Source organism: Pseudomonas sp. GW822-FHT02D10, assembly GCF_058802345.1.
This window is the reverse complement of sequence record NZ_JBXAOB010000009.1, coordinates 1-115,343: the sequence shown is the minus strand read 5'-3', so window position 1 is coordinate 115,343 and position 115,343 is coordinate 1. Positions and strand designations below refer to the sequence as shown.

Genomic DNA, 115,343 nt, shown 5'->3' with positions numbered 1-115,343 from the left:
CATGGCTTGCAGCCTTTGCTTATGGATTGACCCCTGACTTCGAGCCAAGCTTTCTAAGGGCCTTGATACAAGGCGTGACCACTTTCTTCACGGGGGAAGCCAATTACAATACAAACCTGTGGACTATGAAGGCAGAGTTCTTCGGCAGCATGATAGTCTATATGCTCGCCTGCTTTATCTCGGCAATACTCGGATATCGCCATTTGATTTACGCCCTGACAATCATTTCCATATCTGCACTCTTCTATAACGACCTTATATTCCCTTTTGTGGTTGGCGCATTTCTCTCCGCCCACCTGGCCAAAAACAAATTTGAAATATCTTTCCTGGCTTCTATAGCGCTAATCATATTGGGGCTGTATTTGCTCGGGTACATGATTCCTGAAAAAGCCTATACATGGTTCTCAATTATTCCAGCCCCCTTCAAGGCCCATGCTCAAACGCTTTTCCATACAATAGGTTCTGCCTGTATAATATTTGCGACCATGACAAACAAAAAACTATTCCAAAGTCTGAATGGAAAGTTTCTAAGAGGCATTGGAAAGATAAGTTTTCCGCTCTACCTTGTCCATACGCTGGTTATTTGCTCACTCTCAAGTTATATCTTCCTGAAGCTCGCAAATCACGGACTCAGCATCCAGACAAATCTAATACTCGTTTTTATTGTTACGGCTGCTTTTTCAATTACCTTGGCAATACCTCTATCGAAATTTGATGACTGGTGGGTTAAGCAGGTTGACTCAACAACGCGACGACTCTTGAGTAAAACGCTAGTTATGGCATGACCAGGCGCCCACCAGGCTCCGATTGCAAGAGATGCCCCCCCCACCATCAGGTGGGGGTCTATAGCCGCTTTTGGGTTGTCAACGCCTAGCTCAAAGACAGAACTCGTCCAGGCTCAAGCCTTGTGAAGCAGGCAAACAGGGTATTTGCCGCACGCGCCAGCCAGCAAGGCTGATGCGAAAACCCGTGCCTTTTTCTTACATCTGACCAGACGCTAATTTGCACCTTTCAAAAACCATCGCAGTTCTGGCGCTTTCTGTCACCCGCCCGAATAGCTGAATAGCAATCGCGCTCCGAAGAGAGGCGAGTGATTATCTCTATGCCGCGTTCTGGGTAATCTTGGCGAAGACAGTACTGTCCGGCCATAGCTGATCGAATTTGGCGACAATGATTGCCCTGCAAGGTTTTTCGATGAATATCCAAAGACAAAACGAGAGCGTCAGAACGATCACCCAGTAGGTAAACAACTGGCATGGCATCGATCCAAACGCAGGGAGGCTGCGAGTTATCCCCAGAACACTCATCAATAGCTGGTGCGTGAGATAGATGGAGATGCTGATTTCACCCAGCAGAACGAGCGGTCGCGTGGACAGCAGTCACGGTACTCCGAAAGTAGCGTCGCAACGACTGATTCGATTCTCGACCAGGCCAGCTTTTTTGGACCTCGATAAAGGAGGGATCAAAATAGCTGGCTACTGCGGATAGCACTGAAAGTGCCGGCTAGCAACGAACTTCCAGAAGACGCTCGGTACGCCGTAACTTATTTGGCGAGTGCCTTGCCCATCCATGCGCTGGTCTTGGCTATTCCTTCCTCAAGGGAAGTGCACGGCTGCCAACCAAGCTCCTGTTTGGCAAGCGTGTTATCCAATACGCTAGTGAGTACGTCGAAAGGCCGGCCCGGCGAGTAGTTGCGCGATATGGGTTTTCCAGTAACTCGTTCCAACACAGCAATCAACTCGTTAAGGCTTGTACCTACTCCAGAGCTGATGTTGAAGACCGACTTTTGACCGTCATACATGACAGCTTTCGCAAACGCCTCGGCAACATCGGCCACATAGATATAGTCGCGAGTAACGCTGCCGTCACCCCAAATTTCTAATGGCTTGTCCTGCAATGCTCGACTGAGGAATACTCCGACCGCACCCTGGGCCGTTTCTATCCGCTGGCGCTCGCCGTAAGGATTGGTCACTCGCAGAATGTTGGCTTTAATACCGTGCAGATGCTGGTAGAGCAGCAGGTACTTCTCGATAGCCAGTTTCGTAACACCATAGGAGACCTGTGGTTCCGTCGGATGGGATTCGTTGATCGGCAGATACTTCGGCGATCCATAAACCGTCCCCCCGGAGGAGATGAACACGACCTTACCCACTTTCTTGGTGACCATCGCATTGAGCATCTGCAAGGTCGCAACCAGATTGGTCTGGACATCGTAGATAGGATCATCGTTAGAGGTCTTTGGAAGCGTCGTAGAAACCAGGTGCAGGACTACATCGACACCGTCCAGAGCTTCGGTGACCTCATGGACGCTCATCAGATCGCCGGTAATCCATTCCACCGACTCGTCAGCAGAAAACTCACGATAGGGAGGGACTCGTGGCCGCTCAAAAATCCGTAAGTGATGCCCGTCTTTCAGCAGTCGATCAGCGATTGCCGCTCCAATGAACCCACCACCACCAAAAATCACAATTTTCATCGAGTCATTCCGAATATATTGGTTACCACGCAGCGCGAACTCGGGCTGGCAATGGACAGCAGAAGGAGTCGTTCAATCGCATGCAGGGCGACGTTATCTTCAAATTGAGACGAGTCGTAATGCCATTGGAGATCAAGATCCCATAATGGGGCCAGTCGTTCGGAACGTGCCCAGAACATCGCTCCTACCGGGAATACCATGTACTCGGGCAATGACGCTATATTAAGGCGTTGCGCCCAATTTTCCGCGATCGACCGGTTGTCACCCCAGCCCGTTGCATTGGGATCATCCGGAAACACCATACCGATTGTCGGGTCTGCCTGCATTCGGGAAATGATGCGATCCGCCATTGCACCTGATTTACCTCCCAGCAGATTTTCCAAAAGGAAGCTGTAACCGGCGTCATCTTCCGAATGGTCTTCAAGCTCTGTGAACTTCTGGGTGTGCAAGTGCCCAATGATGTCGTATCCCTGGGACATTTTCCGCCCCAATGCGCTGACGGTCGCTCCGATTTCTTGCCCACTGCTCGGCACAGTAAGCACCTCGACCACGCGCCCCGCATAGTCTGTCAACTGGAGGGAAGCCTCCTCACGCAAATCATCACTCGGCACACTGATGAACAGATCAGGTAGAAGTGTGTTGTGCTTCAACCTGCTCAGCAGGTCACTCAGCAGTTTCGGGTGAAATACATGCAGATGAAGCGCCACCTTCACACGAGGGGTGAATTTCTCCTCCCCTCCTTCCGGGGTAATGACAGGAACCAGCCAAGGCCCCTGCGGGCGGCCCTTGCGTATGAAATCTGCAAGTGGATCCACACCGAGCAGTTCATGCTGCTCCTGGTAGATGCCAGGATGGAATCCCGGGAATGGCTTTCGTTGATCGACGCCACACGCCCAGCCGCGAACATAGCCGCGGAGGACTTCGTCCGGAAGTTGATCGAGGCGGTCAGGTGGACACACGAAATCGGGACGCAGCACGTTTGCGTTTGCAATCTCCGCAACATCCTCTGCCTCTTGTCGCGCTCTGTCGACCAACGTGCATGCCAACTGGTCCAGATGCTCCACGTAGGCATCCATGTCGAAGCGTCTGGCTGCCATTGCCAGCGAGCGAGAAACCACGTCCTCGTAAAGTTGAGTGTCGCTGGATAGCTTCAGCAGCTTGTCCGCCATATCGGCTGTATCCAGGTAGCCGGCCACGCAGGCATCTGCGAGATGCTCCTCGGCGAGGATATCCGCGATCCCAGTCGTGCTCTCGAAACAAACTACTGGCAAGCCCTCGCAAAGCGCATCAATAGAGACATTTGGCAACGGGTCCAAACGGGATGTCATCAGGAGCACATCGGCCTGCTGGTAGACAACGTCAAGCTCCGATGTGTCATCCAGGAAGGTGATATGCCGCTCGATCCCTGCCCGCTGAATCTGATCCGCAAGGTAGACCGAATACCCCACATCGATGTCGGGATCAAAGCCTTTACCAATCCAGACGAAACGAAAATTCCGCGCTGGATTTGCACGCAGAACCCGACTCGCGCACTCGATGAAGTGATCGACACCCTTGCGTAGCTGAACAGAGCCGGCGCCTATGACGAGGAAGGTGTCGGCGGGTGCGCTTGCTGGACGCAAAGCATTCAGCAGTCGCTTCGTTTCAGCGTTCCGGGACTTCTCATCAAGAGATGCAAAGGGGAGTTCGCAACGTCCCTGCGGAAGGATGTGTGCAATTTCCTCATCCAGATCAGGGTATTCGTCCAATGCACTCTGCAGGGTCAGCCGTGCGGAGAAAACCGAAGCGCTCGACCAGAACAAAGCCTGACGGAAGGCATCCCGTGGCCGAGTGTAGGATGCGAACTCGTGAAGCAGGCTAATGCTAGGGATGAAATGCCGGGCAAGAGATGAAAGCACAAAGCGGGATTCGATACTGTTGACCAGTGCAAACTTGAATCGGCAGCGAGCGAACAGCTTGTTGAGAATCAGTTTGGTGGCAATCGGATGGTGGCGAAGCTCACAAGGTCCAGCTACGACGGCGCCCGCCTCGCGAAACGCCTCGACTAAAGCACCGCCCCCAAGGAGCAGCGCGACTACGTTGTAACGCTTGCTCAGAACACGGACCAGATTGAGACTGAGGATCGGAGCCCCGGTTCGCGAAGCTTCATGACTCACCACTAGGACCGTTTCGCGGGCCGGATCAAAATCTGTCTCTGGGGACCCGATGAAGTCGAGCGTCGGAAGCACCGCAATGCGCCCCTCATCGCGACCGAACTGGAAGTAGTGCTTAAGAGGATCGACGCCGGCGGCCGCAACATCGGGATACTGCTGCAAATAGAAGTCCCAATCATAGTTGATCCCATCGTCTTCAGGGGAGTCGATGAAATCCAGTGATGGACGTACCGCGATGCGCCCCTCATCGCGACCATACTGGAAATAGTGCTCGCGAGGATCGACGCCAGCGGCTGCAACATCGGGATATTGCTGTAAATAGAAGTCCCAATCATAGTTGATCCTATCGACCTCAGGTTCGATGGCGTCCGACCTCAGGATATAATAAGCATGCCGCAGTCGCCGCACGAAGGTGTTCAAAGTATTCGGGCTCAAACTAGTAGTTCCTTAATCATTCGTACGGACACAGACGTGCATCTTCCTTTGTCGAGTCAGCGAGAACTGCGCGGAAGATTCGTTGGGGCAGGACTGAAATTGGTATTTCCATCCTTGGTGCGATGCACTTCGGAATCACGTTTGCCGTCCTTTTTCTCGGTCGAACTCTACGCGTGGATGCTGGTAGCATCGACGACATTACCTTACGCCGCATCAGGCTACCATCGCCCAGATAACGGTCGATGACCTACAAAATCCAGCTCGCCAGTCTATGCTTTTCCTACAATCGACGAAAGTTCAGAATCATGGTTTCGTCGGCAATTCGGTCCAAGTGCACCGGCGAAACGACGCAAGAGAATCATATCGTAGATATGACTCTCTCATGACCGGACCGCTGCAGCCAAACCTATTCTGCATCAAATGCCCCCCATAACATAGCCATCAACGGATAGGCCTGAACCACCTCCGCCCTAGGCGATGATGCGGCTCGATCAAAGCCCCCCCTTGCAGAAAACTACTTGGCCCATCTCGCTCTGTCTCTACCTCAAGCCGCCGATGGATTTTCGGAAGTCGACAGGCTTGGGATAGTGAGGGACTGTTTCGACTTTGGCGTCGGAACGCATCATGAGAGGCTGGCTGCGTAAAAACCTAAACTGGTGTCCAGAATTGCTTGGCCAGTTCACGCCAACCGCTCAATCGGACGTCACACCCAAGAACCAGCACGCCCAATCCGAAAGAGCCGGACATCCAATCAGCATCCCAACTGACTAACGCGCATTTCCAACCTCTTCAGCAATACGCTCTTTAGCACTTCTAACCGCCATTTCGTAGGCATTATGCAAAAGCGCATGGCGATCGGCGCGAACGTTAGAGTCAGCAGGCGTTCGGAAAAGCGAGGTCGTTTTCTCGATGTAACGGAAGTTACCCTCATAGCCATAACGCAGCCACAAATTCCAATCTTCAAGCTGATCCAATGCGATATCGAACCCGCCCCAGCGCTGATAAAGTTCTTTCTTGAACATTATCGACTGAATAGGAATAAAGTTGTGTCGCTGCATCACTTCATAATCCCATACTTGACGAAACACAGGAGGCGTATAAAAAAGCTCCTCAACATAATGACTTTTATCATCATTAACGTGAGTAGCAACTTCGAAAGCCAAGCTATAGGCAGCGTCGAGGGAGGTATCAGCAGACAAGCATTGCATCAGCGTCTCAACGTGATCAGAGAACAACAAATCATCGTCATCCAAAAACATATAATACTGCCCTTGCGCGACAGCCATTGCAGCGTTACCCACACCTGAGCGCCCTATCTTTTCATTTGCCAGGAATCTCACACTCACATTTGAAGGCGCATCTTTGGATATAGCTTCAACAAGCTCCATCTGAGAATTTCCACCATCCTCCGCAACCAGAAGTTCAATATTTGGGTAGGTCTGATTAAAAACGCTCTGTATGGCCTGTTTCAAAAACATGCCACGCCCTGTATAAGTACGTGTAATCACCGTAACTTTGGGGACAGCATTTGAAGAATCAAAAGGTTTTACCGGCCAAAAAGCACCATCCCTTATAAGTTCGTAGTCATAACCACGAAACGGAAATTTTGCCGAAGCAGGTCCCTTACCCTTTAGAAAGTGCGGAATGTTTTTCAACAACTTAGGCACATTCCGAAGCAGCATTTTTTTTGAACCGGGAAACTGTGATGGGTAAACAAAGAGAGCGGCATACAATGCAAATGCCACAACGCGATCAGTGAATGAGCCATAGCGCAGGCGAATGTATGTATTACCCAGCACGCTACCAGCGAACTGCAATGGCTTGACCTCCCCTGCCTCTTCATAAGTATGGTGAACTACGGTTGCTCCGGGTAAATATTTCAGCACATACCCATACGAACGCAACCTATAGGAAAGCTCTACGTCCTCACCATACATGAAGATCGCATGATCATAACCACCACTGCGCAGGTAAGCGTCGCGCCGTAGCAAGATACAGGCATGAGACGACCAATTGGTCTCCAGCGTAACCGGGTCGTAATACTTTGGATGTTCGAACGGTATCTGACGGAACTCCCAGCTTGCCGATGCCGGGTTGCTATCATTAACGGCAGCCGTGACTGCTTTGACGATCGAGTCCGGAAGAAACTCAAGGTCCAGGTTTACGATTAAGCAATAATCTGACTGACCGTTGCGAATCGCACGATCATGACCCAAGCCAAAGCCCAGATTCTTCTGCTGGATAACTTCCGTACTTGCAAACTCACGACCGTGCACACTCAGATAGTCTTGGAACAACTCGACTGTATTATCAGAGGAACCATTATCAACAACTTTAAAATGGATATTTGCAAGCGGATAATTTTGCGAAGCCAATGACTCAAGAAACTTATGAACCCAGCGAGAACTGTTGTAAGCAACAACAGAGATATCAATATCCGGGAAAACAGTCAAATCCGCGGATTCACTAACACTTGCAATGCCAGCAAATCGATTATCAGACAGAGCATTCAAAGACTGAATATTATCATTCGAAAATGTTTTATCATGAAGGCTTCGCATCAACTTCATCTTTCTATACGTATAAAAAGACCAAATAAACTTCAAAGCCGGAACCTTTAGATAAACGGCACGGGCATAGCCTCTGATTGAAGCTACGTCCCCACGGAGAATAGCACGTGCTACATTAGCAAAGATTGAAACAGTACGTCGGAAAACGCGGAGTGGTCTGGTAAGCCTCCATGATGTGCTACTAATGATTTCTTCCAAATCAGCCTCGCGGCTATTCAGTTCGTCCTGCAGCTTGCCCAGATCGTGTTCGAGACTTGTATTACGCCCACGAACGACTTCATTGTCAGCAGCCAAACCCTTTAGTTCGTCGCGAAGGGCGTGGGCCCAGCTATCAGAACGAATGACATATGACTGCAATTTTGGGTCGTTAAAAATATATGAGAGTGCGGACTGTCGACTCATCGAACAAGAAGGAGCAGCCTGTGCCCGGTCAAATTCAACGTAAATACGATTCGCACCGCAAGCAAGCACCGCACGCCTTACAAACCCATGCCAGCCTTCAGCTTCGTTTAATAATGGCACATCATGAAACTGACTGGCATAACCGGTCGGAATCATAATATTCCACGGGCTATTTGTATCAAGCGAAGAGAACAACTCAAATTGATTGCCCGCACCATCGGAGAGCTTGCGATCTGCCAACTCAATCAACGCTGTACCGCGTGAGCCGTCGAAATTATCAAATAGATCGCTCAGTGCGCCAACACATACACTCAAGGGTTTCGTAACCAACGCCCAGTACAGCGTATTCAGTGACGACTGCACAAACTCATCCAGCATCGAGTGTTGATAGCATGAAACAACCAAGCCACCACCAACAATAGAACTCAGATCATCTGCGCTTAGGACTTTTTCAGGTAACACCAACTCTATTTTACATTGAACTGCTGCAGTAGAAAGCTCTGCAGCGAGCGTTAAGATCTCACTAGCACTAACGCTCTCCGGAAAAACGAGAGAGACGGAGAATTCTGACGACACAGGAGAAGTATTATTCCTTCCATCAACACTGGCAGCTGGTATATAGGCACGCACAAACTGATAAACATCACAGTTTGAGTCAAGAATACCTTTTAGCCTTCTAAAATCGTGGCCAAGGCCACCGTCCCGATTCAGGGCAATGACTGGATACGCCAAGAACTGCTCACTAAACTCGAGATGATAATCGTTGGCAGCGACCTGCTTCCAACCATTCTTATCAGTAACGTTAGACAAGTTTTTTTCGGTATAGACGACGGTATGCGTCTTATCCAGAAGGCCGGCATCTAGATAATCATAAGCCCCGGAGACCAGCTTAATAGCGACATCTATATGCGATGAGTTCGGAACCGAGAGAATAAGAAACAATTGCTGCTCGCTGGAGAAAGACTCTTTCAGGCGACCCAACAAACCACAATCAAAATCCAGATGTTCAATAACATCCAGCATCGAGAGAGTGACGATTGAATAACCCTCGCTCAATCGCTTCAACTGAGAGATAACAGTATCTACCTGGGTCAGATCCAGTTCGTGTGCTTCGATACCATTCTGCTTTAACGTCTCGACACATTCACTATCGGCATCGAATCCAACATATCGAACACCATAACTTTCGACCTGACGAGCAATAGCTGCATACCCGCATCCTAGATCGATATGTATAGCACCTTTGCTGGAAAATTTTCGTATAAGATCCATGGCGTTGGCATACACGCTGACTGGTTTATAAGAAAAATTGTACTTTTTATCCATTGGTCTGTAACTCGATATCAATCATAGGAATGCCAATCAAGCCCGTAGATACGCTACTGCTATGATTCATAAAACTCTCCTTGTGTCGTGACGCTCACGACACCCACCTTAGCCAAAAGCAAAAAAAGCAATCTGCATGCGCTCCCCCATTGTCGGACGCCTCCTTGAAGCAGGTCTCTACCTACCGCCGCCTGTTCTCTTCCAAAGACACCAACCAAGCGAACAAGCCAAGCATTCAAGCGGTAGTTTGCCGCGGACTTTACTCCCTGTGACAACACAGCAGACTGAACGCCGAAGATAGAACAGCGTCAACTCGTCGTATTCGAGACCGCCTCGCGCACTCCGGCATTGAGCATCCACGCGATCGCGATCAGTGGGGCGTAGGCAATCCCCAAACCAACAACACCTGAGACAAGCCCTTTCCCTACTACTATTGCCAGAGGCAATAACCAAAGGAGGTTAATGCCAATCACCGCAAAAACGACTGTTTTGTGGCTTCTGTATTTTCTGGATGCATATTGATAAGCATGACTGCGGTGGGCCTCGTAAACTTTCTCCCCTGCCAACAGTCGTCTGAGCAACGTCCAGGTCGCATCGACTACGAATACCCCAAACAGAATCAGCCAACTCCAGAGCAACTCGGGTGACGTCCACGCCGCGGCAATAGATATCACACCCAGTACAAGCCCTAAAAAGCCACTTCCTGCGTCACCCATGAAAATTCGAGCAGGCGGAAAATTCCAGCACAAAAATCCTCCTACCGCAGCAGATAAAGTCAACGCCACCCACATCAACTCGATATGAGCCGTCAGGCCGTAGACTACGCAACTCCCGAGACAGACGCAGATGGCTTCTGCACTAGCCAGACCATCAATGCCATCCATGAAGTTGTAAAGATTGAGCATCCAGACCAGATAAATCAAAGCAAGTGCCGTACCGGCCAATCCCAGATCAATCGTCACACCTGCAAATGAAACAGGGGCCAAGCCCCCCACCCAGAAAAGCGCCCATGCGCCGGCAGCGAAATGCCCAAGAAGTCGCCATCTGGCGGCAATATGACCATGGTCATCAGCAAATCCGAGAACTGCAACCAGCAGGCCGCTCCCAAACAATCCGAACATGAGCGCCGGGCTTAGCAGTCCGAGCAAAGCCAAAACAGGCAAACCTGCCAAAAAAGCGAAAACAATGGCTACCCCGCCCCCTCGCGGCGTTGGAACTGAATGGGAACTGCGCTCATTGGGTATATCCATAAGGCTTTTTGCCAATGCGTATCGACGCAGAATTAGCGTCAATAACCAGGAAACCATAAACGCCGTGAGCAATAGCCACCAAAAAATCATTTCGTTTGCTTATCCAAATAGTATTCAGCGGTCTGACGCATGGCTTTGTCCACATTGATCGGGGGAACCCACCCTAATAGCTCGCGGTTTTTATCTATATCGACCTGCAACGACCCGCAAATGCGTTGAGCGACGGCACGCTTGCCTAGCAGGGCGGCTACAAGCGTCAACAATCCTTCAGGCACCGGGAGCAGCCAAGCCTTTCTACCCAATGCTTGAGCCAGACGCCGCAGCAGTAGTGTTGTGGACAAATCCTCACCATCACTGACCAAAAATATCTGATTAGCCGCTGCCGGATGGGTGATGCAGGTAACAATCAGGTCCACCAGGTTGCCGATCGCAACCAGGCTTCGCTGATTACCGATCGCACCCAATGGCAATGGGATGCCTTTACTCAGCCAACGTATCATGCTCAGAAAATTGGCCTTGACGCCGGGACCGTACACTAGAGGTGGACGAATGATGACAACCTCCATGCCGGTCTCCTGACTGAGTTGTTTTAACCTTTCTTCGGCCTCGTATTTGGATACACCATAAGGATCAAGCGGGGCCGGAGCGTCATCAGCCTTGAACCGCTTGCCCCGAGCGGTGCTCTCACCGTTGACCTTGATCGAGCTGATAAATATAAAACGCGTTACACCTGACTCCGCTGCGCGTCGTGCCAGGTTGATCGTACCGTCCACGTTGACCTTACGGAACTCCGCCAACGTATCCACGGCCGTTTCGCTCATTACGTGTACGCGTGCAGCTGCGTGAATGACAACCTGTACATCATCGAGTACGGGCAGAGTATCCGAGCCCGTCAGATCGAAAGGCACAACGGAACACAAACCGTGCAAGCGTGTGGCACCACGTGTTACCGCAACCGGGACGAATTTCTTATCCCGCAACAATCTGAAAACAACTGCTTCGCCGACAAATCCACTTGCCCCTGTCACCACTACTTTCAGGGCTTTCATTCAGCTTTATTCCCTAACAACGCGGTGGCCCAGCAAATGCAAAAGAAAAACACTTTATCACGTACCCGCCGCCGACATTTCCAGGCGCTGAAGGACAACTTCATCAACTGCTGACGGCGTAATCGCAACCAGGTTTTCACAAACGGATCATCACCCTGCCCGACTAACAGTGCGATCATTCGAACCTGGTTAAACCACCAACCGTCATGGATAGTTTTGTATCGGGCAATCAGTGGGCTCAAGCCTTTATTGGCACCCACCTGATTACTCTCGTGCTGGCGATACTCCATGGACGGCACAGGGTCGATATACCAGCGATAGCCATGGCTACGGGCAAAGGCATAGCAATACCAGTCATGCAAACTGACAGCTTGTAGTTGTTGCCAATTGTCGAGCATCGAAACCTTTAGCGCGCCCATGAGGCTTTTGCTCATTACATAGGTGCAGCCAGGCCCCGCAGCTTCGAACAGAAAATCCCACGCGACCTGAGGCTGTGCCTTGTCCAACAAATGGGTTTTACCGTCTGGCCAAAAAGCCCTGACGTTACTGGAGCAGGCATCAACCTGACGGGTTTGAATGGTATCGATAGCACGTTGGAGCTTATCCGTGTGCCAGACATCATCCTGATCGGCAAAGGCAACAAAGTCGTAATTATCAACGTCAACATCACGGATAAGCCGGAAAAAGTTACGTGATGCACCACCGAAACTGCCGGCAGCCGGCAGGACCAAAACCTCGGAGTGCTCAGCAGCGTAAGCCGCGCACCAAACTTCGGTACCATCAGTGGAGGGGTCGATACTGATATGGACGGTTACGTTGACGCCTGACTGACCGAGGATCGAGGTCAACTGCTCCTCGATCCACTGCATGCCATTGTAGGCCGCCAGCAAAACCGCAACCTTGGGATGTTTTACTAGCATGCCATTCCTGCTTAAACGAGTCGAACGCTGCCGCTCAAAGGTAGCTTGATGGCCTTAGTGGGAAGGCGAATCCAATAGCTTTTGCAGGTACTGGCCATAGCCAGTCTTCTTCAGCGCGTCGGCTTGAGCACTCAGTTGCTCAGCCGTGATCCAGCCATTGTGGTAGGCAATCTCTTCCAGGCAGGCCACTTTCAAGCCTTGACGCTGCTCAATGGTGTGCACAAAGTGACTGGCTTCCAGCAACGAGTCGTGAGTCCCGGTATCCAGCCAGGCGAAACCGCGACCGAGCATTTCGACATTGAGGGTCTTCTGCTCCAGGTAGGCACGGTTGACGTCGGTAATTTCCAACTCGCCACGCTCGGACGGCTTGATGTTCTTGGCGATCTCGACAACCTGGTTGTCGTAGAAGTACAAACCAGTGACCGCATAGCTGGATTTTGGTTTCAGCGGCTTTTCTTCGATGCTCAGGGCGCGGCCGGTTGCGTCGAACTCGACGACACCAAAACGCTCCGGATCAGACACGTGGTAGCCGAATACAGTAGCGCCATGCTGCTGAGAGCTGGCGGAGCGCAGGTTGTCCGAGAAGTGCTGACCGTAGAAGATGTTGTCGCCCAGAATCAGGCAGCAAGGATCCTTACCGATGAACTCTTCGCCAATGATGAAGGCCTGTGCCAGACCATCCGGGCTAGGTTGTTCGGCGTAGGTCAACTTGATGCCATACAGGCTGCCGTCACCCAGCAACTTGCGGAAACATGGCAGGTCTTCCGGGGTGGAGATGATCAGGATTTCGCGCATACCCGCAAGCATCAATACCGACAACGGATAAAAGATCATCGGCTTGTCGTAGATCGGCAACATCTGCTTGGAAACGCCAAGGGTCAGCGGGTGCAGGCGCGTGCCTGAGCCGCCAGCGAGGATGATGCCTTTACGATTAATCGTGGTCATTTATTCAGAACTTCCCTAAGCATTCGGGTTACGCCACTTTGCCAATCCGGCAAGTGCAGAGAAAAATTGTCACGCAACTTCTGAGTATTTAAGCGTGAGTTCAGAGGGCGACGTGCAGGTGTTGGATAAGCGCTCGTTTCGATCGGATGGATCGACGTCACAGCAAGTTGCTCACCATTCGCTTGAGCGAAACCGATCACGTGGCAGGCATAGCCGTGCCAGGAGACTTCGCCGCCGGCCGTCAGGTGATACAGGCCAGCCAGCTCTGGACGCAACAGAACTTGCTGAATGGCCAACGCCGTTACGTCGGCAATCAAGTCTGCACCGGTAGGGGCGCCAATCTGATCGGCGATGACGCTCAGGGTTTCGCGCTCCTTGGCCAGACGCAACATGGTCTTGGCGAAGTTGTTGCCGCGAGCACCATAGACCCAACTGGTGCGGAATATCAGGTGCTTGCAGCCAGTCGCGGTAATTGCCTGTTCGCCAGCCAGCTTGCTGGCGCCGTAGTGATTCACCGGGGCGACTGCATCTGCCTCTTGCCATGGCGTCGAACCCTGACCACTGAAGACGTAGTCGGTCGAGTAGTGAATCAGCCAGGCGCCCAAGGACGCGGTTTCTTCAGCCATGACCTGGCTTGCCTGACCGTTCACGCGGTCGGCCAGTTCGGTCTCGGACTCGGCTTTATCGACAGCTGTGTAGGCTGCGGCGTTGACGATGACATCAGGTTTGACCTGACGGATCGTCGCGCGCAATGCGTCGAGGTCGGACAGGTCACCGCACATACCATCGACCGCATGACGGTCCAGGGCAATCAACTCGCCAAGCGGTGCTAGGGAGCGCTGCAGTTCCCAGCCCACCTGGCCGTTTTTTCCCAGCAGGAGGATTTTCATGCCTTGCTCGAACGATCCGCGTAGTTCTGATCGATCCACTGCTGATAGCTACCACTCTTCACATGAGCAACCCACTCAGTGTTATTGAGGTACCACTCAACGGTCTTGCGGATACCGGTTTCGAAGGTTTCTTCAGGTACCCAACCCAGTTCGCGCTGGATTTTGCTGGCGTCGATCGCATAACGCTGGTCATGTCCCGGGCGGTCCTGGACGTAGGTGATCAAACTGGCGTGCGGGCGATAAGCGGAATCCGGACGCAGTTCATCGAGCAGTGCGCACAGGGTGTGCACCACTTCGATATTTTGCTTTTCGTTATGACCGCCGATGTTGTACGTCTCGCCGATAACGCCTTCGGTCACGACTTTGTACAGGGCACGGGCGTGATCTTCGACATAGAGCCAATCGCGAACCTGATTACCTTTGCCGTAGACCGGCAGCGGCTTGCCTTCCAGTGCATTGAGAATGATCAGCGGGATCAGCTTCTCAGGGAAGTGGCACGGGCCGTAGTTGTTCGAGCAGTTGGTGACCAGGGTCGGCAGGCCGTAGGTACGGCTCCAGGCGCGAACCAGGTGATCGGAGCTGGCCTTGCTGGCCGAGTATGGCGAGCTTGGCTGGTACGGCGTGGTTTCGGTGAAGAGGTCTTCCGGACCTTCGAGGTCTCCGTAGACTTCGTCAGTCGAAATATGGTGGAAGCGGAAGTTGGCTTTGCGCTCGTCATCCAGCGCGCTCCAATAGTGGCGCGCAGCCTCTAGCAGCGTGTAGGTACCGATGATGTTGGTCTGGATGAATTCAGACGGACCGGAAATCGAGCGATCCACATGGGATTCAGCGGCCAGGTGCATGATGGCGTCGGGCTGATGATCACGAAGGACGCGGTCGACCTGATCGCGGTCGCAGATGTCGACGCGCTCAAACACGTAGCGCGCGCTTTGGTCGACTTCAGTCAACGACTCAAGGTTGCCAGCGTAGGTCAGCTTATCCACGTTTACTACGGAGTCTGCAGTATTGGAAATGATATGGCGAATGACTGCCGAGCCGATAAACCCGGCGCCGCCGGTTACTAGAATTTTCACGCGAAACCATACCCTTGAGTTGCTGACAGGACTGCCTACCGAGCGCTGTCTAATCCATAAATGCAGAAGCCACTGGTTAAGCAAAGGCTTCTGACAGAGTCAGTCTGAACCGAATGAGGAATGTGCCACTATTCGGACAGGCGCAACATTTTACAGTTTAATAAAGGTTTTACTAATGGATATAGACAAACCGCGACACAAATTCGACGCCTGCCCCATCCTTATCACAGTCAGACGCGATGCTTGCGCAGCATTCTGGCTCTACGACTGAACCAGCCGAGGATCGGGCCGATCACCATCCCTAATAGCAGCACCAGGACCATAACTACCGATATTGGTAATTGCGGCCCGGCCCACCCCAGGAACAGCAGTGAAACTGATTGCTGATTCTCCAGCACGAATGCCAAAACCGCTAAAACCAGCAACAAAACAAAGACTCCGAGGAGTACGCGCTTGAGGTTACGCATGAATCGCTCCTTGAATGGCGACTGTCAAAGCCCCTCCTCCTCATCCTCATTCACCCGATCCCGGAGTTCTTTACCCGGCTTGAAATGAGGAACGAATTTACCGTCGAGGCTGACGGATTGACCGGTCTTTGGATTACGACCGACGCGTGGCGCACGATAGTGCAAAGAGAAGCTGCCAAAGCCACGGATCTCAATGCGATCACCGGTTGCAAGGCACTGGGACATTTGCTCAAGCATGGTCTTGATGGCCAGCTCCACATCCTTGGATGAGAGCAGCCCTTGATGGGTGACAATTCGTTCGATCAACTCCGACTTCGTCATATTTTTCCCTTCTTTTTCAAGCAGCTAGATCAGCGCTTCAAAGGTTTTAGCACGCCCGAAGGAATTTGAACAGCCCGAGCATTGACTTATCCGTACAACCCCACAGACACCGCAAGACCTACGACATTGAGAGGCGTCACGCTTGGCCGCCGCACCTCGGAATCCCCCTCAGCGACAGATGACCAGCACGGTGCGAGTGAGGTAACCGGCCGGATTCCACCCAAAAAAGTAATCCTCAGACTCTTCCTTGGCATCGCTGGACTTGCCAATGACCTTGTACCCCTGCGCCTTACACTCCCTTGCAGCACGCTTGTAACACTTATCCCAACCTGATCCGAGCCCCGAACAGTCGATCTCCATACCGCTGACACCACGCACCACATGCGTTTTGGCGTTTGTGGTACACCCCATCAAGACCAGCACTGCCAATGTGACAATGAGCTTGTTCATCCCCATCCTTATAACCAATGCTCAGTTCAAGCTAAAGCCTAGCCCCGAATAGGCGATTGATACGCCTGAACAACAGACAACCTTTCACGGACATCGTTTCCTCCCTGAACGACTCCGACAACCTCAAATCGCAGGCACAAAAAAGGGCGACCGAAGTCGCCCTTTTTCTATGGTCTGACAGAACTTAGTTCTGTTTTTCCATTTGTGCACGCAACAGGTCGCCCAGAGTGGTAGGACCAGCAGCGATGCTGTCCGAGGCTGGCTTGTCGCGCAGGCTCTGGATAGCTTCTTTCTCGTCTTCAACGTCTTTCGACTTGATCGAGAGCTGGATTACACGGCTCTTGCGGTCAACGCTGATGATCTTGGCTTCAACTTCTTCGCCTTCTTTCAGAACGTTGCGCGCATCTTCGATGCGGTCACGGCTGATTTCGGAGGCTTTCAGAGTAGCTTCGATATCGGTAGCCAAAGTGATGATGGCGCCTTTAGCGTCAACTTCTTTCACGATGCCTTTAACGATTGCGCCTTTGTCGTTCTCTTGAACGTACTCGGAGAACGGATCGCTTTCCAGTTGCTTGATACCCAGGGAGATACGCTCGCGCTCTGGGTCAACCGACAGGATAACGGTGTCCAGCTCGTCGCCCTTCTTGAAGCGACGTACGGCTTCTTCGCCCACTTCGTTCCAGGAGATGTCGGACAGGTGAACCAGACCGTCGATGCCGCCGTCCAGACCAATGAAGATACCGAAATCGGTGATCGACTTGATGGTGCCGGAGATTTTATCGCCCTTGTTGAACTGGCCAGAGAAATCTTCCCATGGGTTAGATTTGCACTGCTTGATGCCCAGGGAGATACGACGACGCTCTTCGTCGATGTCCAGAACCATAACTTCCACTTCGTCGCCGACTTGTACGACTTTCGAAGGGTGGATGTTCTTGTTGGTCCAGTCCATTTCGGAAACGTGTACCAGACCTTCAACGCCTTCTTCCAGCTCAGCGAAGCAGCCGTAGTCGGTCAGGTTGGTTACACGCGCGGTAACGCGAGTGCTTTCTGGGTAACGGGCTTTGATAGCAACCCATGGATCTTCGCCCAGCTGCTTGAGGCCCAGGGAAACACGATTGCGCTCGCGATCGTACTTCAGAACCTTGACATCGATCTCGTCGCCAACGTTGACGATTTCGGAAGGATGCTTGATACGCTTCCAAGCCATGTCGGTAATGTGCAGCAGGCCATCGACGCCACCCAGATCGACGAATGCGCCGTAATCGGTGAGGTTTTTGACGATACCTTTGACTTGTTGACCTTCCTGCAGGGATTCCAGCAGAGCTTCACGCTCAGCGGAGTTCTCGGCTTCGAGGACGCTACGACGGGAAACGACAACGTTGTTGCGTTTCTGGTCGAGTTTGATGACCTTGAATTCCAGCTCTTTGCCTTCCAGGTGCGTGGTGTCGCGCACAGGACGAACGTCAACCAGAGAACCAGGCAGGAACGCACGGATGCCGTTAACGTCGACAGTGAAGCCGCCTTTAACCTTACCGTTGATAACGCCCTTGACCACTTCTTCGGCTGCGAAGGCTGCTTCCAGAACGATCCAGCATTCAGCGCGCTTGGCTTTTTCACGGGACAGCTTGGTCTCACCAAAGCCGTCTTCAACCGAATCCAGCGCCACGTGAACTTCGTCACCGACGTTGATGTTCAGTTCGCCAGCGTCGTTGTAGAACTGCTCAAGCGGGATGAGTGCTTCAGACTTCAGGCCAGCGTGAACGGTTACCCAGCGAGCTTGGTAATCGATATCAACGATAACACCGGTGATGATGGAGCCTGCCTGAAGGTTCAGGGTTTTTAGGCTTTCTTCAAAGAGTTCCGCAAAGCTTTCGCTCATTTTAATTCCTGTTGATAAGGGCGAAGAATACGCCCATCTGCCACATCCCAGACAATGTGGGTTACGTTTATATAAAAGAAGAACGCAGGACTATGACTGGTCCCCTGCGATGCTTCTTGGTCACCCGGCGATATCGCGAAGGGCGATCTCGCTCATGATGCGTTCCAGCACCTGATCGATGGACAACTCCGTGGAATCCAGCTGTATGGCGTCGACCGCCGGCTTGAGCGGGGCTACCGCTCGCTGGGTGTCGCGCTCATCGCGCACACGGATCTCATCTAGCAGACTCGACAGACTAACACCCTCGACTTTGCCCTTCAACTGCAAATAACGACGGCGTGCCCGCTCCTCGGCGCTGGCGGTCAGAAAAATCTTCAATGGCGCGTCTGGAAACACTACCGTGCCCATGTCGCGACCATCGGCCACCAGCCCCGGCGCTTCCTGAAATGCCCGCTGGCGCTGCAGCAAAGCGTCACGCACTGCAGGCAGTGCCGCCACTTGCGAGGCCCAGGCTCCGACCTGCTCATTGCGCAGATCGTCAGTGACATCGTCACCTTCAAGGATGATGCGCTGCGGATGACCTTCGGTCGCCCCGATGAACTGCACATCGAGATGAGCGGCCAGCAGCTTCAGCGACTCTTCATTGGTCAGGTCGACACCATGATTGCGCGCAGCAAACGCCAGCAAACGGTACAACGCACCAGAATCCAGCAAGCACCAGCCCAGGCGCTTGGCGAGGATCCCTGCAATAGTGCCCTTGCCCGAGCCGCTCGGGCCATCGATGGTGATTACCGGAGCGTGGCTGGTCACGACTGAGCCTCTTGAGCAACACGAATACCGACTTGCGCGCACAACGCGAGGAAGTTCGGGAAGGAGGTCGCTACGTTGGCGCAGTCATGGATGCGGATCGGTGCATTGGCGCGCAACGACGCAACGCTGAACGCCATGGCGATCCGGTGATCGCCGTGGCCATGCACTTCGCCGCCGCCAACCTGGCCGCCGTCGATGATGATGCCGTCCGGGGTTGGCTCGCATTTGACGCCCAGCGCCAGCAAACCATCCGCCATCACCTGGATACGATCCGATTCCTTGACCCGCAACTCTTCCGCACCACGCAGAATGGTCCGCCCTTCTGCACAGGCCGCAGCCACGAACAGTACCGGGAACTCGTCGATGGCCAGCGGAACCAGCGCTTCAGGAATTTCGATACCTTTGAGTTTAGCCGCTCGTACACGCAAATCAGCCACCGGCTCGCCACCGACTTCACGCTGGTTTTCCAGGGTGATGTCTGCGCCCATCAGACGCAGGATGTCGATGACACCGGTACGGGTCGGGTTGATGCCCACGTGTTCGAGCACCAGCTCCGAACCTTCGGCAATCGACGCCGCCACCAGAAAGAACGCCGACGAGGAAATATCGCCCGGCACTTCAATGTGCGCTGCGGTCAGCTTGTTGCCGGATTCGACCGACGCGGTAGCACCGTTGACGGTAACCGGGTAGCCGAAGCCACGCAGCATGCGCTCGGTGTGATCGCGGGTTGGCGCAGGCTCGGTGACGGTGGTCTTGCCCTCGGCGTACAGCCCCGCCAACAGCAGGCAGGACTTAACCTGAGCACTGGCCATCGGCATGGTGTAGGTCAGGCCCTTGAGCTTGTTGCCGCCACGAATGGTCATCGGTGGACGACCTTCTGCAGCCGTCTCGATCACCGCGCCCATCTCGCGCAGCGGGTTGGCCACGCGATTCATCGGACGCTTGGACAGCGACGCATCGCCTGTCAGGGTGCTGTCGAAGTTCTGCGCGGCCAGCAAGCCGGACAGCAGACGCATCGACGTACCCGAGTTGCCCAGATAGATCGGGCCAGGAGCCGGTTTCAGTCCATGCAGGCCAACACCGTGAATGGTCACGCGACCATGGTGCGGACCTTCAATCACGACACCCATGTCACGGAAGGCCTGCAAGGTCGCCAGAGCGTCTTCGCCCTCAAGGAAACCTTCGACTTCGGTAACGCCTTCCGCGAGGGAGCCTAGCATGATCGAACGGTGGGAAATCGATTTGTCGCCTGGTACACGAATCCGCCCACTCAGGCGGCCACCAGGATTTGCCAGGAAAATCAGATCGTTGGAGTTCATAGCGTCCACATAGGCCCGGCGGGCCAGGATTTTACTGAAATGCTCGCGGGCAACCCGGGCGCGCGTAAAGACGCCCAACAGTTGGTGCCCGTCCCCTGCATCGACCGCGTCGCGCAAGGCGTCGAGATCGCTGCGAAATGTATCGAGTGTGCGCAGAACAGCTTCGCGATTGGCGAGGAAGATGTCGTGCCACATGACCGGGTCACTGCCGGCGATTCTCGTGAAATCGCGGAAACCGCCCGCAGCGTAACGGAAGATTTCCAGATTTTCACTGCGTTTGGCCAATGAATCGACTAAACCGAATGCCAGCAAGTGCGGTAAATGGCTGGTCGCCGCCAACACTTCGTCGTGACGCTCGACCTGCATGTGCTCGACATCGGCACCCAATTCGCGCCAGAGCCGGTCGACCACCGCCAGGGCAGCCGGATCGGTTTGCTCGAGCGGCGTCAGAATCACTTTGTGCCGACGGAACAGCTGAGCGTTGGAAGCCTCCACCCCGCTCTGCTCGGAACCGGCGATCGGATGCCCCGGAACGAAGCGCGCCGGCATGCCGCCGAAGGCTTCAGTCGCCGCGCGCACCACGTTGCCTTTGGCACTGCCGACATCGGTCAGAATCGCCGAACCCAGATCCATGCCCGCCAACAGCGCCAGCAGCTTCTCCATCGCCAGGATCGGCACCGCCAACTGAATCACGTCGGCACCGCGACACGCGACCGCAAGGTCGTCTTCGCAACGATCCACCACGCCCAGCTCAACGGCCAGTTTTCGCGATTGCGGATCGAGATCAACGCCGACCACTTCGCGGCACAATCCGCTTTCACGCAGGCCCTTGGCGAACGATCCACCGATCAGCCCCAGACCGACCACCACCAGGCGACCGATCATAGGCACGACAGGTTGCACGGCGATGACATCAACCACGAGCCAGAACCTTGGTCAGCGCCTCGAGGAAGCGACTGTTTTCAGCCGGCAGACCGATGGTGATGCGCAAGTGGTTCGGCATGCCGTAATTGGCCACCGGACGCACGATCACGCCTTCATGCAGCAGGCCCTGGAATACCGGCGCCGCAACACGCCCCAGATCCACGCAAATGAAGTTGCCTTTGGAAGGAATCCAGCTCAGCCCCAAGTCACGGAAACCCGCTTCGAGTTGCTGCATGCCGGACTCGTTCAGGCGACGGCTTTCAGCCAGGTACTCGTCGTCTTTCAACGCTGCGCAGGCCGCAGCCAGGGCCAGGCTGTTGACGTTGAATGGCTGACGCACACGGTTCAGCACATCGGCGACCACCGCGGTCGACAAACCATAACCAACACGCAACGCGGCCAGGCCGTAAGCCTTGGAGAAGGTCCGGGACACCAACAGGTTCGGGTACGCCGCGAGGAAATCCAGGCCATCCGGCAGGTCGCTGCCTTCGGCGTACTCGATGTACGCCTCATCCAGCACCACCAGCACATGCGCCGGCACGTCCTGCAGGAACTCATCCAGCGCCTCGGCACCGAACCAGGTCCCGGTCGGATTGTTCGGGTTGGCGATGAAGACCACACGGGTGTTGCTGTCGATGGCTTCAAGCATGGCCGACAGGTCATGACCCCAGTCCTTGGCCGGAATCACTCGCGCTTGCGCACCGACAGCCTGAGTGACGATCGGGTAGACCGCGAACGCGTGCTCGCTGAACACTGCATTCAGACCTGGCGCCAGATAGGCGCGCGCGACCAGCTCAAGAATGTCGTTGGAACCGTTGCCCAGCGTCACTTGATTGAGCTCGACCCGGCACTGCTCAGCCAGCAGGGTTTTCAACGCAAAACCGTTGCCGTCCGGATAGCGGGTCAGCTCGGCCAGCTCTTCGCGAATCGCCGCCAACGCCTTGGGACTGGCACCCAGCGGGTTTTCGTTGCTCGCCAGCTTGACGATTTTTGCCGGATCGATGTCCAGCTCGCGAGCCAGTTCGTCCACGGGCTTACCCGGAACGTAAGGCGAAAGTTGTTGCACGCCCGGCTGTGCCAGAGCGAGGAAGTCGCCACTCATTGTTAACGCCTTTAGAGAACTGCTTTCGGGTAGGAACCCAACACTTTAAGTGCCACTGCTTCCTGACTGATTTTCTCCAGCACACCTTTTACCAGCGGGTCGCGGTGATGGCCGACGAAGTCGATGAAGAACACGTAGGTCCACTTACCGCTGCGCGACGGACGGGTCTCGATCCGCGTCAGGTCGATGCCATTGTCATGGAACGGCACCAGCAACTCGTGAAGCGCGCCGGGCTTGTTGCTCATCGAGACGATGATCGACGTCTTGTCGTCGCCGGTCGGTGGCACTTCCTGGCTGCCAATAATCAGGAATCGCGTGGAGTTGTCCGGGCGGTCCTCGATTTTCTCGGCCAAACGAGTCAGACCGTACAAGCCTGCCGCCATGTCGCCGGCAATCGCCGCCGAGTTCCACTCACCCTTGACCCGCTTGGCCGCTTCAGCGTTGCTCGATACCGCCACGCGCTCGACGTTCGGGTAGTGAGCGTCCAGCCATTTGCGGCACTGCGCCAAGGACTGGGCATGGGAGTAAATGCGGCTGATGCTGTCGGTCTTGGTGTTTTCACCCACCAGCAAGTGGTGGTGAATGCGCAGCTCGACTTCGCCACAGATGACCATGTCGTGTTCGAGGAAACTGTCGAGGGTGTGGTTGACCGCGCCTTCGGTGGAGTTTTCCACAGGCACCACGCCAAAGTTCACCGCACCGGCAGCCACTTCACGGAACACTTCGTCGATCGCCGCCATTGGCTTGCTGATCACCGCGTGACCGAAGTGCTTCATGGCCGCCGCTTGAGTGAACGTCCCCTCAGGGCCGAGGTAAGCCACTTTCAACGGCTGCTCGAGCGCCAGGCACGAGGACATGATTTCACGGAACAACCGCGCCATCTCTTCGTTACCCAGCGGCCCCTGGTTACGCTCCATCACGCGCTTGAGCACCTGGGCTTCACGCTCAGGACGATAGAACACCGGCACTTCGCCTTCGGCCAGCGAGGCCATCTTTACTCGCGCGACTTCCTGGGCGCAGCGCGCACGCTCACTGATCAGCTCCAGGACTTTTTCGTCCAGAGCATCAATGCGCAGGCGCAGTGCCTTGAGTTCTTGCTCAGACATTAACCGTGTTCCTTCTCGAACTCTGCCATGTACGAAATCAGCGCATTGACTGCGTTGATGTCGACGGCGTTGTAGATAGAGGCACGCATGCCGCCTACCGAACGGTGACCCTTGAGATTCAGCAGACCGCGCGCCTCGGCACCGACCAGGAACGGCTTGTCGAGGCGATCGTCAGCCAGACGGAACGGCACGTTCATCCACGAGCGGTCAGCCTTGTTGATCGGGTTGCTGTACAAGCCGCTAGCATCGATGAAGTTGTACAGCGTGCGCTGTTTGACTTCATTGAGCTTGCCAATGGCCTCGACACCACCCTGCTCTTTCAGCCATTCGAACACAAGACCGGACAAGTACCAGGCCAGGGTCGGCGGGGTGTTGTACATCGAACCGTTATCGGCCGCGACCTTGTAGTCGAGCATGGTCGGGCAGAACGAACGGGCACGACCCAGCAGGTCTTCGCGAACGATGTTGACGACGATGCCGCTCGGGCCGATGTTTTTCTGGGCGCCGGCGTAGATCATGCCGAAACGCGAGACATCCACAGGGCGCGAGAGAATGTCCGAAGACATGTCCGCCACCAGCGGCACATCACCGACTTCCGGGATCCAGCTGAATTCCAGGCCGCCGATGGTTTCGTTCGGCGCGTAGTGCACGTAGGCCGCATCTTGCGACAGCTTCCATTCGTTCTGACCGGGAATTGCGAAATAGTCGTAAGGCTTGGCGGTAGCGGCGACGTTGACGTGGCCGTAGCGCTGCGCTTCTTCAATGGCTTTCTGCGACCAGATACCGGTGTCGATATAGTCGGCTTTGCCGTTTTCCGGCAACAGGTTCAGAGGAATCTGAGCAAATTGCTGGCTGGCGCCGCCTTGCAGAAACAGCACTTTATAGTTCGAGGGGATATTCAGCAGATCACGCAGATCCTGCTCGGCCTTGGTCGCAATGGACACGAACTCATCGCTGCGATGGCTCATTTCCATGACCGAGAGGCCCTTGCCATGCCAGTCGAGCAACTCCGACTGGGCACGCAACAGGACAGCTTCAGGCAGCGCAGCAGGACCTGCGCAGAAGTTATAGGCTCGTTTGCTCACATCCACTCTCGCTATGCATTCACGGTAGCGGACAGAGCAAACACTCTGCCCTGCTACGATTTGGTTAGTCTTGCGGCTCTTCTTCGTCAGCGGCGTCAGCCTGCTGGCTTTCGACAGTGTCGTCCGGCTCGGTGCCGGCATCGAGCACGATGCCTTCGAGTTCAGCACCCTCTTCGCCTTCCAGCTCCTGGACTTCGACTTCCGATGGCTCCTGAACCCGCTCCAGACCGACCAGTGTTTCATCGCTGGCCAGTTTGATCAGGGTCACGCCCTGGGTATTACGACCCAGACTGGACACTTCATCTACACGAGTACGCACCAAAGTACCCTGGTCGGAAATCAGCATGATCTCCTCGCCATCGAGCACCTGGACTGCACCGACCAGACGGCCGTTACGCTCGTTGCTGACCATGGCGATAACGCCCTGACCGCCACGCTTGTACTCAGGGAACTCAGTGATAGCGGTACGCTTGCCGAAACCACGCGCCGAAGCGGTGAGGATCTGGCTGCCTTCTTCCGGGATCAGCATGGAAATCAGCTTCTGACCTTCCGGCAGACGCATGCCGCGGACACCGCGGGCGGTACGCCCCATGGCGCGAACGTCGGACTCTTTGAAGCGAGTCACCTTGCCGCCATCGGAGAACAGCATGACTTCACGCCCACCATCGGTGATGGCAGCAGAGATCAGTACGTCGCCCTCGTCCAGCTCCAGCGCAATCAAACCGACGCTGCGCTGACGGCTGAAGGATTCCAGCGGGGTCTTTTTCACAGTGCCGTTGGCGGTGGCCATGAAGATGTAGTGACCTTCGGTGTATTCCTCGACCGGCAGCATGGTGGTGATGTATTCACCATCGTCCAGCGGCAGCAGGTTGACCAGTGGACGACCACGGGCGGCGCGGGATGCTTCAGGAATTTCGTAGGTTTTGAGCCAGTACACCTTGCCCTTGCTGGAGAACAGCAACAGCGTGGTATGACTGTTGGCGACCAGCAGGTGAGCGATGTAGTCCTCATCCTTGACGCCGGTAGCCGATTTGCCTTTACCGCCACGACGCTGAGCCTGGTACGCAGCCAATGGCTGGGTCTTGGCGTAGCCACCGTGGGAAATAGTCACAACGCGCTCTTCTTCCGGGATCATGTCACCCAGAGTCAGGTCCAGGCGCGCATCGAGAATTTCGGTGCGACGCACATCGCCGTACTCGGCACGAATGACTTCCAGCTCTTCGCGAATCACTTCCATCAGGCGCGTGGCGCTGCTAAGGATGCGGATCAGCTCGCCGATCTGGTTGAGGATCTCTTGATACTCGGCCAGCAGCTTTTCGTGTTCCAGGCCGGTCAGACGGTGCAGACGCAGCTCCAGAATGGCTTGCGCCTGTTCTGGCGACAGGAAGTACTTGCCTTCGCGCAGCCCGTATTGCGCGTCCAGGGTCTCCGGACGGCAAGAGTCAGCACCGGCGCGCTCGACCATCGCAACCACCGCGGAGGATTCCCACGCAGTGCTGATCAGCGCTTCCTTGGCTTCCGACGGGGTTGGCGAGGCCTTGATCAGGGCGATGACCGGGTCGATGTTCGACAGTGCAACCGCCTGACCTTCGAGGATGTGACCACGCTCGCGAGCTTTACGCAGCTCGAACACGGTACGACGGGTCACCACTTCGCGACGGTGACGCACGAAAGCTTCCAGCAGGTCCTTGAGGTTCAGGATCCGCGGACGGCCGTCGATCAGCGCGACAATGTTGATACCGAACACTGCTTGCAGCTGGGTCTGGGCGTAGAGGTTGTTGAGGATGACCTCAGGCACTTCGCCGCGACGCAGTTCGATCACCACACGCATACCGTCTTTGTCGGACTCGTCGCGCAGTTCGGTGATGCCTTCCAGCTTCTTTTCTTTGACCAGCTCGGCGATCTTCTCGATCAGACGCGCCTTGTTCAGCTGGTAAGGCAGTTCGGTGATGACGATCTGCTGACGGCCACCGACCTTGTCGATGTCTTCGATCATCGAGCGGGCGCGCATGTAAATGCGGCCACGACCGGTGCGGTAGGCTTCGATGATGCCGGCGCGACCATTGATGATCGCAGCGGTCGGGAAGTCTGGACCCGGGATGTATTGCATCAGCTCATCGATGGTCAACTCGGGGTTGTCGATGAGCGCCAGGCAACCGTCGATGACTTCACCGAGGTTGTGCGGCGGAATGTTGGTCGCCATGCCCACGGCGATACCGCTGGAGCCATTGACCAGCAGGTTGGGAATACGGGTTGGCATGACCGCCGGGATCATTTCGGTGCCGTCGTAGTTCGGCACCCAGTCCACGGTTTCTTTATGCAGGTCAGCCAGCAGCTCGTGCGCCAGCTTGGTCATGCGCACTTCGGTGTATCGCATTGCCGCAGCGTTGTCGCCGTCGACCGAACCGAAGTTGCCCTGACCGTCTACCAGCAGGTAACGCAGCGAGAATGGCTGCGCCATACGAACGATGGTGTCGTACACCGCGGTGTCACCGTGCGGGTGATACTTACCGATCACGTCACCGACAACACGGGCAGATTTCTTGTACGGCTTGTTGAAGTCGTTACCCAGCTCGCTCATCGCGAACAGCACACGCCGATGCACGGGCTTCAAGCCATCGCGCGCATCAGGCAGTGCCCGACCGACAATTACGCTCATCGCGTAGTCGAGGTAGGACTGTTTCAGCTCGTCTTCGATATTGACCGGGAGGATTTCTTTGGCCAGTTCGCCCATGAGAAGCCTGATTCCTTTTTCTGGTGAAACTTCGTCACATCCATATGGGACGAACGAAGCTCGCCGCTGCAGGCTGAGTGCCAGCACCGACTTACGACAAATCAACGAGTTATGCCATGGATCTGCGCAGTAAAGGCAGCCACATCGGGCTACCTTGGAAACCGCCGGATGTTATCACAAGAGCCGCCACGCACCTATCCCCCTGATGCGCATGGAGCATAGTTAGTTGACCGGTGACAGGCGCAAAGGCGACGAGAGAGGCTCTGAGGCAAATCACAGGTCCGACTCAAGCCGATTTGTTGACCTTGAGGGCCCCATCGCGAGCAAGCTCGCTCCCACATTGGATCGATGTCGTTCGTAAAATCTGTGACCGGCTCGGTCAATTGTGGGAGCGAGCTTGCTCGCGATAGCGATTTATCAGACGCCAGAAACCGTCAATGCAAGCGCTTGCGGCACATCAACTGCGCCATCTTCGCGGTGTCCGGCCGCTCGACGATGCCCTTTTCGGTGACGATGACGTCAATCAGGTCGGCCGGCGTGACGTCGAACACCGGGTTAAAGGCATCGACATCCGCCCCCACTCGCTTGCCACCGACGTCCAGCAACTCGCTGCCATCGCGCTCTTCGATCGGGATGTCATCGCCGCTGGCCAGATTCATGTCGATGGTCGAACTCGGCGCCACCACCATGAAGCGCACGCCGTGGTGCATGGCGTTGACCGCCAGTTGGTAGGTGCCAATCTTGTTCGCCACGTCGCCGTTGGCGGTAATTCGGTCCGCGCCAACGATCACCCAGGTCACGCCTTTGGTTTTCATGATGTGCGCGGCGGCCGAGTCGGCGTTCAAAGTGACCGGGATGCCTTCGTTGGCCAGCTCCCAGGCAGTCAAGCGCGAACCTTGTAGCCAAGGCCGGGTTTCGTCGGCGTAAACCCGTTCGACCATGCCCTCCAGAAACGCCCCGCGAATCACCCCGAGCGCCGTACCAAAGCCGCCAGTGGCCAGTGCGCCAGTATTGCAGTGCGTCAAAATCGCCTGAGCATTGCCCTGATGCTTGCGGATCAGCTCTACACCCAGCTGCGCCATGGTCAGATTGGCTTCGCGATCACTTTCATGGATGGCCAAGGCCTCTGCCTCAAGCGCTTCCAATGGATTGGGGTGATCCTTGAGCCGCTCCAGGCGTTCGCGCATGCGACCCAGCGCCCAGAATAGGTTGACGGCGGTCGGCCGTGAATCCGCGAGCAGGGCAAAGTCTTCTTCCAGCGCCGCCTGCCAGTCACCGCCCGCAGCGAACCGTGCACGCGCCGCCAACACCACGCCATAGGCGGCGCTGATGCCGATCGCCGGAGCACCACGCACCACCATCGAGCGAATAGCCTCAGCCACACCCGCGGCGCTGGTATAGGCAATCCAGGTTTCTTCGAATGGCAGAATGCGCTGATCCAGCAGATACAGGGCGTCGTCCCGCCAATCGATGGCCTTCACCTTCTCCGCAGCCAACAGTCGATTGCGCATCCCTCACCCCGCACTCATGAACAAAAGCCGCCGATTATAGCGATCCCCCCGCGAAGACGCTCGGGTATACTTCGCCATCCTTTATAAAAGCACTGGACCGAACCCTCGATGCCGAATCCTGCCGCTGCGCTCGACTTACTCTTGCTGCCGACCTGGTTAGTCCCTGTCGAACCCGCGGGTGTGGTCCTCAAAGAGCATGGCCTGGGCATCCGCGACGGGCGCATTGCCTACATCGGCCCGCGCAGCGAGGCCTTGAAGCTCAACGCCACCGAGGTCCGCGAGCTGCCGGGCATGCTGCTCAGCCCAGGGCTGATCAATGCCCACGGGCACGCGGCGATGACGCTGTTCCGTGGCCTGGCCGATGATTTGCCGCTGATGACCTGGCTCGAACAGCACATCTGGCCAGCTGAAGCCAAATGGGTCGATGAGGCCTTCGTCCGCGATGGCACCGACCTGGCCATTGCCGAGCAGATCAAGGGTGGCATCACCTGCTTCTCGGACATGTACTTTTTTCCGAAAGTCGCCAGCGAACGCGTGCACAACAGCGGCATCCGCGCGCAAATCGCCATCCCGATCCTCGATTTCCCGATTCCCGGCGCCAGCGATGCGGATGAGGCGATCCGCCAGGGCGTCGAGCTGTTCGGCGACCTCAAGCATCACCCGCGCATCAAAATTACCTTCGGCCCTCATGCACCCTACACCGTCGGCGACGAAAACCTCGAAAAAATCCGGGTGATCGCCGAGGAGCTGGACGCGGCGATTCACATGCACGTCCATGAAACCGCCTTCGAAGTCCAGCAATCGGTCGAACAACGCGGCGAGCGTCCGTTGGCCCGCCTGGGTCGTCTAGGCTTGCTCGGACCGCGCTTCCAGGCGGTTCATATGACGCAAGTCAGCGATGAAGACCTCGCGTTGCTGGTAGAAAGCAACAGCAGCGTGATTCATTGCCCGGAATCAAACCTGAAACTGGCCAGCGGCTTTTGCCCAGTGGAGCGCTTATGGCAGGCTGGCGTCAATGTGGCGGTCGGCACCGATGGCGCGGCCAGCAACAATGACCTCGACCTGCTGGGTGAAACCCGCACCGCCGCCCTGCTGGCCAAAGCCGTTGCAGGCTCGGCCACGGCCCTGGACGCTCATCGCGCCTTACGCATGGCGACCCTCAACGGTGCCCGTGCGCTGGGCCTGGAAGCAGAAGTGGGCTCGCTGGAAGTCGGCAAGGCCGCGGACCTGGTGGCCTTCGACCTGTCGGGTCTGGCCCAGCAACCGATTTACGAGCCGGTTTCGCAGCTTATCTATGCCACCAGCCGGGACTGCGTGAAACACCTTTGGGTCGCCGGCAAGCAATTGCTCGACGACCGGCGCCTGACGCGCCTCGATGAACAACAGCTATGCGCCACCGCCACCGCCTGGGGCCAGCGCATCAGCGGACACACCGAATAGAACGAACCCTTGAGCTGAACTTCAAGGCTGACAGCAGAATTTTTCAGATTTAGAGGATTACCCATGAGCAACGTCGACCACGCTGAAATCGCCAAATTCGAAGCCCTGGCTCATCGCTGGTGGGACCGCGAAAGCGAGTTCAAGCCGCTGCACGACATCAACCCGCTGCGGGTCAACTGGATTGACGAACGCGTCAAACTGGCCGGCAAAAAGGTGCTGGACGTCGGATGTGGTGGCGGCATCCTCAGCGAATCCATGGCACAACGCGGCGCCACCGTGATGGGCATCGACATGGGCGAAGCACCTCTGGCAGTCGCGCAGTTGCATCAGCTGGAATCCGGCGTCAGCGTCGAGTACCGGCAGATCACCGCCGAAGCCCTGGCGGAAGAAATGCCCGAGCAATTCGATGTGGTCACCTGCCTGGAAATGCTTGAGCACGTGCCTGATCCGTCGTCGGTCATTCGCGCCTGCTTCCGCATGGTAAAGCCCGGTGGCCAAGTGTTCTTCTCGACCATCAACCGCAATCCAAAGGCTTACCTGTTCGCCATCGTCGGTGCCGAATACATCATGAAGCTGCTGCCGCGCGGCACGCATGACTTCAAGAAATTCATCCGTCCGTCCGAACTCGGCGCCTGGAGCCGCCAGGCCGGCCTGAGCGTCAAGGACATCATTGGCCTGACGTACAACCCGCTGACCAAGCACTACAAACTGGCCGCCGACGTTGACGTCAACTACATGATCCAGACGCTGCGCGAGGAATAAGCCCATGGCAATCAGAGCAGTTCTATTCGACATGGACGGCACCCTGCTCGACACCGCGCCGGACTTCATAGCCATCTGCCAAAGCATGCTCGCAGACCGCGGGCTGGCACCGATCCCGGACAAACACATCCGCGACGAGATCTCCGGCGGGGCGAAAGCCATGGTGGCGGTGACCTTCTCGATGGACCCGGAATCGCCAGGCTTCGAGCCGTTGCGACTGGAATTCCTGGAGCGTTATCTCAAGGGTTGCGCCGTTCACAGCAAACTCTTCGATGGCATGGCAGAGCTGCTGGCCGACATCGAGAAAGCCAATCTGATCTGGGGCGTAGTGACCAACAAACCGCTGCGCTTCGCCGAGCCGATCATGCAACAGCTGGGACTGGCCGAGCGCTCGGCACTGCTGATCTGCCCGGACCACGTGACGAACAGCAAGCCACACCCGGAGCCGTTGCTCCTCGCGTGCAAAATGCTCGAGCTGGACCCGGCCAGCGTGCTGTTTGTGGGCGATGACCTGCGCGATATCGAGTCGGGCCGCGATGCCGGCACCAGGACCGCCGCGGTGACTTTTGGCTACATTCACCCGGATGACAACCCAAGGAACTGGGGTGCGGATGTGGTGGTGGACCACCCTTCGGAGTTGCGCAAGGTTCTGGACGGCACGTTGTGTAGCTGCTGATTCAGTCAAAAGATCGCAGCCTGCGGCAGCTCCTACAGGGGACCGAGATCAGCGTAGGAGCTGCCGCAGGCTGCGATCTTTTCAGCCCTTTTAATGGATTGTGTAGAGGTTTTTTATGTTTGATTATTCCGCCCGTCCTGAGCTGCTCAAAGATCGGGTCATTCTGGTCACTGGCGCCGGTCGTGGTATCGGCGCCGCCGCGGCAAAAACCTATGCCGCTCACGGCGCCACCGTACTGCTGCTGGGCAAGACCGAGGCCAATCTGACTCAGGTTTATGACGAAATCGAAGCGGCCGGTCATCCCCAGCCAGCGGTGATTCCGTTCAACCTGGAAACCGCCCTGCCGCATCAGTACGACGAGCTGGCGGCCATGATCGAAACCGAATTCGGCCACCTCGATGGCTTGCTGCACAACGCCTCGATCATTGGCCCGCGTACGCCGCTGGAGCAGCTGTCCGGCGAAAACTTCATGCGCGTGATGCACGTCAACGTCAACGCCATGTTCATGCTGACCAGCACCCTGCTACCGTTGCTCAAGCTGTCTCAGGACGCCTCGGTGATCTTCACTTCCAGCAGCGTCGGTCGCAAAGGTCGCGCGTACTGGGGCGCTTATGGCGTGTCGAAGTTCGCCACCGAAGGCCTGATGCAAACCCTGGCTGACGAAGTCGACACTGTCGCGCCGATCCGCTCCAACAGCATCAACCCAGGGGCCACCCGTACCAGCATGCGCGCTCAAGCGTATCCAGGCGAAAACCCGGCCAACAACCCGACACCCGAAGAGATCATGCCGGTCTACCTGTACCTGATGGGACCGGACAGCACCGGCATCAATGGTCGGGCGTTCGACGCTCAGTAAGCGCCTCGCCACACCCCGCTGCCGCGACAGCATACCGTCGCGGCACGCTCTTCCCCCCCTTCAAGCGTCCGTTTGAAGTCAAACAAATGCCACTGCATCAGCCATCACTAGCAGCCATACAACCCAACAAGTTGATTTTTAACGAGTTTTATCCAGCTGAACCGAATGGCACGACTTTCGCTCTAACTCTCTTTATACACGCAGTGTGTTAGCGGTCGGGCAGCTCACGTCGAGACTTACTTTGGCTCGGCAAAGCGGACTAAACTCTAGCCACATGTCCTACGGGACTGATGGACCAGTATGACGCGCAGCCCAAAGCCGCTCTCACCCAGCCTGTAAGACAGCATTCCTGTTTAGGGGCTCACGCCATATGAAATCTCCAACCCAGACCAACGCAATTGACTTCGATAGCGCCAAATTGCAACGCCTGGGCTTTGGTCAGTTGCCTCCCCTTCTGGAGCGTCCCGCCAGCCTCGGCCAATTGCGCCAGCAAATGGGCCTGCAACTACAAACCAGCCTTGAGCCGCAGCGTATTCTGGGATTGTTTTTCCGCGAAGTTCAGCGCCTTGTCCCACTGGACGCCTTGAACTATCAGCACAAGAGCAGCGATTTGCGTCTTGAGTTCGGTCAACGCGGACATCACTCGGTGAGTTACAGCCTGAGCCACGAAGGCGCACACCTGGGCGAACTGGTGTTCCGTCGCAATCAGCGCTTCAGCGAACAGGATCAGGGCAAGCTCGAATCCCTGCTGGCGGCCCTGCTCTTCCCGATGCGCAACGCCCTGCTCTATCGAGCGGCCACTCAAAGTGCACTGCGCGACCCACTGACAGGCACCGGCAACCGCATTGCCATGGATCAGACCCTGCAGCGGGAGATCGACATGGCCCGGCGACACATGCAGCCGCTGTCGTTGCTGATGCTCGATATCGATCACTTCAAACGGATCAATGACACTTACGGTCACAGTGCCGGCGATGACGTGCTAAAGGCTGTCGCAACGTCAATCAAAGACCAGTTACGCAACGTAGACATGATCTTTCGCTTTGGCGGCGAAGAGTTTCTGATTGTGCTGTCCAACACCAGCCGCGAAGCGGCCGCGATGATTGGCGAACGCCTGCGTTATGCCGCACAAGCCAAGGAGTATTGCGCGGATGGGACGCTGATCGGTTTAACGGCCAGCCTTGGATGCTCGACGCTGCTGCCGGGTGAGTCCGCCGAGAGTCTGTTGCGACGCGCAGATAGTGCGTTGTATGTAGCTAAACGCGAGGGACGTAATCGATTGGCGATGGCGGGTTGAGTCTTCAATCAATGGATGTGGGAGCGAGCTTGCTCACGAAGAGGTCGGCACATTCAACATCAATGTTGCCTGTCAGACCGCTATCGCGAGCAAGCTCGCTCCCACAATGGTTTTGCGCTGGTTTGAATTAACGGATCAGCTTTCGACCAGCGCCATCCGCTCCCGGGCTACCGGGGCCCTTTCCGAGTGCTCCAGTTGCATGCAGCGCTCCAGGAACAGGAACATGTAGTCATAGCTCTTGCAAACCGCCTGACGCAGTTCACCTTGCAGGGATTTGCTCGGGTTCAGGCCCGCCAGCGTGCAGATGATTTCCAGGGCTTCCCATGGATGGGCATCATCGTATTGAGCGTGCATTTTCAGCCACTTCATCGCGCGCTTGCGGTCTTCCTCAGGGAAAGATGCTGCATAGACCCCGCTGGAACACACCACAGCCGACCACTCCCCCGTCGCCCCTTCAATGGCATAGTTGGTCGCCGCAATGGCGACAATCAGCGAATCCGACGAACTGGTATGCCAGCACCAATGACTCAATGCATGAAGTTCAGGGGCAACCTGCTGCGCCTGCAAGTCCTCCAGACTGATGCCATGCGCTCGACTCCAGTGCACCCAGTAGTCGGCATGGTTAAGTTCAACCCGAATGTTGCGCATCAGCCAGCGACGCGCCATGTCCTCACCGGGGTGGCGGGAAAAGCGGGTTTTGGTCAGGTTTTGCGCCATGTACAACGCGAACTGCTCAACGACCGGCCAGCCACCAATCAGGTACTGACGCATGGTCCTTGCGCTGAGTTTGTTGTCACGCATCCGCTGATACAGTTCATGTTCGACAACCCGGCGCTTGCTCTCGCTGCAATCCTGGATCAACTGCTGAGCCCAGGCTGGATAACTTGCGGCTTCCATAAGCGGGCCGGATCTGTTGAAGGTATCGATCACTGTCGCACTCCTTTTGATTGTGATTGTACGGATCAACAAGAGACTTCAACGGAATGTGCCAGGCGCCTTGAATAACAGAGGCCGCGGTCTGGTGGGCCGACATAGCAAGCTGTCACAGGTAAACAATTGCGGGCGTTCGATGACATACCCTTGAGCATAATCCACCCCAATCTCCAGCAATGCCTGCTCGATCTGCGGTGTTTCAACAAACTCGGCAATGGTGCGCTTACCCATGACATGACCGATGTGATTGATCACTTCGACCATTGCACGGTTAATCGGGTCGTCCAGCATATCCTTTACGAAACTCCCGTCGATCTTCAAGAAGTCTACAGGCAAATGTTTCAGATAAGCGAATGAGGACATACCGGCACAAAAATCATCCAACGAAAAATGGCAACCTAACCCTTTGAGTTCATTAATAAATCTGATTGCGCTGGACAAATTCGAAATCGCACTGGTTTCAGTGATTTCAAAACAAATCATTTCAGGCGGGATCGCATAGGCAATGAACTTCTCACGCAGGAAGTGTAGAAAAGCCTCATCACCGATCGTAATACCTGACAGATTTATCGCACACATGGCCAACGGCCCTTCGCGCTCTTGCGCAATGCCCTGTGCAATGATCCTGAAAACGTTCTCGACCACCCAGCGATCCAGAGACGTCATCAGCCCATAACGCTCAGCGGCGGGAATGAAACTGTCCGGCAGAATCATCCGCCCGGCTTCGTCATGCAGGCGCAGCAGGATTTCGATATGCCCACCGCCCCGCTCTGTATGCCCCAGCGCGGCGATTTCCTGTGAGTACAGGCAGAAACGGTTCTCTTCGAGCGCCATGTGCAGGCGCTGTACCCAGGCCATCTCGCCAAAACGCAAGGACAGTTCCGAGTCGTCCGCATGGTAGACCTGCACCCGGTTTCGGCCCTTTTCCTTGGCCATGTAGCACGCCATGTCAGCGGCACGCAGCGAGGCTTCGAGAGTGGTCGGGGCTTGAACGATATGCACCAGACCAATGCTGACGGTGGTCACGAACGGCCGGCCCTTCCAGACGAAATGCAGGTTTTGCACCGTCTGACGCAGGCCCTCGGCGATTTTCTCCGAGGCTTCCGGCGAGCAGTTCTCCAGCAAAATGCCGAACTCGTCACCGCCCAGCCGGGCCAGGGTGTCACCTTCGCGCAAACCTGACTGCAACAACGCACAGATATGCCGCAGCAACTCATCACCCGCGGCATGCCCGCAGGTGTCGTTGACCAGTTTGAATTGATCCAGGTCGAGGAACATCAAGGCATGCCGGGCAGGCTGGCGCGTCAGGTTGTGCAACGCCTGCTCCAGGCGATATTCGAACTCGCGGCGGTTGGCCAGCCCGGTCAGCGCATCGTGGGTGGCCTGCCAGGAAAGATTGGCGATGTACTGCCGCTCCTGAGTCATGTCATGCAGCACCAGCACCGTGCCGCTGACCTTGCCGGCGTTGAGAATCGGCGAGCCCACCAGCGTGACCGAAACCGTGCTGCCGTCCAGCCGCTGAATCAGCTTGGAATGTTCACTGCCACCGCTGAGCTGACCGCTGAGGATATGCTCAATCAGTGTGAAGCCATCCGCCTCGGCATTTTCATCCAACAGATTAAACAATGCCGCCAGCGGCAGCCCGACAGCCTGCTCGGCCTTCCAGTGAGTCAACTCCTCGGCTGCCGGATTCATGTAAGCGATGGCACCTTCGACATCGGTGGTGATCACGCCGTCGCCAATGGATTGCAGAGTGATTTGCGCGCGTTCCTTTTCCAGTTGCAAGGCATTGGCAAACGCATGGCGCTGGGCCAGCAGCTTATGGGTCCGCAACAGTGCCAAGGCAATCAACCCCAGTGCCGTGGCCAGGTTAGTGAACAGCAGTAACCGCAGAATCAGCCGCGAGCCCTCGCCCAATGCGTCACTGAACGCTCTGGCGGCGGGAGTCACCCCTTCGTTGATGGCAAATATCCGGGTTTTCCAACGCTGAATGTCAGCGTCGGTCGCCTGCTTGCTGGCAATACGCTGATGCATTTCAAGGGCGACGTTATCGAGCTGCACCAGGTACGCATCACCCACGGTCCAGCGATCGATAGCCGTTTCCAGGTAACTGAAATGCCGGAAGTTCAGGTACAGCCAAATCAGACTTGAAACGTCATCGGGATGGTTACCGCCCTTGAGGATGCCCCGCCGGGCGGCCGTAAGATCGGGCGGTTGATGATCCAGCGCGACCCGCAGTTCATGCCCGCCCTGAGGGACTGAAATAGCATTCTGGTACTTGAGGAAAATCGACTCGTCGCGACTGTCGGCGTACAGATTGAGGTAATAGATGGCATCTTTCTGGCCCTTGGACCACAGGCTTTCACCGGCGACGTAGCCGCGAACCGCCGACAAAACGTACAGGCTGACGCCGCCCAACAGGGCCTGAAATAACACAACGGCGATAAATGGCCAGACGATGCCCAACAACCGTGGCGTTCCGAGAGTCCGCTTTTGCTTCATGAGGTCCCTTGCACAAGCACTGCCTGATGAACACCCGAGAGAAATCCGTTCCTAACAGCACAGACTAGGCTAATTTTCGATTTTTCGAAGACATTAGGCTTCGATCAACATCGTTTTAAGGGGCAACACAACAATCAGAGGGCGCATCAGCCTGATTCCCCAAAGGGGCATCTGATCAATAAGCACAAAACTCAAGGTTGCTAAAGCTGCTGCAAATGCCCATAAAGCTTGGCGTATAAACCACCGTCGGCAATCAGTTGCTGATGGTCACCATCTTCGGCAATGTGGCCGCCATCGAACACCAGCACACGGTCCGCCTGTTTTACCGCAGACAGCCGGTGGGCAATGATGAGTGTCGTGCGGCCGCTCAAAAACCGCGCCAACGCTTGATGGAGGTTGTATTCGGTGGCGGCGTCCAGCGCCGAAGTGGCCTCATCGAGGACCACGACCTTGGGTTGGGCCAGCACCATGCGCGCAATCGCCAGGCGCTGGCGTTGGCCGCCGGACAAGCGCACACCGGAACGGCCAACGACGCTGTCCAGACCTTGCGGCAACGCCTTGACCGTAGCGTCGAGCTGGGCGATTTCCAGCGCCTGCCAGCAGGCTTCGTCGCTGCGTTCGCGGCCCATGGCCAGGTTGGCCCGGATGGTGTCGTTGAACAGTGCCGGGTGCTGCAACACCACCGCGACATTCTCGCGCACGGTTTCCAGGCCAATATCCTGTTGAGTCGCGCCACCAAAACGGATGCTGCCCGACTGCGGCGTATAGAGCCCCAAGAGCAGTTGCACCAGCGTGCTTTTACCACCGCCGCTGGCACCGACGATCGCGACTTTTTCGCCCGGGGCGATCGACAGATTCATCTGATCCAGCACCAGTTCACCGCCGTAGCCGAAACTCAAGCCTTGCACCTCGATGCCCACCGTCTCGCGCCCCTTGAACGGGTCGACGCCACCCGGGTACTGCGGCTCATCGGCACGCGACAACAACTCGTTGATTCGCGTCAGCGCACCACCGGCTGCGTAATAGGCATATTGCAGATTCAGCAATTGTTCGACCGGCCCGATCATGAACCATAGGTAGCTGAACACCGCGAGCATCTGGCCGATGGACAGGTCGGAGAACAGCACGGTGAGCATGGCGGCGGCGCGGAAGATATCGATGCCGAACTGGAACAGCAAACCGCTGGCACGGCTCGACGCGTCGCTTTTCCACTGGGAGTTCACGGCATAGTTGCGCACTTCTTGCGCCCGCATCCCCAGCCGCCCAAGGAAAAACCCCTGACGGTTGCCAGCGCGGATTTCCTGAATCGCGTCCAGGGTTTCGGTCAGCGCCTGGGTGAACCGGGAGGTGCTGTCGTTCTCAAGCTTTTTCAGGTGTTTGACCCGCTTGCCCAATTGCACCGTGGCGTAGATCACCAGTGGATTGAACAGCAGAATCAGCAGCGCCAGTTTCCAGTGCATCCACACCAGAATGCCCGCCGTGCCAACCAGCGTCAGCATCGCCACCAGAAAACGACTGAGGGTTTCACCGACGAATTTATCGAGCGTGTCCAGGTCAGTGACCAGGTGCGTGGTCACCGTGCCGCTGCCCAGGCTTTCGTATTCGCCAAGGGAAATGCGCTTGAGCCGTTCGATCAGCCGCACGCGAATGCGATAGACGATGTCCTTGGCCAGACCTGCAAACAGGCGCGCCTGCAAGACGTTGAACATCAACGCACCGCAACGCAGGGTCAAGGTCACCAGCAACATCAAACCGATGTAGCCGGCAGCGCTTTGCCAGCCGGCCGGCAGCGCGTGGTTCATGACGTTCAGTGCCGCGTCGCCATGCCCCAGCAGCACTTCGTCCACCAGCAGCGGCAACAGCAAGGGAATCGGCACACTGCACAGGGTCGCCAGAACGGCAACACCGTTGGCGATCCACAGGGATTTTTTATGGTGAAGCGCCAGACGACGGATTTCCGCCCAACTCAGCCGATCGACCCGCTTGGGTTGTTGCGCATCATCGGGCTGGTCATACACAGGCGGCGCGCTCCAGCCAGCGACCGAGCAACGGTGACAGCTCGCTGAGCGGTTGATAGCCATTGGTCAACAGCGCCAGTTGACCATTGCGCTCGGCCAGCAAGGTCGGGAACCCGGCGATGCCCAGGTCCTGAACCCAGGTGAAGTCTGCCGCCGTGGCCGCGTGTTGATCGGCCCGGTCGAAGGCTGCCGCGAACTCGATACGTGGCAAGCCCGCTTGTTCGGCCAGTTCCACCAACACGCTGGCGCGGGTGACGTCACGACCTTCAGCATAAAAAGCCTGCTGGATCAGCTTGAGCAACGTCCAGGCGCAATCCGGTGCCAGACTGCGCGCCGTCACCAGCGCGCGGCAGGCCGGTTCGGTGTCGTAGACAAAACCGTCGGGCAGCGCGCCTTCGAACTTGAACGGCTGACCGGTGGCTTCGGTGACCGCCTGCCAGTGTTCGAGAATGTAGCGCCGAGTGGTGGGTTCCAGTGCCGCACCACTGCCGGTGCGCAAACCGCCGACCACCAAATGCACGTCAACACCCGCAGCCTGCGCCTGCTTGACCAGCGCCTCGGCCACCGGAGCGAAGCCCCAGCACCAGGAGCACATCGGATCCATTACATAGAGCAGGCGTGCGGACATGATTCAGGCCTCGGAGTTTGATTGCTTGTAGTTGTAACCAATCGGGTGCGGCTGATTCCGGGCCTTGGCCAGTTCGATCTGTTTCTGCCGGTCGATCGCACTGCGACGGGTCTTCTCACTCAGCTTATCCCAGCAATGCGGGCAGCTGATGCCGGCGATATAGTGCTCGGATGCACGGTCTTCCACGCTCACAGGCGTACGACAGGCATGACATTGATCGTAGTCGCCTTCGCTCAAGTCGTGGCGAACGGTGACGCGGTTATCGAACACAAAGCAGTCGCCCTGCCATTTGGTTTCTTCCTGAGGCACCTCTTCGAGGTACTTCAGAATGCCGCCCTTGAGGTGATACACCTCATCGAAACCCTGGTTGAGCATGTAGCTCGAGGCCTTCTCACAGCGAATGCCGCCGGTGCAGAACATCGCGACTTTCTTGTGCACGGCCGGGTCGAAGTTGGCTTTGATATAGTCGGGGAATTCGCGAAAACTGGTGGTTTTCGGGTCGATGGCACCTTCGAACGTGCCGATCGACACTTCGTAGTCGTTGCGAGTATCGATCAGCAGGACTTCCGGATCGCTGATCAAGGCGTTCCAGTTCTGCGGATCAACGTAGGTGCCGACCTTCTTGTTCGGGTCCACGCCTTCAACGCCGAGGGTGACGATTTCTTTCTTGAGTTTGACCTTGGTGCGGTAGAACGGCTGCTCATCGCAGTACGACTCTTTGTGGTCGATGTCGTCCATGCGTGGGTCGTTCTTGAGCCAGGCCATCAGCCCGTCGATGCCTTCGCGGCTGCCGGACACGGTGCCGTTGATGCCTTCTTCGGCGATCAGCAGCGTGCCTTTGATGCCGTTGTCGACCATCGCTTGCAGCAGAGGCTCGCGCAGGGCGACGTAATCTTCCAGGGTGACGAACTTATACAGTGCCGCCACGACAATCTGTTGTGTCATGGGTGATTCTCCAGGTGGCTACCCGCGTAAGGGGTGAACCGGATGCGAAAAAAAACGCGCCGGCTAAGCGGCGCGTTGCGGATTCTATCAAAAAACCGAAGCTTAATGCTTGCTGCCGCCAGCGCAGGTCGGCGAGGCAGGTGCCGCGCCGGTCTTCGCCCATTCCTCAGGCGTATAGGTATGCAGCGCCAACGCATGGAACTCGCCCATCAGGTCGCCCAATGTGGCGTAGACCTTCTGGTGGCGCTTGACGCTGTTGAGCCCGGCAAATTGCTCGCTGACCACCACGGCTTTGAAGTGGGTTTGCAACCCACGGCTGTGCATATGGCTTTCGTCCAGCACATCCAGATGCGCGGGCTGCAACGCGTTCAGTGCCGATTCAATACGTTGTTGCATGGTCATTGCGGGGCTCCGCTCAAGGCTTTTTCTTGGCTGGAGCGGCGGCGTCTTTCGGCGTCAGCTCGGCAGTCATGTCAGACAGCAGTTTGTTGACCACAGGCACCGCGCTTTCCAGTTTGGCTTGAGTCATCTGGGCCGATTGCTGAGTCAGCTGAGGCATTTTTTCCAGGACTTTCTTGCCCAGTGGCGACTGGTAGAACGCGACCAGGTCCTTGAGCTCGGATTCGCTGAAGGTGGTGGTGTAGAGCTTGACCATATCCGGCTTCAGCTTGTCCCAGCCAATGGCCGCATTCAGAGCCGCGTTGGCTTTGGCCTGGTAGGTTTCCAGCAGGGCTTTTTTCGATTCCGGCGCTTTGGTTTGTTCAAAACGCTGGGCGAACATTTGCTGCACTTGCGCGAATACCGGTGTGCCCAGTTTGTCAGCGTGCGCCAGGGTCAGGAAAGCTTCGGCACTGGCGTTGTGGCTGGCGGTATCGGCGAAAACCTGGCCGCTGGCACAGACCAGAGCAACCGCGGTACAGATGGCACGAAGACGAGTCATCGAGTTTCCTTTTCTAGCAGGCGAGGTAAAACCCCAAGGGGAGCCATTCTGCACCTAAAAAACTCATGCGCTCAACCCCTCCCCCTTGCCAGGCCTGATTTGCAGGACCGAACGGTAGAAAAAACGACTGATGGAACCCCAGGCGCCAATCACGACCTAAACTTCGCTATCAGACCTACAGGAATGTGACCCATGAGCCGTATCGAAACCGACAGCCTTGGCCAGGTGGAAGTCCCGGATGAAGCCTACTGGGGCGCTCAGACACAGCGCTCGCTGATTAACTTTGCCATCGGCAACGAGCGCATGCCGCTGGCCGTGTTGCATGCCCTGGCACTGATCAAGAAAGCCGCGGCACGGGTCAATAGTCGCAACGGTGATCTGCCGGCCGACGTTGCCCGACTGATCGAACAGGCCGCCGACGAAGTGCTCGATGGCCAGCACGACGACCAGTTCCCGCTGGTGGTCTGGCAGACCGGCAGCGGCACCCAAAGCAACATGAACGTCAACGAAGTGATCGCCGGTCGCGCCAACGAACTGGCCGGCAACCCCCGTGGCGGCAAGGCGCCGGTGCATCCCAACGATCACGTCAATCGCTCGCAGAGCTCCAACGACAGCTTCCCCACCGCCATGCACATCGCCACGGTGCAGGCCGTGCAACAGCATCTGTTACCGGCGATCGCTGAACTCTCCAGCGGTTTGGCGGAGCTGGCAGCCCGACACATGAACCTGGTGAAGACCGGTCGCACGCACTTGATGGATGCCACGCCGATCACTTTCGGCCAAGAGCTTTCGGCGTTCATCGCACAGCTCGATTACGCCGACCACGCCATCCGCAGCGCCTTGCCGGCCGTCTGCGAGCTGGCTCAGGGCGGTACCGCGGTGGGGACCGGCCTCAACTCGCCCCATGGTTTTGGCGAAGCGATTGCCTCCGAACTGGCCGCCCTCTCCGGTCTGCCGTTTATCACTGCGCCGAACAAGTTTGCCGCGCTGGCCGGGCATGAGCCGCTGACCACTCTGTCCGGCGCGCTGAAAACCCTCGCCGTGACCCTGATGAAAATTGCCAACGACCTGCGTTTGCTCGGCTCCGGACCTCGCGCCGGTTTCGCCGAGGTCAAACTGCCCGCCAACGAGCCCGGCAGCTCGATCATGCCCGGCAAGGTCAACCCGACTCAGTGCGAAGCGCTGTCGATGCTCGCCTGTCAGGTGCTGGGCAACGACGTGGCGATCGGCTTCGCGGCCAGCCAGGGTCACCTGCAACTGAACGTGTTCAAACCGGTGATCATTCACAACCTGCTGCAATCGATCCGCTTGCTGGGCGATGGTTGCAGCAACTTCCAGCAGCATTGCATCGCGGGCCTGGAGCCGGACGCCGAGCAGATGGCGGCGCATCTGGAACGCGGTTTGATGCTGGTGACGGCGCTGAACCCGCACATCGGCTACGACAAATCCGCCGAGATCGCCAAGAAAGCCTATGGCGAAGGGCTGACCCTGCGTGAGGCGGCGTTGCGACTGGGTTATCTGACGGATGAGCAGTTCGATGCCTGGGTAAGGCCGGAGAACATGCTGGAGGCCGGGAAGAAGGGGTGAATCTGAACGTTATTTAGCGCCTGGCAGTCCGTCATCGCGAGCAAGCTCGCTCCCACAGTGGTTTTGCATACACCACAAATCCAATGTGGGAGCGAGCTTGCTCGCGAAGAACGATAACGCGGTTATCGAGTGACCGCTGCCCGCATCCGCCGGGCCCTGAGCCCGGCGATCAGCGACGGCCCCAGCGCGACCAGCGCCGACCCCAGCACCACCAGCACCGCACCGCCATACGCCAGACTGTTGATCTGTTCGGCATGCACATAATCGGGCCATAACCAGGCAGCGAGTGCCACGGCAGCGAAGGTCACCAACGGTGTGATAGCGAGCGTTGCACTGACCCGCGACGCCTCCCAATGGGCCAGCGCCTCGGCAAAAGCACCGTAGGCAATCAGTGTGTTCAGGCAGCACGCGAGCAGCAACCAGCCTTGCAGCGGGCTCAGTTGCAAGGCTTCCAGCGGATGCACCCACGGCGTCAGCAACAAGGCGCAAAACAGGTAGATCACCATCATCACCTGCAACGAGTTCCACACCGTCAGCAGTTGCTTCTGGCCCAGCGCATAAAAAGTCCAGACCGTCGACGCCGCCAGTATCAGCAGAACGCCTGCGGTGTAATCACTCAACGACGTCAGCAACTCGCTCAAGCGCTGATTGAAAAACAGCCCAAAGCCCAGCAACAGCACCAGCAGGCCAATCCCCTGCCCCAGGCTGAAACGCTCCTTGAACACAAACAGGCTGGCGATCAGCAACAGGATCGGCCCCATCTGCACCACCAACTGCGCGGTGCCCGGGCTCAGAAGGTTCAGGCCCATCAGGTACAACACGTAATTGCCTACCAGCCCCAGTACCGCCATCAGCACCAGCCAGCCACCTTTAGGCCCGAGCGCCTTTCGGCTCGGCAGACGTCTGGTCGCCGTCAGGTAAAGGAACAGCAAACCGCCGGACACCGTCAGTCGAAACCAGGTCACCGTGACCGGGTCCATCACCAGCAGCACTTGCTTGAGTTTGATCGGCAGGATTCCCCACAAAAACGCGGTCAGCAAGGCGAGGAACAAACCATAAACCCAGCGACCGGACGAAATGTGCATGGAAACCCCAAAGACCAACAACGAGAAAACCCATTCTAGGCTGCCGTCGAGGTATCACACAGGGACAGTTGGCAACAAGCCGCAAATAAGACTGTATCGGTCGCACCGCCACCGCCTTTCGGGCTTAACGCACGGCTTCAAACAATCCCGTAGCCCCCATCCCCCCGCCCACGCACATGGTCACGATGCCATAACGCAAGTTGCGCCGTTGCAGCTCGCGCACCAGATGGCCGACCTGACGCGAGCCGGTCATGCCGAACGGGTGGCCAATCGAAATCGCACCACCGTTGACGTTGTATTTTTCGTTGTCGATCTCCAGGCGATTGCGGCTGTACAGGCACTGCGAAGCAAAGGCTTCGTTGAGCTCCCACAGGTCGATATCCGCCACCTGCAAGCCCTTGGCCTTGAGCAATTTTGGCACCGAGAACACTGGGCCGATGCCCATTTCGTCCGGTGCGCAACCGGCAACGGTGAAACCCCGAAAGAAGGCTTTTGGCTTGAGGCCCAGCTGTAGCGCTTTTTCCAGGCTCATCACCAGGGTCATCGAGGCACCGTCAGACAGCTGCGAGGAGTTGCCGGCAGTGACCGAACCGTCTTCGGCAAACACCGGTTTCAATCCCGCCAGACTTCCATAGGTGGTGTCCGGACGGTTGCAGTCATCGCGATCGACAATGCCTGCAAGAATCTGCACCTGGCCGGTGCTTTTGTCCTCGACCTGGTACTTCACCGCCATCGGCACGATTTCATCGCTGAACAATCCCATGGCCTGCGCCTGAGCGGTACGCAGCTGGCTTTGCAGGGCGTAGCGGTCCTGCTCTTCGCGGCTGACGTTGTAGCGACGGGCGACGATTTCCGCGGTCTGGCCCATCGGGAAGTAGATGCCGGGCACCTGTTCCTTGAGCAGCGGGTTGATCAGGTTGTCGGTATTGACGCTTTTCATGGTCAGGCTGATCGACTCGACACCGCCGGCAACGATGATGTCGCTGCAGCCCGAAGCAATCTGGTTGGCCGCGATGGCAATCGCCTGCAAGCCCGAGGAGCAGAAGCGGTTGAGGGTCATGCCACCGGTGCCGATGCCCAGATGCGAAAGCACCGCCACGTTGCGACCGATGTTGAAACCCTGGGCGCCTTCGTTGGAGCCGGCGCCGACGATGCAATCCTCGACGCTGGCCGGGTCGATGTCGTTGCGCGCAAGCAATGCGTTGACGCAATGGGCCGCCATGTCGTCCGGACGCGTCTGGTTGAACTTGCCGCGAAAGGATTTGGCCAGGCCGGTTCGCACGCTATCGACGATCACTACTTCACGCATGGCATACCTCAATTGTTGTTGTCGTTCAGAAAGTGGATCGAGCATAAATCCAGCTCCCGGCCGACCGCGACAATCATTCACCCCGCGTATGCAAAACCATCGGACTACTGCTTGTCCTTCTTCGATTGCTTGTCGGACTGCTCGAAAGCCTCTTCCAGCGCGCGGTTGAGAGTGCGCAGCACTTTGACCCGGGCCCAGCGCTTGTCGTTGGCTTCCACCAGCGTCCAGGGCGAAACCTCGGTGCTGGTACGGTCGACCATATCGCCAACGGCAGTCCGGTAGTCATCCCACTTCTCGCGGTTGCGCCAGTCGTCTTCGGTGATCTTGAAACGCTTGAAGGGGATTGTTTCGCGCTCCTGGAAACGCTCTAGCTGAGTCTGTTTGTCGATGGCCAACCAGAACTTCACCACGATCACGCCGGACGCATTGATCTGCTCTTCGAAATCGTTGATTTCGCCATAGGCGCGCATCCAGTCGGCCGGAGTGCAAAAGCCCTCGATGCGCTCCACCAGCACCCGGCCATACCAGGAACGGTCGAAGATGGTGAATTTCCCCCGCGCCGGGATCTGTCGCCAGAACCGCCACAAGTACGGCTGGGCACGCTCATCTTCCGTGGGCGCGGCAACCGGCACAATGCTGTATTGGCGCGGGTCGAGTGCGGCAGCCACACGACGAATCGCCCCGCCCTTACCCGCCGCGTCATTGCCCTCGAACACCGCGATCAGCGCGTGTCGACGCATGCGTTTGTCACGCATCAGGCCGGATAACCGTGCCTGCTCGGTAATCAGTTGCTCCTCGTAATCGTTCTTTTCCAGCCGCTGGCTCATGTCCAGGCTGCCGAGCAGGCTCATTTGATCGACACTGGTCGACAGTGGCGCGGCGTTGACTGTGTCCGGGTTGACCTTGGGCCGCTTGAGGGCGTTTTGCAGGCCTTCGAGCAGGATTTTGCCCACGCTCAGACTGCGATAATTGGCGTCCACCCCTTCGATCACATGCCAGGGTGCATAGTCACGGCTGGTGCGGCGAATCACCCGTTCGCCGTACATCACGAACTTGTCGTAGGTGTGCGATTGCTGCCAGTCCAGTGGGCTGATGCGCCAACTGTGCAGCGGGTCGTCCTGCAAGGCCTTGAGGCGCGCCTTCATTTGTTTCTTGGACAGGTGAAACCAGAACTTGAAGATCAGCGCCCCTTCATCGCAGAGCATTTTCTCCAGGCGCTCGGTCTGGTTGATCGCCTGGTCCAGCTCCGCGTCCTTGAACAGACCATGGACTCGTCCTTGCAGCATCTGGCTGTACCAGTTGCCGAAAAACACCCCCATACGCCCTTTGGCCGGGAGCATCCGCCAATAGCGCCAGGCCGGTGGTCGCGCCAGTTCTTCATCGGTTTGCTGATCGAAGGTGCGTACTTCAATCAGTCGCGGGTCCATCCACTCATTGAGCAACTTGACCGTCTCGCCCTTGCCCGCGCCTTCAATGCCGTTGATCAGCACGATCACCGGAAAGCGGCCCTGCTGCCGAAGATCGAACTGGGCTTCGAGCAACGCCTCACGCAGCGCCGGCACTTGCGCTTCGTAGGTTTCTTTATCGATCGCATGACCGATTTCGGCAGATTCGAACATGAGCGGCTCCCTTCCAAGATTGAGCAAGACTAGCGGATTGACCGAGTGTTTGTCCGGGCAATCCCATCCGGTTTGCCATGGATCAATCGCCTGTGTCGCAATCGGCTAGAATGGCCACCTTGCCTCGCCTGAGCCGACCATGAATCCTGAAATACTGCCGAACCCCGTACCGCATGCCCAGCTCGACTGGGACGACCAGGGTCGCCCGCGTTCGCGGGTGTTTGACGATGTGTATTTCTCCAACCAGTCGGGCCTTGAAGAAACCCGCTATGTGTTCATCGAGCAAAACCGCCTGAGCGAACGATTTGCCGAGCTGTCGGCGGGCGAGAAGCTGGTGATCGGCGAGACCGGTTTCGGCACCGGGCTGAATTTTCTCTGCGCCTGGCAATTGTTCGAGCAACAGGCAGTCGCCGGCGCACGCCTGCATTTCATCAGCGTCGAGAAATACCCGCTGAGCCCGGCGGATCTGCAACGGGCCCTGGCGCTATGGCCCGACCTCAAGCCCTTTGCCGATCAGTTGTTGGCGCAGTACGTTGCCATCCACCAGGGCTTTCAGCGGCTGGTGCTGGACAACGGCCGCGTGACCCTGACGCTGTTGATCGGCGACGCGCTGGAACAGCTGCCACAGCTGGATGCACAGATCGACGCGTGGTTTCTCGACGGTTTTGCCCCGGCGAAAAACCCCGACATGTGGACCGCCGAACTGTTTGCCGAACTGGCCCGTTTGGCGGCGCCCGGTTCGACCATCAGCACCTTCACCAGCACCGGTTGGGTACGTCGCCTGCTCAATGCGGCGGGCTTCAAAATGCGCCGCACGCCGGGCATCGGCCACAAATGGGAAATTCTGCGCGGTGCATTCGTCGGCTGGCCTGAAGAGACACCGGCCCCGGTAGCCGCCAAACCATGGTTTGCTCGCCCCAATCAGGTGATCCGCGAACGCCGGGCGCTGGTGATCGGCGCCGGGCTCGCCGGTTGTGCCAGTGCCGCCAGCCTCGCCGCACGCGGTTGGCAGGTCAGCCTGCTGGAACGGCATGCCGATCTGGCGCAAGAAGCCTCGGGCAACCCGCAAGGCGTGCTGTACCTGAAACTCTCGGCTCACGGCACCGCACTCTCGCAATTGATCGTCAGCGGTTTCGGGCATACCCGGCGCTTGCTCGAACTCTTGCAGCGTGGTGTCGATTGGGATGATTGCGGGGTGCTGCAACTGGCGTTCAATGCCAAGGAAGCCGAACGTCAGGCGCAGTTGGCGGCGGCCTTTCCTGCGGATCTGTTGCACCTGCTGGACCAGCCGCACGCGCAGGCCCGGGCCGGAATCGGACTGGCCCACGGCGGGCTGTTCTATCCAGAGGGTGGCTGGGTTCATCCACCGGCCCTGTGTCAGTGGCAAGCAACGCAGCCCAATGTCCAATTGCTGACGCACCGCGATGTTCTGCAACTGCGCAAGGTCGATGATCAGTGGCAAGCCTGGGACGGCAACACCCTGCTGGCCAATGCACCCGTGGTGATACTGGCCGGCGCGGCGGAAATCAAACGCTTCGCGCAAAGCGCCGAGCTGCCGCTCAAACGCATTCGCGGGCAAATCACCCGATTGGCGCAAACCGCTGAAAGCCAGCGCCTGGCGACCGTGGTCTGCGCCGAAGGTTACGTCGCCCCCGCGCGTTTGGGTGAACACACCCTGGGCGCCAGCTTCGACTTCAAGAGCGACGACCTGACCCCGACCACCGCCGAACACCTCGGCAACCTGGAACTGCTCAAGGAAATCTCCAGCGATCTGGTCACCCGCCTGCACGTCGAACAGCTGGACCCGGAACAGCTTCAAGGTCGCGCCGCGTTCCGTTGCACCAGCCCTGATTACCTGCCGATCGTCGGCCCATTGGCCGATAGCCAGGCGTTCGCCCAGGCCTACGCCGCACTGAGCAAGGACGCCCGGCAGGTGCCAGATGTCGCGTGCCCATGGCTCGACGGTTTGTACGTCAACAGCGGTCACGGTTCACGCGGATTGATCACTGCGCCGCTGTCCGGCGAGTTGCTGGCGGCGTGGCTGGACAACGAACCGTTGCCGCTGCCCAGAAGCGTCGCCGAGGCTTGCCACCCGAACCGGTTTGCCTTGCGCAAGCTGATTCGCGGCTCGTGATGATGGGATCAAGGCGAGCGGGCTGGTCCTGCGGCGTGAAGCGCCGTAGGATCGCCGGATTGATGACCCGAGGTGCCTATGCTGATTCCCCACGACCAACTTGAAGTCGACACCCTGACCCGCCTGATCGAAGACTTCGTCACCCGTGACGGCACTGACAATGGCGACGAAACCCCGCTGGAAACCCGCGTGCTGCGAGTGCGCCATGCGTTGAGCAAAGGCCAGGCGCTGATTGTGTTCGATCCGGAAAGCCAGCAATGCCAACTGATGCTCAAGCACGACGTGCCCAAGCACCTGTTTGACTAAGCAGCTATTTAACCGAGCACTTCAGCTGCGTTTGCCGTGTACCCGTTTGGCCTGAATGCGCTCATAGACTTCGGCGCGATGCACATTGATGTTTTGCGGGGCTTCGATACCGAACCGAACATTGTTTCCGTTCACGGCGAGGATGCGCACAGAGATGTTATCGCCAATGGAGATCAATTCGCCCACAACGCGGCTGAGTACGAGCATGGCTCTAGTCCTTGAGGTTACCGGGCCTTGAAGATGACCGGCTGACGCCAGGTCTTCAATGCAACGGCAGTAAAACAGTCCTGCCCTACGCAGCAAAACGATTCCCCTTACAGACCTTCCCTGCATCACAACGCCGATGGCTCAAGAGGCAGAGAATCGCGGGCCAAACAGAATAATGCTCGCGCCTAACACGCACAGCGCAACGCCCAGCCAGTCCGAGCTCAGCGGGCGAATCCGCTCGACCACGCCGAGCCAGCCAATGGACGCAATGATGTAAATGCCGCCGTAGGCTGCATAAGCGCGGCCCGCGTAGGTCGATTCGACTTTGGTCAACAGAATGGCGAACAGCGTCAGGCTCAGCAGCGCCGGCACGACCCACCAGGCGCTTTTGCCCTGCCGCAACCACATCCAGAAAGCGAAACAGCCGGCGATTTCGAACAGCGCGGCGAGGAAGAACCACAGGTAATTGAGCATGCACGCCTCTCGTCAGGGCAGCCGGAAGCGGCAACCCTAACGACGCAACCCGTGACCCGCAAGTTCAACTGGCGCTTTGCCTGGCTTTGGCGCGCATCTTGTCGGCCATCACGGTCATCTCGTTGTAGAGCAGTTGCGGGTTCTTCTGTTTGAGCGCCCAGGCCATCCGGCCCTGTTCGTGGGGCAAGATCATGAACTCGCCTGCGGCAACATGCTGGTAAATGTAGTCGGCGATATCGCTGGCGGTAATCGGCGAGCTTTCCAGCAACTTGCCGACCTGGGCTTTCATGGCCGGGGTCGGACCACGGAAGGAATCCAGCAGGTTGGTCTGGAAGAACGACGGGCAGACCACATGCACGCCGATTTCCTGCTGCGCCAGTTCAATCAGCAAACTCTCGGACAATGCCACCACACCGGCCTTGGCCACGTTGTAATTACTCATGGCCGGGCCTTGCATCAACGCGGCCATCGAGGCGATGTTGATGATCTTGCCTTTGCTCTTTTCCAGCAGTGGCAAGAAGGCCTTGCAGCCTTTGACCACGCCCATCAGGTTGATCGCGATCTGCCAGTCCCAGTCTTCCAGCGACAGCTCGCTGAAGAAACCACCCGAGGCCACGCCGGCGTTGTTGACGATCACATCGATGCCGCCCAGCTTCTCTTCACAGGCTTGTGCGAAAGCGGTCAACTGGCTGTAGTCGCGCACGTCGCAACGCTGAATGAAACCGCCACCACCGGCCTCGCGGACCTGTTTGAGGGTTTCCTGCAGGCCCGGTTCGCTGACATCGGACAAGGCCAACTGCCAACCTTCACGAGCCCAGCGCAGAGCGATTTCGCGACCCAGGCCGGACCCGGCGCCAGTGATCATCATGCGATTTTGCATAGGGAGTTGCCTTGTTGTTCCGGGGAAGATGCTCGCAGTGTAGCGAAGGATTTTCCTACACCCATGACCATCAAATTGCTGAATATCCTGGGCAAACCGTAGCGGTTGCATGGCACAGAACCGCGTCGAGCCGACCGGGTTTTCGACAGGGTTTAACCAACAACAGATTCTGCAGACAAAAAAAAAGGCCCTCGCGGGCCTTTCTTGTTTGCAGCATTACTTGTTCTGCATACTTTCGGTTACACCCGCGGTGTTATCCAGCAGGCTCTTGGTCGCGGTTTGCAGGAACGCTTCCAGCTTGTGCTGCAACTCAGCCGTACGCGCTGCATCCGGGACGAATTCGGAACGCGGATTGGCACCCAACTCATACCGGAAGATCTTCGCCGACATATCCTTTTCCTTCGGCAGTACCAGGATCTGGTCGCCGGTGACAATGGCGGTGGTCTGTTCGCTGCCCGACGGCTTGATCACACCAAAACCTTTGTCGCCTTCCGGCAGGTTGAGCAGGTCACGACCCCAGCACTGATGGCGAACTTCACCACCGAGGCGGCCCATGATGGTCGGCACGATGTCAATCTGAGTGCCTACGGTGTGGTCACGCTGACCGAACTTTTCCTGGATGCCCGGTGCAATCATCAGCATCGGTACGTTGAAGCGGCCCAGGTCCATTTCGGTGATTTGACGCTCGTTGCCAAAACCATGGTCGCCCACGATGACAAACAGGGTTTCCTTGAAGTACGGCTCTTTACGGGCCTTTTCAAAGAACTGACCCAGCGCCCAGTCGGCGTAACGCATGGCGGTCAAATGCTCGTTCAGGTTGCCACGGTCGGTGACTGGCTCGACCGGCAATGGCGTCGGCAACGCATACGGCGTGTGGTTGGACAGGGTTTGCAGCAGTGCGTAGAACGGCTCCTTGCCTTCGCGGGCCTTGAGCTCTTGCAGACCACGATCGAACATGTCCTGGTCGGATACACCCCAGGTCGGGTCGGAGAACACCGGGTTGACGAAGTCGTTACGCCCGATGAAGTTGGTCATGCCCTGGTTGCTGAAGAAGCCCGACTGGTTGTCCCAGGCGAAGTCGCCGTTGTAGACATATACGTCGTCGTACTTGCGGTTGCTGAGCAACTGCGGCAGGCCGGACAGCTTGTGGCTGCCTTCCGGGGTCTGCATCAGGTATTCGAAACCCGGCAGGTTCGGGAAGCAGGCCATGGTGGCGAACATACCCTGGTGGGTGTGAGTGCCGTTGGAGAAGAAGCGGTCGAACAGCAGGCCTTCTTTCGCCAGTTTGTCGAGGTTCGGCGTGATGTTGCCTGGCGCGCCCAGAGCACCTACCGAGTGACCGGCCATGCTTTCCATCAGGATCACAACGACGTTCTTGATCGGCAGGGTCTTGTCGGCCGGCGGTGTGTAGTCGCGGCGCACGGCGGCGATATCGGCGTCAATCAGCTTGTCGTCCGGCATCACCAGCATTTCGCGGACAATTTTCTGGGCTTCAGGCTGCTCCATGGTCGCCTTCCAGATGTTGTCGCGCTCTTCGGACATGCGGCTCTTCGCAGCCTCAATCAACTGCAGCGTGCCGTTCAGGCCCAACTGGTTGGCGAAGTTCGAGTCGGTGGTGTAAACGTCACCCCAACGCAGTGGTGGACCTTGACGCAGTGTCCCACGGGCTGCGACGACGCAGACCAACAGGCAAACCACGAATACCGCGATGCGCGCGTACCACGGGGCCACCTGACGGGTGCTGATGGCGCCACCGCTGAACGGGCCACGTGGGCGGGTTGCACGGTCAGCGCCCTTGAACGCCAGGCTCAGTAGCCAGGTGCCAACGGCCCAGGCCAACAGATAACGGACGACCGGGAAGCCGTACCAGAGCATGCTCATGACGGTTTTCGGGTCTTCCTTCACATACTGGAAGACCAGGCCGTTGAGACGCTGGTGGAACTCGCGGTAGAAGTCCATCTCCATCAAGCCAAGGAACAGCGCGATGCTCGAGGCAATGGTCAGCCAGAATCGGAACAGTCCACGGGCAGCCATCGTCCGGACACTGAACAGGGCCAGCAACAGCGGAATGCTGAGGTAGACCACCAGACGCAGGTCGAAACGCAGGCCGTTGGCGAAGGCTTCGAGGAAGGTCGAGGCGGGTGTGTTGAGGATCATCTCCCGGTTGTACACCAGCAGCGCAACGCGCAGCAGGGAGAGCATCACCATCATGACCAGGGCGCAGAGCAGCGTATAAGCCAGATGCGATTTGACGGTCGGTTGCAGCAAGCGATTAAACGCTCGCTGCGGACTCAGGGCGTCCGGAATTGCCATGTCGTTTTAGGACCCATTGGAAGTTGAAATTTCAAAGATATTGCGGCGCCCTGCCCGCTCATTGCTGTTACTTGCAGGGAATGGCCGGGGGCTTGCGCGATGCGCAAATGTTGCACGATCACTCACGGCATTGCCATTCATTACTGGCAAGTCCCCCCCCAAGCCTGGCTTCCAGGGCTCTGGAACAAGAGTAAACAGAGGGTTGAATGTGAAATCGGTGCGGGCGAATTGTCTTGGAGCGTTTGTGAAAATTTCGTACAACGCATATCTGGAAACACAAAAAAGGGCCTCGCGGCCCTTTTTAGTCAGTCCAGCTTAATCATTACTGGGCTTGTTCACCGCTTGCAGTACGTACTGCGGAAGAGCGAATGCGCCGATATGAATTTCCGGATTGTAGTAGCGCGTGATGATGCCGCTGCCGGCAAAACGCTGACTCAGGGTTTCGCGCGACAGTTTGCGGTAAGCCGTGTTGGTCGCGCCCCAGGCAAACGTCATGGCGCCGCCGATATAGGTCGGCACCGCGGCCTGATAGAAGTGCCAGTCCGGGAACAGGCTGCGCAGGCGCCCAGCGGTGGTTTTCACTTCTTCGATCTGCATGAACGGCGTGCCGTTCTGGGTCACCAGAATGCCGCCTTCGTTCAGGCAACGCCGGCAGGCCTGGTAAAAGTTCTCCGAGAACAGCACTTCACCCGGACCGATCGGGTCGGTGGAGTCGGAGATGATCACGTCGAATTTTTCCTGGGTGGTGGCGACGAAACGCATGCCGTCATCGATCACCAGGTTCAGGCGTGGATCATCGAACGCACCTTTGGAGTGGTTCGGCAGGAACTCCTTGCACATATCGACCACTGTGCCGTCGATTTCGACCATGGTGATGTGTTCGACACTGCGGTGCTTGGCCACTTCACGCAGCATGCCGCCGTCGCCACCGCCGATGATCAGCACGCGCTTGGCGCTGCCATGAGCCAGGATCGGCACGTGGGTGAGCATCTCGTGGTAAATGAACTCATCGGCTTCGGTGGTCTGGATCACACCGTCCAGCGCCATGACCCGGCCCATGCGCGGATTCTCGAAAATCACCAGGTGCTGGTGCTCGGTGCGCACTTCGTGCAGCAGCTTTTCCATGCGAAAACGCTGGCCGTAGCCTTCGTAGAGGGTTTCCAGGTACTCGCTGGTCTTGGTGGTGCTCATGGGAAGTCCCCCGGTGAAGGAAAGGCGCGCATTCTACGTCGCCGAACATGACAGGTCGAACCTTCGTCAAACCAAAGATCATTCAAGTACACAGTGAACCCTGTGGGAGCGAGCTTGCTCGCGATGACGGCGGCACATCCAACATCAATGTGGCAGACAGACCGCAATCGTCGGATCGCCGCCCGGAGCAAGCTCGCTCCCACAGGGTGATGCGTTGACATTGAGCGCGGTGTCAGAACCGCATGTTGCCTCGGGGACCTGCAATGGCCCAAATAACCAGCCCCAGCACCGGCAGCAGCAGGATCAGCAGCACCCAGATGATTTTCATCCCGATTTCTGCGCCGCTTTTAAGCACGTTGATGACCGCCCAGATATCCAGCGCGAAGATGATCAGGCCAACCAGGCCATTGAAGGTGGAACCCATGGTGTCGCTCCCGGAAGTAGATATGCCCACTCAGGATAGTCGGGCCTGACAAGGGCTCGGTTTTATTACGTTTGGCGCCGTAATGGCCTTAAACGTGGATTGCCACTTTCAACGCTTCCAGGGACGGCGCCGCGGCAATCCCGATTTGCGCACACAACTCCAGCACCCGCGGGACGTCGTTGCCATAGACCAGTACGGTCTGAAGCTCGTCATCGAGCAGTTGGCTGAAGTTCATCAGCGTGTAACCGCCGTTCTCCGGACTCATGCTGCCCATCTGGATCTGGATGCGGTTGAGTGCAGTCAACGCTTCGGTCTTGGCCAGCTGTTTGGGCTTGATGTTGAACGCCACGCCCGGGCCGAAAGACGCAACGATCTGCGCGAACAGGTCCATGTAGGTATCGGCCTGGAACAGCACGGTTTCCGGCAGGCTGCCGACCACCACCCACTCACCCAGCGGGATCGGGAAAGTGTTGTCGTAGTTGATGTCCGGGTTGGCCGCCAGAAATGCTTCAGGATCGGCGTAAGCCTGGGCCGCTTCGTCGGCGATCTGCTGGATTTGCGCCTCGCTCATGCAGCCAGAGCTGATTTTGCTGACGAGTTCGATGAGTGCGGCTTTCATGGGCGGATCCTGTAGCGAGGGTCATTTGAGGGCGCGAAGGATAGCTTAAAGGTTTGCTTCAAGGTATCGGCTGCGATCTTTTCCATGGATCAGCCGAGCAGCTTCTGCAACTGCGCCGTGGTGTCTGTCGCACCCATGGTTTTGGCCGCGTCCAGTGCGCTGATGCCGTTGGCGTCCTTGGCCTTGGGATCGGCACCTTTGCTGATCAGGTAGTCGACGATTGTGGTGCGATTGAACATCGCGGCCATCATCAATGCCGTGCGGCCGTCAAAGGACGAACCTTCAACTTCGGCGCCACCTTCGACCAAGGCGGTGACCACTGCCAGATCGCCTTTGAAGGCCGCGCCGGCAATCGGGCTTTGGCCGTTGTCGTTGCGGATCTCTGGGTCCGCCTTGTGCTCAAGCAGTACTTTCACTGCATCGACGTGGCCGTGATAGGCGGCCAGCATCAGCAAGGTGTCGCCCTTGTGATTGCGCAGGTTCGGCGGCAAGCCTTTGCTCAGCAGTGCGGCGAGCATCGCCGCGTCGCCATCGCGGGCCTTGTTGAACACCTGCTCGGCAAACTCCGCGGCTTCTTCCGGGGTCATCTGGCGGGATTTGTCTGACATTGGGGACTCCACATTCGGTCAATCGCAAAGCCGCTAGTGTCCTTAGCGCCCTTACCCCTGTCACCCCTTTTTTCTCTCGACCGGCCATAGCCAGAATCAATAACGGAACTTGCCACCCTGGATATCCGCCAGCACCTGTTCGGTGATCTGCACGTAAGTGTCCGAGCCCGGCAGCCAGGCATAGATCGGATCGTCGCCGGTTTTCCCCGGATCGAAGGCTTCATCCTTTAGGTGGGTCTTCTGATACTTGAAGGTCCCGGTGGTCTCCATTTTCACTTTCACCCGCAAAAACAGCGGCACCGCATAGGCCGGCATCTGCTGGCGAGCGAAGCTCAGCAGCTCACGGAAGTCCAGGGTGGCCAGGGATTCGGCCGGGGTAATCGCTGCCATGCCAGCGCGGCCATTGGTGTTGCTGATCTCCACGCCATAGGCCACTGCCTCGGCGATCAGCGGGTGCTGCATGAGGATGTTCTCGACCTCGGTGGTCGAAACGTTCTCGCCCTTCCAGCGGTACGTATCGCCGAGGCGGTCGACGAACTGCGCGTGACCGAAGCCGATGTTGCGTAGCAAGTCGCCGGTATTGAAGTAGCGATCGCCCTTCTCGAAGACATCGTGGAGCACGACTTTTTCGGTCTTCTGCGGATCGGTGTAACCATCCAGCGGCGCCTTGTCGTCGATCTTTGCCAGCAACAGGCCTTGCTGGCCTTTGCCGACTTTTTGCATGAAACCCTTGCTGTTGCGGACCGGCGCACAGCTGTCGTGGGCGTACTTGACCAACTCCCAGGACATCAGCGAAAAGCCGATGGTGTTGTCGAAGTTGAGAATGTTGGTGAAACCGATGTTGCCGTCGCTGGCGGCGTACAACTCACAGATGTGATTGACCCCGAAGCGCCGCTTGAACTCGCTCCAGACGCCGGGGCGCAAGCCGTTGCCGATCATCTTCACCACCGCGTGATGACGGTCGTCGGCGCTCGGCGGCTGGTCGATCAAGTAACGGCACAACTCGCCGACGTAGCCGATGGTGGTGGCCTGGTACTTGCGCGCGTCGCTCCAGAACTGGCTGGCGCTGAACTTGCGCCGAATGGCAAAGCCCGACGCCCCGCAAATCGCCGAGCCCCAGCACACACACAACCCCGTGGCGTGGTACAGCGGCAAGGTGCAATAGACGACATCGTCAGGGCGCATATCCAGAGCGACCAAGCCGAAAACCGTGGAGGTCTTCATCCAGCGACCCTGCTTGAACACCCCGGCCTTGGGTAACCCGGTCGTGCCAGAGGTGTAGATATAGAAACACGGGTCGTCGAGATACACCTGCTGACTGCTGGCCGGGTTGTCGCTCGGGCAATCGGCGCTGGCGCGCATCAGATTGATAAATCCGGCTGGAACTTCGCCAGCATCACGAAAGGTGTCCTGATCAGCCACACACCAGGTTCTTGCGGCATCGATTGCTACCTGCTCACGAATCGCCGTAAACGCCTCGACCAACTCCCCGCCCACCACAATTGCCGCGGGAGCGACCAGATTCACGCTGTGCACCAGCGCCTGCCGGGTTTGCGAGGTATTGAGCATCGCGCTGATCGCACCAACCTTGGCCACCGCCAGCACCGTGACCAGTAGTTCCGGGCGGTTTTCGATGAAGATCCCGACCACATCACCTTTGCCAATACCCTGGGCAATCAAATAGTGCGCGATGCGGTTGGCCCACTGATTGACCTGTGCATAACTGAGTTTGACTGCACCTTGCAGCAGCGCCGGACCATCGGGGTTGCGTTGCGTCGCCTGCTCGAAGCTCCAACCGAGGCCGCAGGGTTGATCCGGCTGTTTGACGTTGGCGACTTTGAGGCCCTTGACCACCCGAGGCAGGGCTTTGGCAATGGACGGTAACTTACGGAGCATCATGCCCCAGGTGATCATGTCGTTTGACGCACGGCTCATGGTTGCTCCCGTTCGGCCGATGATTTCAGGCCTGTTTTGTTATTGTCGGGCGAACATGTAATTGGGGGGCAGGCAACTTCATCCCTGTATAAAAGACGGCAGATAACCTCTCGTTAGAGATTCAATAAAAGAGCCGGAAGAGTTGGTGCCGGCCAAAAAGTACGCCCGCTCTTATGTCGCTGTACATGCGGTTTTTGAAATGTTTTGTATCCGGGTCGACGCTGCGGCGAACGCGCAAAATGCAGGATGCACGATGGCCACTCATGCAGAATGCACGATGCCGAAACAACGCATATCTCTTATGCTATTGATTTATAAGTATTTTTATAAATAGTCGTACTGGCACAATCAGTGCACCTATTACTCCATGCTTGCCATTCAAGCGCAAACGGAGCTGATCGACATGAGCCTGATCCAGGAAAAATTTTCGTCCCTGTTCTCCAACTTCGACGTCACCACGCAGGCACGCCCTGACGGCGGCATTCTGCTGACGCTGAGTAACAACGAGGGCCGCGTGTTCAAACGCTCGATTTCCTATGCTCAATTACATGCCGGCGATCAACTGTCCTGGGTGATCAGTGCCATTCGCCGTGACATGGCCGAACAGGCCAGCGAGCTGCCGCGGATTTCCATGCTGCAAAGCCAGCAGCGCTTCGCCCTGCCGACTTATCACTCGTAGCAAACACCCGGCGTTAAAACCTTTCAGGTCGTGCAAGCCTTGCGCTGCACGGCCTGAGTGCATTGTGAGTTCAGTTCAACAAGCCCCGCTTGACCGCCTCGCCGACCGCTTGGGCACGGTTGGAAACGTCGAGTTTGGAGTAGACATTGCCCAGGTGGTACTTCACCGTCGCCTCGGATATGCCTCGAATCACGCTGATTTCCCATACCGTTTTCCCGGCCTTGGCCCAGCGCAAAATCTCCAGTTCCTTTTCGCTCAGTGGTTTGCCCGTCGGATCCGGACGCTGTCGTTTAGGTATTTTCAACACGGGAGCGCCGGCCCGGTCTGGTTTTTTCATCCTTACCCCTCTCGCCAAGAGCCCGCTCCATTGCCAAGCGCACAAAGTGCCTGGATAAGCGAACAAACGTCAGGACCGAAGAGTTACACAGGGGCGAGATTAAACAAGTAAGGAAAACCACAAACAGGCATGGCCGACTGATCAACAGGCAACTTCCTACATGTCCTACAGACGTGCGTTGCCCCTGATGTTAGTCCCTGGCGGAAAGACGGCTGACCGCCTGTGTTGCGGTCAGCCGTTGCCACTCAGAAAGTGGCTGGATCGATCTGCGAGAAGCTGCCGACGCTCAGATGCCCGGCGAGCTCACCGCCTTCGCGTACCAGCCCGCAGGTAGCCATGCCGGCTTCACGGGCGGCATCCAGTTCCTGAACGATGTCGGACAGAAACAGGATCTGCGAAGACTCGCAGCCAATGGCCTGAGTAATGCGCTGATAGGACTGCGCCTCGCGCTTGGGTCCTGACGTGGTGTCGAAGTAACCGCTGAACAGTGGCGTCAGGTCACCGGCCTCGGAGCAACCGAAGATCAGCTTCTGGGCCTGGATCGAACCGGACGAGTAAACAAACAGCTGATAACCCGCCTGATGCCAGCCCTTCAGCGCGTCGACCGCGTCCGGGTAAACATGGCCCTTCAATTGCCCGGCCTGATAACCCTGCTCCCAGACCATCCCTTGCAAGGCCTTGAGCGGCGTGGCCTTGCGGTCTTCGGCAATCCAGCGCAGCAGAATTTCAATCACACGTTCAACATCTGCGCCAGGCTCGGCGCTGTCCTGGCGAACGGCGTCGATCTGCCGGGCTACGTCGGCCCGTTGCGCCTGCTGACGGACAAAGTCCGGCAAATGTTTCGCGGCGTAGGGGAACAGCACGTCGAACACAAAACTCACCGCGCTGGTGGTGCCTTCGATGTCGGTGAGAATGGCTTTGATGGTCATGCCCTCAGTCCTCCAGGCGCGGGAAGCGGCTGGCGATGTCTTCACCGGTGAAGTTGGCCACCCAGCCTTCGGGATTGTTGAACAGACGGATCGCCACGAAGTGTGGATGCTCACCCATGTCGAACCAGTGTGCCGTACCCGCCGGTACCGAAATCAGGTCGTTTTTCTCGCACAACACGGCATACACGTAGTCGTCGATGTGCAAGGTAAACAGGCCACGGCCAGCGACGAAAAATCGTACTTCGTCTTCAGCGTGACGGTGCTCATCGAGGAACTTGGCCCGCAATTCGGCTTTTTGCGGGTGATCGCTGTTGAGGCTGACCACATCGACGGTGATGTAACCGCGCTCGGTCATCAACTGGTCGATCTGCACCTGATAAGCGGCAATCACTTCTTCCTGACTGGCGCCAGGCTGAATCTTCGCCGCGGCTTGCCAACGGTCGAACCGCACACCTTTTTCGGCCAGGGTCGAGGCGATATCGTCGAAGTGAGTCAGGACCTTGTTCGGCAGATCCGGGCTTGAAACGTGGTAAACGGACAGGCTGCTCATGTTGGCAACTCCTCGTTGGCGGCGCTGCCGTCCGGCTTTTACAGACCGGTCAGGCAACGCCTTTCATCAGGCGGTTGGCGACTTCAGGTGAAGTCAGCCTTAACGGTTGGTCAATGCGCGCATTTTCAGCTCGCACTCGAACAAGAACTCAAACGCTTCGATCTGCCGCAGCGCATCGCTCATCTTCGGGCCCCAGGTGTAGAGGCCATGACCGCGAATCAGGTAACCGACACAGTCAGGATGGCTGTCGAGCCATGGCTGAACCTTGGACGCCAGACGCTCGATGTCCTGATCGTTGTCGAAGATCGGTACCCGCACCCTGGACTCATGGGTCGAGATCCCGCTGAAGGCTTTTTGCAGTTCGTAGTCTTCGAACGTGATGACCGGACTCTGCAGCAGCCGCGACAACACCGTGGCATTGACCGAATGGGTGTGCAACACCGCACCGATGTCGGCCCGCCAATTATATAACTGGGTGTGCAGCAGGGTTTCGGCAGACGGCTTCTTGCCAGGCTCCAGGCTATTGCCCGACATATCCGTGGCCAGCACGTCATCAATCCCCAACTGGCCTTTGTGTTTACCGGAAACGGTCAACAGGGCTTCGGTAGCCGACAGTCGCGTCGAATAGTTACTGCTGGTGGCCGGCGACCAGCCACGGCCATACAAAAAACGCCCGGCGTCGATGATTTGCTGGGCGAGCTGTTCACGGGTAAGGCTCATGGCCTGTCCTCTTGCATACGTGTGGCAATGATAACGGCTGCAGCGAAAGCTGCGAGGCTGGCAATACTAAAGGTCAATGTAGCGCCCAGGGCGTTCCAGCTGTAGCCGGAATACAACGCGCCCAACGCACCGCCGGTGCCGGCCAGTGCTGCGTACAACGCCTGGCCCTGCCCTTGCTGGCGTGCGCCGAAGCTACGTTGCACGAAATGGATGGCAGCGGCGTGAAAGCTGCCGAAGGTCGCCGCGTGCAGAATCTGCGCGAACAGCAGCACCCACAGGAATTCGGCGAACGAGCCGAGCAACAACCAGCGCAACGCTGCCAGCAGGAAACTCGCCATCAGTACCCGGCGCACCGAAAAACGCGCAAGGATCTTGCTCATGAGCAAAAACATCACCACTTCAGCCACCACGCCTAACGCCCAGAGCATGCCGATCACGCCGCGGCTATAACCCAGGCGCTCAAGGTGCAGGGTCAGGAAGGTGTAATACGGCCCATGGCTCATCTGCATCAGTGCCACGCAGGCGTAAAACGCCAATACCCCGGGACTGCGCAGTTGCTTGAGAAACCCCTCGCCCGTCAGCCGATTGCCTTGCGCCGGCTGGGCGTTCGGCACCCAGAGGCTGCTGATGACAATCCCACCCATGATGACCACCAGCGTCACCGGGTAGATGTCCAGGCTCAACCATTCGAACAGCCGCCCCAAGGCGACCACGGTGATGATGAAGCCGATCGATCCCCACAAGCGGATCTGGCTGTAGCGCGAAGTCTGGCCCTGCAAATGCGCGAGGGTGATGACCTCGAACTGCGGCAACACCGCGTGCCAGAAGAACGCATGCAGCGCCATGACCATTGCCAGCCAGGCGTAGCTTTTGCTGACGAAGATCAGCGAAAAGGTCAGCAGCGTACAGATCGCGCCAAAGCGCACGATGGCCAGACGTCGGCCGGTGTAGTCACCGAGCCAGCCCCAGATATTCGGTGCGACGCAACGCATCAGCATCGGGATCGCTACCAGTTCGCCAATGCGCGCGCTGGAAAAACCCAGGTGATCGAAATACAGCGCCAGGAATGGCGCGGTCGAACCGAGCAAGGCGAAATAGAACAGATAGAAGCTGGATAACCGCCAGTACGGAAGCGCCGCCACGGCCGTCAGACCGCGGCGACATCAGGGCATGGCTTCACAGCTGGCCCAGCACCGGGGTGCTGACACGCACGTCGGCGTTTTGCCCGCGATTGCGCAGCAGATGATCCATCAACACGATGGCCATCATCGCTTCAGCAATCGGCGTGGCACGGATGCCAACGCAAGGGTCATGACGGCCCTTGGTGATGACGTCCACCGGGTTGCCGTGGATATCGATCGAGCGACCCGGGGTGGTGATGCTCGACGTCGGCTTGAGTGCCAGGTGCGCGACAATCGGTTGACCCGAAGAGATGCCGCCCAGAATGCCGCCAGCGTTGTTGCTGAGGAAACCTTCGGGGGTCATCTCGTCACGGTGCTCGGTTCCGCGTTGGGCGACACTGGCGAAACCGGCGCCGATTTCCACGCCTTTGACCGCGTTGATGCTCATCAGCGCATGGGCCAGTTCGGCGTCGAGACGGTCGAAGATCGGCTCGCCGAGACCCGGCTTCACGCCTTCGGCGACCACGGTGATCTTCGCGCCGACCGAATCCTGGTCACGGCGCAGTTGATCCATGTAGGCCTCAAGCTCTGGCACTTTGTCCGGGTCTGGGCTGAAGAAGGCGTTTTGTTCTACCGAATCCCAGGTCTTGAACGGGATTTCGATAGGGCCGAGCTGGCTCATGTAACCGCGAATGACGATGCCCTGAGTGGCCAGGTACTTTTTCGCAATCGCCCCGGCCGCCACACGCATGGCGGTTTCCCGCGCCGAGCTGCGACCGCCGCCACGGTAATCACGCTCACCGTATTTGTGGTGATAGGTGTAGTCGGCGTGGGCCGGTCGGAACAGGTCCTTGATCGCCGAGTAGTCCTTGGACTTCTGGTCGGTATTGCGGATCAACAGACCGATAGGGCAACCGGTGGTGCGGCCTTCGAACACGCCGGACAGGATTTCGACTTCGTCGGCTTCCTGGCGCTGGGTGGTGTGGCGGCTGGTGCCGGGCTTGCGACGGTCCAGATCACGCTGCAAGTCTTCCAGAGACAGCTCGAGGCCCGGCGGGCAGCCGTCGACAATGGCGACCAACGCCGGACCATGACTTTCGCCCGCGGTGGTGACAGTGAACAGCTTGCCGTAGGTATTGCCGGACATGCGGTGCGCTCCGTGAAATCGCTGAGTGACTCAATCTGAATTCGTAATGCGCGCCAGTATACGCAGGCTCCCCAACTAGTTCATCCTCGAACCTTATCGGTGCCTGCAAGTCCAACCGACACCTTCTGAATGATGGCGTGATAATGCTGCGAGTTATTGCCTTGAGCCTTACCCTGTTTACCGGCCTGCTTTCCAATGCGGTCCAGGCCTCTGTTCTGCAACGTCCTGTCAGTCTGGATACTGGCAGCGGCGAACTTTTCGGCTCGATGTTGCTGCCAAAGTCCGACAGCCCGGTGCCGGTTGTGCTGATCATTTCTGGCTCGGGCCCTACGGATCGCAACGGCAATAACCCGGACGGTGGCAACAACGACAGCCTCAAGCGCCTGGCCTGGGTACTGGCCAAACACAACATCGCCAGCGTGCGTTACGACAAACGCGGCGTGGCGGCCAGCCTCGCGGCGACCCCGGATGAACGCAATCTGACCCTTGAGGCCTACGTTGCCGACGCGGTGGCCTGGGGGCAAAAGCTCAAGTCCGACTCGCGCCTGGGGCCGTTGATTCTGCTCGGGCACAGTGAAGGTGCACTGGTGGCCACACTCGCTGCCCCGCAAGTCGATGCCGCCGCAGTGATTTCTCTGTCTGGCAGTGCCCGCCCGGTGGATCAGGTCTTGCGCCAGCAGTTGAGCTATCGCTTGCCGCCCCCGCTGATGCTGCGCAGCAATGAGATTCTGGACAGTCTCAAGGCCGGGCATGTCGATGAAAACGTCCCGCCAGCGTTGCAGGTGATCTTCCGTCCCAGCGTGCAGCCGTACCTGATTACCCTGTTTCGCCAGGACCCGGCGGCGGCTTTCGCCAAGCTGAAAATGCCGGCGCTGATCATCCAGGGCAGCAACGACATCCAGGTCGGCGTCGGGGATGCGCAGATGCTCAAAGCCGCGAAACCGGATGCCCAGTTGGCGCTGATCGAAGGCATGAACCACGTGATGCGCATCGTGCCCAACGACGTCAAGCGTCAACTGGCCTCCTACAGAGACCCGCAACTGCCCCTCGCCGCAGAACTCGGGACACGGATCTTGAGTTTTATTGACGGACTTCGCGCCAGTTAAGCCGGCTTTACCCTCCAGTCCTGGAAAAAACGGCCGATAAGCCTGTGTCGGCAGCCCATTGGCTGCCGCCAAGCAGGGCTTGGACAGGATCTCGCCGTTATGACTGATACCCAGAATTCACCCGACACCGCGCCAGAAACCACCGCCACTGAAGTGGTCGATCTGCCATGGTCGGACGTCACTGCCGAGCACCACAAGATGCTTCGCCTGGCGCCGCTGAAAACCGATCGAGCGACCGGTGGGCGGCCATTGCGCTTTGTTGAATTCGGCTATGCCGAGCGCAACGACAAAGAACGCAGCCTGCTGCGCATGAGCATTTCGCTACCCGGCCAACGGGTACGCAAAGAACAGAACCATCTTGATGTCTGGGTCGATCATCAGACCCGTCGCGTGCATTTCGGGCCCGACAGCGGCCTGCAGATTGAACCGATGAACCGTGGTATTGGCCGTTTTCTGGCCGCTCAAGGCGTCACGTGGGCGAAGAAAAAGTGGTCGAGCTACACCGTCGACGGTGCGGACCTGAACAACAAGGACGCCCTCAACGAAGACACCCGACTGCGCCGCGACCACTTCCTGCGGGCGCACGGTTTTGACGTGGTCTACGCCGACGCCCAACATTTGAAGGGCAGCGTCAAAGAGGTAAAGGTCGGCGATTTGCTGGGGGACTGGAACGCCGAAAAGCTGCAGTTCGTGGAAATCCTCGAAGCCGCGCAGATGCTGCAGCAAGCCGAGCAAAATCTGGCAGAGCAGGAAGTCAAACTGCAAAAGCAGGAAGAGAAAGTCAGCAAATACAAACGTGAGGACACCGGACTACGCTTCACCATCAGCTGCCTGGTGGCGTTTGCCGTGTTCCAGGCGGGGCTGCTGATCTGGATCGCTACGCACCGCTGAACAAAAAGATCGCAGCCTGCGGGATTGGGTATTCCGTGGAGCTGCCGCAGGCTGCGATCTTTTGCATTGAATCAGACGCGTGAAGCAAACAACGCCTGATGCTGGCGGCATTGCTCGGCGCTGAGCATGAACACGCCGTGACCGCCGCGCTCGAACGCCAGCCAGGCGAAATCGACTTCCGGGTACAACGCCTCGACGTGCACCTGGCTGTTGCCGACTTCAACGATCAGCAAGCCCTTCTCGGTCAGGTGATCCGCCGCTTGCGCGAGCATGCGCCGCACCAGGTTCAAACCATCGTCACCACAGGCCAGACCCAGCTCCGGTTCGTGTTGGTATTCGTCCGGCATGTCGGCAAAATCTTCGGCATCCACGTAAGGCGGGTTCGACACGATCAAGTCGAAACGCTGCCCCGGCAAACCGTCGAAACCATCACCCTGAACGGTGAACACCCGCTCATCGACGCCATGGCGCTCGATGTTCTGATTGGCCACTTCCAGCGCTTCGAAGGACAGGTCCGCCAACACCACCTCAGCGTTCTGGAACTCGTAGGCGCAGGCAATACCGATGCAACCGGAACCGGTGCACAGGTCAAGAATCCGCGCAGGCTCGGTGCCCAGCCACGGTTCGAAGCGTTTTTCGATCAGTTCGCCAATCGGCGAACGCGGGATCAAGACACGCTCGTCAACGATGAACGACAGGCCACAGAACCAGGCTTCGCCCAACAGGTAAGCCGTCGGGATGCGCTCCTCGATACGGCGCTTGAGCAAGCGCTGCAGGTTCACCAATTCGTCGTCTTCAAGACGGCAGTCCAGGTAACTGTCGGCGATTTCCCACGGCAGGTGCAACGCGCCCAATACCAGTTGACGGGCTTCGTCCCAGGCATTGTCGGTCCCATGGCCGAAAAATAGATCCTCCCCATGAAAACGGCTGACAGCCCAACGAATGTGGTCGCGCAAGGTGCGCAGGCGGGAAGTGATCACGGGGCAAACTCCTGAAAAAACGACTGGCGATTCTAACAGCCTAAACCCGTCCCCGACGACGCAAGAAAAATCACCGGACGAACGTAGGAATCATCCTGATTTTCAGCTTTTGATTGAACATCTGCTCAGCTCTTGACAGGCTGCAGGCCAGCAACGACGGTGCCTGCGATGGTAGCGATTCACAGAAGCGCTCAGCCAGAGGACAATGTCGCAAAAGCCCCACTCGAAGGAGCCCCAGAATGTCCGTTCCAAAAACGATGTTTCAACTCAGCGGTCGTGGTTACGCGCCGGCCAATCTGGCCCACGCGACGCTGGTGATCATCGATGCCCAGAAAGAGTACCTCAGCGGCCCGTTGGCCCTTTCCGGCATGGACGCCGCCGTTGACAACATCAAGCAATTGCTCGCGGCAGCCCGCAAGGCCGGCCGGCCGATCGTCCATGTACGCCACCTCGGCACCGTCGGTGGCCTGTTCGACCCACAAGGCGAACGCGGTGAGTTCATCCCGGGCCTTGAGCCACAGGCTGACGAAACCATCATTGGCAAATTGCTGCCCAGCGCTTTCCACGGCACCTCGTTGGAAAAACGCCTGCAAGACCTCGGCTCGCTGGACCTGATCGTCTGCGGTTTCATGAGCCACTCCAGCGTCAGCACCACCGTACGCGCCGCCAAGAACCTGGGCTTTCGTTGCACCCTGGTCGAAGACGCCTGTGCCACGCGCGACCTGCCATTCAAAGGCGGAGTGCTGAGTGCCGAACATGTCCAGCAGACTGAAATGGCGATCATGGCCGACAACTTCGCGACCCTCGCTCAGACCCAGGACTTGATCTGATCGAGCGTTTGATGGGCGGCCAGCGCAGCCGCTCATCCGCAAAAACCGCTCATTCCCTGCAATTGACTTAGCCTCAGGAACCACCCTGCCATCTCCCGGTCGAAGGGCCGATACCCATTGAGGAAGGTCGGAATGAAGATATCCGATGGTTTTGACGCTCGCCGCTTGCGGCCCAAAGGCCCACGCAACTGGCGTTATCGCTTTGGCGCGGCATTTTCCGCGCTGCTGGCGACCTTGGGCGTGTTACTGGCGATGGCCGGTGCCGCCAGTCTGTTGGGCCACCCGCCGGCCCTGGGCGAACTGAATACCAGCCGAGCAGGCGCGGCGGTCGTTCTGGCGATTGGCCTGGTGCTGCTGTATGTCGGTGTTGCGTTCTGGCGTCGCTGCCGCCGCCGGATGCGTCAACCCCGCGAGCTGAACATGGCTCCGCATTTGATGAAAAAACATGACTGAGTGGTGCGCGTTGCGTTTTGACGCGCCCGATTCACCTCGACTTGGGTAAACTGGCCACCCTTCGCGGAGGCTGACATGCAAGACGACGATTTTTCCCTGTTCAAAAGCGCGATCCAAGGCGTCAAGCCGATCAAGCACGATCGCGCTGAAACCGGCAAACCCAAAGCTGACCGCGCGCACATCGCCAAGCTGCGTCAGGCCGCCACCGTGCGCACCGATGCCACCACCGTTGATGGTCTGTCCGATCAGTTCGTGATCGATGTCGGTCCGGAAGACGAGTTGATGTGGGCGCGTGACGGCGTGCAGGAAAGCCAGATGCGCAAGCTGAAGATCGGGCAGATCCCGTTCGAAGGCAGCCTCGACCTGCACGGCATGAATGTCGAAAAAGCCCGCGAGACGCTGTGGGCTTTTCTGGCCGAAGCGACAAAGTTCGAAATCCGCTGCGTGCGCGTGACCCACGGCAAAGCTGTACGCCTGGATGGCAAGCGGCCGATGATCAAAAGTCACGTCAACACGTGGCTGCGTCAGCATCCACAGGTGCTCGGCTTCACCTCGTGCCAGCCAAAACATGGCGGCGCCGGAGCGGTTTACGTGATGCTCAAACGCACCATGATGGAAGGTCGCGACGAGTAAAGCTGATGCGCTACGCTTGCAGCGCCGTGTCCGCCACCGTACCCTTGTCCTTTGCGTAAAATCCCACAGGTAGTTTCATGTCCCTGGAACAGAATTACACGGCGATCCTCGGCCAGCTTGGCGAAGACGCCACCCGCGAAGGTCTGCTCGACACGCCGAAGCGTGCCGCCAAAGCCATGCAGTACCTTTGCCGCGGTTATGAACAGACGCTCGAAGAAGTCACCAACGGTGCCTTGTTCAGCTCCGACAACAGCGAAATGGTGCTGGTCAAGAACATCGAGCTCTACTCGTTGTGCGAACACCACTTGCTGCCATTCATCGGCAAGGCCCACGTTGCCTATATCCCGAGTGGCAAGGTGCTGGGCCTGTCGAAAGTCGCGCGGATCGTCGATATGTACGCCCGCCGCCTGCAGATCCAGGAAAACCTCAGCCGGCAGATCGCCGAGGCGGTCCAGCAAGTGACTGGCGCCCTGGGCGTAGCCGTGGTGATCGAAGCCCAGCACATGTGCATGATGATGCGCGGTGTAGAGAAACAGAACTCGTCGATGATCACCTCGGTGATGCTCGGTGAGTTCCGCGAAAACGCGGCGACCCGCAGCGAGTTTCTCAGCCTGATCAAGTAATCCGCAGCACGAAGAAAACCGGCATTCATCGCCGGTTTTTTTTCGTCTGTGAAAAATCAGGTAAGCTGCGCGCCTTTCTTCTTCGCCCCGTGAGGCTATCGTGTCCGTCAAAGCACAACTTATCAAAGGGCTACGTGTCGGCCTTGGCCAGTTGATCATCTTCATCGACTTCCTCACCCGCCCGAGCAAAAAGAAGCGCCCCGCCGCCGCTCAGGCCCAGATCGAACAAGCCGCAAAAGACCTGACGCTGTATCAGTTCCACGCCTGCCCGTTTTGTGTGAAGACCCGCCGCACACTGCGCCGCCTGAACGTGCCGGTTGCCCTGCGTGACGCGAAAAACAGCGAACAGGATCGCCAGACCCTGTTGGAGCAAGGTGGCAAGATCAAAGTGCCGTGCCTGCGTATCGAAGAGAATGGCCAGACCACCTGGATGTATGAATCCAAGGTGATCATCGATTATCTGGACAAGCGGTTTGCGGCGGCCTGATGGTTTTGTGATGGCCTGACTGACGCCATCGCGAGCAGGCTCGCTCCCACAGGGGTTTTGTGTTCACCAGCAACCCAGTGTGGGAGCGAGCTTGCTCGCGATGAGGCCCGCACAGCCGCCACAAATCCCGGACAAAAATAAACCGGCGCATTCGCCGGTTTATTTTTTTTTACCCGTCCCTCACGCTGCGTCCGCAGCCTGTGCCTGACGCACCACCCCAGCCAATCGTTTAAGCCCTTCGTCCAGCCGCGCCGGATCGATGTGGCTGAAGTTCAGCCGCAGATGCCCCGGATTGTTGTCCGGCGCAGAGAAGAACGGCTCCCCCGGCATGAACGCCACGTCCTGCGCCAATGCCTCATTCAGCAAAGTCCGGGTGTCCAATGGCTGCTTCAGGGTCAACCAGAAAAACAGCCCGCCCTGCGGCACATTCCACTCGGCCAGATCGGAAAAATGGGTCTCCAGCGCCAACTGGAAAGCGTCACGACGAACCCGGTAGAAGTCCCGCAGTTCACTCAGGTGATCGCGAAACTTTTCGGTGCCGATCCATTGCAACGCCTGCCATTGGCCGACACGGTTAGTGTGCAGGTCAGCCGACTGCTTGAGCCGCAGCAGGTGCGGAAACAGGTCCGGGCTGGCGATCAGATAGCCAACGCGCAACCCTGGCAGCAAGGTCTTGGACACGGTGCCGGTGTAGATCCAGCTGGCCTTCTTCAAGCGACTGACGATCGGCGTGGCGCTGCCGCCATCAAAGGTCAGCTCACGGTAGGGTTCGTCCTCAATCAAGGTCACGCCAAACTCATCGAGCAACACCGCCACCGCATCACGCTTGGCTTCGCTGTAGCGCACTGCCGAAGGGTTCTGGAACGTCGGGATCAGGTAGATGAACGCCGGGTGATGTTTTTCCAGGCGCGCACGCAGCTCATACAGGTTCGGGCCGTCGGCCTCAAGCGGCACGGTCAGGCAGTCAGCGCCGAACAACTGGAAGATTTGCAGCGCGGCCAGATAGGTCGGCGCTTCGAGCATGATCTCGGTGCCTTTGTCGATGTACAGCTTGGCCGCCAGATCGAGGGTTTGCTGGGAGCCGCTGACCACCAACACCTGACTCGCCTCGCACGGCACGCCCAAGGCTCGGGCCTCAGCGGCCAAGGCTTCGCGTAATGCCGGTTCGCCTTCGCTCATGCCGTATTGACCCATGGACAGGGGCATCTCGGCCCACTCGACCTTCGGCAGCATGGCTTCGGCGGGCAGGCCGCCGGCGAACGACATTACTTCCGGGCGCTGAGCCGCGGCAAGGATTTCACGGATCAAAGAACTTTTAAGGCGCGAGACACGTTCGGAAAAAGCCATGAGGGTCACCGGTAGCGAAGGCCAAAGGAGTTAAGTCAAACTACTTGACCGAAATTACGACAGCGCGAGCAGATACGTCAATATGCTTGACCTTAAAAATCAAACCACCCAGCAAGCCGCCATGGAAGCGTTCTTCTTCGGCTATCAGGCCTTCACCGCCAAAGCCGACGAAATGCTTGAGCGCCGAGGCTTGAGTCGGGTGCATCAACGCATCGTGTTTTTCATCGCCCGCTACCCCACGCTGAATGTCACAGAACTGCTGGCGCTGCTGGGGGTCAGCAAACAGGCGCTGAACATTCCGCTGCGCCAGTTGCTGGAAATGAAGCTGGTGGACAGCGTGACGTCAGAAACCGATAAACGTAAACGCCTGCTGGAACTGACCGTCGACGGTGCGCGGTTCGAGGAGTCGTTGCGGCGTGAGCAGGTGAAATTGCTTGAGCGAGTGTTTGCCGAGGCTGGCGAAGCGGCAGTGGATGGCTGGTTGGCAGTGAATAAGGCGCTGGGGCAATCCCAGGTGAACGCTGACTAAGCGATCCGTCTGCTGGATTTTTATGAGCCGATCTGACGCTTTCGCGAGCAAGCTCGCTCCCACAGGGGAATGCGCTCAACTGTGGGAGCGAGCTTGCTCGCGATGGCGTCCTTCCTGGCGATATATCCCTATTGCCAATCCTTTCGTCTACAAAATCAAAAACATTATTTGCTTTATTTGTATACAAAAGCATAATTCGCTTCGTGCGAGTTCCTGACCATCAGGTCAACAAATTTGCAAGTACCTCAAAGAGCCGCTGCCCACCTCATGTGTCCGGCTCTGGAAATAACAATAAAACTCTTGAGGAGTACTCTCTGTGGAAAGCCGCAAATCCGAAGCCTCGACGCTGGAACTCTCGCCGCCATTACGCAATGGCTGGCTGGAGCGCATCTTTAAACTCAGCTTGCATGGCACCACGGTGAGGACCGAGCTGATCGCAGGTATTACAACCTTCATCACCATGGCCTACATCATCTTCGTCAACCCCAACATCATGGCGGACGCCGGGATCGACCACGGTGCAGCCTTTGTCGCGACCTGTATCGCCGCCGCACTCGGTTGCCTGTTGATGGGGCTGTATGCCAACTGGCCGGTTGGTCTCGCGCCAGGCATGGGCTTGAACGCCTTCTTTACCTACACCGTGGTCGGCACCATGGGCTACCACTGGGAAGCTGCCCTGGGTGCAGTGTTCATTTCCGGTGTGTTGTTTATGTTCCTGACGCTGTCACGCGTTCGGGAATGGCTGCTCAACAGCATTCCAGTGAGTTTGCGCTTCGCCATGGGCGCAGGCGTTGGTTTGTTCCTGGGGATCATCGGCCTGAAAACCGCCGGCATCATCGTCGCCAGCCCGGCCACGCTGATCAAACTGGGTAACCTGCGTGACCCTGGTCCGCTGTTGGCCGCCGTCTGCTTCCTGATGATTGCGGTACTCAGTTACCACCGCGTGTTCGGTGCGATCCTGATCAGTATCATCACCGTGACCCTCGCCGGTTGGGGTCTGGGCCTGGTGCACTACAGTGGCATCATGTCGACGCCGCCGAGCCTGGCACCGACCTGGATGGCCATGGATATCGCCGGCGTGTTTAACGTCAGCATGATCAGCGTGGTGCTGGCGTTCCTCTTCGTGCACATGTTCGACACCGCCGGGACCCTGATGGGCGTGGCGCAACGGGCAGGCCTGGTCGGCGAAGACGGGAAGATCGAAAACCTCTCCCGCGCGCTGAAAGCTGACAGCGCGTCGAGCGTGTTCGGTGCGATGGTCGGTGTACCGCCAGTCACCAGCTACGTGGAAAGTGCTGCCGGTGTAGCCGCCGGTGGTCGTACCGGTCTTACCGCAGTGACCGTGGGTGTGCTATTTATTGCCGCGATGTTCTTCGCGCCGCTGGCTGGCATGATCCCCGCTTACGCCACCGCCGGTGCGCTGATTTATGTGGCCATGCTGATGATGAGCGGCCTGGAGCACATCAAGTGGAGTGAAGCCACTGACAGCATTCCGGCGATCGTCACGGCCATCATGATGCCGTTGACCTTCTCGGTTGCCGACGGCATCGCGCTGGGCTTTATCACCTACGTGGTGCTCAAGGCCGGTACGGGCAAACACAAGGAAATTTCCATCAGTCTATGGGTGCTGTGCGCGATCTTTATCGCCAAGTTCATTTTCTTGTAAGCGATACAAGCGTCACCCAGCCTCACCCCGTCGGGTGGGGCTTTTGCACATTTGGAGGAAAGTGATGAGTCTGGAAACCTGGCTGCTGTTCAGCGGCGCTGCCCTGGTGGTCATCCTGATCCCGGGTCCCTTGTCGTTGTTGATGATCAGCAACAGTCTGAACTACGGCTTACGCCGTTCGTACCCGGCGTTTCTCGGCGGGGTGATTGCCTCGATCTGCCTGTTGAGCGCTTCGGCATTGGGTCTGGGCGCCCTGCTGCTGGCTTCGGAGCAACTCTTCAGCGCGCTGAAGATTGTCGGCGCGCTGTACCTGTTCTACCTCGCCTGGCAGAGCTGGCAGCAATCACGGCAACCCGCCCATGCCGCCGAGGTGCCGCAGGCTGCGGCGGTTCCGCGCTTTCGCGGACTGTTCGGGCGCGCGTTTGTACTGGGCGCGAGCAACCCGAAAGACATTCTGTTCTTTGCCGCTTTCCTGCCGCAGTTTTTGAGCGCACAGCAGCCATTTCTGCCGCAGCTGCTGATCATGATCGCCACCTGGACCCTGCTCGACCTGTGCTGCAAGCTGGCTTACGGCCTCGGCGCGCAGGGTGCGGCGCGGTATCTGCGTAGCGGCAAGGGCCAGAGCTGGTTCAACCGCATCAGTGCCGGGTTGTTCAGTAGCGCGGGTGCGGCATCTCTGTTGAGCCGTTAAGGTAAAGCAAGATCAAAAGATCGCAGCCTTCGGCAGCTCCTACGCAGTTTTGTGTCCGCCCGTAGGAGCTGCCGAAGGCTGCGATCTTTTGACGTTATCTACGGGCGAAAAAAAGCCCGCAGTGTGAGCGGGCGAAAGACCAAAGAAGCTTATGCGCAGGATTCTTGGGGGGAAAGTCCTAGCTTCCTCTGTAGGTCGAATAGCTGTAGGGCGAAATCAACAACGGCACATGGTAGTGATCCTGCTCTGCCGAGATACCAAACCGCAGCACCACCACATCGAGAAACGCCGGCTCCGGCAGCTGTACACCGCGCGCGCGGTAGTAATCACCGGCATGAAACTGCAGCTGATAAACCCCGGAACGGTAGTCATCACCTTGCAACAAGGGCGCGTCGCAACGGCCGTCGCTGTTGGTCAGTGCGCTGGCGACCAATTCCAGCTGCGAACCCTCAACGCGGTACAACTCGACCTTGATCGAGCTGCCCGGGCAACCGTGTGCTGCGTCCAAAATGTGTGTAGTCAAACGTCCCATTGATTCTGCGCGCCTGCCTGCGTTTGCAGCAGTCAGACCTCGCGCCTCCCGGAGTCAGTTAGAAAGGAGACCGCACCTTTTCGGAGCACGAAAAGCGGCGGCGAGCGACTGATTAAGACACTTTTCTAATAAATTGTACACAATAAAAACGACATTTTTACCGCCAGCTCCGTCATTCAAGAATTCTCGGCGAATCTGACGCCGAACCATAAGATCAGTGGACCTTCCATCCATTAGCTGACCACTCAGGCAGGTTTCTTGCAGTCCCCTTAAAAGATGACTGTTGATGAAAAATGCGAAAAATCAGGCTTACAAAGTGAATATAAAGTTGTATACAATCAGCCCATCGCTGTGACGCCAGCCTGTCACCTCACCCGCAGGCCGCCACACACCCCTTATCGCGAATAAGCAACCCCGAACAAGAAGGAAGACTGCAGTGAGCGCTGACTACCCACGCGACCTGATCGGTTACGGCAGTAACCCTCCCCACCCACACTGGCCGGGCAATGCCCGCATCGCCTTGTCCTTCGTACTCAATTACGAGGAAGGCGGCGAGCGCAACATTCTGCACGGCGATAAAGAGTCGGAAGCCTTCCTCTCGGAAATGGTCTCGGCGCAGCCGCTGCAAGGCGAGCGCAACATGAGCATGGAATCGTTGTACGAGTATGGCAGCCGTGCCGGCGTCTGGCGGATCCTCAAGCTGTTCAAGGAGTTCGACATCCCGCTGACCATCTTCGCCGTGGCGATGGCCGCCCAGCGCCACCCGGACGTGATCCGCGCCATGGTTGAAGCCGGTCACGAGATTTGCAGCCACGGCTATCGCTGGATCGACTACCAGCACATGGACGAAGCGCAAGAGCGCGAGCACATGCTCGAAGCGATCCGCATCCTCACCGAAATCAGCGGCGAGCGCCCATTGGGCTGGTACACCGGTCGCACCGGGCCGAACACCCGTCGGCTGGTGATGGAAGAAGGCGGCTTCCTGTACGACTGCGACACCTACGACGATGATCTGCCGTACTGGGAACCAAACAACCCAACTGGCAAGCCACACCTGGTGATCCCGTACACCCTGGACACCAACGACATGCGCTTCACCCAGGTTCAGGGTTTCAACAAGGGCGACGATTTCTACCAGTACCTCAAGGATGCCTTCGATGTGCTTTACGCCGAAGGTGCCGAATCGCCAAAAATGCTCTCCATCGGTTTGCACTGCCGCCTGATCGGTCGCCCTGCCCGCCTGGCCGCACTGAAGCGTTTTATCGAATACGCCAAGAGCCATGAACAAGTCTGGTTCAGCCGCCGGGTCGACATCGCCCGCCACTGGCACGAAACCCACCCGTACCAAGGGGCTTCGAAATGACTACCTTCCAGACCTTGAAGCCATCGACCTTGAGCCGCGACGCCTTCGTCAACGCCTTTGCCGACATCTACGAACATTCGCCATGGGTCGCCGAAAAGGCCTTTGACCTGGGACAGGACGCTGCGATCAACGAGATCGAAACCCTGCACCAGCGCATGAGCGACATCCTGCTAAGCGCCGATCACAAAAGCCAACTGGCCCTGATCAACGCTCACCCGGACCTGGCCGGTAAAGCCGCCGTCCAGGGCCAACTGACCGAAGCCAGCACGAATGAACAGGCTGGCGCCGGCATTCACCAATGCTCGAGCGAGGAGTTTCAGCGCTTCACCGAGCTGAACGACGCCTACAAGGCCAAGTTCAAGTTTCCCTTCATCATGGCGGTAAAAGGCAGCGACCGGCATCAGATCCTCGCCGCGTTCGAAACGCGCATTCACAACTCGGTCGACACCGAATTCAAATGCGCGCTGGCGGAGATCAACAAGATCGCCCTGTTCCGATTACTGACTCTTTAGCGAACCTGGCTCGAGCGTAAATGAACGTAAAAAACGCCCAGGGCCCTGCAAGCATCCCAAGCCACTTTATTAAAGGCAGACTAGAAGAATGAAAGCTTACGCCGTACCTTTCGAGAAGTTCGTCAACCTGGCCGACGCCCGTCTGGGCACCAAGATCATCTCGGTCACCGATGACTGGTTCGCTGATGCCAACCGCCTGTTCCAGCCGACCCCGGCCGTATGGAAAGAAGGTGTGTTCGATGACAACGGCAAGTGGATGGATGGCTGGGAGTCGCGCCGCAAGCGCTTCGAAGGCTACGACAGTGCCGTGATCCGTCTGGGCGTGCCTGGCTCGATCAAAGGCGTGGACATCGATACCTCATTCTTCACCGGCAACTTCCCGCCGTCCGCCTCCCTCGAAGCCTGCTTCGTGGCCTCCGGCGAGCCAACTGAAAACACCCAGTGGGTTGAAGTGCTGTCGGCCGTCGAGCTGCAAGGCAACAGCCACCACTTCCACGAAATCAACAACGACCAGGCCTTCAGTCACCTGCGTTTCAACATCTACCCGGACGGCGGTGTCGCCCGTCTGCGCGTGTACGGCATTCCGTTCCGCGACTGGTCGGCGGTTGGCGACAACGAGCAAGTTGACCTGGCTGCTGCCCTGAACGGCGGTCGCGCCCTGGCCTGCTCCGACGAACACTTCGGTCGCATGAGCAACATCCTCAACCCGGGCCGTGGCGTCAATATGGGCGATGGCTGGGAAACTGCCCGTCGTCGCACCCCGGGCAATGACTGGGTGATCGTCGCATTGGGTCACCCGGGCGTGATCGAAAAAGTCATCGTCGACACCCTGCACTTCAAAGGCAACTACCCGGATACCTGCTCGATCCAGGGCGCGTTCGTCAAGGGCGGCACCGACAGCCAGATCGAAACCCAATCGCTGTTCTGGCGCGAACTGCTACCAGCCCAGAAGCTGGAAATGCACGCCGAACACACCTTCGCCGAGCAGATCAAAGCCCTGGGCCCGATCACCCACATCCGCCTGAACGTGTTCCCGGACGGTGGCGTGAGCCGCTTGCGTGTACTGGGCAAGGTCGCGAAATAAGCGTCGCGCCCAATCGCGAGCAGGCTCGCTCCCACACTGGATTGTGGTGTTCACAAAACCTGTGGGAGCGAGCTTGCTCCGGGCGGCGTTCCGACGATAGCAATAGACCAGACAACAACGAACTCGAGATAATAAGACCAGCATGCGCACATTGACAATTGAACCGCTGACCAAAGAAGCCTTCGCCCCTTTCGGTGACGTGATCGAAACCGATGGCAGCGATCACTTCATGATCAACAACGGTTCGACCATGCGCTTTCATAAACTGGCGACGGTGGAAACCGCCACGCCAGAGGACAAGGCGATCATCAGCATCTTCCGCGCCGACGCGCAGGACATGCCGCTGACCGTCAGCATGCTGGAGCGCCATCCGCTGGGCAGCCAGGCTTTCATTCCGCTGCTCGGCAACCCCTTTCTGATCGTGGTCGCGCCACTTGGCGATGAACCTGTATCAGGCTTGGTCCGCGCCTTCGTCACCAACGGCAGGCAGGGCATTAATTACCATCGCGGCGTTTGGCACCATCCGGTGCTGACGATCGAAAAGCGGGATGACTTCCTGGTGGTTGATCGCAGTGGCACAGGCAATAACTGCGATGAGCATTTTTTCAAAGAGGATGAGCGTTTGATCCTCGCCCCCCACCAATAAGAGAAGGTCTGATCACTCGACAACAGAGTGACAGGCGAGAGGTAAAGACTGTGGAAGCACATCTGTTGGAATGGCTGAACCTGAGCATCCGCTGGGTTCATATGATCACTGGCGTGGCCTGGATCGGCGCGTCGTTCTACTTCGTCTGGCTGGAAAACAACCTCAATCGGGTCAACCCGAAAAACGGTCTGGCGGGCGATCTCTGGGCGATTCACGGTGGCGGGATCTACCACCTCGAGAAATACAAACTGGCCCCACCGACCATGCCGGACAACCTGCACTGGTTCAAATGGGAAGCCTACTTCACCTGGATGTCGGGGATCGCGCTGCTGTGCGTGGTGTTCTACTCCAACCCGACGCTGTACCTGCTGGCACCTGGCAGCAGCCTGAGCGGACCTGAAGGCGTGGCCATCGGTCTCGGCTCGCTGTTCATCGGCTGGTTCATCTACTCCTTCCTCTGCGACTCGGCGCTGGGCAAACGTCCTGCCCTGCTAGGTGGAATTCTGTTCGTGCTGATCATTGGCGCCGCTTACGGCTTCAGCAAAGTGTTCAGCGGTCGCGGTGCGTATCTGCACGTGGGCGCCATCATCGGCACCATCATGGTCGGTAACGTGTTCCGCATCATCATGCCAGCCCAACGGGCACTGGTGGCAGCCATTGCCGAGAACCGCACGCCGGATCCGGCACTGCCGGCCAAGGGCCTGCTGCGTTCACGCCACAACAACTACTTCACCTTGCCGGTGCTGTTCATCATGATCAGCAACCACTTCCCGAGCACCTACGGCAGCCAGTACAACTGGTTGATCCTGGCCGGGATCGCGGTACTGGCGGTGTTGGTGCGTCACTACTTCAACACCCGCCACGAAAGCCACAAGTTTGCCTGGACCCTGCCCGTCGCTGCAGTGGGCATGATCTGCCTGGCCTACGTCACCGGTCCTGCGCCGATGAACACCCCGGAAGTGGCCAAGGCACCGGCGAAGATCGAGTACCAGCCGCTGCCGGAAACCGCCCTTGGTGGTGCCAAACCCGCTGAAGCAGCGTCGGCTGCACCAGCCGCCCCTGCTGCACCGGCGCAAGCCTCGACAGCAAGCGGTCCGGACTTCAGCAAGGTGCACAGCGTGATTCAGGAACGTTGCGCGGTCTGCCATTCGGCTAAGCCGACCAGCCCTCTGTTCAGCGCAGCACCGGCCGGCGTGATGTTCGATACACCCGAACAGATCCGCCAAAACGCCCCGCGCATCCAGGCCCAGGCCGTCGCCAGCCAGATCATGCCGCTGGGCAACATCACTCAGATGACCCAACAGGAACGTGACCTGATCGGTGCCTGGATCAATCAGGGAGCCCGGACCAACTAAGCAGTAAAAACATCGTCGGAACGCCGCCCGGAGCACGCTCGCTCCCACAGAGGTTGTGCAAGAACCGTGGGAGCGAGCCTGCTCGCGAATGACCGCAACGCGGTCCACCCGCCCCTTCATCGTTATCCGGTTCCACCCGTGACACCCAGTACCCGCATGACAGGCCGGCCGGCAATACACCCGGTCGCTGTCAGCGGCTGTCTGCGCCTTAACAATAAGAACAATCGAGGAGCAACACGATGACAGACTTGATAGCGGTGCTCCGTTTCGGGGCGCTTGAGCCATGGCGCGGGAGCCAGTATTCTCCGCGGCCGCCTGAATCGGGTCTAAAAAAAAGCCCGGATTTAATTCCTGACCATGTAGCCAACTTACCCCGGCTCTGGACGGTCACAAGGCACACCCCAATAAAAACCGAATGGACGCTTGATCGACTGCTTTCGAGCAGCCGAGCGGGCGTTTATTGGCTTTTTAAAAGCCTTGGCTCAGCTCTTGCTAGAGCCCTAAAGCTGACCGACTGGATGATTTTTTACAGCAACGAAAAAAAGGCGCCACACCAGAGCGCCGACTCAAAAAAAAAACGTGGAAACACCTACTTTGGGAGCAACCGAATGAAACGTACGTGCACTAGCCTGATGCTCGCTGGATCCTTGCTGGCGGGGGGCCAGGCAATGGCCGGCGATCTGCTGCAATGGCAGAACAACAGCCTGACCTATCTCTACGGCAAAGACTTTAAAGTCAACCCGAGCATCCAGCAAACCGTGACCTTCGAGCACGCCGATGCCTGGAAATACGGGGACAACTTCCTGTTCATCGACAAGACTTTCTACAACGGCAAACCTGACGCCTACGTCGGCAATAACACTTACTACGGTGAGTTCAGCCCGCGCCTGTCGTTCGGCAAGATCTTCGACCAGAAACTCGAATTCGGCCCGATCAAGGACGTCCTGCTGGCCATGACCTACGAGACCGGTGAAGGCGACGTCAACTCCTACCTGATCGGTCCGGGCTTCGACCTGGCCATTCCCGGTTTCGATTATTTCCAGCTGAACTTCTACAACCGCCACACCGACGACAAACGCCCGGGTAACAACATCTGGCAGATCACTCCGGTGTGGTCCTACACCATCCCGGTGGGCAGCTCCAGCGTGCTGATCGACGGTTACATGGACTGGGTGGTCGACAACGACAAGAACAGTCAAGGCACCTACCACGCCAACCTGCACTTCAACCCACAGATCAAGTACGACTTGGGCAAAGCCTTGCACTGGGGCGAAAAGCAGCTGTACGTCGGTGTCGAGTACGACTACTGGAAGAACAAGTACGCCATCGAAGACACGAAAGACTTCACCACCAATCAGAGCGCCACGAGCTTGCTGGTGAAGTACCACTTCTGATCCAAAGTCAAAAGATCGCAGGCTTCGCCAACACCTACACAAGCGCATCGAGTGTAGGGGCCGGCGCCGGCTGCGATCTTTTGCTTTACCGGCAACACATCGAACAAGCCGATTAAACCCTCGCAAAATTCGCAACCATTGATCAATCCGTCTGGCATAGCATGGCGCCATTCCACTCTGATCGAGGAGTTGCACCGATGACTCAATTTCGCAAAGTGCTAAGTCTGCATACCGGCCAACCTGCGTCCGACGGCGCTGGGGTCAAGCTGACCCGCGTATTCGGTGGCGCAGGTGTCGAACGCTTCGACCCGTTCCTGATGCTCGACGAATTCGGCTCGGAAAATCCCGACGACTACATTGCCGGCTTCCCACCCCACCCGCACCGTGGTTTCGAGACCGTGACCTACATGCTCGAAGGCCGCATGCGCCATGAAGACCATCTGGGTAACGTCGGTTTGCTGGAGGGCGGTGGCGTGCAATGGATGACGGCCGCCAAGGGCATCATCCACAGCGAAATGCCGGAGCAGGAAGAAGGCGTGATGCGCGGCTTCCAGCTGTGGCTGAACCTGCCGGGCAAGCACAAACTCGATCCGGCCAGTTATCGGGACATTCAGCCGGCGGATATTCCACGACTGAAAACCGCACAGGGCGTCAAGGTGGTGGTGATCGCCGGTCTATTCGATGATGGCGCGATTCAACAGGTGGGCGCGGTGCAGCGGCCGGATACCGAACCGTATTACTTCGACTGCCATCTGCCGGCCGGCACCCGCATCACGCCGAAACTGCCGGATGGGCATCGGGCGCTGCTCTATGTGTATGAAGGCAGCGTGGAATTACCGGGGCAAATCCAGAGCGTCGGCGCCAGCAAACTGATCCGTTTGTCGGATGAAGGTGAGCTGCAACTGAGCAGCGAGTCCGGCGCCAGGGTGCTGTTGATTGCCGGTAAACCGCTGGGTGAGCCGATCGTGCAGTACGGGCCGTTCGTGATGAACACCCGGGACGAGATCGAACAGGCATTGCGTGATTTTCGCGATGATCGGTTGACTGCATAGTTCGTTATCGTCTGAACGTACGCCATCGCGAGCAAGCTCGCTCCCACAGTTGATCTTCAGTGCACACAGTATTTGTGCTCGACAACGATCCCTTGTGGGAGCGAGCTTGCTCGCGATGGCCGCGCCGCAGTCCTCAAGCCAGGACTGCAGGCTCTTCCAACCCCAAAAACCGACATAACTCTTCGCGCTTGGCCAACGCATCGCGGCGGCCAAGCTCGATCAACTCGCTGCAATACCCCGACTCGAACAACAAATAACTCAACACCCCGGCCCCGCTGGTCTTGGTCGCACCCGGCCCGCGCAAGAACAGTCGCAACGCTGCCGGCAGTTCTTGCCGATGCCGCGCGGCGATTTCATCGATCGGCTGACTCGGGGCGATCACCAAGACCTCCACCGGCGCCACGCCGAGGCTATGGGCCGCTGTACTGGCGGGCAACAGGTGACTGAACTGGTTCAAGCGTTGCAACAGTTCGATGTCGCTCTCCAGGCTGTCAATGAACGTACTGTTGAGCATGTGCCCACCAATCTGCGCCAACGACGGCTGCTGACCGGTGTAAGTACGTTGCAAAGGGTTCTCGGGGTCAAAGCCCCGCGGGTTACCACTGACGCCCACCACCAGCACCCTGCTCGCCCCCAGGTGCAGGGCCGGGCTGATCGGTGCCGACTGACGCACCGCTCCGTCGCCGAAGTACTCGTTGTCGATCTTCACGGGCGCAAACAACAGGGGGATCGCCGAACTGGCGAGCAGATGGTCGACCGTCAATTGAGTCGGCACACCAATACGTCGATGGCGCAACCAGGCATCAATGCTGCGGCCGCCCTGATAGAAAGTCACAGCTTGCCCGGATTCATAACCGAAAGCGGTGACGGCCACCGCGTGCAGTTGCTTTTGCGCGATGGCTTCATTGATTCCGGACAGGTGCAGATTGTCGCTCAACAAATCGCGCAGCGGTGAGCTGTTGATCAACGCCACCGGTACTTTTGCGCCAATCCCCAGCAGGCTGTGGCTGACAAAACGGCTGGCCTGGCTGATCACCCCCGGCCAATCGCTGCGCAGCACCAAATGGCTGCGAAAGCCCTGCCAGAATGCGGTCAGCCGCTCGATGGCCCCGGTAAAGTCCATCGCCCCGCTGGCCAGGCTCACCGCATTGATCGCCCCGGCCGAAGTGCCGACAATCACCGGGAACGGATTGGCAACACCTGCCGGCAGCAGCTCGGCAATCGCCGCCAGCACCCCGACCTGATACGCCGCCCGAGCCCCGCCGCCGGAAAGAATCAAACCAGTAACCGGCTCAGCTGAACTCATCGCAACACTCCATGGCGCTTGGGGCTTTCATTCCAGCGGGGTAGGTTCAACCGCGTTTGGCATACAGTTTCGGCTCGCCGGGCGGGCGGCTCTTGAAGCGTCGATGGGTCCAGAGGTATTGCTCAGGGCAATCGCGCACGCAACGTTCGACCCATTGGTTGATCCGGATGCAGTCGACCTCATCGCTTTCACCCGGAAAATCGCTCAGCGGCGCATGGATCACCAGACGGTAGCCACTGCCATCGGCCAGGCGTTCCTGGGTGAACGGCACCACCAGCGCCTTGCCCAACTTGGCAAACTTGCTGGTGGCGGGAACGGTCGCGGCCTGAATGCCGAACAATGGTACGAAGATACTTTGCTTGGCGCCGTAGTCCTGATCCGGTGCATACCAGATCGCCCGTCCTGCGCGCAGCAATTTGAGCATGCCGCGTACGTCGTCGCGCTCCACCGCCAGTGAATCGAGGTTATGCCTTTCACGACCGCGCCGCTGAATGTAATCGAACAGCGGGTTTTTATGTTCGCGGTACATGCCGTCGATGGTGTGTTGCTGGCCGAGCAACGCCGCGCCGATTTCCAGAGTAGTGAAGTGCAATGCCATCAGGATCACGCCCTTGCCGTCGCGCTGAGCCTGCTTGAGGTGCTCCAGCCCTTCGACATGGGCCAGACGCGCCAGACGCGCCCGCGACCACCACCAGCTCATGGCCATCTCGAAGAAGGCAATGCCGGTCGAGACGAAGTTTTCCTTGAGCAGACGCTTGCGCTCGGCAGGCGTTTTATCGGGAAAACACAGTTCCAGGTTGCGCTTGGCAATGCGCCGCCGGTCGGTGGCGACCCGATACATGCCGGCACCCAGCACGCGACCAATGCGTACTAACACCGGGTACGGCAACTGAACGACCAGCCACAGCAGCCCTAGACCGCACCATAGCGGCCAAAAGCGTGGAAGAAAAAATGCAGCTCGTAATTGCGGGCGATCCATTAACGATTCCGGACAGACAACAAGGCCGCGCATTCTACATCGGTTCGACCCGGCTTGCGGCTCGCGGGCGTTCTCGTTATAAGTCTCGGCACTTTTAGTGACAAGCCGTTTTATGCCGACCATGAGCCAAACCGAACCGCTAGACCAAGATCCCGTGTTCCAGTTGAAGGGCAGCATGCTCGCCATTACGGTGCTGGAACTGGCGCGCAATGACCTCGAAAGCCTCGACCGACAACTGGCCGCGAAGGTCGCCCTGGCGCCGAACTTTTTCAGCAATGCGCCGCTGGTGCTGGCCCTGGACAAACTCCCGGCCACTGAAGGCGCGGTCGACCTGCCTGCGCTGATGCGTGTTTGCCGCCACCATGGCTTGCGCACGCTGGCCATCCGCGCCAGCCGCATCGAAGACATCGCTGCCGCCATTGCCGTCGACCTGCCGGTGCTTCCGCCGTCTGGTGCGCGCGAGCGGGCGCTTGACCCGCACGAAGGCGAAGTCAGGAAAAAACCGGAAAAACCGCCTGAGCCGACCATCAAGCCGACCCGGATAATCACTTCGCCCATTCGTGGTGGCCAGCAGATTTACGCCCAAGGTGGCGATTTGGTAGTGGTTTCCTCGGTCAGCCCGGGGGCGGAACTTCTCGCCGATGGCAATATCCATGTATACGGGCCGATGCGCGGTCGTGCGCTGGCCGGCGTAAAAGGTGACACCAAGGCACGGATTTTCTGTCAGCAATTGAGCGCTGAGCTACTCTCCATCGCTGGTCATTACAAGGTTTCCGAAGATCTGCGTCGCGACCCGCTGTGGGGGGCAGGCGTACAAGTCAGCCTGTCGGGCGACGTGTTGAACATCATTCGGCTTTAACGGATACTGCCGCATTTTCCAAGCATCTCTAAAACGTAGCGAAAACGGCTCAAACGAAGTAGGAAAAAGGCACAAGGTAGTGTTTACCCGAGGTAAACCCCGCCCAAGACCGGATTCCAGCCAAGGCTGTCCGACTGCAGTAGTTTTCAAGAGATGTTTTTCAGGGGCTAAAAGTCCTTTTTCCTTAGGGGTGAAACACCTTGGCCAAGATTCTCGTGGTTACATCCGGCAAGGGTGGTGTGGGTAAGACCACCACCAGCGCCGCTATCGGTACCGGCCTCGCTTTGCGCGGTCACAAAACAGTTATCGTCGACTTCGACGTCGGCCTGCGTAACCTCGACCTGATCATGGGTTGCGAGCGTCGCGTGGTGTATGACTTCGTCAACGTGGTCAACGGCGAAGCCAACCTGCAGCAAGCCCTGATCAAGGACAAGCGCCTTGAAAACCTCTACGTCCTGGCCGCCAGTCAGACCCGCGACAAAGACGCGCTGACCGTAGAAGGCGTGGAAAAAGTGCTCATGGCACTTAAGGAAGACTTCGAATTCGTGGTCTGCGACTCTCCGGCGGGCATCGAGAAAGGCGCCCACCTGGCCATGTACTTCGCTGACGAAGCGATCGTCGTGACCAACCCCGAAGTGTCCTCGGTTCGTGACTCGGACCGCATGCTGGGCCTGTTGGCGAGCAAATCGCGTCGCGCCGAAAACGGCGAAGACCCGATCAAGGAACACCTGCTGCTGACCCGCTACAACCCTACGCGCGTCAGCAACGGCGAAATGCTCGGCGTCGAAGACGTCAAAGAGATTCTGGCCGTCACCCTGCTGGGCGTGATTCCGGAATCGCAAGCCGTACTCAAGGCTTCCAACCAAGGCGTGCCAGTGATTCTCGACGACCAGAGCGACGCCGGTCAGGCGTACAGCGATGCCGTCGATCGTCTGCTGGGCAAAACCGTGGAACACCGGTTCCTTGATGTTGAGAAGAAGGGATTCTTCGAGCGCCTGTTTGGAGGTAGATAATGAATCTTTTTGACTTCTTTCGTGCCAACAAAAAAGTAAGCACCGCGTCGGTAGCGAAAGAGCGTCTACAGATCATCGTGGCGCATGAACGCGGCCAACGCAGCACCCCTGACTACTTGCCGGCCTTGCAGAAGGAACTGGTCGAAGTGATCCGCAAGTACGTCAATATCGGGTCCGATGACGTGCACGTCGCACTGGAAAACCAGGGCAGCTGCTCGATTCTGGAACTCAATATCACCCTGCCCGATCGCTGAGTCGATCCGACGGGAGCCACGGCGGCTCAGGTCCTTTCCAGCAACGGAGGGGACCTGAGTCGCCGTTGGCGTTTGTTACGAGGCTGTTTTAATGCCGCTGTCGAATATCCGCATCATCCATCAGGACGCCGCCGTACTGGTGGTGGACAAGCCTACCCTGCTGCTCTCCGTGCCCGGTCGCGCCGATGACAACAAGGATTGCCTGATCACCCGCCTGCAAGAAAACGGCTACCCGGAAGCCCGTATCGTCCATCGACTGGACTGGGAAACCTCCGGGATCATCCTGTTGGCCCGCGACCCGGATACCCATCGCGAACTGTCCCGGCAGTTTCACGACCGCGAAACCGAAAAAGCCTACACCGCACTGTGCTGGGGCCAGCCGGAACTGGACAGCGGCAGCATCGACTTACCACTGCGCTACGACCCGCCGACCAAACCCCGCCACGTGGTGGACCATGAGTTCGGCAAACATGCGCTGACCTTCTGGCGCGTGCTGGAACGTTGCGGCGACTGGTGCCGGGTGGAACTGACGCCGATCACCGGTCGTTCACACCAGTTACGCGTGCACATGTTGTCCATCGGTCATCCGCTGCTGGGTGACGGACTTTACGCTCACCCGCAAGCCCTGGCCGCCTGGCCGCGCTTGTGCCTGCACGCCAGCATGCTCAGTTTCACCCACCCACAAAGTGGCGAGCGCCTGCGCTTCGAGTGCCCGGCACCCTTCTGAGTATTCATTGATCGTTCCCATGCGTGGGAACGATCATTGGCACGCACCCCAATTGCTCGATCAATACGGTAAACTCCCGGCACTGCTGTCTGGAGCTACTTATGCGCGAAGAGTTGAACCAAGGCCTGATCGACTTCCTCAAGGCCTCCCCTACCCCATTCCATGCCACCGCCAGCCTTGTTCAGCGTCTGGAAGCGGCGGGTTATCAGCGCCTTGATGAGCGCGAGCCCTGGACCACCGAAGCCAACGGTCGTTACTACGTCACCCGTAACGACTCCTCGATCGTCGCCATCAAGATGGGCCGCAATTCCCCACTGCACGACGGCATCCGCCTGGTCGGCGCCCACACCGACAGCCCATGCCTGCGGGTCAAGCCACAACCTGAACTGCAACGCCAGGGTTTCTGGCAACTGGGCGTCGAAGTCTATGGCGGCGCACTGCTCGCCCCGTGGTTTGACCGCGACTTGTCGCTGGCCGGCCGCGTGACCTTCCGCCGCGACGGCAAGGTCGAAAGCCAGCTGATCGACTTCAAGGCACCGATCGCCACCATCCCCAACCTGGCCATTCACCTCAATCGTGAAGCCAACATGGGCTGGGCGATCAACGCGCAGACCGAGCTGCCGCCGATCCTTGCGCAATTTGCCGGTGACGAGCGTGTGGACTTCCGCGCCGTGCTCACGGATCAATTGGCCCGGGAACACGGCCTGAACGCCGACGTGGTGCTCGATTACGAGTTGAGTTTCTACGACACTCAAAGTGCCGCCGTCATTGGCCTGCACGGCGACTTCATTGCCGGTGCGCGCCTGGACAACCTGCTGTCGTGCTACGCCGGCTTGCAAGCCTTGCTGACGGCTGAAACCGATGAAACCTGTGTGCTGGTGTGCAACGACCACGAAGAAGTCGGCTCGTGCTCGGCGTGCGGTGCCGATGGCCCGATGCTCGAACAGACCCTGCGTCGCCTGCTGCCTGAAGGTGACGAGTTCGTCCGCACCATTCAGAAATCGCTGCTGGTCTCGGCCGATAACGCCCACGGCGTACACCCCAACTACGCCGACAAGCACGACGCCAACCACGGCCCGAAACTCAATGCCGGCCCGGTGATCAAGGTCAACAGCAACCAGCGTTACGCCACTAATAGCGAAACCGCAGGGTTCTTCCGTCATCTGTGCATGGCCGAAGAAGTCCCGGTACAAAGCTTCGTGGTGCGCAGCGACATGGGCTGCGGCTCGACTATCGGCCCGATCACCGCCAGCCATCTGGGCGTGCGCACCGTGGACATCGGCCTGCCAACATTTGCCATGCATTCGATCCGTGAACTGTGCGGCAGTCATGACCTGGCGCACCTGGTCAAAGTGTTGAGCGCGTTCTACGCTTGCCGCGAGTTGCCGTAACCCTGAATGTAGGAGCTGCCGAAGGCTGCGATCTTTTGATTTTGCTTTTAAGACAAGATCAAAAGATCGCAGCCCTCGGCAGCTCCTACACACATATCACCACCGGTCGCACAAAAGCCTCCTAGACTTACATCAACCCTCTCGACAAGGCTGTCGCCATGATCTCGATGTCTGTTTTCAACTCCATGCTCATTCCGATTCTGACGGGAATGATCTTGCTGGCCATCGGCTTCAACTTTCGCGACAAGAACGCCGGGGTGTTCTCAATGTGGATCGGCATGCTGCTGATCCTCGCCACGGTGATTTACAAAATCCTCGCCAAGCTGAACGAATAAAAAGCGCTGACGACCAGGCGTTGTGAAAACGTAGCGAGCGAAGGTAAGACAAGGCAAAAACAGGCGAGGAACGGCTGGGGTCGCACCCGACTCTACGGGTTGTAAATGAGCATTCCGAGCCTGTTTTTAACGCCGGATTACTCGCGTAGAGCCGAAGGCGCACAGCACGCAGTAGTTTTCACATCGCCTGTAGCGCTCGCATTGGCTTTATCCCGCTCGTACACTCGCTCGACCTGCACCTGTTGAGGTTGACCGCCTAGTGTTCGCTCGTCTTTTCGCCCTGCCGTCTACGCTGTTCATCTGCCTGTTGATGCTGCTTCCCATGGCCCCCGCTCAGGCCGTCGGCCTGCCGAGCCTGCTCAACGGCTCACCAAAAGCCCAACCGGAAGCCACCGAACCGCTGGGGCAATCGCTGGACGAAGTGATCAAATCGCTGGAAAACGATCAGCAGCGGGCCAGGTTGCTGGCCGACCTGAAGAAACTGCGCGACGTCAGTAAGAAAGCCCAGACACCCACCGAAGAAGGCGTACTCGGCTTGATCGGCGATACCCTGGCCAGCCTCGAAAAACAGTTTTCCGGCGCCGATAGCCCGCTCACTCGCTGGTCCGATGAGTTCGACCTGGCCAAGGACGAACTCATCGGACTGATGCTGCCGGCCAGCGAATGGCTGCCGATGCTCTTTGCCTTCGCCCTGATTCTGATGCTCTGGAGCCTGCTCGCCGCCGCGCTGATCTGGCTCGGTCATCGCGTCCGAACTCGCTTCGGCCTGACCGAAGAACTGCCGCAGCACCCCAAGACCTGGGACATGCTGCGTTTTGCCCTGCGCAAACTCGGCCCCTGGCTGATCGCCCTGTTGATTACCATCTATATGAGCTACGCCCTGCCGTCTTCACTGGGTAAATACCTGGCCATGGTGCTGGCCTATGCACTGGTGGTCGGCACCTGCTTCTCGGCGATCTGTGTGATCGCGTTTTCCCTGCTCGACGGCCCGCATCGGCATCGCGCCCTGTACATTCTGCGGCACCAGGCCTTTCGCCCGCTGTGGCTGATCGGCAGTTTTGCGGCCTTCGGTGAAGCCTTGAACGACCCACGGCTGGTCACCAGCCTCGGCATTCACCTGGCCCACACCACCGCGACCATCGCCAACGTGCTGGCAGCGATTTTCACCGGCCTGTTCATTCTGCGATTCCGCCGGCCCATTGCCCACCTGATCCGCAATCAACCGCTGTCGCGGCGCCTGACCCGTCGTGCGCTGAGCGACACTATCGAAATCCTCGGGACCTTTTGGTACCTGCCCGCGCTGGTGCTGGTGGCGATCTCGCTGTTCGCCACGTTCGTCTCGGCCGGTGATACCAGTACCGCGCTTCGCCAATCGCTGATCTGCACCGTGCTGCTGGTGTTGTGCATGGTCATCAACGGGTTGGTCCGCCGCCATGCACTCAAGCCGCAACGCGGGGCAAAGCGTCACGCACTGTATTCGGATCGCCTCAAGAGTTTCTTCTATACGCTCGCGCACCTGGCGGTTTGGCTGGCGTTCATCGAACTCGGCCTGCGGGTCTGGGGCATGTCGCTGATCGGTTTCACCGAAGGCGAAGGCCATGAAGTCAGCGTCAAACTGTTCAGCCTGGGCGGTACGCTGATCGTTTCCTGGCTGATCTGGATCCTCAGCGACACCGCCGTGCACCACGCCCTCACCCGCTCGCGCAAAGGCCTGGCCAATGCGCGCGCGCAAACCATGATGCCGCTGATCCGCAACGTGCTGTTCGTGGCGATTTTCATCATTGCGCTGATTGTCGCCCTGGCCAACATGGGCATGAACGTCACGCCGCTGCTGGCAGGTGCTGGTGTGATCGGTCTGGCCATCGGTTTCGGCGCACAGTCGCTGGTCGCCGACCTGATCACCGGGCTGTTCATCATCATCGAAGACTCCCTGGCCATCGACGACTACGTGGACGTCGGCGGCCACCTGGGCACCGTCGAGGGCCTGACTATCCGCACCGTGCGGCTACGGGATATCGACGGCATCGTGCACACCATCCCGTTCAGTGAAATCAAAAGCATCAAGAACTACTCTCGGGAATTCGGCTACGCGATCTTCCGGGTGGCGGTGCCGTACAACATGGAAATCGATGACGCGATCAAACTGATGCGCGAAGTCGGCCAGAAAATGCGCACCGACCCCATCCAGCGCCGCAACATCTGGTCGCCGCTGGAAATTCAGGGTGTCGAGAGTTTTGAATCCGGCAGCGCGATTCTTCGTGCGCGCTTCAAGACGGCGCCGATCAAACAGTGGGAAGTGTCACGGGCATTCAATTTGTCGCTCAAGCGGCATCTGGATGAGGCTGGACTGGATCTGGCGACGCCGAGGATGAGCATTCAAGTGGTGACGGCGGGTGGTGGGCTGGAGAAGGAATAGGAGAAAAGCAGCTACAAGCCTCAAGCGGCAGGTTTGTAGCTTGAGGCTTTAGACCACATCCACCCCGACATGAATCGCGTCATGCCGCCAAAACTCCAGATCACAATCGATCAACCGCTGGTGCTGGTCATAATTGACCCGCGCAATCCGTAACCCCGGACTCCCCAGCGACACTTTCAGCGCCGCCGCCGCATCCACCGGCAACGAAGTCGGCACAATCTCGAACCGCACCCGCCCGTAGTGCAAATCGTAATGCCGCGCATACAACTCGGTGATCGACTGATTCAAGTCGAACTCAAGAATCCCCGGGAAAAACTGTGGGTTGAGGTAGTGCTCAACATACAAAACCAACCGCCCATCAATGCGCCGCGAACGGCGGATCTGAATCACACTCGACAGCGCCGGCAACTGCAACCAGGCGCACACCGCCGCTGAGGCCGGCTGCAACCGCGCCGAGATCACTTCAGTCGATGGCACCCGCCCCTGGGCACTGACCATCGCGTGGAAGTGGCTGCGCTGCATCAGGTTGTAGGCCAGACGCGGTGGCGAAACGAACCAGCCGCGCCGCTCCTCGCGATAAATCTGCCCCTGCGCCTCCAACTGCAACAACGCCTCACGCACAGTGATCCGCGTGGTCCCGAACAACTCACTGAGTTTGCGCTCGGCCGGCAGCTTGCTTGCGGGCGCCAGCAGACCGTGATCGATCTGCTCCTGCAACACCTGACCGATGGCTGTCACCGCTTTCGTTGCCTCTTCGCGCATCAACGTTACCTATCTGGACTAGGCCAGCACTGTTTCTGGGCAGGACCGCGCCAAAAAGCGCGTCCTGAAACGTATTGCAAGCCTAGGCAATACATATGACTGATCGATGACAAAGCCGTCGAACGGTTGATCAAGAGCGTTGCAAATTAGCGGCCAAGTCCTTGTAAACCGGCCATCTGCTCATGGTCTACGCTTATCTCGCAGCCCTCACTACCGAGCGAAATAAATGCGAGCGCGCCTGATGCCGACATCAAAGTGTCATCCAGCTCACCTAAATTGGCTCAGGTATTGCTGACCTAGACCAACAAACCGCAAAACGCAGCGTTGAATACGCCCAAAGGAGCTTCGGATGAAACAGCTTTTCCTGGCATCACTGTTAGGCTCGACCATTGCCATGTGCACCGCAGCGATGGCGGCTGACACCGACTTGAAAACCCTGGAAGCCGCTGCGAAAGCGGAAGGCGCCGTCAACAGCGTCGGCATGCCCGATGACTGGGCCAACTGGAAAGGTACCTGGGAAGACCTGGCCAAGAACTACGGCCTCAAGCACATCGACACCGACATGAGCTCGGCCCAGGAAGTCGCCAAGTTCGCCGCCGAAAAAGACAACGCCAGCGCTGACATCGGCGACGTCGGCGCCGCCTTCGGCCCGATCGCGGTCAAGCAAGGCGTGGTTCAACCGTACAAGCCAAGCACCTGGGCACAAGTTCCGGACTGGGCCAAGGACAAGGACGGTAACTGGGCACTTGCCTACACCGGCACCATCGCGTTCATCGTCAACAAGAAGCTGCTGCACGGTTCTGAAGCACCCACCAAATGGGCTGACCTCAAGACCGGCAAGTACAAGGTTTCCATTGGTGACGTGAGCACCGCCGCACAAGCCGCCAACGGTGTACTGGCCGCCGCCATCGCCAACGGTGGTGATGAAAAGAACATTCAGCCGGCACTGCTGATGTTCGCCGAAATCGCCAAGCAGGGTCGCCTGTCGCTGGCCAACCCGACGATTTCGACCATGGAAAAGGGTGAAGTCGAAGTCGGTGTGGTCTGGGACTTCAACGGCCTGAGCTATAAAGCCAAGATGGCCAACCCGGATGACTACGTCGTGCTGATCCCGTCCGATGGTTCGGTGAAGTCCGGTTACACCACCATCATCAACAAATACGCCAAGCACCCGAACGCCGCCAAACTGGCGCGTGAGTACATCTTCAGCGATGCCGGCCAAATCAACCTGGCGCGCGGTAACGCCCGCCCGATTCGTGCTGAAACAGACCTGAAACTACCGGCCGATGTGGTGAAAAACCTGATCCCGGCAGCGCAGTATGAAGCCGCCAAGCCCAAGCCGATCACCGACGCCGATGCCTGGGAAAAAACCTCCAAGGCCCTGCCACAGAAGTGGCAGGAAGAAGTCATCATCAATATGCAGTAATGCTGCATCCGTAGGAGCTGCCGAAGGCTGCGATCTTTACTTTCAGATTCACTTGAATCTCAAGCAAGAAATCAAAAGATCGCAGCCTATCGGCAGCTCCTACGTCATTTGATTCCGGAGTTCTTTTACCCATGAAGCACAACGTCATCCTTGTGGTGCTCGACGGCCTGAACTACGAGGTCGCGCGGCATGCCATGGGGCATTTGCAGGCCTACGCAAACGCAAAAAAAGCCGCACTCTACAAACTCGAATGCGAACTGCCGTCCCTGTCGCGCCCGCTCTACGAATGTATTCTGACCGGCGTCGCGCCGATCGACAGCGGCATTGTCCACAACAACGTGTCGCGCCTGTCCAACCAGCGCAGCGTGTTCCACTACGCCACTGCCGCCGGGCTCAGTACCGCCGCTGCGGCCTACCATTGGGTCAGCGAGCTGTACAACCGTTCGCCGTTCATGGCTGCCCGCGACCGCCACACCGACAACACCGAACTGCCGATCCAGCACGCGCATTTCTACTGGTCCGATCACTACCCCGACTCGCACCTGTTCGCTGACGCCGAGAACCTGCGACTGCGCCATGCGCCGAACTTTCTGCTGGTTCACCCCATGAACATCGATGACGCCGGGCACAAGCACGGCCTCGACACCGCGCAATACCGCAACAGCGCCCGCTCGGCCGACATCATCCTCGCCGACTACCTGCAAGGCTGGCTCGACGCCGGCTATCAGGTGCTGGTAACCGCCGACCACGGCATGAACAACGACCGTTCCCACAACGGCCTGCTCGCCGAAGAACGCGAAGTGCCGCTGTTCGTCATCGGTGATGCCTTCAGCTTCAATCCCGACGCAGCCCCCAAACAAACCGAACTCTGCGGCACCGTCTGCGAGTTGCTGGGTGTTGCCCACGACAAACCCGTGTGCCGGGAGCTGCTCAAGTGAATTCAATCACCCGTGGCAAATGGCTGGCGGCGTTGTGCCTGGTGCCCTTCGCCCTGTTCTTCATTGTGTTCCAGATCGCTCCGCTGGGGTGGGTACTGATCAACAGCGTGCAATCGGAAGAGTTCGGTTGGGGCCTGGCCAACTTCAGCAAGATCTTCAACTCGAAGTTTTATATGCAGGCGATCCAGTACAGCCTCGAGATCAGTTTCTGGTCCAGCGTGTTCGGCATCGTCATCGCGATCCTCGGCAGCTATTCGCTGCGCCGGGTCGATTCGAAGCTGCGCAACTTCGTCAACGCCTTCGCCAACATGACCAGCAACTTCGCCGGCGTACCGCTGGCTTTTGCGTTCATCATCCTGCTGGGGTTCAACGGCAGCTTCACCATCATGCTCAAGCAGGCGGGAATCATTCAGGACTTCAACCTGTACTCGAAAACCGGACTGATCATCCTTTACACCTACTTCCAGATTCCCCTTGGCGTGCTGCTGCTTTACCCGGCCTTCGACGCCCTGCGTGAAGACTGGCGCGAATCGGCGGCCCTGCTCGGCGCCAACGGCTGGCAGTTCTGGCGGCACATCGGCTTGCCGGTGCTGACCCCGGCCTTGCTCGGCACCTTCGTGATCCTGCTGGCCAACGCCCTCGGCGCCTACGCCACGGTTTACGCCCTGACCACCGGCAACTTCAACGTGCTGCCGATCCGCATCGCGGCGATGGTTTCGGGCGACATTTCCCTGGACCCGAACATGGCCAGCGCCCTGGCCGTTGTGCTGGTGGCGTTGATGACCCTGGTGACCGTGGTCCATCAGTTGCTGTTGAAGAGGAGCTACCATGTCTCGCGCTGAACTGGGACCCGTCGGTGTCTACCACCGGGTGGTCGTTTATCTGCTGTTTGCCATTCTGTTGCTGCCGCTGGCCGGGACGCTGATCTACTCGATCGCCAGCAGCTGGTCGGCAACCGTTCTGCCTAGTGGTTTTACCTTCAAGTGGTACATTCAGCTGTGGAGCGACCCGCGTTTTCTCGGTGCCTTTGGCCAGTCGCTGCTGGTCTGCGTGGGTGCGCTGATTTTGTCGGTGGTGCTGATTCTGCCGTTGCTGTTCGTGGTGCATTACCACTTCCCGAAACTCGACGCGCTGATGAACATCCTGATCCTGCTGCCCTTCGCGGTGCCGCCGGTGGTGTCTTCGGTGGGGCTGTTGCAGCTCTACGGTTCGGGGCCGTTTGCGATGGTCGGCACGCCGTGGATTCTGGTCGGTTGCTACTTCACCGTGGCGCTGCCATTCATGTACCGGGCGATCACCAACAACCTGCAAGCGATCAACCTGCGCGACCTGATGGACTCTGCCCAACTGCTCGGCGCGAGCACCTGGCAAGCGGCGTTCCTGGTGGTGCTGCCGAACCTGCGCAAGGGCTTGATGGTGGCGTTGCTGCTGTCGTTCTCGTTCCTCTTCGGTGAGTTCGTGTTCGCCAACATCCTCGTCGGCACGCGCTACGAAACCCTGCAGGTCTACCTCAACAACATGCGTAACAGCAGCGGTCACTTCACCAGCGCGCTGGTGATTTCCTATTTCTTCTTTGTGCTGGTTCTGACCTGGGCGGCCAATATTTTGAACAAGGACAAAAGCCAATGAGCTATGTCAGCGTCCAACACCTGCAAAAAAGCTACTCACAAACAGGCTCCGCCGGCACCCCGGTGTTCAGCGACATCAACTGCGAAATCCAGAAAGGCGAGTTCGTCACCCTGCTCGGTCCGTCCGGTTGCGGCAAGTCGACCCTGCTGCGCTGCATCGCCGGACTGACGGCAGTGGACGGCGGCAAGATCCTGCTCGATGGTCAGGACCTGGTGCCGCTGAGCCCGCAAAAGCGCGGAATCGGCATGGTGTTCCAGAGCTACGCACTGTTCCCCAACATGACCGTGGAACAGAACGTTGCCTTCGGTTTGCGCATGCAAAAGGTCAACGCCGACGACAGCCGCAAACGTGTCCTCGAAGTGTTGCAATTAGTGGAACTGCACGACTTCGCCAGCCGTTACCCGCATCAACTGTCTGGCGGCCAATGCCAACGTGTCGCCCTCGCCCGCTCGCTGGTGACCCGACCACGCTTGCTGCTGCTCGATGAACCGCTGTCGGCACTGGATGCGCGGATCCGCAAACACCTGCGCGAGCAGATCCGGCAGATCCAGCGCGAGCTGGGGCTGACCACCATTTTCGTGACGCACGATCAGGAAGAAGCCCTGACCATGTCGGACCGGATCTTCCTGATGAACCAGGGCAAAATTGTCCAGAGCGGCGACGCTGAAACCCTCTACACCGCGCCGGTCGATGTGTTTGCCGCGGGCTTCATCGGCAACTACAACCTGCTCGACGCCGCCAGCGCCAGCAAACTGCTGCAACGGCCGATCAACGGCCGCATCGCGATTCGCCCGGAAGCCATCGAACTGAGCCGCCATGGCGAGCCGGATGCGCTGATCCGCAGCCACAGCCTGCTGGGCAACGTGATCCGTTATCGGGTCGAGGCCCGCGGCGTGGAACTGGTGGTCGACGTATTGAACCGTTCGGCGGCTGACTTGCATGCCGACGGTCAACGTCTGGCACTTTCCATCGATCCGACGGCCCTGTGTGAGGTAGCCTGATGCCTTGGCTGCGCACACTGATGTTAAAGAGAGAGCTGCACTGATGGCTTTGGCAATTTTTGATCTGGACGAAACCCTCATCCATGGCGACTGCGCCTCGCTGTGGAGCGAGCAGATGGTCCGCCTCGGTTGGGTCGACGGCGAATCCTTCCTGCGTCGCGACAAGGAATTGATGGACTCCTACGGCAGGGGCCACCTGGCCATGGAGGATTACATGGCCTTCAGTCTGGAACCGATGGCCGGACGCACCCCGGAAGAAGTCGAGCACCTTGTGACTCCATGGGTCGAAGATTTCATCGAACCGATCATCTTCAGCGACGCCTGCAAGGCCATCGCCGAACACCGCAAGACGGGCGACCGGATTCTGGTGATCTCTGCTTCGGGCACACACCTGGTCAAACCGATTGCCGAACGCCTGGGCATCGATGAGATTCTTGGCATCGAGCTGGAAGTGACGCACGGGGTTTATAGCGGCAACACGGTTGGCACCCTGACCTACCGCGAAGGCAAGATCACTCGCTTACTGGAGTGGTTGGACGCCGAAGAGGAAAACCTTGAAGGCGCGAGTTTCTATTCGGACTCACGTAACGATTTGCCATTGCTGCTCAAAGTCGACCACCCGCATGTGGTCAACCCGGATCCGGTACTGCTCGAGCACGCTGAGAAGGCCGGCTGGCCGATTCACCTCTGGAAGTAACCGTGAACCATTGTGGGAGCGAGCCTGCTCGCGATGAACGATAACGCGGTCTCACAGGTAGACCGCGTCGCCTGAATCGCGAGCAGGCTCGCTCCCACAGGTTCAGTGAAGCCCTTTAGTTCAGGCTTTCGTCAATCACCAACACCAACTTGCCCGACACCTGATTGGTCGCCAGCTCGGCGAATGCCGCTTCGGCATCCTTGATCGGGAAGGTCCTGGCCAGCTGCGGACTCAGACGCCCTTCGGCGAACAGCGGCCAGACATGTTGACTCAGATCACTGAACAGATCGGCCTTGAACTGTTCGTCGCGGCTGCGCAGGGTCGAACCCAACAACTGAATCCGTTTGGCCAGCACTTGCGCCAGATCCATCTGCGCTTCACGACCGCCCATCAGGCCGATCAACACCCAACGACCGTCGCGCGCCAGCAGCTTCAGGTTCAGCGCTGCATAGTTGGCGCCAACTGGATCGAGGATCACATCAAACGGCCCAAGGTCACTCAAACTCTCCAGCCCATCGGTGCGCACCACCCCACCTTGCGCGCCCAGTGCCTCGCAGTAGGCCAGCCGATCCGCCGAACCGACGCTGACCCAGCATGGGTTGCCGAACGCCTTGCACAGCTGAATGGCAGCTGAACCCACTCCACTTGCCCCGGCGTGCAGGAGAACTTTCTCACCCGGCTTGAGCGCAGCCAGTTGAAACAAATTCAGCCAGGCGGTGCTGTAGACCTCCGGCAACGCGGCCGCTTCGACCAGCGACAAGCCTTCGGGCACCGGCAATACGTGACGGCCATCGACCACCACTTCTTCGGCCATCCCGCCGCCCGCCAGCAGTGCGCAGACCCGGTCACCAACCTTCCAGGACGACCCCGCGCCGACCTCGCTGATCACGCCTGAACACTCCAGACCCAGCACCTGACTGGCTCCCGGTGGCGGCGGATAGAGCCCCGCCTTCTGTAACAAATCGGCTCGATTGAGGCCCGCTGCCGCCACTCGGATGCGAACTTGTCCTACGTCACACGTCGGACTGGACTCTTCAACCCACTCCACTCGACCTTCAACGCCTTGCAATGCTTTCACAGTGCCTCCATAGTGAGTCTGGACTGAGCCCGAAGCTGTAGAGCCGGGCTTTTTGCATTATGCGACCGGCCCGAGGGTCGTACGAAAACTCTCCGAGTGGCGATCAGCCTGTTTTTAACGCAGCATGATCGACACGCAGGCAGTTTGCGTAGAGCCTTGTGGAACCGGCGACTTTAAAGACGGCCTAATATGCGTTATCAATTGCCCCCGCGTCGAATCAGCATGAAGCATTTGTTCCCCAGCACCGCACTCGCACTTTTCATTGGCCTGGGCAGCTTGTCGCTGTCGCCCACTACGTTCGCAGCCAATAGCTGGGACAACCTTCAGCCCGATCGTGACGAGGTGATTGCCAGCCTGAACGTCGTCGAGTTGCTCAAGCGCCACCATTACAGCAAACCGCCGCTCGATAACGCGCGCTCTGCGATCATCTATGACAGCTACCTGAAGCTGCTGGATCCGTCGCGCAGTTATTTTCTGGCCAGCGACATTGCCGAATTCGACAAATGGAAAAACCAGTTTGACGAGTTCCTCAAAAGCGGCGACCTGAACGCCGGGTTCACCATCTACAAGCGTTACCTGGACCGCGTCAAAGCGCGTCTGGACTTCGCCTTGGTCGAGCTGAACAAAGGCGTCGACAAGATGGACTTCACCACCAAGGAAACCTTGCTGATCGATCGCAAGGATGCCCCGTGGCTCAAGACCAGTGCCGAACTCGACGACCTCTGGCGCAAACGCGTCAAGGACGAAGTGCTGCGCATGAAGATCGCCGGCAAAGAACCAAAACAGATTCAGGACACCCTGACCAAGCGCTACAAGAATCAGCTGTCGCGCCTGGACCAGACCCGTCCGGAAGACATCTTCCAGGCGTATATCAACAACTTCGCCATGTCCTACGACCCGCACACCAACTATCTGTCACCGGATAACGCGGAGAACTTCGACATCAACATGAGCCTGTCGCTGGAAGGCATCGGCGCCGTGTTGCAGAGCGATAACGACCAGGTGAAAGTCGTGCGTCTGGTGCCGGCAGGCCCGGCGGACAAGACCAAACAGGTTGCACCGGCCGACAAGATTATCGGCGTTGCCCAAGGCAATAAGGAAATGGTCGACGTGGTCGGCTGGCGCCTGGACGAAGTGGTCAAGCTGATCCGTGGACCGAAAGGCACCGTGGTGCGTCTGGAAGTGATCCCGGCCAGCAATGCGCCAAACGACCAGACCACCAAGATCGTGCAGATCACCCGCGAAGCGGTGAAGCTTGAAGATCAGGCGGTGAAGAAGTCGATCCTCAACCTGAAACAGGATGGCAAGGACTACAAGCTCGGGGTGATTGAGATCCCGGCCTTCTACCTTGACTTCAAGGCCTTCCGCGCCGGAGATCCGGATTACAAGAGCACCACCCGCGACGTCAAGAAGCTGCTGACCGAACTGCAAAATGACAAGGTCGACGGCGTGGTCATCGACTTGCGCAACAACGGCGGCGGCTCCCTGCAGGAAGCCACCGAGCTGACCAGTCTGTTCATCGACAAAGGTCCGACCGTACTGGTACGTAACGCCGACGGCCGGGTCGATGTACTGGAAGACGAAAGCCCGGGCGCCTTCTACAAAGGCCCGATGGCATTGCTGGTCAACCGCCTGTCTGCTTCGGCTTCGGAGATTTTTGCCGGCGCCATGCAGGACTACCACCGCGCGCTGATCATCGGCGGCCAGACCTTCGGTAAAGGCACCGTGCAGACCATTCAGCCGCTGAACCATGGCGAGCTGAAACTGACACTGGCCAAGTTCTACCGGGTTTCCGGTCAGAGCACCCAGCATCAGGGCGTGTTGCCGGATGTCGACTTCCCGTCGATCATCGACACCAAGGAAATCGGCGAAAGTGCCCTGCCGGAATCCATGCCGTGGGACACCATTCGCGCGGCTATCAAGCCGGCAGTCGACCCGTTCAAACCGTACCTGACACAGCTCAAGTCCGAGCATGACGCCCGCTCGGCCAAGGACGCGGAGTTTGTGTTCATTCGCGACAAACTGGCGCTGGCCCAGAAGCTGATGGCGGAAAAAAACGTCAGCCTCAACGAAGCCGAGCGTCGCGCGCAACACGCCGATATCGAAGCCAAGCAGCTGGTGATGGAAAACATCCGCCGCAAGGCCAAGGGCGAAGATCCGCTCAAAGAGCTGAAGAAAGAAGACGAAGACGCTATCGCGGCCGAGCCAGAAAAGACCAAACCGGAAGACGATGCCTACCTGAGCGAAACCGGGCGGATTCTGCTGGATTACTTGAAACTGAACACCGCGGTCGCCAGCAACAAAAAATGATGGCAATTTAATGCTGACGCTCCCCGGGTCGTCATCAAACAGTCATCATTCTGTCGTGAAATAAAGGACTGGGCGCGCTCTCTGAAAAAGAGCGGGCCCAGTCCTTTTTTTATCGCCAGAGATCGCCATGACCACGACCGAACAGCTGAGTGCCTTGAGTTCAATCCTGGCTCAAAGTGGTTTGCACAGTCTGTTCCAGCCGATCGTTTCACTGTCCGAACGACGCATCCTCGGTTACGAAGCCCTCAGCCGCGGTCCCTCCAACAGCCCTCTGCATTCGCCCATCGCGTTGTTCGCCGTGGCCCGCCAGGCTGGCCGTCTCAGCGAGCTGGAAATGGCCTGCCGACACAGCGCCTGTCGTCGTTTCAATGAACAACAGTTACCGGGCAAGCTCTTTCTCAACGTCTCCCCCGAATCACTGCTCGAAGCCGGCCATCAGCCCGGCAGAACCCTGCAAATGCTCCAGGATTTCGGCATCCCGCCAAATCAGGTGGTGATCGAACTCACCGAACAAACCCCGACCGACGACTTTCAGTTGCTGCAAAACGCATTGCATCACTATCGGGACATGGGGTTTTCGATTGCATTGGATGACCTGGGTGCCGGTTATTCGAGCCTGCGACTCTGGTCAGAGTTGCGTCCGGACTACGTGAAGATCGACCGGCATTTCATCGATGGCATTCATCAGGACGCGCTCAAGCGCGAATTCGTCGGCTCGATCCTGCAGATCGCCAAAGCCTCGCGGGCGCAAGTCATTGCCGAAGGTATCGAACTGCCGGAAGAACTCGCGGTGTTGACCGAGATGGGGGTCGACCTGGTACAGGGCTATCTGTTGTGCCGTCCGCAAGAGCATCCGCCACGGGACGCCCGGAAGATGATGCCCAAGCGCGACAGCAGCGCAGTAGTCTTCAACGATGAAGGCAGCGACCTCAGCGCCCTGCTCAACGAACATCCGGCGGTGGACCGCGACACACCTACCGCTGACGTGCTGGAAGCCTTCCGTCGTCAAGCCAACCTGAACTCGCTGGCAGTGCTCGACGAGCTCGGTCAGCCCTGCGGCATCGTCCACCGTCATTCGCTGTCTGATGCGCTGCTCAAGCCGTTTGCCACCGATCTATTCGCACGCAAACCGATCAGCCGTCTGATGAACGACGACTTCCTCGCCGTCGAGCTCAGTCAGTCGTTGCAACAGGTCAGCCGACTGATCACCAGCCGCGCCCGACAGCGCATCGAAGAGGATTTCATCATCACCCTCAACGGTGGCTATCTGGGTCTGGGCCGGGTGATCGACGTGCTGAAACTGATTACCGAACTGAAAATCCAGCAAGCCCGCTACGCCAACCCGCTGACCCTATTGCCGGGCAACGTACCGATCCAGCAGTGCCTGACCCGCCTGCTGCAACAGAGCCGCGAGTCGGTGATCTGCTACGTCGACATCGACAGTTTCAAACCCTTCAACGATATCTACGGCTACGGCCGCGGCGACGAAGTCCTGCTGTGTTTGGCGCAATGCCTGAATGATCGCGTAGATCCCAGCCGTGATTTCGTCGGCCATATCGGCGGCGATGATTTCTTGCTGGTCCTCGGCCCGGAAGACTGGCGCAAACGCCTGAACCAACTGCTTGACGACTTCCACAGCCAATGCCGACGCTTCTACCGCAGCGAACACCTGGAAGCCGGCTGCTTCATCGCGCCCAATCGCCAGGGCGCTCGTCAGGAATTTCCGCTGCTGTCGCTGTCGATTGGCGTGGTGCACTTACACCCTGAGGCCTGCGGACAACTCGATTCAAGCCAACTCGCGGAAATGGCTTCACAGGCCAAGCATCATGCGAAGAATGTGCAGGGGCATAGCATTCATGTGATTGATAGTTTGGGTTTGGCGGAGCAAGCTTAAACTGTTTAGCGGCGAGAAAAATGAACCGACCGCTTATTCGCTCAACAACACTATCACACATAACGTTCTCATCAATGACAAGCCAGCGAATTAAAGTGATAAGCTCATGAACATAGAGTCGTTAAATCAAGCTCACTCATCATCAATGGGCTTCTCTGACTTTATCCAGCGCATATAGAACTCTCTCTGAGCGCTATAGTTATTCGTGAGTTCACCTTCGGCATAATCAAATATATATACAACATCATCTAGCGAAGACGCCTTCCCTAAAGTCAGCTCATAGGCTTTCAAACCAAGCGACATCTGAGAGGACATACTCGACGTATGGACATTAACTTTCGCTCCCTTGCAGTAAAAAATCAAATCAGGATGATCTTCTCTAACCCTAGCAAAACACTTGTAAAAATCATGATCAGAGTAAATCTTGCGATAACCGTTGCGCATTAAGAACTCTATTGTTATTTTCTTTTTATCACAAATAAGCTGGGCACCTTCCTTATCGCCATTAACACCAACAACTATATCCACAATGATTGTAGGCTTCATTTTTTTATCTTCCTATTTGGATTAGGTATGGAATATCCGAACTCGCGACCATTGTCTATAATCAGCGTTGCACCAAGAACATCCTCACCCTTGATTTTAGATGGTATTGCTATTTCTTTCTCTTTGCCAAACAGATAATCCGCTCCCAGTTCTTTTTTTAGATCATGGCCTGGAATTTTTCGCAGAGTATACAAGTACCCCATCTGCGTATTGTCATTCGTAGCAAACTTCTTCCCCACATCCCTTGAGGTGGAGGTACTAATAAAGTTGCTAGGCGGATAATCACTGTCAATTGAATGAAGCAATAAGTCATTGCTTTTTCCTTTGCTCTTGAATCCATTTTTAAACACATCATCGGGCTCTCGTTCATCTCCGCGATATAGATAATCACCTTCGCCTTTTGGTGGTTTTGGCTCGCCTTTGTCTACCGAGGCCTTCCCCGCCGGATCTTCTGTCTCCCCCGGTTTCTTGCACTTACCTGCCCCCGGGCAGTCATTCAACCCCAACGGATCCACCCACCCCGTCGGGTTCCGGGTGTACTGATAGCCGTTAATCCCACCGGCGAGCTTGCTCGGATCCGGCGTCAGGTACCGGCCAATATCCGGATTGTAGTAGCGATGCCGGTTGTAGTGCAGGCCACTTTCAGTGTCGAAATACTGTCCCTGAAACCGTAACGGCTGCTCAAGCTGTTCTTCGCCAAAGTGCTTCAGGCTGGCGAGTTTGCCGTAGGCCTTATAGGTCGCGGACCAGACGATCTCGCCGCTGTAATCGGTCAGTTCTTGCGGCGTGCCGAGGTGGTCGAGCTGGTAGTAGAACGGACAGGCCTTGCGCCGACCGAAGCCGTCGAGCATGGCCAGGGGGCGGAAGCTGCCGGGTTCGTAGAGGTAGCTGCGGTAGTGTCCTTTGCTGCTTTCGGCGACGAGGTTGTCGCCTTGCCAGAAGAACTCGGTGGTGTGGCCATCGACGGTTTTGGCGATGCGACGACCAAAGGCGTCATAGCGGTAGCTGGCGGTTCTGCCATCCGGCAGTGCGACGCCAATCAGCCGGTGCTGGCAGTCATAACGGTATTCGGTGACGAGTTTCTGCGCGGTACCCCGGCGTTCGCGGATCAGGTTGCCGAAGGCGTCGTAGTCGTAATGGCGGTCGCCTTGCAGCAGCAGGCGGTTGCCTTTGAACGTTGCCAGGCCTGGGCGGTCTTGCACTTGCAGGTTGCCGGCCGGGTCGTGGCCGAAGCTTTCTGCGGGTTCACCATTGGCGTGACGCACGCGGGTCAGGCGGTTGAGTTCGTCATAGAAGTAGCTGCGCTGACCATGATGACTGTCGGCGATCAAATCGAGGTTGCCGTTGGCGCCGTAGGCGTAATCACGGCGATAGCGTTGTTGCTCGGCATAAGAAACGGCGTGAGCTTGCAATCGCCCCTGTTCGTCGTAGCGGTACTGACTGAGCAGTTGACCTTGCTGGCGTTGCTGTTCGCGTCCTGCGCCAAAGACGTGCGTCGTCAGCCGTGCACCGTTGAGGTCGATGGCGGTGAGCGCACCGCCCTTGGCGTGGTGATAATCGAGGGTACTGTTGTCCGGCAGGCGCAGGTGATCAAGCTGGCCACAGACGTTGTAGCGATAACGCAAGGTGCCCCAGCCCTGGTGCTCGGTGATCAGCCGGTCTTGCGCGTCGTACTCAAACTCCAGCGGCCAGTCGTTGCCATCGACGACATTGACCAGCCGACCCAATGCGTCGTAGTGGTAATTGACCTGGCTACCGTCAGCCAGGGTTTTAACCAACAGACGTCCAGCCGTATCGCGCTGGTAGCCGGTAATCAGCCGCGAACCATCGTCGCCGAACTCGGTTTTTTCCAGCAAATGGCCGTTGAGGTCATAGCGGTATGCAGTGCGCCGCCCATCAAACCCGGTCTCTTGCTGGATCAGCCCGTTGGCGCCGTACTCCAGCTGATAACGCTCACCCGATTCGTTTTCGATCTCGCTGAGCAGTAACCGCGCGTTGTCGTAGCGATAGCGCAGCTGGGTACCATCAGGGTTGATGCGCCGGCTGACCAGGTGCAAATCATCGTCGTATTCATAGCGCGTGACCTGGCCCAGTTCATCGCGTTCGGCGGTGACCTTGCCATAGGCGTTGTAGCTGAAGGCGCGGGTCGCTCCACCGGGCAAGGTGGTTTGAATCAGTCGACCGACGACATCCCATTGGTACTGGGTGATCGCGCCATGCTCATCCTGACGACGGCTTTGCCGGCCTAACGCGTCGTAAGCAAAATACCGCCGACCACCGCCCGGCAGTTGCTCCTCGGTCAGTTGCCCGAGGCTGTTCCAGGTGCGGACGTGACAACTGTTATCCGGGTAGCGGATAGACAGCAGTCGACCCCGATCATCGTAGTGGTAATGGGTGATGTGACCATCAGGATTGATGTGTTCAGTGATATCGCCCTGGGTGTTTCGCTGATACTTCCAACGCGCATTGCCCCGACGCATCACCCGAACGAAGCCGTTGTGATACTCGTAGTGAGTCGGCTCGTCTTCTGGCGGGATCACCGCAAGCAGTCGTCCGGCTTCGTTGTAGGTGTATTGGGTGACGCCGCCGAGGGGATTTTTCTCGGCTACCAACTGACCGTTATCGTCGTAGGCCTTCAGGTGTTCAGCGCCATTCGCCTCGATCTTGCGCACCAGTCGCGCGTGCTGGTCGTGGGCGTACACCTCTTCGCTGCCGTCGGCGTTGTGCACCGTGACGCTGCCGTTGTCGTCCCAGACGTAACGTGCGTCCATCTGCGCAAAACTGGCCCAGTGACGGATGCATCGTGCGGCCTTGCCTTCGCGCTCCCACTCCCAGAAAAAGCTCGCGCCACCGGCCAGTTGCCGCTGGAGAATCACCGCCTGTTCGTCGTAGTCGTAACGCTCGCTTTCGCCAGCGGCGTTGATGGCTTCGATCAGTCGATTGCGTTCGTCATAGCGATAGGTGACCAGGATTTGCTCGGTCTGCCAGGCTTCATTGGGATTCGCAGTCGCGCAATAGACCTGATAGTCGACAGCGATCAAGTGTCGCCGGTCGTATTGCAACAGCAAAGCGCGACCCGCACCGTTGTCCAGACGTTTGATCCGAGCCTGGCGATCGCGGGTGATGCGCAGGCGGTTGTTGTAAGGGTCGCTGATGGCCGTGAGGTGACCGTCGCGGAAGTGGTAAAACCGCGTCGCCTCACCCGCCTGAGCGAGGATCAGTTCATCGGGGTCGTCGCCCAGGTAAATCGCTGCACGGGACAGGCTGTTGTGGATCACCGGGCGTTCGGTGCTGGGCCGGGGAAAACGCGTGCGGCGGTTTTCGTGGTCGATCCAGATGACGTCATCGCCGTCGACTTCCAGGCGGTGCGCCAGCGAATGGCTCCAGCCAAAACCCAGTCCGCTGTCGAGCTCAACGGCGCTGGTGCGGTACAGCCGGGTCAAGGCAAACGGCAGCACGCCGTCGAGTTCGCCATCGGTGAGGGTCAGCAGTTCTTCGCCGGTGACCATCGACACCGGGCAGTTGTGGGTGGCGGTTTTGTTCGCCGAGTCGGCGCTGGCACCGTTGGGGTTTTTCGCCTGATCCGGGGCGTTGTCGTGATGTTCCTGTTTGCTCAGGCGGGTCTTAGGCCCTGACTTGTCGCGGGCGATGGCCGCAGGATTTTTCACGTAAAGGGTCGGCGCATCACCAGGGCTGATCTTCAACGGCACACGCGGCGCAGGCGCGAGCGGTGCCTTGTGGGCGCTCACCATCAGCGGCTTTAGCGCATCGGCGTGACTGTTGAAACGATGGTTGCTCGACACTTGCGCCAGTCGGACGCTCAAGGCTGCCAGCCACTTTCGAGCACGCTGCGACTTGACCTTCCCCAGCACTTTGGTGCCCACACCCGCCCCAAGACCCATTGGCCCGGTCACGCAGGCCAGCAGCAATCCGATCAACACGCCCGTGCGGATTTCGGCCATCACTTCGGCTTCGTACTGCGGCGGCAGCATCCGCAACCAACTGGTGATGGCCGCCAGATAGATCAACAGCAACGGCTCATCGCTGAGCACCAGCAAACCATTGGCAATGGTTTCTGTGGCGGTGTTGAGCAAGGTTTCGAGTTCAGCCTGGGTCAGGTACTCGAGGAGTTTTTCACTGTTGGCTTGCAGGTCGGCCAGCAGGTGATAGAGCTGCTGAACGTCATCCCAAAGGTCGAGCAAGGCGCTTTCAACACCCCGTTGATCAGCCTGCTGCAACGCGCTGTAGCGCTCGATAAAGCCGCTTTGCGAAAAGCTCGCCCACAACGGTTGAAACTCGTTCGTCCACTCGCTGCGCAGCCAGCTCTCAAGGTCCGATATTGTCGATTGATACGAGTCGTAAAGCGCCTTGACGTGGTTTTGAGAGACATTGGGATAAAAGGTGATCCGGTAACGCCCGCCACGCCAGCATTCGGGGAATTCGAGAATGCCGCTGGAGCCGATAGTTGCGTGGAGCGGCTCGCCGTCCACCTCATCACCCTCGGGCCCATCGATCAACGCTTCGAGCATCACCGGGGTATTGCCGATTGGCACGAAGCGCGCAGCCTCGAACATATGCACCAGGGTCAATGATCCGCCGGCCGGACAGGCTGCAACGGTCGCGCTGATCGGCGTGGTCGAATTCTTCGGTGCGCTGAGGCTGACTTCGTTGCCAACCTTGAATACCTGCTCGACGTCCAGCGCCGAGCCCGTCCAGAAACTTTCAGCCCAGGACTTGTAGTCGCTGAGGCAGTGCCGAAAATCATTGAAGACGGCCGCAATGTCCGGGCTTTTCGGGTTCAGTGCAGCAATGACCAGATGGCCGATCGCGGTGTTCAGGGCCTGAAGTTTTTTTGGATCGAGCATTCGCAATCCTTCGCGCGGTCGCTGTGGGACGCGAGACTTTGCGGGGATTACGCGGGGAAAGAAGTCAGGACAATAGGAGGATGATGTAGGGCGTTTCGTTAAAGCGAAGGGAATGGGTCAATCAATCAGAACGGGCACTACTTTGTGGGCGAATACTTTACAAACGTCTGTAGGAGCATGGCTTGCCCGCGCTTACGGGCAAACCAGACCAGCCAGTGTGAAGGCGACCGTTAAGCGTTACGCGACTCCAGCTCCTTGAGCTTGATCTCAGCCAACGGATGTCCGGCCTTGGCCGCCATCTGCCACCAACGCGCCGCCTCGGCAGCATCAGGGGCCTTGCTCGGCGTTCCGGCGAGACTGATCACACCGACCTGATAGGCAGCTTTACCGTCCCCTGCCAACGCCGCAAGACGCAACAAACGTACGCCCTCTTCGCGGGCACCGAGGCCTTGGCCACGGAACGTCAGGATGTGCCCATAGAAGCTTTGTGCACCGACATCGCCGAGGTTCGCCATGCGCGCGAACTGGCCTTCAAGCCAGCTCCAGCCGCGTGGCTGGCGGACAAACCATGACCAATGAAACAGCCGGCGTGCCAGCCAGTAACTGGCACGAGCCTTAAGACGCCAGAGCATTCAGGCCTCCGCGGATTCGGGGTATTCGTATTCAAACACCCGCACCACTTCCGATGCATGCCACGACGCGGCGGCTACGCCATCGGATGGACCTGAAAATCGCCCCAGCCGCTCGACGCATTCGAAGAACCCGGTGCGCGGCAAACGACTTGCGCCCTGGCTGATGACCAGCGAGCTGCGCAGCGGCTGCTCGGCCCGTGCATCCAGAGCCGCCAGGTGCTCAAGGGCCGCAGTCAGGGTTTGCATGGCCGGGCTTGGCAATTGCAAACGCTCAAGCAAAGCGCGATAAGTCAAAAGATGACGCTGGCGGCGGGCCTGATCCAGCTCGCCGATTAAACCATCCCAATGTTGACGACTGATGCGTACGCTCACGATTCATCCCTCCATCCTGGCACCGCCAATTCCCAGGCCAGGCTGCGGCGAATCGCAGCGTCAGGTTGACGCTCGCCACTTTCAATCAAGGCCAGATAAGACGGGCTGATGCCTACCGTGCGGGCCAGCGCCTCGATGGCGATGCCCTTCCCTTCGCGCAAACTGCGTAGTTGATCGAGACCCGGAAGAACCTGGTCTGCTGCGGCCGCGTGGCGGACTGTAGCTTCACGCGGTGGTTGTTCAGTGACGCCTGCTGCTTTCAATAACGCTTGATACTGAGCCCACGGCAGAACCGCGTATTCGGGCTCGCCATCGCGTGCAATTATCTGAATATCCATGACTACCCCGTAGGACAACAACACTTAGCGAGTCGGCACTTTTCCTTAGAAGTGTAATCCTAACAGCCGCCAAGGTCGCGAGGGGGGATCAATCTGTGGAGGAACCTGAATCGGCTCAGGTTTTTTTCGGGCCTTGCAGCTGCAATTGCTCCGGTGTATCAGGCAGACGCTCCACGACGGCGAGCTTTTCCGGAAGCTGACGGTCACGCCAGGCACGGAAAGCGTTCAACTCGTCATCGAGAGTTTTCATCACCCAGGCCAGCACCGCGATGTCATCGAGCATGCCAAATACCGGAATGAAATCCGGGATGGCGTCGAGCGGACTGAGGAAGTACATCAGCCCTGCCACCACCGTCAGCATCGACTTGCGACTGATATCCCGATACTCGCCGCGCCAGTACGCCAGGCACAATGCCTGGAGCAATCGCAGGTCGTCTTTAAGCTTGCCCAAACGGTCGCCTTGGCTCGCACCTTTTCTGGCTACGGCGAACAACAGGGCCGGTAAACGCCCACGACTGAGCAACCTTCCAGCCAGGGGTAGGAATCGAGCGAAATTCCAGGGTGCTTTCATAATCTCTCCCGCTGAAATGTTATCCACACAAATTGTGGATAACCTTGTGAACAGAGCCGTTTTTCACCCCTGAAGACCCCGTTTTACAAGGGCTCAACTCAGATCGGGCGTTTTTTACTCACATAAAAAAACCCAACATTTCATTGACTTGGCAACCTACTGCGTTTAGCTGCGGCACCCTCAATGCTATGACTCCACTCCACGGCGTCCGTTCGTTTGGATTGTCGGCCACTGAACGCCAGATGCAACAACGCCCCGTATGAACGGGGCGTTGTTTTTATAGCAGACGCTGATTACTTGGCGGCGTCTTGTTTTGCCGGATCTTTGATCGCCAGCAGTTCCAGGTCGAATACCAGCACCGAGTTGGCCGGGATCGCCGGGCTAGGGCTTTGTGCGCCGTAAGCCAGATCGCTAGGGATGTACAGTTTGTACTTCTCGCCTACGTGCATCAGTTGCAGACCTTCAACCCAACCCGGAATCACGCCGCTAACCGGCAGATCGATCGGGCTGCCGCGCTCGACGGAGCTGTCGAAAACGGTGCCGTTGGTCAGAGTGCCGGTATAGTGAACAGTCACTACGTCGGTCGGCTTGGGCTGAGGGCCATCGGCCTTCTTGATCACTTCGTACTGCAGGCCGGAAGCCGTGGTAGTGACACCGGCTTTCTTGGCGTTGTCTTCGAGGAATTTCTTGCCGGCAGCTGCCGACTCTTCGCTCATTTTCGCCAGACGCCCTTCAGCGCGCTTTTGCAGCGCAGCGAAAGCTTCGACCAGTTCGTCATCCTTCAGCTTCTGTTCTTTCTTGCCAATGGCATCTTCGATGCCTTGGGCTACGGCTTTGGAGTCCAGGTCATCCATACCTTCCTGAGCCAGGCTCTTGCCCATGTTCAGGCCGATACCGTAGGAAGCTTTTTGCGCCGGGGTTTTCAGCTCAACGCTGGTATGCGAGTCACAACCCGCGAGTACCAGGCTAACCAGGGCCACCGCCGCCGCCAACCGATGCTGTTTCATGCTATTTCCTTGTTCATGCGCCTAAAGGGCAATCGAGTAAAGCCGCGAGCTTATCAGGCCGCCACGACCAATGGCTACCGGCATGAGAGCAGGAAACATCTGATAAGTTCAGGCCTTTTAACGTATTTTGCGAGCGGCGGTCATGAAGCTTCTGTCAGCCTCTTCTCGGCGCAGCAAACGCCCGTTCCTACAACGTCTGGCGTAATGGCCACTTGCCGTGCACCTCGGTGCTGAGGCATAACAAGGCTATAAATCGACAGGGATGTTTAACTTGCGCCTCTTACTCCGTGTTCTGTTACTGATACTCGTCCTGCTGGCCGTCGCCCTGACGGTAGTCCTGTATTACGTCGCCAACCCGAAACTGCCGGTTTATACGCCAGTCGAGCAGGTGCATTACCTCGAGCAGTGGGACCCCGCCGACCGCCAGACCTACTACTTCACACCGCAGGGCACGCAGGTCAAAGGCCTGCGCTACGACTGGTTCACAGCACTTGAACTGCCGTTCTCGGAGCAACGTTTTGCAGAGCCCGAATACCTGGCACGTTTCGGCTTTCTGGTGGATCCCGCCCAGAAAGCCACACCAAACAACCCAGGCAATCTGCCAGTCGGTTTCGCCCACCATCAGAATCCAGGCAGTAAAGAAGAGTTTCTGGATATTACCTGCGCCGCCTGCCACACCGGCGAACTACGCTTTAAAGGCCAGGCAGTACGCATCGACGGCGGCTCGGCACAGCACGTATTGCCTTCCAGCGTACCGACTCTGCGCGGCGGCAGTTTCGGTCAGGCATTGGTCGCAAGCCTCGCCTCGACCTACTACAACCCCTGGAAATTCGAACGTTTCGCACGCAACGTGCTGGGTCAGGACTATGAAGCCCAACACTCGCAACTGCGCCAGGACTTCAAAACTTCGCTGGATACCTTCCTGCGCGTTGCCTGGAACGACACCCACCGCGGTCTTTACCCAACCGAAGAAGGTCCAGGCCGTACCGACGCGTTCGGACGTATCGCCAACGCCAGTTTCGGCGACGCCATTTCAGCGGACAACTACCGAGTAGCCAATGCTCCGGTGGACTACCCGCAGCTGTGGGACATCTGGACCTTCGATTGGGTGCAGTGGAACGGTTCGGCCCAGCAGCCTATGGCGCGCAACATTGGCGAAGCGCTGGGTGTTGGCGCAACGCTGAATTTCTTCGATACCAATGGCCAGCCGCTCAAGGGTGATGATCGTTACCCTTCCAGCGTTCGTGTTCGTGATCTGCAACTGATCGAAGAAACTCTGAAGAGACTCAAGCCACCGGCCTGGCCCGAAGCGTTGCTCGGCAGTATCGACAAGCCCCTGGCCGCCAAGGGGCGCACGCTGTTCGTCGAAAACTGCGCCGGGTGCCATGTACCGAGCGTGACCGACGTCAACGGTCGCACTGAACAGAAATTGAAGATGTTACCGGTGGACGTCATTGGGACGGACCCCGGCGCCGCCAACAACATTGCCGACCACCGTTTCAACCTGAGCGCGCTCAAGTGGGACCTGGTCGAGCTGGCGAAACTGGACGTCAAACTGCATCCGACGCCCACAGCGCCACTGGACCTGAGCAAGCTCTCGGTCGCGAAAGGGCTGGCCTACGTCACCGCTTTCGTTGAGAACCGCGCTTACCGTGACGCCAATGTCACACCTGAAGAGCGCCCGGGCATGGATGGGTTTGGCCTGCCGATTGGCGTTCGTGAACTACGCGCCTACAAAGCGCGACCGCTGGCAGGCGTTTGGGCGACGCCACCCTTTCTGCACAACGGTTCAGTACCGAATATCTACCAACTGCTCTCGCCGCAGGATGAACGTACAACCAGCTTCTATAGAGGCACGTTCGAATACGACCCGCAGCACCTGGGTTATCGCACTGAAGCCTTCACCAACGGATTTGTGTTCGATACGAACATCACTGGCAACCACAATAGTGGTCACGAGTTTCGTGCCGGAGAACGTGGCAATGGGGTCATCGGCCGCTTGCTGCAACCACAAGAGCGCTGGGCGTTGCTGGAATATCTGAAGGTGCTCGGTGGGCCATTGGAGTCACAAGTGCCATGACCATCGCTTCTGCAAAAAGGACTCGCGCATGTTGATCACTCTCTGGCTACGTATCGGCGCATTGCTCGTCAAAACCCTGCTGCTTCTGTTGGTCCTCGGCTTGCTGGGCTGGGCAGTGGCGACGGCCTGGTTCGCCTGGCATCACAGCGGCCCGGTCTCTGCCAACGAGCACATTCCGGCCGGTGAAGCAGTAATGACTCAGGACATCATTCAGACCGCCGTGCGCATCGTCGACCAGCATCGCGAAAACACTCGCTACCTGCGTGATGCCCACGCCAAGGCGCATGGCTGCGTAAAAGCCGAGGTACAGGTGCTGGCCGATTTGACGCCGGAACTGCGCCAAGGCGTATTTGCTGAAGCAGGCAAGACTTGGCAAGCCACCCTGCGATTGTCCAACGGCAATGCCTATCCGCAATTCGACAGCGTCCGCGATGCCCGAGGCATGGCGATCAAATTGCTTGATGTACCGGGAACACAGCTGCTCAAGGATCAGCAGAGCCGTGGCGAGCAGGACTTCGTGATGTTCAGCCATCCGAACTTCTTCGTCAGCAATGTCGCCGAGTACCGTCAGAACGTCGCTGCCCAGGCCGACGGCAAGCAGGTCATGGCGTTCTTTCCGAGTTGGGATCCGCGTAGCTGGCAGGTTCGTCACCTGTTCATTGCCTTGGCGACCCTGGCGCCAGCGCCGGCCAGCCCGACCCAGACCACTTACTTTTCCGTCTCGCCGTATAAGTTTGGTACGGCCAATGCCAAGTTTCGCGTCGCGCCGGATCCTGACAGCTGCCCGAGCTACACCCTGCCTGCGCAGAATCAAGCGCTGCCAAACTTCTTGCGCAGTGCACTGAATCAACAGCTGTCGACGGATCGGATACCGGCGTGTTTTGTCTTGCAGATTCAGCGACAGGACCCGACCAAGTACATGCCGATCGAGGACACCAGCATCGAATGGCGTGAAAGCGATGCGCCGTACGAAACCGTGGCGCGGATCAAGATCCCCGCCCAGGACTTCGACACGCCCGCGCTGAACCTGCAATGCGACAACCAGTCCTTCAACCCCTGGTTTGGTCTGGAAGCTCATCGACCGATTGGCGGTATCAATCGGCTACGCAAAGCGGTGTACGAAGCGATCAGTGATTACCGGCACGCACGTAATGCCGAGCAATAGTCCATAAACGAAAAAAGCGACCCGAAGGTCGCTTCCTGTTGAAGTCATTGGCAATGCCAAACCCCAGACAGCAAAAAGCCCGCATTGAGCGGGCTTTCTGTAGTGACCTGGCGTTCAGCGTTCCAGGTTACCGAATATGGCGCAGCGGACGGGACTCGAACCCGCGACCCCCGGCGTGACAGGCCGGTATTCTAACCGACTGAACTACCG

103 protein-coding genes (1 of these 103 running past the window's edge) are annotated in these 115,343 nt (G+C 58.0%); 44 read left to right on the top strand and 59 right to left on the bottom strand.

Annotation, left to right across the window (positions count from 1 at the left end):
- Positions 1-785 carry the 3' portion of an acyltransferase family protein gene (locus AC1RPZ_RS16435; RefSeq protein WP_493138040.1) on the top strand. The gene continues 400 nt to the left of window position 1, outside the view, so the window shows 785 of its 1,185 coding nt (coding positions 401-1,185); the start codon falls outside the window, past its left edge; the stop codon is at positions 783-785.
- 758 nt (positions 786-1,543) lie between these two features.
- Here AC1RPZ_RS16435 and AC1RPZ_RS16430 read toward each other — a convergent pair.
- The 20 genes from AC1RPZ_RS16430 to mtnA form a co-directional block, all read right to left on the bottom strand.
- Complete coding sequence (locus AC1RPZ_RS16430; protein WP_493138039.1) at positions 1,544-2,476, bottom strand: SDR family NAD(P)-dependent oxidoreductase; 933 nt, start codon at positions 2,474-2,476, stop codon at positions 1,544-1,546.
- The gene (locus AC1RPZ_RS16425) at positions 2,473-5,064 is read right to left on the bottom strand and encodes a rhamnan synthesis F family protein (RefSeq protein ID WP_493138038.1); all 2,592 of its coding nucleotides are present in this window, start codon (positions 5,062-5,064) and stop codon (positions 2,473-2,475) included. Before AC1RPZ_RS16425 ends, AC1RPZ_RS16430 begins: the two co-directional genes overlap by 4 nt.
- Positions 5,065-5,831: 767 nt before the next feature.
- Complete coding sequence (locus AC1RPZ_RS16420) at positions 5,832-9,362, bottom strand: glycosyltransferase (RefSeq protein WP_493138037.1); 3,531 nt, start codon at positions 9,360-9,362, stop codon at positions 5,832-5,834.
- Between the two features lie 308 nt (positions 9,363-9,670).
- Positions 9,671-10,702 carry an MraY family glycosyltransferase gene (locus AC1RPZ_RS16415; RefSeq protein WP_493138036.1) on the bottom strand — a complete coding sequence of 344 codons (1,032 nt, stop codon included), beginning with the start codon at positions 10,700-10,702 and terminating at the stop codon, positions 9,671-9,673.
- Entirely contained in the window at positions 10,699-11,661 is a 963-nt protein-coding gene (locus AC1RPZ_RS16410) for a UDP-glucose 4-epimerase family protein (RefSeq protein WP_493138035.1), read from the bottom strand. Before AC1RPZ_RS16410 ends, AC1RPZ_RS16415 begins: the two co-directional genes overlap by 4 nt.
- The gene (locus tag AC1RPZ_RS16405) at positions 11,658-12,581 is read right to left on the bottom strand and encodes a glycosyltransferase (protein ID WP_493138034.1); all 924 of its coding nucleotides are present in this window, start codon (positions 12,579-12,581) and stop codon (positions 11,658-11,660) included. Before AC1RPZ_RS16405 ends, AC1RPZ_RS16410 begins: the two co-directional genes overlap by 4 nt.
- A 54-nt stretch (positions 12,582-12,635) precedes the next feature.
- Entirely contained in the window at positions 12,636-13,526 is an 891-nt protein-coding gene (gene rfbA, locus AC1RPZ_RS16400) for a glucose-1-phosphate thymidylyltransferase RfbA (RefSeq protein ID WP_493138033.1), read from the bottom strand.
- Complete coding sequence (gene rfbD / locus AC1RPZ_RS16395) at positions 13,523-14,416, bottom strand: dTDP-4-dehydrorhamnose reductase (protein WP_493138032.1); 894 nt, start codon at positions 14,414-14,416, stop codon at positions 13,523-13,525. The genes rfbA and rfbD overlap by 4 nt, the downstream gene beginning before the upstream one ends.
- Positions 14,413-15,489 (bottom strand): dTDP-glucose 4,6-dehydratase, encoded by a 1,077-nt coding sequence (rfbB, locus tag AC1RPZ_RS16390; protein ID WP_493138031.1) that lies wholly within the window; start codon positions 15,487-15,489, stop codon positions 14,413-14,415. The genes rfbD and rfbB overlap by 4 nt, the downstream gene beginning before the upstream one ends.
- A gap of 230 nt (positions 15,490-15,719) precedes the next feature.
- Positions 15,720-15,956, bottom strand: a complete 237-nt coding sequence (locus tag AC1RPZ_RS16385) for a lipopolysaccharide assembly protein LapA domain-containing protein (protein WP_493138030.1) — start codon at positions 15,954-15,956, stop codon at positions 15,720-15,722.
- Positions 15,957-15,980: 24 nt separating this feature from the next.
- Positions 15,981-16,277, bottom strand: coding sequence for an integration host factor subunit beta (gene ihfB / locus AC1RPZ_RS16380; RefSeq protein WP_003369729.1), 297 nt, complete (start codon positions 16,275-16,277; stop codon positions 15,981-15,983).
- A gap of 168 nt (positions 16,278-16,445) precedes the next feature.
- The gene (locus AC1RPZ_RS16375; protein WP_493138029.1) at positions 16,446-16,727 is read right to left on the bottom strand and encodes a hypothetical protein; all 282 of its coding nucleotides are present in this window, start codon (positions 16,725-16,727) and stop codon (positions 16,446-16,448) included.
- Between the two features lie 184 nt (positions 16,728-16,911).
- Positions 16,912-18,606: a 30S ribosomal protein S1 gene (gene rpsA, locus AC1RPZ_RS16370; RefSeq protein WP_071554228.1), complete on the bottom strand. Its 1,695-nt coding sequence runs from the start codon at positions 18,604-18,606 to the stop codon at positions 16,912-16,914.
- 120 nt (positions 18,607-18,726) lie between these two features.
- The gene (cmk, locus tag AC1RPZ_RS16365; protein WP_493138028.1) at positions 18,727-19,416 is read right to left on the bottom strand and encodes a (d)CMP kinase; all 690 of its coding nucleotides are present in this window, start codon (positions 19,414-19,416) and stop codon (positions 18,727-18,729) included.
- Positions 19,413-21,620, bottom strand: a complete 2,208-nt coding sequence (locus tag AC1RPZ_RS16360; protein WP_493138137.1) for a bifunctional prephenate dehydrogenase/3-phosphoshikimate 1-carboxyvinyltransferase — start codon at positions 21,618-21,620, stop codon at positions 19,413-19,415. The genes cmk and AC1RPZ_RS16360 overlap by 4 nt, the downstream gene beginning before the upstream one ends.
- A 28-nt stretch (positions 21,621-21,648) precedes the next feature.
- Positions 21,649-22,761 (bottom strand): histidinol-phosphate transaminase, encoded by a 1,113-nt coding sequence (gene hisC, locus AC1RPZ_RS16355; protein ID WP_493138027.1) that lies wholly within the window; start codon positions 22,759-22,761, stop codon positions 21,649-21,651.
- Positions 22,762-22,772: 11 nt separating this feature from the next.
- A complete protein-coding gene (pheA, locus tag AC1RPZ_RS16350) occupies positions 22,773-23,867 on the bottom strand; it encodes a prephenate dehydratase (protein ID WP_111450711.1) in 1,095 nt (364 codons plus the stop codon).
- A complete protein-coding gene (gene serC / locus AC1RPZ_RS16345; protein WP_493138026.1) occupies positions 23,867-24,952 on the bottom strand; it encodes a 3-phosphoserine/phosphohydroxythreonine transaminase in 1,086 nt (361 codons plus the stop codon). Before serC ends, pheA begins: the two co-directional genes overlap by 1 nt.
- Positions 24,953-25,016: 64 nt before the next feature.
- Positions 25,017-27,686: a DNA gyrase subunit A gene (gene gyrA, locus AC1RPZ_RS16340; protein ID WP_493138025.1), complete on the bottom strand. Its 2,670-nt coding sequence runs from the start codon at positions 27,684-27,686 to the stop codon at positions 25,017-25,019.
- A gap of 434 nt (positions 27,687-28,120) precedes the next feature.
- Positions 28,121-29,197 carry an S-methyl-5-thioribose-1-phosphate isomerase gene (gene mtnA / locus AC1RPZ_RS16335; RefSeq protein ID WP_493138024.1) on the bottom strand — a complete coding sequence of 359 codons (1,077 nt, stop codon included), beginning with the start codon at positions 29,195-29,197 and terminating at the stop codon, positions 28,121-28,123.
- Between the two features lie 108 nt (positions 29,198-29,305).
- On the opposite strand from mtnA, the gene AC1RPZ_RS16330 reads away from it, so the two are divergent.
- The 5 genes from AC1RPZ_RS16330 (at position 29,306) to AC1RPZ_RS16310 (ending at position 34,228) form a co-directional block, all read left to right on the top strand.
- Entirely contained in the window at positions 29,306-30,637 is a 1,332-nt protein-coding gene (locus AC1RPZ_RS16330; RefSeq protein ID WP_493138023.1) for a TRZ/ATZ family hydrolase, read from the top strand.
- Between the two features lie 63 nt (positions 30,638-30,700).
- Positions 30,701-31,399, top strand: coding sequence for a bifunctional 2-polyprenyl-6-hydroxyphenol methylase/3-demethylubiquinol 3-O-methyltransferase UbiG (gene ubiG, locus AC1RPZ_RS16325; protein ID WP_019692990.1), 699 nt, complete (start codon positions 30,701-30,703; stop codon positions 31,397-31,399).
- Positions 31,400-31,403: 4 nt separating this feature from the next.
- Positions 31,404-32,075, top strand: a complete 672-nt coding sequence (gene mupP, locus AC1RPZ_RS16320) for an N-acetylmuramic acid 6-phosphate phosphatase MupP (protein WP_493138022.1) — start codon at positions 31,404-31,406, stop codon at positions 32,073-32,075.
- A 115-nt stretch (positions 32,076-32,190) separates the two neighbouring features.
- Positions 32,191-32,931 carry a YciK family oxidoreductase gene (locus tag AC1RPZ_RS16315; protein WP_493138021.1) on the top strand — a complete coding sequence of 247 codons (741 nt, stop codon included), beginning with the start codon at positions 32,191-32,193 and terminating at the stop codon, positions 32,929-32,931.
- Positions 32,932-33,301: 370 nt separating this feature from the next.
- On the top strand, positions 33,302-34,228 hold the full coding sequence (locus AC1RPZ_RS16310) for a GGDEF domain-containing protein (RefSeq protein WP_493138020.1): 927 nt from the start codon (positions 33,302-33,304) through the stop codon (positions 34,226-34,228).
- A gap of 135 nt (positions 34,229-34,363) precedes the next feature.
- On the opposite strand, the gene AC1RPZ_RS16305 is transcribed toward AC1RPZ_RS16310, so the two are convergent.
- From AC1RPZ_RS16305 to AC1RPZ_RS16275, 7 genes are all read right to left on the bottom strand, one after another.
- The gene (locus AC1RPZ_RS16305) at positions 34,364-35,125 is read right to left on the bottom strand and encodes an iron-containing redox enzyme family protein (RefSeq protein ID WP_493138136.1); all 762 of its coding nucleotides are present in this window, start codon (positions 35,123-35,125) and stop codon (positions 34,364-34,366) included.
- Positions 35,126-35,203: 78 nt separating this feature from the next.
- Positions 35,204-37,663 carry an EAL domain-containing protein gene (locus tag AC1RPZ_RS16300; RefSeq protein ID WP_493138019.1) on the bottom strand — a complete coding sequence of 820 codons (2,460 nt, stop codon included), beginning with the start codon at positions 37,661-37,663 and terminating at the stop codon, positions 35,204-35,206.
- Between the two features lie 200 nt (positions 37,664-37,863).
- Positions 37,864-39,681 (bottom strand): ABC transporter ATP-binding protein, encoded by a 1,818-nt coding sequence (locus AC1RPZ_RS16295; protein ID WP_493138018.1) that lies wholly within the window; start codon positions 39,679-39,681, stop codon positions 37,864-37,866.
- Positions 39,674-40,276 (bottom strand): DsbA family protein, encoded by a 603-nt coding sequence (locus AC1RPZ_RS16290; protein ID WP_493138135.1) that lies wholly within the window; start codon positions 40,274-40,276, stop codon positions 39,674-39,676. Before AC1RPZ_RS16290 ends, AC1RPZ_RS16295 begins: the two co-directional genes overlap by 8 nt.
- Positions 40,277-40,312: 36 nt before the next feature.
- The gene (trhO, locus tag AC1RPZ_RS16285; protein ID WP_493138017.1) at positions 40,313-41,254 is read right to left on the bottom strand and encodes an oxygen-dependent tRNA uridine(34) hydroxylase TrhO; all 942 of its coding nucleotides are present in this window, start codon (positions 41,252-41,254) and stop codon (positions 40,313-40,315) included.
- 102 nt (positions 41,255-41,356) lie between these two features.
- Positions 41,357-41,656 (bottom strand): BolA family protein, encoded by a 300-nt coding sequence (locus AC1RPZ_RS16280; protein ID WP_123426940.1) that lies wholly within the window; start codon positions 41,654-41,656, stop codon positions 41,357-41,359.
- Positions 41,657-41,669: 13 nt separating this feature from the next.
- On the bottom strand, positions 41,670-42,194 hold the full coding sequence (locus AC1RPZ_RS16275) for a DUF2059 domain-containing protein (RefSeq protein WP_493138016.1): 525 nt from the start codon (positions 42,192-42,194) through the stop codon (positions 41,670-41,672).
- A 192-nt stretch (positions 42,195-42,386) separates the two neighbouring features.
- Here AC1RPZ_RS16275 and AC1RPZ_RS16270 point away from each other — a divergent pair, with 192 nt between their 5' ends.
- Positions 42,387-43,781: a class II fumarate hydratase gene (locus AC1RPZ_RS16270; protein ID WP_493138015.1), complete on the top strand. Its 1,395-nt coding sequence runs from the start codon at positions 42,387-42,389 to the stop codon at positions 43,779-43,781.
- Positions 43,782-43,903: 122 nt separating this feature from the next.
- On the opposite strand, the gene AC1RPZ_RS16265 is transcribed toward AC1RPZ_RS16270, so the two are convergent.
- The 3 genes from AC1RPZ_RS16265 to pap all read right to left on the bottom strand — a co-directional run bounded on the left by AC1RPZ_RS16265 (position 43,904) and on the right by pap (position 47,794).
- Positions 43,904-44,866, bottom strand: a complete 963-nt coding sequence (locus AC1RPZ_RS16265) for a DMT family transporter (RefSeq protein ID WP_493138014.1) — start codon at positions 44,864-44,866, stop codon at positions 43,904-43,906.
- A gap of 124 nt (positions 44,867-44,990) precedes the next feature.
- Positions 44,991-46,175 (bottom strand): thiolase family protein, encoded by a 1,185-nt coding sequence (locus tag AC1RPZ_RS16260; protein WP_493138013.1) that lies wholly within the window; start codon positions 46,173-46,175, stop codon positions 44,991-44,993.
- Positions 46,176-46,279: 104 nt separating this feature from the next.
- A complete protein-coding gene (gene pap / locus AC1RPZ_RS16255; RefSeq protein WP_493138012.1) occupies positions 46,280-47,794 on the bottom strand; it encodes a polyphosphate:AMP phosphotransferase in 1,515 nt (504 codons plus the stop codon).
- A gap of 139 nt (positions 47,795-47,933) precedes the next feature.
- Between pap and mnmC the strand changes: the two genes are divergently transcribed.
- Positions 47,934-49,928 carry a bifunctional tRNA (5-methylaminomethyl-2-thiouridine)(34)-methyltransferase MnmC2/FAD-dependent 5-carboxymethylaminomethyl-2-thiouridine(34) oxidoreductase MnmC1 gene (gene mnmC / locus AC1RPZ_RS16250; protein ID WP_493138011.1) on the top strand — a complete coding sequence of 665 codons (1,995 nt, stop codon included), beginning with the start codon at positions 47,934-47,936 and terminating at the stop codon, positions 49,926-49,928.
- Between the two features lie 78 nt (positions 49,929-50,006).
- A complete protein-coding gene (locus tag AC1RPZ_RS16245; protein ID WP_019693006.1) occupies positions 50,007-50,234 on the top strand; it encodes a YheU family protein in 228 nt (75 codons plus the stop codon).
- Between the two features lie 21 nt (positions 50,235-50,255).
- On the opposite strand, the gene csrA is transcribed toward AC1RPZ_RS16245, so the two are convergent.
- The 9 genes from csrA to AC1RPZ_RS16200 all read right to left on the bottom strand — a co-directional run bounded on the left by csrA (position 50,256) and on the right by AC1RPZ_RS16200 (position 58,885).
- On the bottom strand, positions 50,256-50,441 hold the full coding sequence (csrA, locus tag AC1RPZ_RS16240) for a carbon storage regulator CsrA (RefSeq protein ID WP_493138010.1): 186 nt from the start codon (positions 50,439-50,441) through the stop codon (positions 50,256-50,258).
- Positions 50,442-50,582: 141 nt separating this feature from the next.
- Positions 50,583-50,915 carry a YnfA family protein gene (locus tag AC1RPZ_RS16235; protein ID WP_493063309.1) on the bottom strand — a complete coding sequence of 111 codons (333 nt, stop codon included), beginning with the start codon at positions 50,913-50,915 and terminating at the stop codon, positions 50,583-50,585.
- Positions 50,916-50,979: 64 nt separating this feature from the next.
- A complete protein-coding gene (locus AC1RPZ_RS16230) occupies positions 50,980-51,795 on the bottom strand; it encodes an SDR family oxidoreductase (RefSeq protein WP_493138009.1) in 816 nt (271 codons plus the stop codon).
- A gap of 216 nt (positions 51,796-52,011) precedes the next feature.
- Entirely contained in the window at positions 52,012-54,108 is a 2,097-nt protein-coding gene (locus AC1RPZ_RS16225) for an LTA synthase family protein (RefSeq protein ID WP_493138008.1), read from the bottom strand.
- Between the two features lie 315 nt (positions 54,109-54,423).
- A complete protein-coding gene (gene speE, locus AC1RPZ_RS16220) occupies positions 54,424-55,299 on the bottom strand; it encodes a polyamine aminopropyltransferase (RefSeq protein ID WP_123580367.1) in 876 nt (291 codons plus the stop codon).
- 232 nt (positions 55,300-55,531) lie between these two features.
- Entirely contained in the window at positions 55,532-55,723 is a 192-nt protein-coding gene (locus AC1RPZ_RS16215) for a PLDc N-terminal domain-containing protein (protein ID WP_493138007.1), read from the bottom strand.
- A gap of 88 nt (positions 55,724-55,811) precedes the next feature.
- Complete coding sequence (locus AC1RPZ_RS16210) at positions 55,812-56,342, bottom strand: hypothetical protein (RefSeq protein WP_493138006.1); 531 nt, start codon at positions 56,340-56,342, stop codon at positions 55,812-55,814.
- Between the two features lie 89 nt (positions 56,343-56,431).
- The gene (locus AC1RPZ_RS16205) at positions 56,432-56,950 is read right to left on the bottom strand and encodes an ankyrin repeat domain-containing protein (RefSeq protein WP_493138005.1); all 519 of its coding nucleotides are present in this window, start codon (positions 56,948-56,950) and stop codon (positions 56,432-56,434) included.
- Between the two features lie 96 nt (positions 56,951-57,046).
- Entirely contained in the window at positions 57,047-58,885 is a 1,839-nt protein-coding gene (locus AC1RPZ_RS16200) for a long-chain-acyl-CoA synthetase (RefSeq protein WP_493138004.1), read from the bottom strand.
- Positions 58,886-59,288: 403 nt separating this feature from the next.
- Here AC1RPZ_RS16200 and AC1RPZ_RS16195 point away from each other — a divergent pair, with 403 nt between their 5' ends.
- A complete protein-coding gene (locus tag AC1RPZ_RS16195) occupies positions 59,289-59,564 on the top strand; it encodes a DUF3509 domain-containing protein (RefSeq protein ID WP_493138003.1) in 276 nt (91 codons plus the stop codon).
- Positions 59,565-59,634: 70 nt separating this feature from the next.
- Here the strand turns inward: AC1RPZ_RS16195 and AC1RPZ_RS16190 are convergent, their stop codons facing one another.
- From AC1RPZ_RS16190 to aroC, 6 genes are all read right to left on the bottom strand, one after another.
- The gene (locus AC1RPZ_RS16190; RefSeq protein WP_493138002.1) at positions 59,635-59,901 is read right to left on the bottom strand and encodes a helix-turn-helix domain-containing protein; all 267 of its coding nucleotides are present in this window, start codon (positions 59,899-59,901) and stop codon (positions 59,635-59,637) included.
- A gap of 245 nt (positions 59,902-60,146) precedes the next feature.
- Positions 60,147-60,830, bottom strand: coding sequence for an acireductone synthase (mtnC, locus tag AC1RPZ_RS16185; RefSeq protein ID WP_493138001.1), 684 nt, complete (start codon positions 60,828-60,830; stop codon positions 60,147-60,149).
- A gap of 4 nt (positions 60,831-60,834) precedes the next feature.
- A complete protein-coding gene (locus AC1RPZ_RS16180) occupies positions 60,835-61,380 on the bottom strand; it encodes a 1,2-dihydroxy-3-keto-5-methylthiopentene dioxygenase (protein WP_493138000.1) in 546 nt (181 codons plus the stop codon).
- A 99-nt stretch (positions 61,381-61,479) separates the two neighbouring features.
- Positions 61,480-62,100 (bottom strand): methylthioribulose 1-phosphate dehydratase, encoded by a 621-nt coding sequence (locus AC1RPZ_RS16175; protein WP_493137998.1) that lies wholly within the window; start codon positions 62,098-62,100, stop codon positions 61,480-61,482.
- Positions 62,097-63,242, bottom strand: a complete 1,146-nt coding sequence (locus AC1RPZ_RS16170; protein ID WP_493137996.1) for an MFS transporter — start codon at positions 63,240-63,242, stop codon at positions 62,097-62,099. Before AC1RPZ_RS16170 ends, AC1RPZ_RS16175 begins: the two co-directional genes overlap by 4 nt.
- Positions 63,243-63,276: 34 nt before the next feature.
- Positions 63,277-64,368, bottom strand: coding sequence for a chorismate synthase (aroC, locus tag AC1RPZ_RS16165; protein ID WP_493137994.1), 1,092 nt, complete (start codon positions 64,366-64,368; stop codon positions 63,277-63,279).
- Positions 64,369-64,463: 95 nt separating this feature from the next.
- Here aroC and AC1RPZ_RS16160 point away from each other — a divergent pair, with 95 nt between their 5' ends.
- A complete protein-coding gene (locus tag AC1RPZ_RS16160; RefSeq protein WP_493138134.1) occupies positions 64,464-65,474 on the top strand; it encodes an alpha/beta hydrolase in 1,011 nt (336 codons plus the stop codon).
- Positions 65,475-65,573: 99 nt separating this feature from the next.
- Complete coding sequence (locus tag AC1RPZ_RS16155; protein ID WP_493137993.1) at positions 65,574-66,365, top strand: hypothetical protein; 792 nt, start codon at positions 65,574-65,576, stop codon at positions 66,363-66,365.
- Between the two features lie 71 nt (positions 66,366-66,436).
- Here AC1RPZ_RS16155 and prmB read toward each other — a convergent pair whose 3' ends face one another.
- A complete protein-coding gene (prmB, locus tag AC1RPZ_RS16150; RefSeq protein WP_493137992.1) occupies positions 66,437-67,345 on the bottom strand; it encodes a 50S ribosomal protein L3 N(5)-glutamine methyltransferase in 909 nt (302 codons plus the stop codon).
- A gap of 239 nt (positions 67,346-67,584) precedes the next feature.
- On the opposite strand from prmB, the gene AC1RPZ_RS16145 reads away from it, so the two are divergent.
- The 5 genes from AC1RPZ_RS16145 to AC1RPZ_RS16125 all read left to right on the top strand — a co-directional run bounded on the left by AC1RPZ_RS16145 (position 67,585) and on the right by AC1RPZ_RS16125 (position 70,371).
- Complete coding sequence (locus AC1RPZ_RS16145; RefSeq protein WP_493137991.1) at positions 67,585-68,175, top strand: cysteine hydrolase family protein; 591 nt, start codon at positions 67,585-67,587, stop codon at positions 68,173-68,175.
- A gap of 132 nt (positions 68,176-68,307) precedes the next feature.
- A complete protein-coding gene (locus AC1RPZ_RS16140) occupies positions 68,308-68,628 on the top strand; it encodes a hypothetical protein (RefSeq protein ID WP_493137990.1) in 321 nt (106 codons plus the stop codon).
- A 75-nt stretch (positions 68,629-68,703) separates the two neighbouring features.
- Positions 68,704-69,261 (top strand): Smr/MutS family protein, encoded by a 558-nt coding sequence (locus tag AC1RPZ_RS16135; protein ID WP_123426912.1) that lies wholly within the window; start codon positions 68,704-68,706, stop codon positions 69,259-69,261.
- 77 nt (positions 69,262-69,338) lie between these two features.
- Entirely contained in the window at positions 69,339-69,884 is a 546-nt protein-coding gene (gene folE / locus AC1RPZ_RS16130) for a GTP cyclohydrolase I FolE (protein WP_019693029.1), read from the top strand.
- Positions 69,885-69,984: 100 nt separating this feature from the next.
- Positions 69,985-70,371 carry a glutathione S-transferase N-terminal domain-containing protein gene (locus AC1RPZ_RS16125; protein WP_493137989.1) on the top strand — a complete coding sequence of 129 codons (387 nt, stop codon included), beginning with the start codon at positions 69,985-69,987 and terminating at the stop codon, positions 70,369-70,371.
- A 180-nt stretch (positions 70,372-70,551) separates the two neighbouring features.
- On the opposite strand, the gene AC1RPZ_RS16120 is transcribed toward AC1RPZ_RS16125, so the two are convergent.
- The gene (locus tag AC1RPZ_RS16120; RefSeq protein WP_493137988.1) at positions 70,552-71,718 is read right to left on the bottom strand and encodes an aminotransferase-like domain-containing protein; all 1,167 of its coding nucleotides are present in this window, start codon (positions 71,716-71,718) and stop codon (positions 70,552-70,554) included.
- 82 nt (positions 71,719-71,800) lie between these two features.
- Between AC1RPZ_RS16120 and AC1RPZ_RS16115 the strand changes: the two genes are divergently transcribed.
- The 3 genes from AC1RPZ_RS16115 to AC1RPZ_RS16105 all read left to right on the top strand — a co-directional run bounded on the left by AC1RPZ_RS16115 (position 71,801) and on the right by AC1RPZ_RS16105 (position 74,604).
- Positions 71,801-72,247, top strand: a complete 447-nt coding sequence (locus tag AC1RPZ_RS16115; protein WP_493137986.1) for a MarR family winged helix-turn-helix transcriptional regulator — start codon at positions 71,801-71,803, stop codon at positions 72,245-72,247.
- 316 nt (positions 72,248-72,563) lie between these two features.
- On the top strand, positions 72,564-73,913 hold the full coding sequence (locus tag AC1RPZ_RS16110; protein WP_493137985.1) for an NCS2 family permease: 1,350 nt from the start codon (positions 72,564-72,566) through the stop codon (positions 73,911-73,913).
- Between the two features lie 64 nt (positions 73,914-73,977).
- The gene (locus AC1RPZ_RS16105; RefSeq protein ID WP_493137984.1) at positions 73,978-74,604 is read left to right on the top strand and encodes a LysE family translocator; all 627 of its coding nucleotides are present in this window, start codon (positions 73,978-73,980) and stop codon (positions 74,602-74,604) included.
- A gap of 178 nt (positions 74,605-74,782) precedes the next feature.
- Here the strand turns inward: AC1RPZ_RS16105 and uraH are convergent, their stop codons facing one another.
- Entirely contained in the window at positions 74,783-75,136 is a 354-nt protein-coding gene (uraH, locus tag AC1RPZ_RS16100) for a hydroxyisourate hydrolase (RefSeq protein WP_493137983.1), read from the bottom strand.
- A 436-nt stretch (positions 75,137-75,572) separates the two neighbouring features.
- Between uraH and puuE the strand changes: the two genes are divergently transcribed.
- The 7 genes from puuE (at position 75,573) to AC1RPZ_RS16065 (ending at position 82,542) form a co-directional block, all read left to right on the top strand.
- Positions 75,573-76,499, top strand: coding sequence for an allantoinase PuuE (puuE, locus tag AC1RPZ_RS16095; protein ID WP_123426906.1), 927 nt, complete (start codon positions 75,573-75,575; stop codon positions 76,497-76,499).
- Positions 76,496-77,011 carry a 2-oxo-4-hydroxy-4-carboxy-5-ureidoimidazoline decarboxylase gene (gene uraD / locus AC1RPZ_RS16090; RefSeq protein ID WP_493137982.1) on the top strand — a complete coding sequence of 172 codons (516 nt, stop codon included), beginning with the start codon at positions 76,496-76,498 and terminating at the stop codon, positions 77,009-77,011. Before puuE ends, uraD begins: the two co-directional genes overlap by 4 nt.
- A gap of 88 nt (positions 77,012-77,099) precedes the next feature.
- Positions 77,100-78,095: an allantoicase gene (alc, locus tag AC1RPZ_RS16085; protein WP_493137981.1), complete on the top strand. Its 996-nt coding sequence runs from the start codon at positions 77,100-77,102 to the stop codon at positions 78,093-78,095.
- 142 nt (positions 78,096-78,237) lie between these two features.
- Entirely contained in the window at positions 78,238-78,741 is a 504-nt protein-coding gene (locus AC1RPZ_RS16080; protein ID WP_007988150.1) for an ureidoglycolate lyase, read from the top strand.
- Positions 78,742-78,791: 50 nt separating this feature from the next.
- Complete coding sequence (locus AC1RPZ_RS16075; protein ID WP_493137979.1) at positions 78,792-80,096, top strand: urate hydroxylase PuuD; 1,305 nt, start codon at positions 78,792-78,794, stop codon at positions 80,094-80,096.
- A gap of 608 nt (positions 80,097-80,704) precedes the next feature.
- Positions 80,705-81,490, top strand: coding sequence for an outer membrane protein OmpK (locus AC1RPZ_RS16070; protein ID WP_493137978.1), 786 nt, complete (start codon positions 80,705-80,707; stop codon positions 81,488-81,490).
- A gap of 197 nt (positions 81,491-81,687) precedes the next feature.
- Positions 81,688-82,542: a pirin family protein gene (locus AC1RPZ_RS16065; protein WP_493137977.1), complete on the top strand. Its 855-nt coding sequence runs from the start codon at positions 81,688-81,690 to the stop codon at positions 82,540-82,542.
- Between the two features lie 133 nt (positions 82,543-82,675).
- Here AC1RPZ_RS16065 and AC1RPZ_RS16060 read toward each other — a convergent pair whose 3' ends face one another.
- Together AC1RPZ_RS16060 and AC1RPZ_RS16055 are read right to left on the bottom strand one after the other, a co-directional pair.
- Complete coding sequence (locus AC1RPZ_RS16060; protein ID WP_493137976.1) at positions 82,676-83,848, bottom strand: patatin-like phospholipase family protein; 1,173 nt, start codon at positions 83,846-83,848, stop codon at positions 82,676-82,678.
- Positions 83,849-83,894: 46 nt separating this feature from the next.
- The gene (locus AC1RPZ_RS16055; protein WP_493137975.1) at positions 83,895-84,827 is read right to left on the bottom strand and encodes a lipid A biosynthesis lauroyl acyltransferase; all 933 of its coding nucleotides are present in this window, start codon (positions 84,825-84,827) and stop codon (positions 83,895-83,897) included.
- 121 nt (positions 84,828-84,948) lie between these two features.
- Here AC1RPZ_RS16055 and minC point away from each other — a divergent pair, with 121 nt between their 5' ends.
- The 7 genes from minC to AC1RPZ_RS16020 all read left to right on the top strand — a co-directional run bounded on the left by minC (position 84,949) and on the right by AC1RPZ_RS16020 (position 91,822).
- Positions 84,949-85,686, top strand: a complete 738-nt coding sequence (minC, locus tag AC1RPZ_RS16050; RefSeq protein WP_493138133.1) for a septum site-determining protein MinC — start codon at positions 84,949-84,951, stop codon at positions 85,684-85,686.
- 200 nt (positions 85,687-85,886) lie between these two features.
- Positions 85,887-86,699, top strand: a complete 813-nt coding sequence (minD, locus tag AC1RPZ_RS16045; RefSeq protein ID WP_493137974.1) for a septum site-determining protein MinD — start codon at positions 85,887-85,889, stop codon at positions 86,697-86,699.
- On the top strand, positions 86,699-86,953 hold the full coding sequence (minE, locus tag AC1RPZ_RS16040) for a cell division topological specificity factor MinE (protein ID WP_019693048.1): 255 nt from the start codon (positions 86,699-86,701) through the stop codon (positions 86,951-86,953). Before minD ends, minE begins: the two co-directional genes overlap by 1 nt.
- A 91-nt stretch (positions 86,954-87,044) precedes the next feature.
- Positions 87,045-87,680 carry an RluA family pseudouridine synthase gene (locus AC1RPZ_RS16035; protein WP_007940846.1) on the top strand — a complete coding sequence of 212 codons (636 nt, stop codon included), beginning with the start codon at positions 87,045-87,047 and terminating at the stop codon, positions 87,678-87,680.
- Positions 87,681-87,781: 101 nt separating this feature from the next.
- Positions 87,782-89,071: a M18 family aminopeptidase gene (locus AC1RPZ_RS16030; RefSeq protein WP_071553984.1), complete on the top strand. Its 1,290-nt coding sequence runs from the start codon at positions 87,782-87,784 to the stop codon at positions 89,069-89,071.
- Positions 89,072-89,229: 158 nt separating this feature from the next.
- Complete coding sequence (locus AC1RPZ_RS16025; protein ID WP_493137973.1) at positions 89,230-89,406, top strand: hypothetical protein; 177 nt, start codon at positions 89,230-89,232, stop codon at positions 89,404-89,406.
- Positions 89,407-89,665: 259 nt separating this feature from the next.
- Positions 89,666-91,822, top strand: coding sequence for a mechanosensitive ion channel domain-containing protein (locus AC1RPZ_RS16020; protein WP_493137972.1), 2,157 nt, complete (start codon positions 89,666-89,668; stop codon positions 91,820-91,822).
- Between the two features lie 48 nt (positions 91,823-91,870).
- Here the strand turns inward: AC1RPZ_RS16020 and phnR are convergent, their stop codons facing one another.
- Positions 91,871-92,584: a phosphonate utilization transcriptional regulator PhnR gene (gene phnR / locus AC1RPZ_RS16015; protein ID WP_493137971.1), complete on the bottom strand. Its 714-nt coding sequence runs from the start codon at positions 92,582-92,584 to the stop codon at positions 91,871-91,873.
- 349 nt (positions 92,585-92,933) lie between these two features.
- Between phnR and AC1RPZ_RS16010 the strand changes: the two genes are divergently transcribed.
- The 6 genes from AC1RPZ_RS16010 (at position 92,934) to AC1RPZ_RS15985 (ending at position 98,275) form a co-directional block, all read left to right on the top strand.
- Complete coding sequence (locus AC1RPZ_RS16010) at positions 92,934-94,010, top strand: ABC transporter substrate-binding protein (RefSeq protein WP_493137970.1); 1,077 nt, start codon at positions 92,934-92,936, stop codon at positions 94,008-94,010.
- 131 nt (positions 94,011-94,141) lie between these two features.
- A complete protein-coding gene (locus AC1RPZ_RS16005; RefSeq protein WP_493137969.1) occupies positions 94,142-94,948 on the top strand; it encodes an alkaline phosphatase family protein in 807 nt (268 codons plus the stop codon).
- Complete coding sequence (locus AC1RPZ_RS16000; RefSeq protein ID WP_493137968.1) at positions 94,945-95,790, top strand: ABC transporter permease; 846 nt, start codon at positions 94,945-94,947, stop codon at positions 95,788-95,790. Before AC1RPZ_RS16005 ends, AC1RPZ_RS16000 begins: the two co-directional genes overlap by 4 nt.
- Positions 95,777-96,577: an ABC transporter permease gene (locus tag AC1RPZ_RS15995; RefSeq protein WP_019693058.1), complete on the top strand. Its 801-nt coding sequence runs from the start codon at positions 95,777-95,779 to the stop codon at positions 96,575-96,577. The genes AC1RPZ_RS16000 and AC1RPZ_RS15995 overlap by 14 nt, the downstream gene beginning before the upstream one ends.
- Positions 96,574-97,578, top strand: a complete 1,005-nt coding sequence (locus AC1RPZ_RS15990; protein WP_493137967.1) for an ABC transporter ATP-binding protein — start codon at positions 96,574-96,576, stop codon at positions 97,576-97,578. Before AC1RPZ_RS15995 ends, AC1RPZ_RS15990 begins: the two co-directional genes overlap by 4 nt.
- A gap of 43 nt (positions 97,579-97,621) precedes the next feature.
- Positions 97,622-98,275: an HAD family hydrolase gene (locus AC1RPZ_RS15985; protein WP_493137966.1), complete on the top strand. Its 654-nt coding sequence runs from the start codon at positions 97,622-97,624 to the stop codon at positions 98,273-98,275.
- A gap of 115 nt (positions 98,276-98,390) precedes the next feature.
- Here AC1RPZ_RS15985 and AC1RPZ_RS15980 read toward each other — a convergent pair whose 3' ends face one another.
- The gene (locus AC1RPZ_RS15980; RefSeq protein ID WP_493137965.1) at positions 98,391-99,353 is read right to left on the bottom strand and encodes a zinc-binding dehydrogenase; all 963 of its coding nucleotides are present in this window, start codon (positions 99,351-99,353) and stop codon (positions 98,391-98,393) included.
- A 222-nt stretch (positions 99,354-99,575) separates the two neighbouring features.
- Between AC1RPZ_RS15980 and AC1RPZ_RS15975 the strand changes: the two genes are divergently transcribed.
- The gene (locus tag AC1RPZ_RS15975) at positions 99,576-101,663 is read left to right on the top strand and encodes a carboxy terminal-processing peptidase (RefSeq protein WP_493137964.1); all 2,088 of its coding nucleotides are present in this window, start codon (positions 99,576-99,578) and stop codon (positions 101,661-101,663) included.
- A 127-nt stretch (positions 101,664-101,790) separates the two neighbouring features.
- Positions 101,791-103,557, top strand: coding sequence for a bifunctional diguanylate cyclase/phosphodiesterase (locus AC1RPZ_RS15970; RefSeq protein WP_493137963.1), 1,767 nt, complete (start codon positions 101,791-101,793; stop codon positions 103,555-103,557).
- 132 nt (positions 103,558-103,689) lie between these two features.
- Here AC1RPZ_RS15970 and AC1RPZ_RS15965 read toward each other — a convergent pair whose 3' ends face one another.
- The 7 genes from AC1RPZ_RS15965 to bamJ all read right to left on the bottom strand — a co-directional run bounded on the left by AC1RPZ_RS15965 (position 103,690) and on the right by bamJ (position 111,888).
- Positions 103,690-104,103, bottom strand: a complete 414-nt coding sequence (locus AC1RPZ_RS15965; protein WP_493137962.1) for a hypothetical protein — start codon at positions 104,101-104,103, stop codon at positions 103,690-103,692.
- Positions 104,100-108,968: an RHS repeat-associated core domain-containing protein gene (locus AC1RPZ_RS15960; protein ID WP_493137961.1), complete on the bottom strand. Its 4,869-nt coding sequence runs from the start codon at positions 108,966-108,968 to the stop codon at positions 104,100-104,102. Before AC1RPZ_RS15960 ends, AC1RPZ_RS15965 begins: the two co-directional genes overlap by 4 nt.
- A gap of 230 nt (positions 108,969-109,198) precedes the next feature.
- Positions 109,199-109,600 (bottom strand): SEL1-like repeat protein, encoded by a 402-nt coding sequence (locus tag AC1RPZ_RS15955; RefSeq protein ID WP_401118611.1) that lies wholly within the window; start codon positions 109,598-109,600, stop codon positions 109,199-109,201.
- Positions 109,601-109,972: a hypothetical protein gene (locus tag AC1RPZ_RS15950; RefSeq protein WP_019693066.1), complete on the bottom strand. Its 372-nt coding sequence runs from the start codon at positions 109,970-109,972 to the stop codon at positions 109,601-109,603.
- Positions 109,969-110,310, bottom strand: a complete 342-nt coding sequence (locus tag AC1RPZ_RS15945; RefSeq protein ID WP_493137960.1) for a helix-turn-helix domain-containing protein — start codon at positions 110,308-110,310, stop codon at positions 109,969-109,971. The genes AC1RPZ_RS15950 and AC1RPZ_RS15945 overlap by 4 nt, the downstream gene beginning before the upstream one ends.
- Before the next feature lie 115 nt (positions 110,311-110,425).
- Positions 110,426-110,881 (bottom strand): YkvA family protein, encoded by a 456-nt coding sequence (locus AC1RPZ_RS15940; protein WP_493137959.1) that lies wholly within the window; start codon positions 110,879-110,881, stop codon positions 110,426-110,428.
- Positions 110,882-111,174: 293 nt separating this feature from the next.
- Positions 111,175-111,888 (bottom strand): BamJ family beta-barrel-assembly machinery protein, encoded by a 714-nt coding sequence (bamJ, locus tag AC1RPZ_RS15935; protein ID WP_493137958.1) that lies wholly within the window; start codon positions 111,886-111,888, stop codon positions 111,175-111,177.
- A 271-nt stretch (positions 111,889-112,159) separates the two neighbouring features.
- Between bamJ and AC1RPZ_RS15930 the strand changes: the two genes are divergently transcribed.
- The gene (locus AC1RPZ_RS15930) at positions 112,160-113,968 is read left to right on the top strand and encodes a di-heme-cytochrome C peroxidase (RefSeq protein ID WP_493137957.1); all 1,809 of its coding nucleotides are present in this window, start codon (positions 112,160-112,162) and stop codon (positions 113,966-113,968) included.
- A gap of 28 nt (positions 113,969-113,996) precedes the next feature.
- On the top strand, positions 113,997-115,133 hold the full coding sequence (locus AC1RPZ_RS15925) for a catalase family protein (protein ID WP_493137956.1): 1,137 nt from the start codon (positions 113,997-113,999) through the stop codon (positions 115,131-115,133).
- The last annotated feature ends 210 nt before the right edge of the window (positions 115,134-115,343 follow it).

Bases quoted from the DNA above. Each gene is read 5' to 3' on its own strand.
- AC1RPZ_RS16430 (WP_493138039.1), bottom strand. From the start codon at position 2,476: ATGAAAATTGTGATTTTTGGTGGTGGTGGGTTCATTGGAGCGGCAATC.
- AC1RPZ_RS16420 (WP_493138037.1), bottom strand. From the start codon at position 9,362: ATGGATAAAAAGTACAATTTTTCTTATAAACCAGTCAGCGTGTATGCC.
- AC1RPZ_RS16415 (WP_493138036.1), bottom strand. From the start codon at position 10,702: ATGATTTTTTGGTGGCTATTGCTCACGGCGTTTATGGTTTCCTGGTTA.
- AC1RPZ_RS16410 (WP_493138035.1), bottom strand. From the start codon at position 11,661: ATGAAAGCCCTGAAAGTAGTGGTGACAGGGGCAAGTGGATTTGTCGGC.
- AC1RPZ_RS16405 (WP_493138034.1), bottom strand. From the start codon at position 12,581: ATGCTAGTAAAACATCCCAAGGTTGCGGTTTTGCTGGCGGCCTACAAT.
- rfbA (WP_493138033.1), bottom strand. From the start codon at position 13,526: ATGACCACGATTAATCGTAAAGGCATCATCCTCGCTGGCGGCTCAGGC.
- rfbD (WP_493138032.1), bottom strand. From the start codon at position 14,416: ATGAAAATCCTCCTGCTGGGAAAAAACGGCCAGGTGGGCTGGGAACTG.
- AC1RPZ_RS16385 (WP_493138030.1), bottom strand. From the start codon at position 15,956: ATGCGTAACCTCAAGCGCGTACTCCTCGGAGTCTTTGTTTTGTTGCTG.
- ihfB (WP_003369729.1), bottom strand. From the start codon at position 16,277: ATGACGAAGTCGGAGTTGATCGAACGAATTGTCACCCATCAAGGGCTG.
- AC1RPZ_RS16375 (WP_493138029.1), bottom strand. From the start codon at position 16,727: ATGAACAAGCTCATTGTCACATTGGCAGTGCTGGTCTTGATGGGGTGT.
- rpsA (WP_071554228.1), bottom strand. From the start codon at position 18,606: ATGAGCGAAAGCTTTGCGGAACTCTTTGAAGAAAGCCTAAAAACCCTG.
- AC1RPZ_RS16360 (WP_493138137.1), bottom strand. From the start codon at position 21,620: ATGATCGGTCGCCTGGTGGTGGTCGGTCTGGGGCTGATCGGTGGATCG.
- hisC (WP_493138027.1), bottom strand. From the start codon at position 22,761: ATGAGTGGCGACTTCCTCGCTCTGGCACAGCCGGGCGTGCAACAACTT.
- pheA (WP_111450711.1), bottom strand. From the start codon at position 23,867: ATGTCTGAGCAAGAACTCAAGGCACTGCGCCTGCGCATTGATGCTCTG.
- gyrA (WP_493138025.1), bottom strand. From the start codon at position 27,686: ATGGGCGAACTGGCCAAAGAAATCCTCCCGGTCAATATCGAAGACGAG.
- mtnA (WP_493138024.1), bottom strand. From the start codon at position 29,197: ATGCGCAATCGACTGTTGGCTGCGGAGAAGGTGAAGGCCATCGATTGG.
- AC1RPZ_RS16330 (WP_493138023.1), top strand. From the start codon at position 29,306: ATGCCGAATCCTGCCGCTGCGCTCGACTTACTCTTGCTGCCGACCTGG.
- ubiG (WP_019692990.1), top strand. From the start codon at position 30,701: ATGAGCAACGTCGACCACGCTGAAATCGCCAAATTCGAAGCCCTGGCT.
- mupP (WP_493138022.1), top strand. From the start codon at position 31,404: ATGGCAATCAGAGCAGTTCTATTCGACATGGACGGCACCCTGCTCGAC.
- AC1RPZ_RS16315 (WP_493138021.1), top strand. From the start codon at position 32,191: ATGTTTGATTATTCCGCCCGTCCTGAGCTGCTCAAAGATCGGGTCATT.
- AC1RPZ_RS16310 (WP_493138020.1), top strand. From the start codon at position 33,302: ATGAAATCTCCAACCCAGACCAACGCAATTGACTTCGATAGCGCCAAA.
- AC1RPZ_RS16305 (WP_493138136.1), bottom strand. From the start codon at position 35,125: ATGGAAGCCGCAAGTTATCCAGCCTGGGCTCAGCAGTTGATCCAGGAT.
- AC1RPZ_RS16300 (WP_493138019.1), bottom strand. From the start codon at position 37,663: ATGAAGCAAAAGCGGACTCTCGGAACGCCACGGTTGTTGGGCATCGTC.
- AC1RPZ_RS16290 (WP_493138135.1), bottom strand. From the start codon at position 40,276: ATGTGCTCCTGGTGCTGGGGCTTCGCTCCGGTGGCCGAGGCGCTGGTC.
- trhO (WP_493138017.1), bottom strand. From the start codon at position 41,254: ATGACACAACAGATTGTCGTGGCGGCACTGTATAAGTTCGTCACCCTG.
- AC1RPZ_RS16280 (WP_123426940.1), bottom strand. From the start codon at position 41,656: ATGACCATGCAACAACGTATTGAATCGGCACTGAACGCGTTGCAGCCC.
- AC1RPZ_RS16275 (WP_493138016.1), bottom strand. From the start codon at position 42,194: ATGACTCGTCTTCGTGCCATCTGTACCGCGGTTGCTCTGGTCTGTGCC.
- AC1RPZ_RS16270 (WP_493138015.1), top strand. From the start codon at position 42,387: ATGAGCCGTATCGAAACCGACAGCCTTGGCCAGGTGGAAGTCCCGGAT.
- AC1RPZ_RS16265 (WP_493138014.1), bottom strand. From the start codon at position 44,866: ATGCACATTTCGTCCGGTCGCTGGGTTTATGGTTTGTTCCTCGCCTTG.
- AC1RPZ_RS16260 (WP_493138013.1), bottom strand. From the start codon at position 46,175: ATGCGTGAAGTAGTGATCGTCGATAGCGTGCGAACCGGCCTGGCCAAA.
- pap (WP_493138012.1), bottom strand. From the start codon at position 47,794: ATGTTCGAATCTGCCGAAATCGGTCATGCGATCGATAAAGAAACCTAC.
- mnmC (WP_493138011.1), top strand. From the start codon at position 47,934: ATGAATCCTGAAATACTGCCGAACCCCGTACCGCATGCCCAGCTCGAC.
- AC1RPZ_RS16245 (WP_019693006.1), top strand. From the start codon at position 50,007: ATGCTGATTCCCCACGACCAACTTGAAGTCGACACCCTGACCCGCCTG.
- csrA (WP_493138010.1), bottom strand. From the start codon at position 50,441: ATGCTCGTACTCAGCCGCGTTGTGGGCGAATTGATCTCCATTGGCGAT.
- AC1RPZ_RS16235 (WP_493063309.1), bottom strand. From the start codon at position 50,915: ATGCTCAATTACCTGTGGTTCTTCCTCGCCGCGCTGTTCGAAATCGCC.
- AC1RPZ_RS16230 (WP_493138009.1), bottom strand. From the start codon at position 51,795: ATGCAAAATCGCATGATGATCACTGGCGCCGGGTCCGGCCTGGGTCGC.
- AC1RPZ_RS16225 (WP_493138008.1), bottom strand. From the start codon at position 54,108: ATGGCAATTCCGGACGCCCTGAGTCCGCAGCGAGCGTTTAATCGCTTG.
- speE (WP_123580367.1), bottom strand. From the start codon at position 55,299: ATGAGCACCACCAAGACCAGCGAGTACCTGGAAACCCTCTACGAAGGC.
- AC1RPZ_RS16215 (WP_493138007.1), bottom strand. From the start codon at position 55,723: ATGGGTTCCACCTTCAATGGCCTGGTTGGCCTGATCATCTTCGCGCTG.
- AC1RPZ_RS16210 (WP_493138006.1), bottom strand. From the start codon at position 56,342: ATGAAAGCCGCACTCATCGAACTCGTCAGCAAAATCAGCTCTGGCTGC.
- AC1RPZ_RS16205 (WP_493138005.1), bottom strand. From the start codon at position 56,950: ATGTCAGACAAATCCCGCCAGATGACCCCGGAAGAAGCCGCGGAGTTT.
- AC1RPZ_RS16200 (WP_493138004.1), bottom strand. From the start codon at position 58,885: ATGAGCCGTGCGTCAAACGACATGATCACCTGGGGCATGATGCTCCGT.
- AC1RPZ_RS16195 (WP_493138003.1), top strand. From the start codon at position 59,289: ATGAGCCTGATCCAGGAAAAATTTTCGTCCCTGTTCTCCAACTTCGAC.
- AC1RPZ_RS16190 (WP_493138002.1), bottom strand. From the start codon at position 59,901: ATGAAAAAACCAGACCGGGCCGGCGCTCCCGTGTTGAAAATACCTAAA.
- mtnC (WP_493138001.1), bottom strand. From the start codon at position 60,830: ATGACCATCAAAGCCATTCTCACCGACATCGAAGGCACCACCAGCGCG.
- AC1RPZ_RS16180 (WP_493138000.1), bottom strand. From the start codon at position 61,380: ATGAGCAGCCTGTCCGTTTACCACGTTTCAAGCCCGGATCTGCCGAAC.
- AC1RPZ_RS16175 (WP_493137998.1), bottom strand. From the start codon at position 62,100: ATGAGCCTTACCCGTGAACAGCTCGCCCAGCAAATCATCGACGCCGGG.
- aroC (WP_493137994.1), bottom strand. From the start codon at position 64,368: ATGTCCGGCAATACCTACGGCAAGCTGTTCACTGTCACCACCGCGGGC.
- AC1RPZ_RS16155 (WP_493137993.1), top strand. From the start codon at position 65,574: ATGACTGATACCCAGAATTCACCCGACACCGCGCCAGAAACCACCGCC.
- AC1RPZ_RS16145 (WP_493137991.1), top strand. From the start codon at position 67,585: ATGTCCGTTCCAAAAACGATGTTTCAACTCAGCGGTCGTGGTTACGCG.
- AC1RPZ_RS16140 (WP_493137990.1), top strand. From the start codon at position 68,308: ATGAAGATATCCGATGGTTTTGACGCTCGCCGCTTGCGGCCCAAAGGC.
- AC1RPZ_RS16135 (WP_123426912.1), top strand. From the start codon at position 68,704: ATGCAAGACGACGATTTTTCCCTGTTCAAAAGCGCGATCCAAGGCGTC.
- folE (WP_019693029.1), top strand. From the start codon at position 69,339: ATGTCCCTGGAACAGAATTACACGGCGATCCTCGGCCAGCTTGGCGAA.
- AC1RPZ_RS16120 (WP_493137988.1), bottom strand. From the start codon at position 71,718: ATGGCTTTTTCCGAACGTGTCTCGCGCCTTAAAAGTTCTTTGATCCGT.
- AC1RPZ_RS16115 (WP_493137986.1), top strand. From the start codon at position 71,801: ATGCTTGACCTTAAAAATCAAACCACCCAGCAAGCCGCCATGGAAGCG.
- AC1RPZ_RS16105 (WP_493137984.1), top strand. From the start codon at position 73,978: ATGAGTCTGGAAACCTGGCTGCTGTTCAGCGGCGCTGCCCTGGTGGTC.
- uraH (WP_493137983.1), bottom strand. From the start codon at position 75,136: ATGGGACGTTTGACTACACACATTTTGGACGCAGCACACGGTTGCCCG.
- uraD (WP_493137982.1), top strand. From the start codon at position 76,496: ATGACTACCTTCCAGACCTTGAAGCCATCGACCTTGAGCCGCGACGCC.
- alc (WP_493137981.1), top strand. From the start codon at position 77,100: ATGAAAGCTTACGCCGTACCTTTCGAGAAGTTCGTCAACCTGGCCGAC.
- AC1RPZ_RS16080 (WP_007988150.1), top strand. From the start codon at position 78,238: ATGCGCACATTGACAATTGAACCGCTGACCAAAGAAGCCTTCGCCCCT.
- AC1RPZ_RS16070 (WP_493137978.1), top strand. From the start codon at position 80,705: ATGAAACGTACGTGCACTAGCCTGATGCTCGCTGGATCCTTGCTGGCG.
- AC1RPZ_RS16065 (WP_493137977.1), top strand. From the start codon at position 81,688: ATGACTCAATTTCGCAAAGTGCTAAGTCTGCATACCGGCCAACCTGCG.
- AC1RPZ_RS16060 (WP_493137976.1), bottom strand. From the start codon at position 83,848: ATGAGTTCAGCTGAGCCGGTTACTGGTTTGATTCTTTCCGGCGGCGGG.
- AC1RPZ_RS16055 (WP_493137975.1), bottom strand. From the start codon at position 84,827: ATGGATCGCCCGCAATTACGAGCTGCATTTTTTCTTCCACGCTTTTGG.
- minC (WP_493138133.1), top strand. From the start codon at position 84,949: ATGAGCCAAACCGAACCGCTAGACCAAGATCCCGTGTTCCAGTTGAAG.
- minE (WP_019693048.1), top strand. From the start codon at position 86,699: ATGAATCTTTTTGACTTCTTTCGTGCCAACAAAAAAGTAAGCACCGCG.
- AC1RPZ_RS16035 (WP_007940846.1), top strand. From the start codon at position 87,045: ATGCCGCTGTCGAATATCCGCATCATCCATCAGGACGCCGCCGTACTG.
- AC1RPZ_RS16030 (WP_071553984.1), top strand. From the start codon at position 87,782: ATGCGCGAAGAGTTGAACCAAGGCCTGATCGACTTCCTCAAGGCCTCC.
- AC1RPZ_RS16025 (WP_493137973.1), top strand. From the start codon at position 89,230: ATGATCTCGATGTCTGTTTTCAACTCCATGCTCATTCCGATTCTGACG.
- phnR (WP_493137971.1), bottom strand. From the start codon at position 92,584: ATGCGCGAAGAGGCAACGAAAGCGGTGACAGCCATCGGTCAGGTGTTG.
- AC1RPZ_RS16010 (WP_493137970.1), top strand. From the start codon at position 92,934: ATGAAACAGCTTTTCCTGGCATCACTGTTAGGCTCGACCATTGCCATG.
- AC1RPZ_RS16005 (WP_493137969.1), top strand. From the start codon at position 94,142: ATGAAGCACAACGTCATCCTTGTGGTGCTCGACGGCCTGAACTACGAG.
- AC1RPZ_RS15995 (WP_019693058.1), top strand. From the start codon at position 95,777: ATGTCTCGCGCTGAACTGGGACCCGTCGGTGTCTACCACCGGGTGGTC.
- AC1RPZ_RS15990 (WP_493137967.1), top strand. From the start codon at position 96,574: ATGAGCTATGTCAGCGTCCAACACCTGCAAAAAAGCTACTCACAAACA.
- AC1RPZ_RS15985 (WP_493137966.1), top strand. From the start codon at position 97,622: ATGGCTTTGGCAATTTTTGATCTGGACGAAACCCTCATCCATGGCGAC.
- AC1RPZ_RS15975 (WP_493137964.1), top strand. From the start codon at position 99,576: ATGAAGCATTTGTTCCCCAGCACCGCACTCGCACTTTTCATTGGCCTG.
- AC1RPZ_RS15970 (WP_493137963.1), top strand. From the start codon at position 101,791: ATGACCACGACCGAACAGCTGAGTGCCTTGAGTTCAATCCTGGCTCAA.
- AC1RPZ_RS15965 (WP_493137962.1), bottom strand. From the start codon at position 104,103: ATGAAGCCTACAATCATTGTGGATATAGTTGTTGGTGTTAATGGCGAT.
- AC1RPZ_RS15960 (WP_493137961.1), bottom strand. From the start codon at position 108,968: ATGCTCGATCCAAAAAAACTTCAGGCCCTGAACACCGCGATCGGCCAT.
- AC1RPZ_RS15955 (WP_401118611.1), bottom strand. From the start codon at position 109,600: ATGCTCTGGCGTCTTAAGGCTCGTGCCAGTTACTGGCTGGCACGCCGG.
- AC1RPZ_RS15945 (WP_493137960.1), bottom strand. From the start codon at position 110,310: ATGGATATTCAGATAATTGCACGCGATGGCGAGCCCGAATACGCGGTT.
- AC1RPZ_RS15940 (WP_493137959.1), bottom strand. From the start codon at position 110,881: ATGAAAGCACCCTGGAATTTCGCTCGATTCCTACCCCTGGCTGGAAGG.
- bamJ (WP_493137958.1), bottom strand. From the start codon at position 111,888: ATGAAACAGCATCGGTTGGCGGCGGCGGTGGCCCTGGTTAGCCTGGTA.
- AC1RPZ_RS15925 (WP_493137956.1), top strand. From the start codon at position 113,997: ATGTTGATCACTCTCTGGCTACGTATCGGCGCATTGCTCGTCAAAACC.